The organism is Streptomyces nymphaeiformis (genome assembly GCF_014203895.1).
Classification (GTDB): domain Bacteria; phylum Actinomycetota; class Actinomycetes; order Streptomycetales; family Streptomycetaceae; genus Streptomyces; species Streptomyces nymphaeiformis.
In genome coordinates this window covers 454870-570212 of sequence record NZ_JACHJY010000003.1, presented here as the reverse complement: position 1 = coordinate 570212, position 115343 = coordinate 454870, and the positions used below count along the sequence as shown (strand labels likewise).

Annotated in this window: 79 protein-coding genes and 1 pseudogene (2 of these 80 only partly in view); 34 read left to right on the top strand and 46 right to left on the bottom strand. The window is 74.2% G+C overall.

From position 1 onward, the window contains the following. The 3 genes in view from GGE06_RS12630 to GGE06_RS12620 are tightly spaced (at most 26 nt apart) and all read left to right on the top strand, a layout consistent with a single transcriptional unit that may run on beyond the window. Positions 1 to 564, top strand: partial view of an esterase/lipase family protein gene (locus tag GGE06_RS12630; RefSeq protein ID WP_184930863.1) — the end only. The gene continues 735 nt to the left of window position 1, outside the view; the window shows 564 of its 1299 coding nt (coding positions 736-1299); its start codon lies off the left edge, out of view; it ends in the stop codon at positions 562 to 564. 26 nt (positions 565 to 590) lie between these two features. Continuing rightward, positions 591 to 1616, top strand: coding sequence for an alpha/beta fold hydrolase (locus GGE06_RS12625; RefSeq protein ID WP_116162600.1), 1026 nt, complete (start codon positions 591 to 593; stop codon positions 1614 to 1616). Then, entirely contained in the window at positions 1613 to 3064 is a 1452-nt protein-coding gene (locus GGE06_RS12620) for a carboxylesterase/lipase family protein (RefSeq protein WP_116162602.1), read from the top strand. The genes GGE06_RS12625 and GGE06_RS12620 overlap by 4 nt, the downstream gene beginning before the upstream one ends. A gap of 6 nt (positions 3065 to 3070) precedes the next feature. On the opposite strand, the gene GGE06_RS12615 is transcribed toward GGE06_RS12620, so the two are convergent. Beyond that, positions 3071 to 3832: an enoyl-CoA hydratase-related protein gene (locus tag GGE06_RS12615; protein ID WP_184930862.1), complete on the bottom strand. Its 762-nt coding sequence runs from the start codon at positions 3830 to 3832 to the stop codon at positions 3071 to 3073. Positions 3833 to 3948: 116 nt separating this feature from the next. On the opposite strand from GGE06_RS12615, the gene GGE06_RS12610 reads away from it, so the two are divergent. Further along, positions 3949 to 5283, top strand: a complete 1335-nt coding sequence (locus GGE06_RS12610) for an aminotransferase-like domain-containing protein (protein WP_184930861.1) — start codon at positions 3949 to 3951, stop codon at positions 5281 to 5283. Positions 5284 to 5482: 199 nt separating this feature from the next. On the opposite strand, the gene GGE06_RS12605 is transcribed toward GGE06_RS12610, so the two are convergent. Continuing rightward, positions 5483 to 6046: a DUF1707 SHOCT-like domain-containing protein gene (locus GGE06_RS12605; protein WP_116162608.1), complete on the bottom strand. Its 564-nt coding sequence runs from the start codon at positions 6044 to 6046 to the stop codon at positions 5483 to 5485. Continuing rightward, positions 6043 to 6672: a TetR/AcrR family transcriptional regulator gene (locus tag GGE06_RS12600; RefSeq protein ID WP_116162610.1), complete on the bottom strand. Its 630-nt coding sequence runs from the start codon at positions 6670 to 6672 to the stop codon at positions 6043 to 6045. The genes GGE06_RS12605 and GGE06_RS12600 overlap by 4 nt, the downstream gene beginning before the upstream one ends. A 160-nt stretch (positions 6673 to 6832) precedes the next feature. On the opposite strand from GGE06_RS12600, the gene GGE06_RS12595 reads away from it, so the two are divergent. From GGE06_RS12595 to GGE06_RS12580, 4 genes are all read left to right on the top strand, one after another. Next, positions 6833 to 7612, top strand: coding sequence for a class I SAM-dependent methyltransferase (locus GGE06_RS12595; RefSeq protein WP_116162612.1), 780 nt, complete (start codon positions 6833 to 6835; stop codon positions 7610 to 7612). A gap of 144 nt (positions 7613 to 7756) precedes the next feature. Beyond that, positions 7757 to 8302 (top strand): hypothetical protein, encoded by a 546-nt coding sequence (locus GGE06_RS12590; protein ID WP_147321118.1) that lies wholly within the window; start codon positions 7757 to 7759, stop codon positions 8300 to 8302. A 256-nt stretch (positions 8303 to 8558) separates the two neighbouring features. Next, complete coding sequence (locus GGE06_RS12585) at positions 8559 to 9062, top strand: hypothetical protein (RefSeq protein WP_184930860.1); 504 nt, start codon at positions 8559 to 8561, stop codon at positions 9060 to 9062. 38 nt (positions 9063 to 9100) lie between these two features. Further along, positions 9101 to 10744 carry a long-chain fatty acid--CoA ligase gene (locus tag GGE06_RS12580; protein ID WP_116162618.1) on the top strand — a complete coding sequence of 548 codons (1644 nt, stop codon included), beginning with the start codon at positions 9101 to 9103 and terminating at the stop codon, positions 10742 to 10744. 96 nt (positions 10745 to 10840) lie between these two features. On the opposite strand, the gene GGE06_RS12575 is transcribed toward GGE06_RS12580, so the two are convergent. The 8 genes and pseudogenes from GGE06_RS12575 to GGE06_RS42520 form a co-directional block, all read right to left on the bottom strand. Then, positions 10841 to 11275, bottom strand: a complete 435-nt coding sequence (locus tag GGE06_RS12575) for a hypothetical protein (RefSeq protein WP_116162620.1) — start codon at positions 11273 to 11275, stop codon at positions 10841 to 10843. Next, the gene (locus tag GGE06_RS12570; RefSeq protein WP_184930859.1) at positions 11272 to 12387 is read right to left on the bottom strand and encodes a flavin-containing monooxygenase; all 1116 of its coding nucleotides are present in this window, start codon (positions 12385 to 12387) and stop codon (positions 11272 to 11274) included. Before GGE06_RS12570 ends, GGE06_RS12575 begins: the two co-directional genes overlap by 4 nt. Positions 12388 to 12558: 171 nt before the next feature. Then, positions 12559 to 25782: a non-ribosomal peptide synthetase/type I polyketide synthase gene (locus GGE06_RS12565; RefSeq protein WP_184930858.1), complete on the bottom strand. Its 13224-nt coding sequence runs from the start codon at positions 25780 to 25782 to the stop codon at positions 12559 to 12561. 139 nt (positions 25783 to 25921) lie between these two features. Next, on the bottom strand, positions 25922 to 35362 hold the full coding sequence (locus GGE06_RS12560; RefSeq protein ID WP_184930991.1) for a type I polyketide synthase: 9441 nt from the start codon (positions 35360 to 35362) through the stop codon (positions 25922 to 25924). 378 nt (positions 35363 to 35740) lie between these two features. Next, complete coding sequence (locus GGE06_RS12555; protein WP_116162628.1) at positions 35741 to 36094, bottom strand: hypothetical protein; 354 nt, start codon at positions 36092 to 36094, stop codon at positions 35741 to 35743. Then, positions 36091 to 36687 carry an RNA polymerase sigma factor gene (locus tag GGE06_RS12550; RefSeq protein ID WP_116162630.1) on the bottom strand — a complete coding sequence of 199 codons (597 nt, stop codon included), beginning with the start codon at positions 36685 to 36687 and terminating at the stop codon, positions 36091 to 36093. Before GGE06_RS12550 ends, GGE06_RS12555 begins: the two co-directional genes overlap by 4 nt. 331 nt (positions 36688 to 37018) lie before the next feature. Then, positions 37019 to 38047, bottom strand: coding sequence for an aminotransferase-like domain-containing protein (locus GGE06_RS12545; RefSeq protein ID WP_246532537.1), 1029 nt, complete (start codon positions 38045 to 38047; stop codon positions 37019 to 37021). Positions 38048 to 38234: 187 nt separating this feature from the next. Next, positions 38235 to 38423: pseudogene (locus GGE06_RS42520) on the bottom strand (GntR family transcriptional regulator); the annotation flags it as partial. 56 nt (positions 38424 to 38479) lie between these two features. On the opposite strand from GGE06_RS42520, the gene GGE06_RS12540 reads away from it, so the two are divergent. After that, the gene (locus GGE06_RS12540; RefSeq protein WP_184930990.1) at positions 38480 to 39766 is read left to right on the top strand and encodes an MFS transporter; all 1287 of its coding nucleotides are present in this window, start codon (positions 38480 to 38482) and stop codon (positions 39764 to 39766) included. A gap of 3 nt (positions 39767 to 39769) precedes the next feature. Here the strand turns inward: GGE06_RS12540 and GGE06_RS12535 are convergent, their stop codons facing one another. After that, entirely contained in the window at positions 39770 to 40120 is a 351-nt protein-coding gene (locus GGE06_RS12535; RefSeq protein ID WP_116162634.1) for a PRC-barrel domain-containing protein, read from the bottom strand. A 56-nt stretch (positions 40121 to 40176) separates the two neighbouring features. After that, the gene (locus GGE06_RS12530; RefSeq protein WP_116165680.1) at positions 40177 to 40764 is read right to left on the bottom strand and encodes a TetR/AcrR family transcriptional regulator; all 588 of its coding nucleotides are present in this window, start codon (positions 40762 to 40764) and stop codon (positions 40177 to 40179) included. A 119-nt stretch (positions 40765 to 40883) separates the two neighbouring features. On the opposite strand from GGE06_RS12530, the gene GGE06_RS12525 reads away from it, so the two are divergent. The 3 genes from GGE06_RS12525 to GGE06_RS12515 all read left to right on the top strand — a co-directional run bounded on the left by GGE06_RS12525 (position 40884) and on the right by GGE06_RS12515 (position 44515). Continuing rightward, positions 40884 to 41795 carry a TIGR03620 family F420-dependent LLM class oxidoreductase gene (locus tag GGE06_RS12525; RefSeq protein ID WP_116162636.1) on the top strand — a complete coding sequence of 304 codons (912 nt, stop codon included), beginning with the start codon at positions 40884 to 40886 and terminating at the stop codon, positions 41793 to 41795. Between the two features lie 113 nt (positions 41796 to 41908). Then, positions 41909 to 42997: a chitinase gene (locus GGE06_RS12520; RefSeq protein ID WP_184930857.1), complete on the top strand. Its 1089-nt coding sequence runs from the start codon at positions 41909 to 41911 to the stop codon at positions 42995 to 42997. A gap of 102 nt (positions 42998 to 43099) precedes the next feature. Then, positions 43100 to 44515 (top strand): amidase, encoded by a 1416-nt coding sequence (locus tag GGE06_RS12515; RefSeq protein ID WP_184930856.1) that lies wholly within the window; start codon positions 43100 to 43102, stop codon positions 44513 to 44515. A 43-nt stretch (positions 44516 to 44558) separates the two neighbouring features. Here GGE06_RS12515 and GGE06_RS12510 read toward each other — a convergent pair whose 3' ends face one another. From GGE06_RS12510 to GGE06_RS12480, 7 genes are all read right to left on the bottom strand, one after another. Next, positions 44559 to 45020: a hypothetical protein gene (locus GGE06_RS12510; RefSeq protein WP_312883120.1), complete on the bottom strand. Its 462-nt coding sequence runs from the start codon at positions 45018 to 45020 to the stop codon at positions 44559 to 44561. Further along, positions 45017 to 45538, bottom strand: a complete 522-nt coding sequence (locus GGE06_RS12505) for an RNA polymerase sigma factor (RefSeq protein ID WP_116162642.1) — start codon at positions 45536 to 45538, stop codon at positions 45017 to 45019. Before GGE06_RS12505 ends, GGE06_RS12510 begins: the two co-directional genes overlap by 4 nt. Further along, the gene (locus GGE06_RS12500; protein ID WP_116162644.1) at positions 45525 to 45965 is read right to left on the bottom strand and encodes a DUF3995 domain-containing protein; all 441 of its coding nucleotides are present in this window, start codon (positions 45963 to 45965) and stop codon (positions 45525 to 45527) included. Before GGE06_RS12500 ends, GGE06_RS12505 begins: the two co-directional genes overlap by 14 nt. 114 nt (positions 45966 to 46079) lie before the next feature. Next, positions 46080 to 47330 carry a vWA domain-containing protein gene (locus tag GGE06_RS12495; RefSeq protein WP_184930855.1) on the bottom strand — a complete coding sequence of 417 codons (1251 nt, stop codon included), beginning with the start codon at positions 47328 to 47330 and terminating at the stop codon, positions 46080 to 46082. Next, a complete protein-coding gene (locus GGE06_RS12490; RefSeq protein ID WP_184930854.1) occupies positions 47327 to 48574 on the bottom strand; it encodes an AAA family ATPase in 1248 nt (415 codons plus the stop codon). The genes GGE06_RS12495 and GGE06_RS12490 overlap by 4 nt, the downstream gene beginning before the upstream one ends. Positions 48575 to 48630: 56 nt before the next feature. Beyond that, on the bottom strand, positions 48631 to 50037 hold the full coding sequence (locus GGE06_RS12485) for a hypothetical protein (RefSeq protein ID WP_184930853.1): 1407 nt from the start codon (positions 50035 to 50037) through the stop codon (positions 48631 to 48633). Between the two features lie 115 nt (positions 50038 to 50152). After that, a complete protein-coding gene (locus GGE06_RS12480) occupies positions 50153 to 53257 on the bottom strand; it encodes an AfsR/SARP family transcriptional regulator (RefSeq protein ID WP_312883119.1) in 3105 nt (1034 codons plus the stop codon). 251 nt (positions 53258 to 53508) lie between these two features. Here GGE06_RS12480 and GGE06_RS12475 point away from each other — a divergent pair, with 251 nt between their 5' ends. Continuing rightward, positions 53509 to 56148 carry a bifunctional serine/threonine protein kinase/MFS transporter gene (locus tag GGE06_RS12475; protein ID WP_376773533.1) on the top strand — a complete coding sequence of 880 codons (2640 nt, stop codon included), beginning with the start codon at positions 53509 to 53511 and terminating at the stop codon, positions 56146 to 56148. 46 nt (positions 56149 to 56194) lie between these two features. Here the strand turns inward: GGE06_RS12475 and GGE06_RS12470 are convergent, their stop codons facing one another. The 5 genes from GGE06_RS12470 to GGE06_RS12450 all read right to left on the bottom strand — a co-directional run bounded on the left by GGE06_RS12470 (position 56195) and on the right by GGE06_RS12450 (position 60875). Further along, a complete protein-coding gene (locus GGE06_RS12470) occupies positions 56195 to 56536 on the bottom strand; it encodes a MazG-like family protein (RefSeq protein WP_116162656.1) in 342 nt (113 codons plus the stop codon). Positions 56537 to 56646: 110 nt separating this feature from the next. After that, a complete protein-coding gene (locus GGE06_RS12465) occupies positions 56647 to 58023 on the bottom strand; it encodes a DEAD/DEAH box helicase (protein ID WP_116162658.1) in 1377 nt (458 codons plus the stop codon). 94 nt (positions 58024 to 58117) lie between these two features. Then, the gene (locus tag GGE06_RS12460; protein ID WP_015031667.1) at positions 58118 to 58321 is read right to left on the bottom strand and encodes a cold-shock protein; all 204 of its coding nucleotides are present in this window, start codon (positions 58319 to 58321) and stop codon (positions 58118 to 58120) included. A gap of 142 nt (positions 58322 to 58463) precedes the next feature. Next, positions 58464 to 59279, bottom strand: a complete 816-nt coding sequence (locus GGE06_RS12455) for a DUF817 domain-containing protein (RefSeq protein ID WP_116162660.1) — start codon at positions 59277 to 59279, stop codon at positions 58464 to 58466. A 150-nt stretch (positions 59280 to 59429) separates the two neighbouring features. Continuing rightward, positions 59430 to 60875, bottom strand: coding sequence for a glyceraldehyde-3-phosphate dehydrogenase (locus tag GGE06_RS12450; RefSeq protein WP_116162662.1), 1446 nt, complete (start codon positions 60873 to 60875; stop codon positions 59430 to 59432). A 137-nt stretch (positions 60876 to 61012) separates the two neighbouring features. On the opposite strand from GGE06_RS12450, the gene GGE06_RS12445 reads away from it, so the two are divergent. Next, positions 61013 to 63901, top strand: a complete 2889-nt coding sequence (locus tag GGE06_RS12445; RefSeq protein WP_184930851.1) for an AfsR/SARP family transcriptional regulator — start codon at positions 61013 to 61015, stop codon at positions 63899 to 63901. Between the two features lie 30 nt (positions 63902 to 63931). Here the strand turns inward: GGE06_RS12445 and GGE06_RS12440 are convergent, their stop codons facing one another. The 3 genes from GGE06_RS12440 to GGE06_RS12430 all read right to left on the bottom strand — a co-directional run bounded on the left by GGE06_RS12440 (position 63932) and on the right by GGE06_RS12430 (position 67606). Further along, positions 63932 to 64603, bottom strand: coding sequence for a GNAT family N-acetyltransferase (locus GGE06_RS12440; protein ID WP_116162666.1), 672 nt, complete (start codon positions 64601 to 64603; stop codon positions 63932 to 63934). 97 nt (positions 64604 to 64700) lie between these two features. Beyond that, positions 64701 to 65732: a serine hydrolase domain-containing protein gene (locus GGE06_RS12435; protein ID WP_116162668.1), complete on the bottom strand. Its 1032-nt coding sequence runs from the start codon at positions 65730 to 65732 to the stop codon at positions 64701 to 64703. A 104-nt stretch (positions 65733 to 65836) separates the two neighbouring features. After that, complete coding sequence (locus GGE06_RS12430; protein ID WP_116162670.1) at positions 65837 to 67606, bottom strand: VanW family protein; 1770 nt, start codon at positions 67604 to 67606, stop codon at positions 65837 to 65839. A 164-nt stretch (positions 67607 to 67770) separates the two neighbouring features. Between GGE06_RS12430 and GGE06_RS12425 the strand changes: the two genes are divergently transcribed. From GGE06_RS12425 to GGE06_RS12405, 5 genes are all read left to right on the top strand, one after another. Next, on the top strand, positions 67771 to 68523 hold the full coding sequence (locus GGE06_RS12425; RefSeq protein ID WP_184930850.1) for an IclR family transcriptional regulator: 753 nt from the start codon (positions 67771 to 67773) through the stop codon (positions 68521 to 68523). Positions 68524 to 68569: 46 nt separating this feature from the next. Next, entirely contained in the window at positions 68570 to 68899 is a 330-nt protein-coding gene (locus GGE06_RS12420; protein WP_116162674.1) for a putative quinol monooxygenase, read from the top strand. A gap of 83 nt (positions 68900 to 68982) precedes the next feature. Then, positions 68983 to 70017, top strand: a complete 1035-nt coding sequence (locus GGE06_RS12415; RefSeq protein WP_184930849.1) for a LacI family DNA-binding transcriptional regulator — start codon at positions 68983 to 68985, stop codon at positions 70015 to 70017. 185 nt (positions 70018 to 70202) lie between these two features. Further along, a complete protein-coding gene (locus tag GGE06_RS12410; protein ID WP_246532495.1) occupies positions 70203 to 74693 on the top strand; it encodes an aminotransferase class I/II-fold pyridoxal phosphate-dependent enzyme in 4491 nt (1496 codons plus the stop codon). Further along, the gene (locus tag GGE06_RS12405) at positions 74693 to 75487 is read left to right on the top strand and encodes a class I SAM-dependent methyltransferase (RefSeq protein WP_116162678.1); all 795 of its coding nucleotides are present in this window, start codon (positions 74693 to 74695) and stop codon (positions 75485 to 75487) included. Before GGE06_RS12410 ends, GGE06_RS12405 begins: the two co-directional genes overlap by 1 nt. 9 nt (positions 75488 to 75496) lie before the next feature. Here GGE06_RS12405 and GGE06_RS12400 read toward each other — a convergent pair whose 3' ends face one another. From GGE06_RS12400 to GGE06_RS12385, 4 genes are all read right to left on the bottom strand, one after another. Further along, a complete protein-coding gene (locus GGE06_RS12400) occupies positions 75497 to 76585 on the bottom strand; it encodes a glycosyltransferase family 4 protein (protein WP_116162680.1) in 1089 nt (362 codons plus the stop codon). 48 nt (positions 76586 to 76633) lie between these two features. Further along, the gene (locus GGE06_RS12395) at positions 76634 to 77506 is read right to left on the bottom strand and encodes a PIG-L deacetylase family protein (protein WP_116162682.1); all 873 of its coding nucleotides are present in this window, start codon (positions 77504 to 77506) and stop codon (positions 76634 to 76636) included. After that, positions 77488 to 79341 carry a glycosyltransferase family 4 protein gene (locus GGE06_RS12390; protein WP_184930848.1) on the bottom strand — a complete coding sequence of 618 codons (1854 nt, stop codon included), beginning with the start codon at positions 79339 to 79341 and terminating at the stop codon, positions 77488 to 77490. The genes GGE06_RS12395 and GGE06_RS12390 overlap by 19 nt, the downstream gene beginning before the upstream one ends. A 492-nt stretch (positions 79342 to 79833) precedes the next feature. Further along, positions 79834 to 80607: a glycosyltransferase gene (locus GGE06_RS12385; protein ID WP_116162686.1), complete on the bottom strand. Its 774-nt coding sequence runs from the start codon at positions 80605 to 80607 to the stop codon at positions 79834 to 79836. A 216-nt stretch (positions 80608 to 80823) separates the two neighbouring features. Between GGE06_RS12385 and GGE06_RS12380 the strand changes: the two genes are divergently transcribed. From GGE06_RS12380 to GGE06_RS12355, 6 genes are all read left to right on the top strand, one after another. Further along, a complete protein-coding gene (locus tag GGE06_RS12380; RefSeq protein ID WP_116162688.1) occupies positions 80824 to 82674 on the top strand; it encodes a glycoside hydrolase family 15 protein in 1851 nt (616 codons plus the stop codon). Positions 82675 to 82717: 43 nt separating this feature from the next. After that, positions 82718 to 83008, top strand: coding sequence for a hypothetical protein (locus GGE06_RS12375; protein WP_116162690.1), 291 nt, complete (start codon positions 82718 to 82720; stop codon positions 83006 to 83008). Positions 83009 to 83154: 146 nt separating this feature from the next. Then, positions 83155 to 84228, top strand: coding sequence for a phosphatase PAP2 family protein (locus tag GGE06_RS12370; protein ID WP_116162692.1), 1074 nt, complete (start codon positions 83155 to 83157; stop codon positions 84226 to 84228). A gap of 43 nt (positions 84229 to 84271) precedes the next feature. Further along, positions 84272 to 86497 (top strand): NADP-dependent isocitrate dehydrogenase, encoded by a 2226-nt coding sequence (locus tag GGE06_RS12365; RefSeq protein WP_116162693.1) that lies wholly within the window; start codon positions 84272 to 84274, stop codon positions 86495 to 86497. A gap of 118 nt (positions 86498 to 86615) precedes the next feature. Then, positions 86616 to 86906: a hypothetical protein gene (locus GGE06_RS12360; RefSeq protein WP_116162694.1), complete on the top strand. Its 291-nt coding sequence runs from the start codon at positions 86616 to 86618 to the stop codon at positions 86904 to 86906. Between the two features lie 88 nt (positions 86907 to 86994). Then, entirely contained in the window at positions 86995 to 88593 is a 1599-nt protein-coding gene (locus tag GGE06_RS12355) for a sigma-70 family RNA polymerase sigma factor (RefSeq protein WP_116162696.1), read from the top strand. A 9-nt stretch (positions 88594 to 88602) separates the two neighbouring features. On the opposite strand, the gene GGE06_RS12350 is transcribed toward GGE06_RS12355, so the two are convergent. The 4 genes from GGE06_RS12350 to GGE06_RS12335 form a co-directional block, all read right to left on the bottom strand. After that, on the bottom strand, positions 88603 to 89304 hold the full coding sequence (locus GGE06_RS12350) for a CAP domain-containing protein (RefSeq protein ID WP_220378553.1): 702 nt from the start codon (positions 89302 to 89304) through the stop codon (positions 88603 to 88605). A gap of 138 nt (positions 89305 to 89442) precedes the next feature. Beyond that, on the bottom strand, positions 89443 to 90315 hold the full coding sequence (locus GGE06_RS12345) for a universal stress protein (RefSeq protein WP_116162698.1): 873 nt from the start codon (positions 90313 to 90315) through the stop codon (positions 89443 to 89445). 150 nt (positions 90316 to 90465) lie between these two features. Then, positions 90466 to 91779 carry an acyl-CoA dehydrogenase family protein gene (locus GGE06_RS12340; protein ID WP_376773532.1) on the bottom strand — a complete coding sequence of 438 codons (1314 nt, stop codon included), beginning with the start codon at positions 91777 to 91779 and terminating at the stop codon, positions 90466 to 90468. Between the two features lie 159 nt (positions 91780 to 91938). Beyond that, complete coding sequence (locus tag GGE06_RS12335; RefSeq protein ID WP_116162701.1) at positions 91939 to 92394, bottom strand: RrF2 family transcriptional regulator; 456 nt, start codon at positions 92392 to 92394, stop codon at positions 91939 to 91941. A gap of 447 nt (positions 92395 to 92841) precedes the next feature. Here GGE06_RS12335 and GGE06_RS12330 point away from each other — a divergent pair, with 447 nt between their 5' ends. Continuing rightward, positions 92842 to 93705: a glutathione S-transferase C-terminal domain-containing protein gene (locus tag GGE06_RS12330; RefSeq protein ID WP_116162705.1), complete on the top strand. Its 864-nt coding sequence runs from the start codon at positions 92842 to 92844 to the stop codon at positions 93703 to 93705. 34 nt (positions 93706 to 93739) lie between these two features. Here the strand turns inward: GGE06_RS12330 and GGE06_RS12325 are convergent, their stop codons facing one another. Next, the gene (locus GGE06_RS12325; RefSeq protein WP_116162707.1) at positions 93740 to 94777 is read right to left on the bottom strand and encodes an NAD-dependent epimerase/dehydratase family protein; all 1038 of its coding nucleotides are present in this window, start codon (positions 94775 to 94777) and stop codon (positions 93740 to 93742) included. 144 nt (positions 94778 to 94921) lie between these two features. On the opposite strand from GGE06_RS12325, the gene GGE06_RS12320 reads away from it, so the two are divergent. Beyond that, positions 94922 to 95161 carry a DUF5133 domain-containing protein gene (locus tag GGE06_RS12320; RefSeq protein ID WP_116162709.1) on the top strand — a complete coding sequence of 80 codons (240 nt, stop codon included), beginning with the start codon at positions 94922 to 94924 and terminating at the stop codon, positions 95159 to 95161. Between the two features lie 34 nt (positions 95162 to 95195). After that, positions 95196 to 97583 (top strand): ATP-binding cassette domain-containing protein, encoded by a 2388-nt coding sequence (locus GGE06_RS12315; RefSeq protein ID WP_184930986.1) that lies wholly within the window; start codon positions 95196 to 95198, stop codon positions 97581 to 97583. Positions 97584 to 97633: 50 nt separating this feature from the next. Here GGE06_RS12315 and GGE06_RS12310 read toward each other — a convergent pair whose 3' ends face one another. Both GGE06_RS12310 and GGE06_RS12305 read right to left on the bottom strand, forming a co-directional pair. After that, entirely contained in the window at positions 97634 to 98254 is a 621-nt protein-coding gene (locus GGE06_RS12310; RefSeq protein WP_116162713.1) for a DUF6058 family natural product biosynthesis protein, read from the bottom strand. Positions 98255 to 98410: 156 nt separating this feature from the next. Continuing rightward, positions 98411 to 99649: a D-alanyl-D-alanine carboxypeptidase family protein gene (locus tag GGE06_RS12305; RefSeq protein WP_116162715.1), complete on the bottom strand. Its 1239-nt coding sequence runs from the start codon at positions 99647 to 99649 to the stop codon at positions 98411 to 98413. Positions 99650 to 100134: 485 nt separating this feature from the next. Between GGE06_RS12305 and GGE06_RS12300 the strand changes: the two genes are divergently transcribed. Then, a complete protein-coding gene (locus tag GGE06_RS12300; protein ID WP_116162719.1) occupies positions 100135 to 101340 on the top strand; it encodes a cytochrome P450 family protein in 1206 nt (401 codons plus the stop codon). Between the two features lie 74 nt (positions 101341 to 101414). On the opposite strand, the gene GGE06_RS12295 is transcribed toward GGE06_RS12300, so the two are convergent. The 5 genes from GGE06_RS12295 to GGE06_RS12275 all read right to left on the bottom strand — a co-directional run bounded on the left by GGE06_RS12295 (position 101415) and on the right by GGE06_RS12275 (position 106504). Continuing rightward, positions 101415 to 101660: a hypothetical protein gene (locus GGE06_RS12295; protein WP_116162721.1), complete on the bottom strand. Its 246-nt coding sequence runs from the start codon at positions 101658 to 101660 to the stop codon at positions 101415 to 101417. Between the two features lie 62 nt (positions 101661 to 101722). Beyond that, positions 101723 to 102199 carry an NUDIX hydrolase gene (locus GGE06_RS12290; RefSeq protein ID WP_116162723.1) on the bottom strand — a complete coding sequence of 159 codons (477 nt, stop codon included), beginning with the start codon at positions 102197 to 102199 and terminating at the stop codon, positions 101723 to 101725. 105 nt (positions 102200 to 102304) lie between these two features. Further along, positions 102305 to 103513 (bottom strand): NAD(P)/FAD-dependent oxidoreductase, encoded by a 1209-nt coding sequence (locus GGE06_RS12285; protein WP_184930985.1) that lies wholly within the window; start codon positions 103511 to 103513, stop codon positions 102305 to 102307. Positions 103514 to 103595: 82 nt separating this feature from the next. Continuing rightward, positions 103596 to 105044, bottom strand: a complete 1449-nt coding sequence (locus tag GGE06_RS12280) for an FAD-dependent oxidoreductase (RefSeq protein WP_184930847.1) — start codon at positions 105042 to 105044, stop codon at positions 103596 to 103598. Beyond that, complete coding sequence (locus tag GGE06_RS12275; protein WP_116165685.1) at positions 105041 to 106504, bottom strand: FGGY family carbohydrate kinase; 1464 nt, start codon at positions 106502 to 106504, stop codon at positions 105041 to 105043. The genes GGE06_RS12280 and GGE06_RS12275 overlap by 4 nt, the downstream gene beginning before the upstream one ends. A gap of 302 nt (positions 106505 to 106806) precedes the next feature. Here GGE06_RS12275 and GGE06_RS12270 point away from each other — a divergent pair, with 302 nt between their 5' ends. Beyond that, positions 106807 to 107781 (top strand): hypothetical protein, encoded by a 975-nt coding sequence (locus GGE06_RS12270; protein WP_116162729.1) that lies wholly within the window; start codon positions 106807 to 106809, stop codon positions 107779 to 107781. Positions 107782 to 107853: 72 nt separating this feature from the next. Continuing rightward, positions 107854 to 109386: an amino acid permease gene (locus GGE06_RS12265; RefSeq protein WP_181924721.1), complete on the top strand. Its 1533-nt coding sequence runs from the start codon at positions 107854 to 107856 to the stop codon at positions 109384 to 109386. A 78-nt stretch (positions 109387 to 109464) separates the two neighbouring features. Here GGE06_RS12265 and GGE06_RS12260 read toward each other — a convergent pair whose 3' ends face one another. Then, entirely contained in the window at positions 109465 to 110223 is a 759-nt protein-coding gene (locus GGE06_RS12260; protein WP_184930846.1) for a GntR family transcriptional regulator, read from the bottom strand. Positions 110224 to 110407: 184 nt separating this feature from the next. Between GGE06_RS12260 and GGE06_RS12255 the strand changes: the two genes are divergently transcribed. The 3 genes from GGE06_RS12255 (at position 110408) to GGE06_RS12245 (ending at position 115133) form a co-directional block, all read left to right on the top strand. Next, positions 110408 to 111748: a DUF2252 domain-containing protein gene (locus GGE06_RS12255; protein ID WP_116162733.1), complete on the top strand. Its 1341-nt coding sequence runs from the start codon at positions 110408 to 110410 to the stop codon at positions 111746 to 111748. Between the two features lie 436 nt (positions 111749 to 112184). Continuing rightward, positions 112185 to 113525 carry an alpha/beta fold hydrolase gene (locus GGE06_RS12250; RefSeq protein WP_312883117.1) on the top strand — a complete coding sequence of 447 codons (1341 nt, stop codon included), beginning with the start codon at positions 112185 to 112187 and terminating at the stop codon, positions 113523 to 113525. 12 nt (positions 113526 to 113537) lie between these two features. Next, positions 113538 to 115133, top strand: coding sequence for an alpha/beta fold hydrolase (locus tag GGE06_RS12245; RefSeq protein WP_116162737.1), 1596 nt, complete (start codon positions 113538 to 113540; stop codon positions 115131 to 115133). A gap of 49 nt (positions 115134 to 115182) precedes the next feature. Here GGE06_RS12245 and GGE06_RS12240 read toward each other — a convergent pair whose 3' ends face one another. Then, positions 115183 to 115343, bottom strand: the end of a protein-coding gene (locus GGE06_RS12240) for an NAD(P)/FAD-dependent oxidoreductase (RefSeq protein ID WP_116162739.1). The gene runs 1234 nt beyond the window's last position; only the last 161 of its 1395 coding nucleotides appear in the window; its start codon lies off the right edge, out of view; it ends in the stop codon at positions 115183 to 115185.

The window sequence follows — 115343 nt, the reverse complement described above, 5'->3', positions numbered from 1 at the left end:
TACGACTACCCGTACGCCCACGGCTGGGCCCACGACTTCTCCATCTGGCCGGAGTGCGGCGGCAAGATCAACGCACCCTCCCCGCACTCCCACATGACCTGCTACGGCCTCTACACCGCACACCCCGAGTTCTCCATGACCCCGGCCGGCGGCCAGGACAACTACCCCGGCCAGCGCCAGATGCTCGCCCGCTGGGACGGCGTGTACGGAGTCGACGGCGCCGCCCAGGACTGGTACACGACGTACTACGGCGGCCAGGGCTTCTACACCGCGGGCGCCGGCATCCAGGCCGCCATCGACGCCGGATCGCTCATCGGCCCGCTGCACAGCGCCGGTGTCCCCGCCTCCGTCACCACCTACCTGCTCGCCGGCGGATCCGCTGACGTCCTCGGCATCTTCAACGAGAACCGCGGCCCCAGCGACGGAGTCGTCTTCATCTCCAGCGCGCTCGACACCACCGGCATCCCCACCGTCGGCGGCACGGCCACCATCGCGACCGCCAACCACCTGGAACTGGGCTGGAACGGCACGGCCGCCGCCCAGGTCGCGACCTGGCTCTCCTGACGGACCAGAGGACAGGACCCCCGCACATGACCACGCTCCACACCCGCCGCGTCGCCACCGGCCGGCTCACCCAGCAGATCACCGAGGCCAGGACCGAGGGGGAACCCGTCGTCCTCGTCCACGGCAACGTCTCCTCCTCCGCGTTCTGGCACACCACCCTGACCGCGATCCCCGCCCCCTACCGCCCCCTCGCCGTCGACCTGCGCGGCTTCGGCGGCACCGACCCGCTGCCCGTCGACGCCACGCGCGGCCTGCGGGACTACGCCGACGACCTCCACGAGCTGCTCGCGGCCCTCGGCATCGAACGGGCCCACCTGGTCGGCTGGTCCATGGGCGGCGGCGTCGTCATGCAGTACCTGCGCGACCACCCGGCCGCGGTGCGCTCCCTGACCCTGGTCAGCCCCGTCTCCCCGTACGGCTTCGGCGGCACCCACGGCGTGGACGGCACCCTCAACTCCGCCGACGGGGCGGGCTCCGGCGGCGGCACGGCCAACCCGGACTTCGTCCGGCTGCTCGCCGAGGGCGACCGCGGCCAGGACTCCCCGACCTCACCGCGCACCGTCCTGACGACCTGCTACGTCAAGCCGCCGTTCCACACCGAGCACGAGGACGCCTACGTCGAGTCCATGCTCGCCACGAGCCTCGGCGACGACCACTACCCGGGCGACAGCACGACGTCGACCGCCTGGCCCGGCATCGCGCCCGGCACCCGCGGCGTCCTCAACTGCATGGCCCCGACCCACTTCCGCGTCGACGACCTGCACCTGATCGACCCCAAGCCGCCGGTCCTCTGGATCCGGGGCGAGGACGACGTCATCGTCTCGGACACCTCGATGTTCGACCTCGCGCACCTGGGCGCGATCGGCGCCGTGCCCGGCTGGGACGGCACCCCGGCGCAGCCGATGCTGGCGCAGACCCGCCACGTCCTCGACCGCTACGCGGCGGCCGGCGGCACGGTGCGGGAGGTCGCCGTGCCCGACGCCGGGCACGCCGTCCACCTCGAACGCCCCGAGGAGTTCGGCAAGGCGCTCCTGGAGGTCCTGTCGGCATGACGGTGTGCCGTACCCGGCAGGGGGAGGTCCGCGGCCGGACCTCCCCCGACGGAGTGAGCTCGTTCCTCGGCATCCCGTACGCCGTACCGCCCTTCGGCGCGCGGCGGTTCCGGGAGCCCGCCCCGCCCGAGCCCTGGACGGGCGTGCGCGACGCCACGGCCCACGGGCCGACGGCACCGCACGCCCCCTACGCCCCGCCCTTCGACGCCCTCATCCCGGAGAACGCGATCCCGGGGGAGGACTGCCTGAACCTCGGCATCTGGACCCCGGCCCCCGAGCCGGGCGCCGGCCTGCCCGTGATGGTGTGGCTGCACGGCGGGGCCTTCAGCAACGGCTCGGGCTCGGCATCCGGCTACGACGGGGCCGCCTTCGCCCGGGACGGCGTCGTCTGCGTCACGCTCAACTACCGCCTGGGAGCGGACGGTTTCCTGCACCTCCCGGGCCGCCCCGACAACCGGGGCCTGCTCGACCAGATCGCCGCGCTCCGCTGGGTCCGGGACAACATCGCCTCCTTCGGCGGCGACCCCGATCGGGTCACCGTCTTCGGCGAGTCGGCGGGCGCCATGGGCATCGGCGCCCTGCTGACCGGCGAAGCGGCCCGCGGCCTGTTCCACCGGGCGATCCTGCAGAGCGGAGCCTGCCACCACTTCCTCCGCCCGGCGTCGGCCCGGCTGATCGCGGCCCGCCTGGCGGAGAAACTGGGGATCGAACCGACCCCCGAAGCCTTCGAGGCCGTTCCCCTCCCGGAACTCCTCCCGGCACAGGCCGAGTTGCGTGCGGAGGTGGGCGCCGACCCGGACCCGGCGCGATGGGGCGAGGCCGTGCTCAACATGATGCCCTTCGAACCGGTCCTCCCGGGCCTCGCCCTCCCGGGCCCGGACTGCGGCGTCGACCTCCTGATCGGCAGCAACCGCGAGGAGTACCGCCTGTTCCTGGTGCCGACGCGCCGCCTCCACGTCTTCCCCGAGTCCTCGCTCCGCGCCATGACCGCGGCCTACGGCCTCGACCCGGACGAGGCACTCGCCGTCTACCGGGCCGCCCGCCCGGACGCCACGCCGGGCGAACTCCTCGACGCGGTCGCCACCGACTGGTTCTACCGGATCCCCGCCATCCGCCTCGCCGAGTCCGTCCCGGGCTCGTACCTCTACGAATTCGCCTGGCGCTCCCCGCAGTTCGACGGAGACCTCGGCGCCTGCCACGCGCTCGAACTGCCCTTCGTCTTCGACCGCCTCGACGACCCGTCGTACGGACCGCTGCTCGGCGCCGACCCGCCGCAGGCCCTCGCGGACGCCGTGCACGGAGCGTGGGTCTCCTTCGCGAAGACGGGCAGCCCCGGCTGGAAGGAGTACGACAGGACGAGCCGTACGACGATGACCTTCACGGGGGAGCCCGCACCGGTCGACGACCCTCGTGCACGGGAACGGCTGCTGTGGGAGGGCGTGCGCTGACGGGACCTAGCGGTCCAGGAAGCGCCGCAGTCCCGTCCGTACGCCCTCCGTGGGCACGGTGGCGGCGAAGCAGGCCGCCTCGACGGCGAGTCCCTCGTCGATCGGCAGGTTGATGCCCCGGGTGACCGCCCGCAGGCAGGCCGCCACGGCCGTCGGCGCGTGCCGGGTGATGCGGGAGGCCAGGTCCCGTGCGGCGTCGAGGAGTTCACCGGCGGGCACGACGGAGTTGACGAGGCCGATCTCGGCGGCGCGGGCGGCCGGGATCGGATCGCCCGTCAGGATCATCTCCAGGCCGCGCTTGCGGCCGACGTGGCGCGGCAGCCGCTGGGAACCCCCGAAGGGCGGCGGGAACCCGAGGGAGATCTCGGGCTTCGCGAAGGTCGCGTGCTCGGCGGCGACCGCGAGCGGCGCGGCCTCGGTGATCTCGCAACCACCCCCGTGCGCAAGGCCGTTGACCGCGACGATCACCGGCTTGGGGAACTCCTCGATGCGCCGGGTGAGCGTGTGCCCCCGGCGGACGAACTCCCGCAGCGCGCGCTCGGGCCCGCCCGCGATGCTGCCCGCCAGGGACGGGATGTCCGCGCCGGCGCTGAACGCCCTGCGTCCGGCGCCGGTCAGCACGACGGCCCGGACGCGGTCGTCGGCGTCGACGCGGTCCAGTTCGGTGAGGAGCGCGTCGATGGTCGGGTAGTCGAGGGCGTTGAGCTTGGGTTCCCTGTCGATGGTGATCGTGACGACGTGCTCGTCCCGCTCGCTGCGGACAGTCATGCCGGGTACTCCGATTCGCCTGGTGCGGACGGTCGCACCGAGGCTAGGAGTCCCGTTCCGGGACGATCCATCTATTGTCCTGGATACAAGTCCGTCCCGTCCGACGCAGGTGCCGCATGCGACCGCCCTCCTACAAAGCCGTCGTCGACGAGTTCGCCGCCGCGATCCGCTCCGGCGCGATCCCGGCGGGCGACCGGCTCCCGACCCACCGGGCGCTCGCCCGCGAGCGGCGGATCGCGCTGGCCACCGCCACCCGGGTCTACGCCGAACTCGCCGCCATGGGCCTGGTCGTGGGCGAGCCGGGCCGCGGGACCTACGTCCGCGAGCGGTCCGGCTACGACGGTCTCGAACCGTCGCGCGCGCTGCCGGTGCCCCGGGTGGCGGACCTGTCGTTCAACCAGCCCCTGGCCCCGGGGCAGACGGACCTGCTGCGGGAGGCCCTGAGCGCCCTCGCGGCGACCGGGGACGCCGAGGCGCTGCTGTACCAGCACCCGCCGGGCGGCCGCCGGCGCGACCGGGCCGTCGTGGCCACGTACCTCCTGGAGCGGGACATCGACACGGCGCCCCGGGACGTCGTGCTGACCGGCGGGACCCAGCAGGCGCTCGACGCCGTGCTGCGCGCGCTCACCCGGCCCGGCGACGTCCTCGCCGTCGACGCGCTCAGCTACCCGGGCGTCAAGCTCCTCGCCACCGCGCTCGGCCTCGAACTCGCCCCCGTCCCGGTCACCCCGACGGGCCCCGACCCCGACGCCCTCGACCGGCTCTGCCGCGACCGGTCCGTCCGCGCGGTGTACACGATGCCCACCGTGCACAACCCGCTCGGCTGGGTGCTCGACAGGGAGCGGCGCGAGCGGCTCGTCGCCGTCGCCCGGTCGCGGGACTGTCTGGTCGTCGAGGACGGCACGTACGCCTTCCTCGAACCGTCACCACCCCCGCCGCTGCGCACCCTCGCGCCCGAACGCACCTGTTATGTGGCCGGGTTGTCGAAGAACGTGGCCCCCGGACTGCGGTTCGGCTTCGCCGTGCTGCCCGGCGGCCTGGTGGAGGGGGTCACCCGGAGTCTTCGCGCGGCGGCCTGGGGAGCGCCGGGGCTCGTCACCGCGCTCGCCACCGGCTGGCTGGCCGACGGCACGGTGACGCGCCTGGAGCGGGCCCGCCGCGCGGACGCGGCCGCCCGGCAGGACATCGCCCGCGCCGCGCTCGCCGGCATGGACGTGACGGCCCACCCGGCCTCGTACACCGTCTGGCTCGGTCTGGAACCGCATCAGCGGCCCGACCACGTGGCGGCGGCGCTCGCGGAGGAGGGGATCCTCGTGTCCACCGCGGACGCCTTCGCCACCGGCCCCCACCGCCCCCGGGCCCTCCGGCTCGCGCTGGCCACACCACCCCCGGACGAACTCCGCGGCGCGCTGCACCGCCTCAGGACGACGATCGAGGCGATCCCGCCGTGATGTGCGGGCTCTTTCGGGCGGCCCGGCAGCGGTCCCGGACCTCGGGGCGCAGCTGCGCCGGCGCCCCCTCGTACCGCCACTCCCGCGGCGCGCCCACGGCGCCGTCGAGGCCGTCGGTTCCCGGTGTGCCGAGCGCGATCGCCGTACGCCGACGACACACCACGGCAGCGGCGGTCCGCACCCGGTTTCCGGGGCGGTGTCACTTCCTGGTGCGGGTGACGACGGCTCCGAACAGCGCCAGGCCCTTGATCACGACGCGGGGCGTGCCCGGCTTCCCGATCCGCTTCGCGGCGCGCTTGTCGAAGACGCCGAAGAGCCCGAAGCCCTTCACCTCGACCTCGATGTCCTCCGGGACGACGATCCTGGTGCCGCCCCACAGGGCGACGGCGCGGATCTCGGTGTCCTGCTCGCTGAAGCGGGCCTCCGTGAGGTCGATCTTGCCGCCGCCCCACATCGACCAGACCGTCATGCGGGGCGGCACGACCCACGCGCCCTTCCGCTCGAAGCCGCCGAAGACGCCCGCGACGAAGCCGCCCGAGGTGGGGCGCCGGTCCACCACGAGCGCGTCGCGCGGGCCGGGCCTCGGCAGGCCTCGGCAGGCCTCCTCCAGGTCGCCCCGGGTCCGGGAGGCGTGCACCTCGTCGAGCCGCGTCGCCAGCTCGGCCAGCGGCAGCCGGCCGGTCTCGACGGCGGCCCGCAGCCGCTCCTCGGCGTCGGAACGCTCGCGGTCCGAGGCGAGGATGTCCAGGTCGTGCGCGGTCATGGGGTCGATCCTCCGATGTAGGCGGCGAGGACAGAGGACAGGGCGGTGCGATAGGCGGTGTCGTGCTCGGGCCGGTCGGGGTCGTGGCCGAGGTCGGTGAGCCAGTAGCGGCGGCCGAGGGCGTAGCCGTACGCGCCGGACATGGCCAGCAGGACGAGCTGCTCGATCCGCGACCGGTCGGGGCCCTCGGGCGGGGGGAGCACCGAGCGGACGCCCTCCTCGATCACGTCGACGAGGCGGGAGAGGTTCGTGGGGGAGTCGGGGGCGGCCCCGTCGTCCAAGGCGTGGAGCTGGGACCAGGTCCACAGCCGGACGTACCGCTCGTCGGCGAGGATCTCGAAGAGCACCTCGGTCATGCCGGTCGCGTACGGCACGCTGCCGTCGGCCCGCATCCGGGCGCGTACGAGCTCCCGCTTGCGTTCGTTCTCGCGCTCCAGGACGGCCCGCACGAGCGCGCGGTAGGTCCCGAAGTAGTGGGTGACGAGCCCGTGGGTCACCCCGGCCGCCTCGGCGACCCGGCGCAGTCCCACACCGTCCGGGCCGTGCCGGGCGATGAGCTCGGTGGCGGCGTCGAGGATCTCGGCGCGCGCCTCGTCCGGGGTGCGCCGGCGTCGTGCGGCGGGCATGGCCCTCCCCTGTTGTCAGAGTGGACAATATCTTGTTTTCCACTCTGACAACAAGCCCGGCCTCGGTCAACTCGCCCCGCGCCGAGCCCACATGACCTGTGGCGAAGCGCCGGGGCGAAAGGGTGGCCGAATCGCCGGGCGGACCGTTAACGTCGCCGCCATGGAGCAGAACGAACGTTTACGCCACGCCTCCTCGTTCGGTGCGGCGGCCGTGGCCTACGCCGAGCACCGCCCGGACTACGCGGATGCCGCGGTGGACTGGGCGCTCGCATCCGCGCCCGGCATGCGGGTCCTCGACCTCGGCGCCGGAACCGGCAAGCTCACCGCCACGCTCGCCGCGAGGGGCGCCGAGGTCGTCGCGGTCGAGCCCGACCCGGCGATGCTGGCCGAGCTGCGCCGCGCGCTGCCGGACGTGCGGGCCCTGCAGGGCGGCGCGGAGGCGATCCCGCTGCCGGACGGGTCGGTGGACGCCGTGGTGGCCGGCAACGCCATGCACTGGTTCGACATGGCCGTCGCGGGCCCCGAGATCGCCAGGGTCCTCGCACCCCGGGGTGTTCTGGCCGGCCTGTGGAACGTCATGGACGACGCGGTCGACTGGGTCGCCGGGCTCGCGCGGATCAGCGGGAGCGCGGTCATCGGTCCGCGTGACACCCCCGCCGCCTGGCGCGCCGCGACGACGGACATGCACCTCCCCGAAGGCGGCGGGGCCGCGTGCTTCGGCTCGCCGGAGCAGCGGACGTTCCCGCACGGACAGCGCCGTACCGCCGCATCCCTCGCGGCCACGCTCGCGACGCGGGCCGGGGTGCTCGTCATGCCGGAGCCCGAGCGCGGGGCCCTGCTCGGCCGCATCGGGGCGTTCCTCGCGGGTCGGCCGGAGACCGCCGACGGGGAGTTCACCCTTCCGATGCGGACCGGTGTGCTGCGCGTCGTCCGACTGTGAAGCATCCGTGGGGGCCGGGTGGTGATCGGTGGAAACCGATGGCCTGAACGGCTCGACGGAACGGCCTTCGATCATGGAAACTGATCGGCAACAGGCCTGAAAGTGGCCTGAGTTCATCACAAACTGACAAGTGCGGGGGAAAACATGGCAACACTGACTCGTCGTTGGTCGGCGCGCATAGCGGGCGTGATGGCCGGAGCGGCCCTGGTCGTCGGTGGCGCGACCGGCGTCTCGAACGCCGCCGTGACGCCGCCTCCCGGCCCGAGCCCGTTCGACGCCGTCGGCAACTACGGCGTCACCACGACGACGCACCCGGACACCGTGGGCTGTAACGGCTACAAGGTGGTCGGGTCGGGGACCGTCACCGGCAACCGGATCAACGGCACCGCCACCTGGTCGCAGACGGAGGACGCCTGCACCGCGACCGTCGCCGGGCAGTGGGACATCAACGGCAAGGTGACGATCACCCAGACCGACGGCTCCCACCTCTACTTCACCTACCACCTCAACGCGCCGCTGACCTCGGACACCATGGTCTACCCGACCGGGAAGTTCACGATCACCGGCGGGGACGGCGCCTTCGACGAGGCGGTCGGCAGCGGCAACATGAACGCCACCGTCAACCTGCTCGACAAGGCTCACGTCACCGCCAACCTGTCCGGCTCCATGGGCTTCCGCTGGCAGATCTGACCTGGGGTCACCCAGGGGCGGAAGACGGCTCGCCGCCGTCGGCCGCCGTCGCGGAGCCGGCCTCGTCGTCAGCGAGGCCGGCTCCGCTCTTCTGTGCGCGACGCACGTGTCGAACGTCTCGACGGAAGACTCCCCGATCGGGGAAGCTGTCCCCAACAGCCCTTCAATGGGGCGCAGTTGGGCAAGAGCCCACAAGTTCGGGGGAGAGAACATGGCAAGAGTCACGCGTCACTGGTCTGCGCGCATAGCGGGCGTGGTGGCCGGAACCCTACTGATCACCGGTGGCACGGTCGGCGTCACCTTCGCGGCCGAAACCAGCCCCTCGGCCGTCGTGGCCTACCTTCCCAGCGTCGAGATCACCAGCAACTTCGCGGTCGTCGCGACCCCGCACCCCGACACCGTGGGCTGCAACGGGTACAACGTGACCGGGGCGGGGACCTCCACCGGCAGGCCCGTCACCACCGCCACCTGGGCGCAGAAGGAGGTGGTGTGCACCGCGACGATCCCCGGCAAGTACGACATCAAGGGGACGGCGACGATGACCCAGCCCAACGGCGACCGCCTCGACATCAGCTACGCGCTCACCGCGCCGCTGACCTCGGACACCATGGTCTACCCCACCGGCACCTTCAAGATCACCGGCGGCACGGGCAACTACGAGTTCGCGGCCGGCAGCGGCAAGATGAACGCCCGCGTCAACCTGCTCGACCACGATCACGTCAGCAGCTCCCTGCTGGGGGAGATCCAGTACCTCGGCTGATCCCGCCATCCGATCGCGCACTCGCAAGGGGCCGCACCATGAAGAGCACGATGCAGGACCGCGAGCTGCTGGTTCGCGACATCCTCGCGCACGGACAACGCGTGTACGGGGACAGCCGGGTGGTCCGATGTGCCGACGGGCCGACCGCACGGTCCTTACAGACCTTCGCCGACATCGCCCGCCAGGCCGAGCAGCTCGCGTCCGCGCTCGCCCGCCTCGGCGTCCAGCTCGGCGAGCGGGTCGCCACACTGGCGTGGAACACCCCCGAACACCTGGTGGCGTACCTCGCCGTCCCGAGCATGGGCGCGGTGCTCCACACCCTCAACCTGCGCCTGCACCAGGACCAGTTGGGCTACATCGTCGAGCACGCCGAGGACGCCGTCATCCTCGTCGACGCGACCCTCCTGGACATGCTGACACCCCTGAGGGACCGACTGGGCGGCGTACGCCACGTCGTCGTCATCGGGGACGCGCCGCAGGTGGAACTGCCCGCGCACATCGCCGTCCACCACTGGGACGAACTGCTCGCCGCCGAGACCCCCGGCTACGACTGGCCCGACCTGGACGAACGGGAAGCGGCGGCGCTCTGCTACACGACCGGCACCACCGGCAACCCGAAGGGCGTGGCCTACAGCCACCGCTCCATCACCCTCCACACGCTCGGCGTCTCGGCCGGCGCCGGATTCGCGATGCACGACGGCGACCGCGTCCTGCCGATCGTGCCCATGTTCCACGCCAACGCCTGGGGCTGGCCGTACGCCGCCTGGCTGGCCGGCTCCGACCTGATCATGAACGGCCGGCAGCTGCACACCCCGGACCTCGTCCGGATCATCAACGAGGAGCGGCCCACCGCCGTCGCCGCGATCTGCACCATCTGGAACGCCCTGGTCCACCACGGCGAGCAGCACCCGCTGGACCTGAGCGCCGTACGCCTCGCCGGCTGCGGCGGCGCGACCCCGCCGCGCGCCCTGCTCAAGCAGCTCCACGAACGCTACGGGGTCCGGCTCAAGCAGGGCTGGGGACTGACCGAGACCAGCCCCCTCGCCACCTTCGCCGTCCCCCCGCACGGCACCCCCGACGAGGACGAGGTCGACTGGCTCGCCAAGAGCGGCCGCGTGATGCCCTTCGTCCAGGTCCGGCTGATCGCCGAGGACGGCACCGAACAGCCCTGGGACGGCCGGTCGGTGGGCGAACTGGAGCTGCGTGGCCCCTGGGTCACCGGCTCGTACTTCAACACCGAGGACTCCGCCGAGAAGTTCCACGACGGCTGGCTGCGCACCGGCGACCTGGGCGTCATTGAACCGGGCGGCTGGGTGGTCGTCAGCGACCGGCTCAAGGACGGCATCAAGAGCGGCGGGGAGTGGATCTCCACCATCGAGCTCGAGAACGCGATCATCGAGCACCCGGCCGTGCTCGAAGCCGTCGTCGTCGGCGTGCCCGACCCCCGCTGGGAGGAACGCCCCCTGGCCTGCGTGTCGTTGGTGCCGGGCTCCGGGGTCGGCGGGGACGAGCTCAGGGAGTTCCTGAACGGGCGGGTGGCGCGCTGGTGGATACCCGAACGGTGGTCCTTCGTCGACGCGGTGCCCAAGACCAGCGTCGGTAAGTACGACAAGCGGGCCGTGCGGGCGCAGCACGGGGACGGGGCGCTCGACGTCTGGATGCCCGAGGCCGACCGTGCGTGAGTGACAAGGGCGGCGCCCCGGACAACCCGGGGCGCCGCCTCCTTCGCCGGTAGGGGGCGGCCCGTGCGTGAGCCGCCCCCGCGTGCCTCGTACGTCTCAGGCCGCCGGCCGGCCCTCCGCCTCGGCGAGCAGCTCCCGTTGCTGGTCGGGGCCGAGGCCCAGCTCCCGTACGAACCGCAGCGCCAGGACGAGCCGGGCCTGCATCGTCCGCTCGGGATCCGGCACCGCACCGCCCGGCGCCGACTCCCCGGCCAGGCCGTCGGCGATCAGACGCTCCAGGGCCGCCGCGTCGAAGTCCTCCGCCCCGGCATCGAGGGACCCGAGGAACTCCGCGACGTACGCGCCGATCTCCCCCTCCGTCGCGCCCTGCGGGAAGCGGCGGCGGGCCGCGATCCCGAAGGCCGCGCCGACCCCCCGCCCGTACTCCGGGCCGGCCGGGTCGAGGGCGGCGGACTTCTGCGCGAACCCGATGAAGTCGAACGCCAACAGCGCGCCGAGCACGTCGAGTTCGGTCGTGGTGACGGTGGTCATGACGGCTCGCCTTCTGCCGTGGGAGCAGCGGTCGTGGTGTGCGCGGCGGCGGTGATCGCGGCCGCGGCGCGCTCGGCGTCCCGGCCGACGAAGCCGATCAGCGCCGAGCCGCGGGTACGCATCCGGTAGAGGCCCAGGTAGTGGCTGCCGGGCAGCACCCCCGTGCCCTCGGTGTGCCGGGGCTGCCCGTCCTCGTCGAGCATCTCCGGGTCGAGCCAGCTCCAGTCGGTGCGGTAGCCGGTCGCCCAGATCACCGCGGACGGCTTGACCCGCTCGCCGTCCGCGACCAGCAGCTCGGCGCCGTCGGCCCCGGTGATCCGGCCCACGGTGCGCATCCGGCCCGCCGCGACGAGCTCGGGCACCCGGTCGCCGACGATCGGGTCGGGCGCCCGCATGTCCACCGGCAGGCTCATCACGCCGAGGACGCTCATCCACCAGAACATGTCCCGGCCGACGACGGTCTGCGGCAGCGGAGGCGAGACGGCCTCGCTGCAGCTGAGCACCACGCTGTGGGTCTCCGACAGCTCCGCGGCGATCTGCCGTCCGGAGTTGCCGTCGCCGACGACGACGACCGTGCCCGGCGGCACCTGGCCGGCGCCCTGGTACTCGCTGGTGTGCAGGGTGGGCACGTCCGGGCTCAGCGCGGCGGCGAAGTCCGGGACCCGCGCCCTGCCGAACGCTCCGGTCGCGATCACGACCTGCCCGGCCCGGCAGTCGCCGTGCGCGGTGCTCAGCAGATAGCCGTCGCCGTCCCGGCGCAGCGACAGCACCCGGTGGTCGGTGAGCACGGGGAGCTCGAACCGCTCGGCGTACTCCCGCAGATACGCCACGACCTCGTCCTTGCCGGGGTAGTGCGCGCCGGCGGCGGGGAAGGGCAGCCCGGGCAGCCCGGAGAACTGCGCCGACGTGAACAGCTTCAGCGACTCCCAGCGGCGCTGCCAGGTCTCGCCGACCTCGCTGCCCGCGTCGAGCAGCACACAGCCGATCCCGGCCTGCCGCAGGTAGTACGCGGCGGCGAGCCCGGACTGGCCCGCCCCGATGACGGCGACCGGCACCTCGGCCGGCAGCGTGCTCGTCGGCCGCCTCGCCGGGTCGGCCTGATCTATTCGCATGTCGAATGTCCTCACTTCTTGGACCTGGAGCCCGCGGAACCGCGGGACCGGGTCCGGGGTGAACGACCGGACCGGGGCGGGACCGGACCGGGGTGGATCGGCCGGACCGGGGTGGGGCCGGTCCGGGGTGGACCGGCCGGGCCGCCTGCGCGGCGGCCCGGCCGGACCGGATCAGCGGGCGTCGAGGGCCCGGCGCAGCTCACCGGCCAGGACGCGCAGCCGCTCGCCGCGCATCACGGTGTAGTGGTCGCCGGGTACGTCGACGAGGGTCGCGTCACCGGGGAAGTACCGCATCCAGCGGTTCGCCGTCTCGACCGTCGCACCGCCGTCCGCGGCCCGCAGCGACACCACCCGGCCGGCGAAGCCGCTGGGCGTGTGGCGCAGCAGGGCCCGGTAGTTGCTCCGGAACCGGCCGGCGATGCCGCTCAGCGTGTCGAGGTCGATGTCCTCGGACAGCGCCCCCGCGGCCCGCGCCTCGGCGTGCAGCACCTCCACCGGCGGGCGGCCGTCGAAGGCCTCCGGCGGCAGCGTCCACTCCACACCGGCGAGACCCGCCAGATCCCGGGCGAACCAGGACAGCAGCGTCTCGTCCGAGACGGGCGCCCCCTCGGCCGGGCCGGGCTCGACCATCAGGTCGATCACCGTGAGCAGCTCCACCTCGGCACCCGCCGCGGTGAGCTGGGCCGCCATCTCCAGGGCGATGATGCCGCCCATCGACCAGCCGCCGAGCCGGTACGGACCCTCCGGCAGCGCCTCGCGGACCGCCGCCGTGTAGTGGGCGGCCATGGCCTCGACACTGGTCAGCTCCGCGTCCGGCAGCTGGAGCGCGTAGAACGGCTGGTCGTCGCCGAGGAGTTCGGCGAGCTCCGCGTAGCAGAGCACGTCACCGCCGACCGGATGCACGAACACCAGGGGAGTCCGCGAACCGCCCGTGCGCACCGGCACCAGCGCCTGGCGGCCCTCCTCACCGCTGCCGGCCTCCCGGACCGCCTGCGCGAGCAGCTCGATGGTCGGCCGGGCGAAGAGCGTGGACAGCGGCAGGCTGCGGCCCAGACCGCGGGCGATCCTGGCCATGAGGCGCACCGCGAGGAGCGAGTCGCCGCCGAGGTCGAAGAAGCTCGCGGTCACCCCGATCTCGCCGACGCCGAAGAACTCCGCCCAGATCTCGGCGAGCCGGCGCTCCACCTCGTCGCGGGGAGCGACGAACCCGGCGCCCTCCGCGGCGATCTCGTCGGGCGCGGGCAGGGCCGCCCGGTTGACCTTGCCGTTGTCGCTCAGCGGCAGTTCGTCCAGGACGAGGACCCGCTGCGGCACCAGGTGCGAAGGGACCACCTGGCGCAGCGCCTCGGTGATCTGCTGCTCGGTGTCGTCGCGGCCCTCGTCGAGGACGACGTACGCGATCAGCCGCTTCGGGCCGTGCTGCTCGCCCGCCGCGACGACCGCGGCGGACCGCACGCCCTCGCACTGGGTGAGCGCGGCCTCGACCTCGCCGAGCTCGATCCGGTAGCCCTGGATCTTGACCTGGGAGTCGAGCCGGCCGAGGAACTCGATGGTGCCGTCCGGCAGGAAGCGCCCCATGTCGCCGGTGCGGTAGAGACGCTCACCGGTGACCGGGTGGTGCAGGAACGCGGCGCGGGTCTTGGCCTCGTCGTTCAGGTAGCCCCGGGCCAGACCGACCCCGGCGATGTACAGGTCGCCCGGCACCCACACGGGGCAGGGCCGCATCGAGCCGTCGAGCACGTGGAAGCGCTGGTTACGCATCGCCTTGCCGTACGGGATGCTCACGCAGTCGTCCGGGACGTCACCGATGGGGTGCAGGATCGACCAGATCGACGCCTCCGTGGCGCCGCCCAGGCTCCACTGCTCCGCCTCCGGCAGCAGCAGCCGGATCCGTCCCGGCAGGGACACCGGGATCCAGTCGCCGCTCATCATGACGAGCCGCACCGGCAGCCCGGTGAGCCCGTTGGAGAGGGCGTGCTCGGTGAACATCTCCATCAGCGCGGGAACGCTGTTCCAGATGGTCACGCCGTGCTCGGTGACGAGCTCCGCCCAGCGGGCGGGCTCGCGGTGCGCCGCCGGCTCGGGCAGCACCAGGGCGCCGCCCACCGACAGCAGTCCGAACACGTCGTAGACCGACAGGTCGAAGTGCATCGCGGAGAGCCCGAGGGCCCGGTCCGCCGCCGTGACGCCGTAGCGCTCGTTGACGTCGACCACCGTGTTCAGGGCCGCGCCGTGCTCGATCATCACGCCCTTGGGAAGCCCCGTGGAGCCCGAGGTGAAGATCACGTACGCGAGGTCGCCCGGCTTGGCGCCGGACTCGCCGAGCGGACGGTCGTCGCCCTCGTCACCGGCCCGCACCACGGTCCTGGCCACGCCCTCCGGCCAGTCCGCCGTGTCCTCCACCCACGGCTGGGTGACGACGTGGCTGATGCCCGCGCTCTCGAGGAGTACGTGCAGCCGCTCGACGGGCACCCGGGCGTCGATCGGGACGTACGCCGCCCCGGCCCGCAGGATGCCGAGCGCCGCGACGACCTGCTCCCAGCCCTTGTCCATCACGATCGCCACCAGGTCGCCGGGACCGGCCCCCTGGGCGCGCAGCGCGTGCCCCACCTGGTTCGACCTGCGGTCGAGGTCCGCGTACGTCAGGGTCAGCGCCTGCGAGATGACGGCGGGCGCGTCGGGCGTGGCCTCGGCCTGCTCGAGCACCATCTCGTGCAGCAGCCCGTCGGGCACGGGCCCGTCGGTGTCGTTGGCCTCGGCCCGTACGGCCAGGTCGGCCGCCGGCACGAGCGCCGGCCTCGGCCGCTGCCAGGCCTCCGGGTCGCGGCACAGCTCGTGCAGCATCCGCTGGTACGCGGCGAACATGGCGTCCACGCAGCCCGCCGGGAACAGCTCCTCGATCACGTCCCAGTTCAGGACGAGCTCACCGGCCTCCTCGACCGCCTGGTGGTCCAGCCACACCTGCGGCGTGCGGACCGAGCTGCTCACCTGCCGGCCGTTCTCACCGATCCCGGCGAGGTACTGCACGACCCCGCGCTGCTCCGTGTCCTGCTGGCCCGCGAAGTTCACCAGGCTCGTGAAGACGACCGGCGCGGCGGCCCGCACCGAGGCGCCACGCGCCCGGTTCAGCTCCCGGAGCACCTGCACACCGCTGACCTGGCTGTGTTCCATGTCGCTCCACAGCCGGGCCTGCACCTCGTTCGCCCGGGTGGCGAACGTGTCCTCGGCCGAGTCGCGGATCTCCAGCATCAGGGTCGTGGAGAAGTTGCCGATGACGTCACCGACCTGCGGGTGCAGCGGCAGCCGGTTGAAGTACAGCAGGTTCAGCGAGAAGTCGGGCGTGGCACTCCACTCCGCGATCACCTGCGCGTACGCGGTGCACAGCGCCGCGGAGGGGCTGACCCCCGCCGCCGCGGCGTGCTCCTTGAACCGGGCCCACTCGTCCTTCGGGATCGTCGCGCCACGGTGGTCGAACACCGGCCGGTCCAGGCTCGACGGAGCCACGGCCAGCGGCAGCTGCGGCGCGGGCGGCAGCGTGTCGAGCCGGTCCCGCCAGTAGGCGAGCGCCCGGTCGTACTCGGGACCGCCCTCCAGCTCACGGGCCTGCCGCACGTAGTCCCGGTAGCGCAGCTCCAGTTCGGGCAGCGTCTCGCCGCGGTAGTGCGCGGCCCACTCCTTGAACAGGATCGAGGTGCTGAAGCCGTCGATGATCAGGGCGTCGAAGCCGGCGTGCAGCCGGATCACCGTGTCGTCGATCCGGGTCACCCGCACGTCGAACAGCGGCCAGCGGGCGGTGTCGAAGACCTGGTGCCGCATCTCCTCGTGGACGGCGGTCAGCGCGGCCTCGCGCTCCTCCGGGGCCAGGCCGGAGACGTCCGTCTCGCGGATCACATAGGCCGGGACCTCGCGCTGGACCCGCTGCTCGCCCTCGGGGGTGAAGACGGCCCGCAGCTGGTCGTGACGCTCGATCATCGCCCGGAAGGACGCGCCGAGCCGGTCCAGGTCCACCTTCTCCAGGTCGATCTCGATCTGGAAGTAGGTGGAGGTGTTGCCGAGTTCGAAGGCCTCACCGCGGCCGACGAGGTACGCCTGCTGGAGGTCGGTCAGGCCGAACGGCTCGTAGCGCCCGGAGTCGTCGTCGCCGGCCTCGGCGACGGCAGCGGCCTCGGCGTCGGTCCCCGTGGCCTCCGCCTCGGTTCCGGAGCCGGAGACGCCCTCTCCGGCTCCGAGGGCCTCGAGCACGTCCCCGGCGAGGTCCTCGGTGCTGCGGCCGTTCAGGAACGCCGTCATCGGCAGCAGGACGTCGAACTCCTTGTTCAGCGACGTCCGGATCTTCATCGCGATCAGCGAGTCGAGCCCGAGCGCCTGCAGCGACTGCCCGGCGTCGAGCCGCGCCGCCACCGTGCCGAGCGCCTGGGCGACGGTCCGCGTCACGAGGGCGCGCACCGCGTCGGGTGCCACCGCCGGAGCTCCGGCCACGGCTTCCACCACGGCCGGAGCCGGGGCCGCCGGGGCCGTGACCCGCCGCTGCGGCTCGGACACCACCGGGGACACCCGCTCGGCCACCGGCGCCCGGACGGCCGCGGGCTCCACCGCGGGCCGGTTCAGGGCCGGGACGAACCGCACGCCGCAGGCCTCGGCGACCAGCCGGCCCTGCGCGGTGACGAGCCGGATCCGCGCCCGGGTGCCGTCGTCGAACAGTTCGGCGTGACATCGGAGCCCGTCCTGGGCGCCACCGCGGTCGTAGTGCGTGAAGCGGTCGAGACCGGCCGGCACGAGGGCCGGACCGTCCAGCGGGAAGCAGGCGAGCGCCGTCTGGAACATGGCGTCGACGAGACCCGGGTGGATCACGTAGCCCTCCGCCTCGCCGGGCAGGGCGGAACGGATCTCCGAGGTGGCCTCGCCCCGGCCGAGCCGGATCCGCTCCACCCAGCGGGCGGCGGAACCCAGGTACAGGGCGCGCTGCCACAGCAGCCGGTACAGCTCGTCGCCCGTCAGCTCGCGGCCCGAACCCACCGACGCGAACGCCACCGTGGGAGCGGCCTGCGCACCGGACGCGGCCCGGCCCTGCGCGTGCAGCTGCCAGCCGCCGGACGGGTCCTGGGCGTAGTAGCGGAACAGGTCCCCGTCCACGACGAGCTGCGCGGCGCGCTCGTCACCGGCCGACGCCGGGTCGATGCCGACCGGTTCGAGGACCAGGTCGACGGGCAGGTCCAGGTCCTCGACGGACACGGGCCCCGGCCCGGCGAGTTCGGTGACCGCCTCGACCAGCGACTCCACGAGCACACCGGCACTGACCACCGGCCGCCCGCCGACCACGAAGTCACCGAGGCAGGGGTGCGCCACCGCGTCGAGACGTGGGGCGAACTGCGCCTGGGCGAGCGGCGACGACGGCAGCCGTACGCCCAGCAGGTCTCCCTGCCCGGCGGCCTGCTCCGACGGCCGCGGCCCGCTGCGCGGGGCGACGGCGACGGGCTCGTTGAGGAGCCAGAAGTGCTGGTGCTGGAAGGGGTACGAGGGCAGCTCGACGCCCTGGGCGTCGTACGCGGAGAGGAGCGCGGTCCAGTCGACGGAGACGCCGTGGGACCAGGCCTCGGCGGCGGACTCGACGAAGCGCTCCAGGCTGCCGGTGTCGCGGCGGAGGGTGCCGACGACGGCGCCGGTGTCCCCGAGCGTCTCGGCGATGCCCGAGACGAGGACCGGGTGGGCGCTGACCTCGACGAAGACCACGCCGGGAGCCGCCAGCCGGCCCACGACCTCCGCGAGCCGCACGCGGCTGCGGAGGTTCCGGAACCAGTACGCCCCGTCGAGCTCGGCCGTGTCGATCACGCCCCCGGTCACCGTGGAGTGGAAGGCGATCCGGCCCGAACGGGGCGCGACGCCTTCCAGTTCGTGGGCGAGGGTGTCGCGGATCTCGTCGACGTGGGCGGAGTGGGAGGCGTAGTCCACGGGGATGCGGCGCGCCCAGACTCCGGTGGTCTCGCACCGGGCGAGGAGCTCGTCGAGCGCGTCGGGCTGCCCGGCGACGACGGTCGAGGTCGGGCCGTTGACCGCCGCGACGGAGAGGCGGCCGTCCCACGCGGCGAGCAGCTCTTCCGCCTGCGCCTCCGGGACGCTCAGCGAGGCCATGCCTCCGCCGCCGGAGAGCACGCGCAGGGCCTTGGAGCGCAGGGCGACGACGCGGGCGCCGTCCTCCAGGGACAGACCACCCGCTACGACGGCGGCGGCGATCTCGCCCTGGGAGTGGCCCACGACCGCCGTCGGGTTGACGCCGGCGGCGCGCCAGAGGGCGGCGAGGCCGACCATCATGGCCCAGGAGGCGGGCTGGACGACGTCGACCCGGTCGAGACCGGGCGCGTCCTCGTCGCCGCGCAGGACGGCGGTGAGGGACCAGTCGACGAACGGCGTGAGGGCCGTCTCGCACTCACCGATCACACGGGCGAACTCGGGTGAGGAGTCGAGCAGGGCCGTGGCCATGCCCACCCACTGCGAGCCCTGACCCGGGAAGACGAAGACGACAGGAGCACCGGACGTACGGCCCGGCTTCGCACCGGACGCGGCCGCGGTCACGGCCTTGAGCTCACCGGAGGCCAGGGCGTCCAGGCCGGCGAGCAGCCCGTCCCGTCCTTCACCGCCGGGCAGCACGGCCCGCGACTCGAAGGCGGAGCGCCCGGTGGCCAGGGAGAGCGCCACATCGGCGGGGCTGAGCTCGGGGCGCGCCCGTACGTACTCCGCAAGGCGTGACGCGGCCTGGGTCAGCGCCTCGGACGTACGCGCCGACACCAGCCACGGCAGCGCCGCGCCGTCGAGACGGACCCCGTCGCCCGGCGTCGTTTCCTCGGCGGGCACGTCGGCGGGGGCCTCGGCCAGGATGACGTGGGCGTTGGTGCCGCTGATGCCGAAGGAGGAGACGCCGGCGCGGCGGGTCCTGCCGTCGGTGGCGGGCCAGGGGCGGGGCTCGGTGAGGAGTTCGACGCCGCCGTTGTCCCAGTCGACGAGCTTGCTGGGCGTGCCGATGTTGAGGGAGGCGGGGAGTTCGCCGTGGCGCAGGGCCATGACCATCTTGATGACGCCGCCGACGCCGGCGGCCGCCTGGGCGTGGCCCAGGTTGGACTTGAGGGAGCCGAGCATCAGCGGCCGGCCGTCGCGCTCGCTGCCGTACGTGGCGAGGAGGGCCTGCGCCTCGATCGGGTCGCCGAGGACCGTGCCCGTACCGTGCGCCTCGACCGCGTCGACTCCGGACAGGGGCACGCCGGCGTCCTGGACGGCGGCGCGGATGACCCGCTCCTGGGCCGGGCCGCTGGGCGCGGTGAGGCCGTTGGACGCGCCGTCCTGGTTGACCGCCGAACCGGCCACCACCGCAAGGACCTTGTGGCCCAGACGCCGGGCGTCCGAGAGCCGCTCCACGACGAGGACACCGACGCCCTCGGCCCAGGCGGTGCCGTCCGCCTCCGCCGAGAAGCTCTTGCAGCGGCCGTCCGGCGCGAGACCCCGCTGGCGCGAGAACTCGATGAAGGTGTTCGGGGTGGACATCACCGCGGCGCCGCCGGCGAGCGCGAGCGAGCACTCGCCCGACCGCAGGGCGCGGACCGCCAGGTGCAGGGCGACCAGCGACGACGAGCACGCGGTGTCCACCGTCAGGGCCGGACCCTGGAGACCCAGGGTGTAGGCCACGCGGCCGGTGGCGACGCTGCCGGCGGTGCCGGTCAGGAAGTGGCCCTCGGCCTCCTCCGGAAGCCGGCCGCCGACGCCGTAGTCGTGGTACATGACACCGGCGAACACGCCGGCGTCACTGCCGTGCAGCGAACCGGGCGCGATGCCGGCCCGCTCCAGGGCCTCCCACGACACCTCGAGCAGCAGCCGCTGCTGCGGGTCCATCGCCAGCGCCTCGCGCGGCGAGATCCCGAAGAACGCGGGGTCGAACTCGCCGGCCTCGTGCAGGAACGAGCCGTGCCGGACGTACGACGTGCCGGAGTGGTCCGGGTCGGGGTGGTACAGGTTGTCGAGGTCCCAGCCGCGGTCGACGGGGAACTCCGAGATGACGTCGCGCTGTTCGGCGACGAGCCGCCACAGTGCCTCGGGCGAGTCGACCCCGCCCGGGAAGCGGCAGCCCATGCCGACGATCACGATCGGATCGTCCTCCGTACGCGCGATGACGGGGGCGACGGGCTGCGCCGGGGCGCTCTCGGCGCGTTCCCGCGCGAGCGCCAGCGTGAACTCGACGACAGCGGTCGGCGTGGGGTGGTCGAAGACCAGTGTGGCCGGAAGGCGCAGGCCGGTCGCGGAGTTGAGGCGGTTGCGCAGCTGGACCGCGAGCAGCGAGTCGATGCCGAAGCTCTTGAACGGCTGGTCCGGGTCGATCCCGTCCCCCGACTCGCTCCCGATGACCGAGGCGAGCTGGGTGCGGACGAGGTCGAGCAGCAGACGGCGGCCCTCCTCCTCGGACATCCGGCCGAGCTTCCGGCGCAGCCCGGACTCGCCGGCGCGCCGCTGCGGGACCCGCACCAGGGAGCGCAGCACCGGGGACAGCGTCCCGGCGAGCGCGTCGGAGCGCAGGGCGGCGGGGTCGAGATTGGCCGGGACGAGGAGCGGGCTGTCGTCGGCGAGCGCCCGGTCGAGGAGTTCGAGGCCCTGCTCGGTGGAGAGCGGGGCGATGCCCCGGGTCGAGAGGGTGTCGTCGTCCAAGTGTCCGGTGAGGCCGGTGCGTTCGGCCCACAGACCCCAGGCGAGCGAGGTCGCGGGGCGGCCGGCGGCGCGGCGGCGGGCGGCGAGCGCGTCGAGGAAGACGTTGCCCGCGGCGTAGTTGGCCTGACCCGGGTTGCCGAGCACACCGGCGACCGAGGAGAACAGGACGAAGGCCGCGAGGTCCTGGTCGGCGGTCAGTTCGTCGAGGAGGGCGGCGGCGTCCACCTTGGGCCGCAGGACGGCCGTGAGCCGGTCCTCGGTGAGCTGCTCGACCACGCCGTCGTCGAGCAGACCGGCGGTGTGGACGACGGCGGTGAGCCGTACGCCGGTCAGCAGCTCCGCGAGCGCGTCCCGGTCGGCGGTGTCACAGGCCGCGAGGGTGACCTCGGCGCCCAGCGCGGTGAGTTCGGCGGAGAGTTCCTCGGCGCCGGGGGCGTCGGCGCCGCGGCGGCTGACCAGGAGCAGACGGCGGGCGCCGTGCTCGGTGACCAGGTGCCGGGCGACCGACGCGCCGAGCACGCCGGTGCCGCCGGTGACGAGCACGGTGGCGTCCGGGTCGAGCGAGGTGCCGCCGAGCGGGTCGGCGGAGGAGGTGTGCCGGACCAGGCGGGGGGCGAGGAGAGCGCCCGCACGGAGGGCGAGCTGCGGCTCGGTGAGCACGGCGCCGGTGACGGTGCCGGCGTCGTGGGCCTCGTCCGTGTCGAGGAGGGCGAAGCGGTCCGGGTGTTCGGACTGGGCGGTCCTGATCAGGCCCCACACGGTGGCCTGGGCGGGGTCGTCGACCTCGGGGCCCGCGGCGCCCTCGGTCAGGACGAGCAGGCGGGAGCCGGCGAAGCGGGCCTCGGCCAGCCATTCCCGGACCAGGCCGAGCGCCCAGCGGGCCGCCCGGTGGGCGGCCTCGGCGAGTTCGCTCCCCGTGGCGACGGAGTCGCCGTCGGAGTCCTGTGGCGTGCCCGGACATCGCGCGGTGCCCGGACATCGTACGGCGACGATCTGCGGCACCACGTCCGGGACGTCGGCCAGGTCGGCGACCAGGCACACGTCCGTCTCGGCCGCGGCCGCGACCGGCTGCCACTCGACACGGAACAGCGAGTCCGTGCCCCGGCCGGCCGTCAGGTCGGCCGTGAACGGCCGCATCGTGACCGACTCGGCGGACAGCACGGGCTTCCCCGAACCGTCGGTGACCCGCAGGACCACGCCGTCCTCACCGCGCGGACTCAGCCACACCCGGAGCGCGTCCGCGCCGTCGGTGTGGCGGGTGACGCCGGACCAGGAGAAGGGCAGGACGGTACCGGCGTCCTCACGGAGCAGGCCGACGGCGTGCAGGGCCGCGTCGAGGACCGCCGGGTGCACCCCGAAGGTCGTGGCGTCCAGCTCGGCGGGCAGGGCGACCTCGGCGAAGACGTCACGTCCCGAGCGCCAGGCGGCGCGCAGGCCCTGGAAGGCGGGGCCGTAGTCGTAGCCCGCCTCCGTGAGCGTGTCGTAGCGGCTCTCGACGTCGATCTCCTGGGCGCCGGGCGGCGGCCACTCGGTGAGGTCGAAGTCCGCGGCCTCGTCGTCGACGTCGAGCACCGCCGCGGCGTGCCGCGTCCACGGGACGCCCGCGTCGGCGTCCTGCGGCCGGGAGTGCACGGCCAGCTCCCGCTGCCCGTTCTCGGCCGGCGGTTCGAGGGTGATCCTCAGCTGTACGGCTTCGCCGGGCGGGAGCACGAGCGGCGCCTGGAGGGTCAGCTCGGTGAGCCGTCGCCAGCCGGCCCGCGCGCCCACGGCCATCGTGAGCTCCAGGAACGCGGTGCCGGGCAGGATCACGGTGCCCTGCACGGCGTGGTCGGCGAGCCACGGCTGCGTGTCGAGGGCGAGCCGCCCGGTGTACACGAGCCGGTCCTCCTCGACCAGCTCGACCACGGCGCCGAGCAGCGGGTGCCCGGCCGAGGCCAGACCGAGCCCGCGGGCGTCGGTCGAGGCGGGCTCCGGCTCCAGCCAGTACCGCTGGCGCTGGAAGGGGTAGGACGGCAGCTCGACGGCGTGCGCGCGGTAGGTCTTGAGCACGGTCGGCCAGTCGACGGAGACGCCGTGGGACCAGGCCTCGGCGGCGGACTCGACGAAGCGCTCCAGGCTGCCGGTGTCGCGGCGGAGGGTGCCGACGACGGCGCCGGTGTCGTCGAGGGTCTCGGTGATGCCGGCGACGAGGACCGGGTGGGCGCTGACCTCGACGAAGACGACGTCGGGAGCCGCGAGCCGGGCCACGACGTCCGCGAGCCGCACCTTGCTGCGGAGGTTGCGGAACCAGTAGGCCCCGTCGAGCTCGGCCGTGTCGAGCACGGCGCCGGTGACGGTCGAGTGGAAGGCGATGCGCCCCGACTGCGGCGCGACGCCTTCCAGTTCGTGGGCGAGGGTGTCGCGGATCTCGTCGACGTGGGCGGAGTGGGAGGCGTAGTCCACGGGGATGCGGCGCGCCCAGACTCCGGTGGTCTCGCACCGGGCGAGGAGCTCGTCGAGCGCGTCGGGCTGCCCGGCGACGACGGTCGAGGAGGGGCCGTTGACCGCCGCGACGGAGAGGCGGCCGTCCCACGCGGCGAGGAGTTCCTCGGCCTGCGCCTCCGGGACGCTCAGCGAGGCCATGCCTCCGCCGCCGGAGAGCACGCGCAGGGCCTTGGAGCGCAGGGCGACGACGCGGGCGCCGTCCTCCAGGGACAGACCACCCGCTACGACGGCGGCGGCGATCTCTCCCTGGGAGTGGCCGACCACGGCGACCGGGTTGACGCCGGCGGCGCGCCAGAGGGCGGCGAGGCCGACCATCATGGCCCAGGAGGCGGGCTGGACGACGTCGACGCGGTCCAGGCCGGGCGCGTCCTCGTCGCCGCGCAGGACGGCGGTGAGGGACCAGTCGACGAACGGCGTGAGGGCCGTCTCGCACTCGGCGATCACGCGGGCGAACTCGGGTGAGGAGTCGAGCAGGGCCGTGGCCATGCCCACCCACTGCGAGCCCTGACCCGGGAAGACGAAGACGGCGCGCGAGGGGGACACACCGTTCTCGCCGTCGACCTCCCGGGAGGCCAGGGCGTCCAGGCCGGCGAGCAGCCCGTCGCGTCCTTCGCCGCCGGGCAGCACGGCCCGGGACTCGAAGGCGGAGCGCCCGGTGGCCAGGGAGAGCGCCACATCGGCGGGGCCGAGCTCAGGGCGCGCCCGTACGAAGGCGGCCAACTGCCCGGCGGCCTCGGCCAGCGCGTCGGAGGAGCGCGCCGACAGCAGCCACGGCAGGCCCGCGCCCTCCAGGCCGGCCACGTCGGCCGGAGCCGCCTCGTCGGCGGGCTGCTCGGCCGGGGCCTCGGCCAGGATGACGTGGGCGTTGGTGCCGCTGATGCCGAAGGACGACACGCCGGCGCGCCGGACCCTGCCCTCCTCGACCGGCCACGGGCGGGGCTCCGTGAGCACCTCGACGCCGCCACCGGCCCAGTCCACGAGCTCACTGGGCTTGCTGACGTTGAGGGAGGCGGGCAGCTCGGCGTGACGGAGCGCCATGACCATCTTGATGACGCCGCCGACACCGGCGGCCGCCTGGGAGTGCCCCAGGTTGGACTTGAGGGAGCCGAGCATCAGGGGCCGGTCCTCGCGCGCCTTGCCGTACGTGGCGAGCAGGGCCTGCGCCTCGATCGGGTCGCCGAGGACCGTGCCCGTACCGTGCGCCTCGACCGCGTCGACACCGGACAGGGGCACGCCGGCGTCCTGCACGGCGGCGCGGATGACGCGCTCCTGCGCGGGGCCGCTGGGGGCGGAAAGGCCGTTGGAGGCGCCGTCCTGGTTGACGGCCGAACCGGCCACCACCGCAAGGATGTTGTGGCCCAGGCGGCGGGCGTCCGAAAGGCGCTCCACGACGAGCACACCGACGCCCTCGGCCCAGGCGGTGCCGTCGGCGTCCGCCGAGAAGCTCTTGCAGCGGCCGTCCGGCGCGAGGCCCTTCTGCTGCGAGAACTCCACGAAGATGCCGGGCGTCGACATGATCGTCACACCGCCGGCGAGCGCCAGCGAGCACTCGCCGGAGCGCAGCGCGTTGACCGCGAGGTGCAGGGCGACCAGCGACGACGAGCACGCGGTGTCCACGGTCAGGGCCGGGCCCTGGAGGCCGAGGGTGTACGCGACGCGGCCCGAGGCCACGCTCGACGTCGTGCCCGTCAGGCCGAACCCGGTGCCGCCCGCGCCCGCCTCGCCGAGGCGGGGGCCGTACTCCTGGGCGATGGCTCCGAGGAACACGCCCGTCTGCGTGCCGTGCAGCGATCCGGGCGTGATGCCGGCCCGCTCAAGGGCCTCCCACGACACTTCGAGCAGTAGCCGCTGCTGGGGGTCCATCGCCAGCGCCTCGCGCGGAGAGATCCCGAAGAACGCGGGGTCGAACTCGGCCGCCCCCTGGACGAAGCCGCCGTCGCGGACATACGACGTGCCGGAGTGGTCCGGGTCGGGGTGGTAGAGGCCCTCGAGGTCCCAGCCACGGTCGGTCGGCAGACCGGAGATCACGTCGCGCCGGTCGGCGACGACCCGCCACAGCGCCTCGGGCGAGTCGACCCCGCCCGGGTAGCGGCATCCCATGCCGACGATCACGATCGGATCGTTGGTGCCCGCCTCCAGTTCACGGACCCGCTGGCGGGACTGGTGGAGGTCGACGGTGAGGCGCTTCAGGTATTCGACGAGTTTGTCGTTGTCCGTTGTTGTCATGGTGATGTTGCCCCCGTAGACGTCGTCGAGCCGTGCGTGCGCGCGCTGCGGGCATGGCTGCCCGGGCGGCGTGCCGGAGCACGCCGCGCGCGTCGAACAGGTGGTGCGGAGTGAGGGGTCCGGCGGTGCGGACCCGGGATCAGAGTTCGGAGTCGATGAACGCGAGGAGTTCGTCGACCGAGGCCGACTCGACGCGTGCGGACAGATCGTCGGTGTCGGCCGGGGTCCGCTGGGCGGGCACCCGGGCCACGAGTGCCTGGAGTCGCTGGACGATCTCGGCCCGGACCTCGTCCAGGGTGTCGTCCGGCATCCCGGTGAGCACCGCCTCCAGGCGGTCGAGTTCGGCCAGGCCGGGCAAGGCCGTCACGCCCGCGGAGTCCCCTGCGGCTTCCTCTTCGGCCGGAGCCAGTTCGGTGTGCAGGTGGGCCACGACGGCCTGCGGAGTCGGGCAGTTGAAGAGGAAGGTGGCGGGCAGCCGCAGGCCGGAGCCGGTCTGCAGCCGGTTGCGCAGTTCCACGAGGGTGAGCGAGTCGCAGCCCATGTCCTTGAAGGGCCGGTCGGCGGGGATGCCGGCCGCGGAGGACCGGCCGAGCACGGCGGCCGTCTGCACCCGGACCAGGTCGAGGAGCAGTTCCTCCCGCTCGGCCGGGCTCAGCACCGCGAGCCGGTCGCGCAGGGTCTCGGTCGCCCGGGGCGCCGCCGCCGGCGAGACCTCCGCCGGGCGCGGAGCGGCCGGAGCCAGGTCCCGCAGCACGGTGGGCAGTTGGGCACCCAGCGCGCCGAGGGCGGCACGGTCGAGAGGAGCGGGAACGAGCGCGGGGGAGCCCACGCGCAGTGCCGCGTCGAGCAGGGCCAGACCCTCGGCCCGGTCGATCGGCGCGAGGCCGGTCCGGGCGATGCGCACCCGGTCGGCTTCGGACAGCGAGCCCGCCATTCCGGCGGCGCCCGGCCTGCCCGCGGTCTCCGCCCACATGCCCCAGGCCAGGGAGACCGCGGGCAGCCCCTGGGCCTGGCGGTGCTGGGCCAGGGCGTCCAGGGAGGCGTTGGCCGCGGCGTAGTTGCCCTGGCCGGCGCCGCCGATGACACCCATGACGGAGGAGAAGAGGACGAAGGCCGCGAGATCCTGATCGGCCGTCAGCTCGTGCAGGTTGCGGGCCGCGAGGGCCTTGGCGGCGAGCACGGTGTCGAGACGCTCGGGGGTGAGCGCCGTGATCACGCCGTCGTCGAGCACTCCCGCCGCATGGACGACGGCCGTGAGCCGTACGCCGGCGAGCAGCTTCGCGAGCGCGTCGCGGTCGCCGGTGTCACAGGCCGCGAGCGTGACCTCGGCGCCCGACTCGGTGAGTTCGGCGGCGAGTTCCTCCGAACCCGGCGCGTCGGCGCCGCGGCGGCTGACCAGGAGCAGACGGCGGGCGCCGTGCTCGGTGACCAGGTGCCGCGCGACGAGGCGGCCCAGGGCGCCGGTGGCGCCGGTGACCAGGACCGTGCCCTCCGGGTCGAGGGCCGCGGGAAGCGTGAGGACGACCTTGCCGATGTGGCGCGCCTGGCTGACGTACCGGAAGGCATCCGGTGCCCGGCGGACGTCCCAGGTGCTCACCGGCAGCGGCTTGAGGGCCCCCGACGACAGCAGGGCCATGACCGCCGTGAGCATCTCGCCGATCCGCTCGGTCGGCTCCTGGAGCAGGTCGAAGAAGCGGTAGTCGACGCCGGGGTGCTCGGCCGCGACGAGGGCCGGGTCGCGCAGATCGGTCTTGCCCATCTCCACGAAGCGACCGCCGTGCGGCAGGAGCCGCAGGGAGGCGTCCACGTACTCACCGGCGAGGGAGTTCAGGACGACGTCCATGCCGGCGCGCTCGGTGGCCGCGCCGAACGCGGCCTCGAAGTCCAGCGTGCGGGACGACGCCAGGTGCTTCCCGTCCAGGCCGAGGGCGCGCAGGGCGTCCCACTTGCCGGGGCCCGCCGTGCCGTACACCTCGGCACCGAGGTGCCGGGCCAGCTGCACGGCGGCCATGCCGACACCGCCCGCGGCGGCGTGGATCAGGACGCGCTCGCCCGAGGTCAGACCGGCGAGGTCGACCAGGGCGTGGTACGCGGTGAGGAACACGATCGGCGCGGACGCCGCCTCGGCGAAGGTCCAGTCGGCGGGCATGACGGCGACCCGCCGGTGGTCGGTGACGGCCATAGGGCCGAACGCCCCGGAGAACAGGCCCATGACGCGGTCGCCGACGGCGAGCCCCGTGACGTTCGGGCCGACCTCCGCGACCACACCGGCCCCTTCGAGGCCGAGCGGACCGGGATCGCCGGGGTAGAGCCCCAGCGTGCCCAGGACGTCGCGGAAGTTGACGCCCGCGGCGCGCACCGCGACGCGCACCTCGCCGTCGCCCAGCGGGGCCAGGGCCTCCGGGAAGGGTTCGAGGGCCAGGTGGTCCAGGGTCCCGCGCTCCCGCACCACCATCCGCCAGGCGGCGGTGCCGGCCGGGGGAACCAGGGCACCGGCGGCCGTCACCGGGCCGAGCCGGGGCACGAACAGGGCCGCGTCCCGTACGGCGAGCTGCGGCTCGGCGACGACCAGCGGCAGTGCGGTACGGCAGTCCTGCGCCGTCTCCACGTCGAGGAGCCCGACGCGCCCGGGGTTCTCGGTCTGCGCCGAGCGTGCCAGACCCCATACGGCGGCGGTGTCCGGGTCCGCGTCGGCGTCCGGCGTCGTGGCCACGGCGTCCCGGGTGACGAGCACCAGGCGCGAGTCGGCGAACCGGTCGTCGGCCAGCCAGGCCTGGAGGAGGGCGAGGGCACGGTGCACGGCGGGCGCGGTGGCGCCTTCGTGCTCTCCGAGCTCCGCGAGCGGTGCGAACACCACCGCGGGGGCGAGCAGTCCCGCGTCGACGGCCTCGCCGAGGGCCGTGAGGCCGGCGTAGTGAGGGCCGACGCCGAGGTCGGCGGAGCCGAGCGACACGGCGCGCGGGGACTCCTCCGCCTCCGCCGTGGCCGGCTTCCAGTCCAGGCGGTGGAGCGAGCGCGGCACAGCCACGGCGTCGCTCACCGGGCGCAGGACGAGCTCCTCGACCTCGGCGACCACCGCGTGGGCCTCGTCGAGGAGGGTCAGCGACACCGCGTCCGGTCCGGTGGCCCGGATCAGTACGCGGGCGGAGCGGGCGCCGGGCTGGTGGACGGTCACGCCGCGCCAGGAGAAGGGCAGCAGACGGCGGCCGCCGTCGTCGAGCTCCGTGATGACGATCGGGTGCAGGGCCGCGTCGAGCAGCGCCGGATGCAGCCCGTAGGAGGCGGCGTCGGTGACGGAGGCCGGCAGGGCGACCTCGGCGACCAGGTCGGTGCCGTGCCGCCGGGCGGCGCGCAGGCCCTGGAAGACCGGGCCGTAGGCGTAGCCCGAGGCGGCCAGTTCGGCGTAGCAGCCGTCGACGGGCAGCGGTTCGCCCTCGCCGGCGGGCCGGGCCGCGGCGGGCGCGGCGGCACCGTCGTGCGGGGCGAGCGCGCCGGTGGCGTGCAGCGTCCACGGCTCGACGGCGCCGTCCGGGGTCTCGGTGCGGGCGTGCACGGTCACCGCGCGCCGGCCGTCCTCGCCGGGCGCGGCCACGACGACCTGCACCTCGGTGCGGCCCTCGTCGGGGATCACCAGGGGGGCGAGGAGCGTGAGCTCGGCGACCCGGGGCGTGCCCGTCTGCGAACCGGCGCGGGCGGCCAGTTCGAGGAAGGCGGTGCCGGGCAGCAGGACCGAGCCGAGGACGGCGTGGTCGGCGAGCCAGGGATGGGTGCGGCGGCCGAGCCGGGCGGTCAGGACGGTCTGCCCGGATTCGGCGAGCTCGACGGCCGGGCCGAGCAGCGGGTGACCGGCCGCGCCCTCGGTGCCGCGCGCGGTCAGCCAGTACCGCTCCCGCTGGAAGGCGTACGTCGGCAGGGCGGGCGTCCGCCCCGGGCCGAACACGGCCTGCCACTCGGGGCTCCGGCCGCGGACGTGCAGGGCGCCGAGCGCGGACGCCAGGGTGCGGCGCTCGGGCCGGCCGCGGCGCAGCACCGGCACGAACGCGAGCCCCTCGTCGTCCAGGCAGTCCTGGCCCAGGGCCGACAGCACGCCGTCCGGGCCGAGTTCGAGGAAGGTCCGCATCCCGAGCTCGTGGAGCGCGGCGAGACCGTCGGACATGCGCACTTCCCGGCGGACCTGGCGCACCCAGTAGTCGGCGGTGATCTCGACGGGCCCGCCGGTGACGGTGGACACCATCGGGACGCGCGGCTCCGCGTACCGGACCGTCGCGGTGACGGCGGCGAACGCGTCGAGCATCCCGTCCATGCGGTGGGAGTGGAAGGCGTGGCTGACGACGAGCCGTCGGGTCTTGCGGCCGTCGGCGGCGAACGCGGCGGCGATCTCCTCGACGGCCTCGACGTCGCCGGAGACGACGACGGCCAGCGGGCCGTTGACGGCGGCGATGCTCACCTCGTGCTCGCGGCCCACGAGGAGCGGGGCGACCTCCTCCTGCGAGGCCTGGACGGCCGTCATGGCGCCGCCGGACGGCAGGGCCTGCATGAGCCGGCCGCGCGCGGTGACCAGGGCGCAGGCGTCGGGCAGGGTGAGGATCCCGGCGACGTGCGCGGCCGCGAACTCGCCGATGGAGTGGCCGAGTACGGCGTCCGGGGTCAGGCCCCGGTGTTCCAGGAGGCGGAACAGCGCGACCTGGAGGGCGAAGAGGGCGCACTGGGTGTTCTCGGTGCGGTCCAGCGCCTCGCCGTCGTGGAACATCACCTCGCGGATCGGCGGCGTGCCGGGCACGGAGCCCCGGCAGGCGTCGAGTTCGGCGCACACGGCGTCGAGGGCGGCGGCGAAGACGGGCTCGGACTCGTACAGCTCGCGGCCCATGCCGACGCGCTGGCTGCCCTGCCCGGTGAAGAGGTACGCCAGACCCTCGTCGGTGCGCGCCGTGCCGAGGGTGAGCGCGGAGTGCGGCTCGCCGCGACCCAGCGCGGTCAGGGCGGCGACGGCCTCCGTGCGGTCCTCGGCGGCGACGACCGCGCGGTGGCCGAGGGCGGTACGGGTGGTGGCCAGGGCGCGGCCGAGGTCACGGTCCGACAGCTCGCCGAGGCCGAGGCTGTGGCCGTGGCCGTCGAGGGCGTCGACCAGCGCGGTGGCCTGGGCGCGCAGCGCCGGCTCGGTGCGTCCGGACAGCACCCACAGCGGTTCGGTGCCGCCGCCCTCGATGACGGTCCCGGACACGGAGGTCCCGGCCTCGGGAGTCTCGGACGCGGGGGCCTCGACGGGGGCCTCCGCGAGGACGACGTGGGCGTTGGTGCCGCTGATGCCGAAGGAGGAGACGCCGGCGCGGCGGGTCCTGCCGTCGGTGGCGGGCCAGGGGCGGGGCTCGGTGAGGAGTTCGACGCCGCCGTTGTCCCAGTCGACGAGCTTGCTGGGCGTGCCGATGTTGAGGGAGGCGGGGAGTTCGCCGTGGCGCAGGGCCATGACCATCTTGATGATGCCGCCGACGCCGGCGGCCGCCTGGGCGTGGCCCAGGTTGGACTTGAGGGAGCCGAGCATGAGGGGCCGGCCGTCGCGCTCGCTGCCGTACGTGGCGAGGAGGGCCTGCGCCTCGATCGGGTCGCCGAGGACCGTGCCCGTACCGTGCGCCTCGACCGCGTCGACTCCGGACAGGGGCACGCCGGCGTCCTGGACGGCGGCGCGGATGACCCGCTCCTGGGCCGGGCCGCTGGGCGCGGTGAGGCCGTTGGACGCGCCGTCCTGGTTCACGGCCGTGCCCGCCACGACGGCGAGCACCTCGTGCCCGAGCCGCCGGGCGTCCGACAGGCGCTCCACGACCAGGACACCGACGCCCTCGGCCCAGGCCGTGCCGTCCGCCTCCGCCGAGAAGCTCTTGCAGCGGCCGTCGGTGGCGAGACCCCGCTGACGCGAGAACTCGACGAAGATGCCGGGCGTCGACATGATCGCCACACCGCCGGCGAGCGCGAGCGAGCACTCGCCCGACCGGATGGCGCGCACCGCGAGGTGCAGCGCGACCAGCGACGACGAGCACGCGGTGTCCACGGTCAGGGCCGGGCCCTGGAGGCCGAGGGTGTACGCGACGCGGCCCGAGGCCACGCTCGACGTCGTGCCCGTCAGACCGAACCCGGCGGCACCCGCGCCCGCCTCGCCGAGCCGCGGACCGTACTCCTGGGCCATCACACCGGCGAACACGCCCGTCTGCGTGCCGCGCAGGGAGTCCGGGGCGATTCCGGCCCGCTCCAGGGCCTCCCAGCACACCTCGAGGTAGGCGCGCTGCTGCGGGTCCATCGCCAGCGCCTCGCGCGGCGATATCCCGAACAGCTCGGCGTCGAACTCCGCGGCGCCTTCGAGGAATCCGCCGTTGCGCACGTACGTCGTGCCGACGTGGGCCGGGTCCGGGTGGTAGAGGCCGTCGAGGTCCCAGCCGCGGTCGGCCGGGAAGCCCGAGATCACGTCGCGCTGCTCGGCGACGACCCGCCACAGCGCCTCGGGGGAGTCCACCCCGCCCGGGAAACGGCAGCCGATGCCGACGATCACGACGGGGTCGTCCTGGTCCCGGTCCTGATCCCGCGGCGCTTCGGGGGCCGCGGCCTCCTGCTGCGCGTCCGCGAGCCGTGCGGCGAGCGCGGCCGGGCTCGGGTGGTCGTAGACGACGGTGGTGGGGAGCTTGCGCCCGGTGGCGGTGACGAGCCGGTTGCGCAGCTCGACGACCATCGCCGAGTCGATGCCCAACTCCTTGAACGTCCGCCGGGGTTCGATCTCGCCGACGGAGTCGTAGCCGAGGACGGCGGCGGTGTGCGCCCGCACGAGCTCCAGGGCGGCGGGCCCGGTCAGCGAGCGGTTCGGCTCGGTCTCGGGGGCGTCGTCGGCGTCCTCCGGCAGTACCGCGGCCCGCGGCGCCGGCGTCAGGGCCCGGGCGGCGTGGGGCTGCCCGGAGATCCAGTGGCGGCGGCGCTGGAAGGCGTACGTCGGCAGTTCGGCGCGGGTGGTGCCGGCGGGCAGGACGGCGGACCAGTCCACCTCCGCGCCGTGGCAGAACGCCTCGCCGAACGCGAGCAGCAGCCGCTGCGGTCCGCCCTCGCCGCGGCGCAGGGTGCCGAGCGCGGCGACCGGCAGATCGACGGCCTCCGCCGTCTGCTGGACGGCGAGCGCCAGGACGGGGTGCGGGCTCATCTCGACGAACAGCTCGTGTCCCGCGTCGAGGAGCGCGCGCACGGCGGGCTCGAAGCCCACGGGCTCCCGCAGGTTGCGGTACCAGTAGTCGACGTCCAGTTCGGAGCCGTCGAGGGCCGTGCCGGTGACGGTGGAGTGCAGCGGCACGCTCCCGGCGCGCGACGCGATCCCGGCGAGCTCGGCGGGCAGCGTCTCGCGCACGGCGTCCACGTGCGGGCTGTGCGAGGCGTACGCGACGGGGATGCGGCGGGTACGGACGTCCTCGCCGTACCGCGCGGCCAGCTGGTCCAGGGCGTCGCCGTCACCGGCCACCACGGTCATGCCGGGCGAGTTCACGGCGGCCACGCTCAGGCCCGGGAATCCGGCCAGGTCCTCGCGGACCCGGTCGGCGGGCAGCGACACGGTGAGCATGCCGCCGCCGCGTCCGGCGAGCGCGCCGAGGGCGGTGCTGCGGACGGCGATCAGGCGGGCCGCGTCGTCCACGGTGAGGGCGCCGCTGACGGTGGCGGCGGCGATCTCGCCCTGCGAGTGGCCGACGACCGCGGCCGGTTCGACGCCCGCCGCCCGCCACAGCGCGGCGAGGCCGACCATCACGGCCCACAGGGCGGGCTGCACGACGTCGTCGCGGTCGAGGTCGGGCGCGCCGTCGCGGCCGCGCAGGACGTCGGTCAGCGACCAGTCGCGGTACGGGCGCAGTGCGCGCTCGCAGTCCGCCACGACCTCGGCGAACACGGGGGAGCTGTCGAGGAGTTCGGCGGCCATGCCGACCCACTGCGAACCCTGGCCGGGGAAGACGAACACGGCCTCGCGGACGGCCCCGTGGCCGCTGCCCTCGACCGCGGACGGGGTGACCCGGGCGTCGGCGACCGCGTCCAGGGCGGACAGCAGGTCGTCGCGTCCCGTGCCGGTCAGCACGGCGCGGTGGGTGAAGGCCGTGCGGTCGTGGGCGAGGGACCGGGCGACCTCGGCCACGTCGAATTCCGGCCGTTCGGCGAGGTGCGTGCGGAGTCGGGCGGCCTGGGCGCGGAGCGCCTTGTCGCCGCGTCCGGAAAGCACCCACGCGACGGCTCCGGAGGCGACCGACGCCTTTGTCTCCGGCTTTGTCTCCGGCTTGTTCTCGACGGCCGGGGAGGCCTCTCCCCGCCATTCTCCGAGGACCAGATGGCAGTTTGTACCGCCCATTCCCACCGAAGTGACACCCGCGACGAGCGGAACGTCGGGATTCGGCCACGGACCGGTTTCGGTGGAGGCGGCGATCCGCAGTTCCTCGAACGGGATCTCCGGATTGGGGGTCTGATAGTTGAGCGTTGGAACGAGTTCCCGTTCCTTGAGGCAGAGAACCGTCTTGACGAGACCCGCTATACCAGCGGCGCCTTCGAGGTGGCCGATGTTCGTCTTGACGGACCCGAGCCGGAGCGGATTATCCGGCGTGCGGGAGGAGGAGAATACGGCGCCCAGAGCAGAGGCTTCGATGGGATCGCCGACCCGGGTGCCCGACCCGTGAATTTCGACGTACTGCGCTTGTTCCAGCGGTATACCAGAATTCTTCCAGGCCTCGCGTATGACGCGTTCCTGGGCGTTTTTGTCGGGAGTGGGGAGGGTGGCGCTCGCGCCGTCGCTGCCCACGGCTCCGCCGTGCAGCAGACAGTGGATGCGGTCCCCGTCGGCGAGGGCCCGGCTGAGGAGTTTGAGCGCCACCACGCCGCCGCCCTCACCGCGGACGTAGCCGTTCGCCCGTGCGTCGAGGCTATGACATCGACCGTCGGGCGAGAGGCTGCCGAAGGCCGCGAGGGCCTGGGTGCTCTCCGGCGCGAGGTTGAGGTTGACGCCGCCGGCCAGCGCCGTCACGGACTCGCCGCGCCGCAGGCTCTCGCAGGCCAGATGCACCGCGACCAGCGAGGACGACTGCGCGCTGTCGATCACCATGCTCGGTCCCTGGAGCCCGAGGGCGTACGAGACGCGGTTGGCGATGATGCCGCGGTGCAGGCCGGTCACCGTGTGCGCGGAGGTGGCCTCGGGGCCGGCCGCGTGGGTGAGGGTCGTGTAGTCGTCGGTGATCGCGCCGACGAAGACGCCGGTGGCGGAGCCCGCGAGCGCGGCCGGGACGATGCCGGCGTCCTCGAGGGCCTCCCAGGCGAGCTCGAGGACGAGCCGCTGCTGCGGATCCATCGCCGCGGCCTCGCGCGGAGAAATACCGAAGAACTCGGCATCGAAGGCGTCGACACGGGGCAGAAAACCACCGGGGCGCGGCGAACCGTCGTCCCGGACGCCGAGGTGTGCGCGATCCGCGGGCGGCTCCGCTATGGCGTCGCGGCCATTCCTGAGGAGATTCCAGAATTCGGTGGGGTTCGACCCGCCGGGAAAACGACAGGAAACGCCGACGACGGCGACGGTCCGGTCATCCATCACATGGGGCACTGCGTCGCCCGATGGACGTTCCGTGTCGATCTGTGGTGTTGCCGCCTCAATCTGGGCATGGCGGATCATGGTGTTCTGCTCCCCCCGTAGAAGCACGATCAACGGCGTCGCCGACTCAGCAGCCCTGCCCGTCTCAATCTCGATTCGGACCCTAGCACCGAGGCGGCGCTCCGTAAACCAATGGCCAGAGTGGCGAGTTGGCAGGGAAAACGAATGTGACGGATAATCTGGACGACACTTGCGTGTGCTACAGCGGGGGATCTGTTTCACGCCATGTCGCAGGACGGCCGAAGACTTCCGGCCCGGTGACACCACCCCCGACAGGAGGGTGGCGTCAGGCCGGGCGGAAGCCGGGAGCGGCGGGGACTACTCGCCCTTCGCCGCCGGGTCGGCCTTGGTGAGCGTGCAGACGCCGTCCACGCACTGGCGCTCCAGACGGCCCCGGGAGATGGTCTGCACGAGGCCGACCATCCAGCAGGTGGGGCAGCCGCGGAAGGCGATCAGGGCCAGCGGGGCCGCGAGCAGGGTGATCGGGCCGTAGGCGGGCACCAGCGCGATCGAGCCGATGATCAGCCCGAAGCCGATGACGCCGCGCGCCAGGTGGCGCGGGACGGACTTGCTGGCGAAGTTCGGCGCCGCGGGCGGGGTCTTGACCTCCGTCGGTGCGATGACCGGGGACTTCGCGCCCTGAGGGGGCTTCACGATGTTCACGGTTTTCATGGTGAGTCTCCTTCGACTGGCTGGTCGATGGCTTGATCTGATGCCTGGTCGGTCGCTTCCAGCGCATGACGCAGTGACGCGCGTGCTCTGTGCAGCCGTGACTTCATCGCGGCGGTGCTCAGGCCGAGCGTCTGGGCGACGGTCCTGCCCGGCAGGCCCTGCACGTCCCGCATGATCAGGACCTGCCGCTGCTCGCGGGGAAGGGCGCTGACCGCGGCCGCGATCCGCTCCACCTCCAGCCGGTACAGCACGGCCTCCTCGGCGGAAGGTTCCGCACACGCCTCCGGCTCGGCCGACCCCTCGTCGCGCATGGCGATGAGCAGCCGCACCTGCCGGAGGCACTCGTTGCGCACGATCCGGAACATCCATGAGGCAAGCGCGCCGGTGGCCCGCAAGGTGCCGATCTTCCGGTACAGGATGATCAGCGCCTCCTGTGCGGCGTCCTCCGCGTCCTGCGGGGAGGCGCACAGCGATATGGCGAACTTGCGCACATGCGGCTGCGATTCCATGACGACGGTGGTGAGCGACGTGACGTCGCCGTCCTGAGCGGCCTTGATCAGCCGCTCGTCGGGCCAGGGGAAGCGTTGGTTCATGTGCTACTCATACCGGAAGGCGCCCCGCGCGCAGGCGCTGGTCAGGTGCGGCTCTTGTTGAAGCGGCGCATCAGGTGCCAGCTGCACATACCCACGAGCACGACGCCGACCACGATGATGGCAGTCCACATAGTTCCTGTTCCCTCCGTGTTCCTCCGGCCCGTTCGGCCGGTACACACATAAGAGACGGGGAGGTGCCGAGAGGATTCGCGGTTCCGGGAAGTTTTTTTCGGGACCTGCTCGGGGGCAGGTCCGGACCCGGTCCGGACCCGGTCCGCAGCAGGTCGGGACCCCGGTCCGCGGCCGTTCCAGGGCCGGTCCCGGGCCCCGGCTAGCGCCCCCTGAGGAGGTCGCCGACCGCCGCGATGCCCTCGGAGATCGCCCGCTCGCCGACGTTCCCGAAGCCCAGGACCAGCCGCACCGGCTCGGGCTCGGGTGCGGTGCGACAGGCGCTCATGCCGTAGAGGCCGACGGACCGGGCGCGGGCCGCGGCGACCAGGGCCCGTTCGTCGGTCGGACCGGCCAGGTGCGCGACCGCGTGGAAGCCCGCCGCGAGACCGGTCACCCCGGCCTCGGGAGCGTGCTCGGCGAGCGCGGCCACCAGCGCGGAGCGCCGCGCCGAGTAGGTCGTCCGCATCCGCCGCAGGTGCCGGTCGAAGCGACCGGACTCGATCAGCGTGGCGAGGGCGAGCTGGTCGAGTGCGGGTGATCCGCGGTCGCTCAGCCGCTTCTGTTCGACGACCGCCCCGGTGAGCGCGGCCGGACAGAGCATCCAGCCGATGCGCAGCGCCGGCGCGAGGGACTTGCTCACGGTGCCCAGGGAGATCACGCGGTCGGCGGCGAGGCCCTGCAGGGCGCCCACCGGCACCCGGTCGTAGCGGAACTCGGCGTCGTAGTCGTCCTCGACGATCACCGCGTCCCGGGCGCGGGCCCACTCGATCAGCGCCAACCGCCGCTCGGGTGCCAGGGAGACGCCGGTGGGCCACTGGTGCGCGGGCGTCACGACGACGGCGCGGGCGCCGGTCGCGGCCAGGGCCCGCACGTCGATGCCGTGCTCGTCGACCCGTACGGGAACCGCCGACATGCCCGCCCGGGACGCGGCCGAGGACACCGTGGCCGGTGAGCCCGGATCCTCGTACGCCACCGTGCGGACACCCGTCCCCGCCAGGGCGCGCAGGGCCAGGCCGAGGCCCTGCGCGTAGCCGGAGCAGACGACGGTCCGCTCCGGATCGGCAGCGGCGGCGCGCACGCGCCGCAGGTAACCGGCGAGGACCTCGCGGAGCTCCGCACGGCCGCGCGGATCCCCGTACCCGAGCGCCGACGACGGCATGGCGCGGGCCGCCTCGCGGGTGGCCCACAGCCAGTCGGCGAGGGGGAATCCGCTCAGGTCCGGGACGCCCCAGGCGAAGTCGGCGAGCAGGCGCGGCGACTCCCGGAGCGGTGCGGCGGCCGCCGGTGCCGGCGCCGCGCCGGTCGCGACCCGGGTCGCGACCGGCGCGTGTCACGAGGTATCCCTCGGACTGGAGTTGGGCGTAGCACTCCTGCACGAGCCCGCGCGAGACCCCGAGCATCCGGGCGAACTCGCGGGAGGACGGCAGCCGTTCGCCCACCCGCAGCCGCCCGGTCCGGATCGCGTCCCGCAGTCCCAGTTCCACCTGGGACCGCAGCGTCTCGCCGCTGTCCCGGTCGACGGCGAGGAGCAGTTCGGGCGACAGACCGGACCACTCCAGAGGCATGGAATCGGATCTTACCGGCGACCGCCCGGCCCCCTAGCGTCGCCCGTGTGACCAAGATGCTCAACTCCCAAGCGGAGGGCGCCGGTTCACGGCCGCCCCTGGTGACGCGGCACCTGCTGCTGCGCTTCGTCTCGATCGTCGGCGCCTCGACGAGCTTCTATCTGCTCCTGTCGGTCGTCCCCCTCTACGCCGAGGTGGGCGGAGGCGGCCACGGTGACGCCGCCGGCCTCACCACGGGCACCCTGATGCTGGCCACGGTCGGCGGCGAGCTCGCGACGCCCCGGCTCGTCGCCCGGTTCGGCTACCGCCTGACGCTGGTGGCGGGGCTGTTCCTCCTCGGCGCGCCCGCGTTCGCGCTCGCCGCATCCGGGAACGCGGTCTGGATCGCGGCGGTCTGTGTGCTGCGCGGCCTGGGCTTCGCGTTCACGGTCGTCGCGGGCGGCGCCCTGACGGCCTCGCTCATCCCGGCGGAACGCCGCGGCGAGGGCCTCGCGCTCGTCGGCATCGTGACGGGGATACCGTCGCTGGTGGCGCTGCCGCTGGGGGTGTGGCTGGTGGACCACGTGGGGTACGGGCCGGTGTTCGCCGCCGGAGCCGTGGCCGCGCTGGCCGCCATCGTCTCGGTACCGGGCCTGCCGGACCGCGAGGCCGGGTCGCCGGATCGCGAAGCCGGGTCGCCAGGCCGCGATGCGGGTCTGCGGGGCCGCGATCCGGACTCGCCGGACCGCGAGGCCGGCCGGCCGGACCGCGAGGCGGACCCGGAGCGGCCGATCGGGGTGACGGCGGGATTCCGCACGCCCGCCCTCGCGCGGCCCGCTCTCGTCTTCGCGGCCACCGCGCTCGCCGCCGGAATCCTCGTCACCTTCCTCCCGCTCGCCGTGCCGTCGGCCTCCGCGGGCGTCGTCGCCACGGCCCTGTTCGCCCAGACGGCCGCGGCGACCGCGGCCCGCTGGGTCGCCGGTCGGCACGGCGACCGGCACGGACCGGCCGCGCTCCTCCTGCCCGGCCTCGCCGTCGCGGCCGGCGGAATGCTGCTCACCGCCCTGACCCACAGCCCGGTCGCCGTCGTCCTCGGCACGGCCCTGTTCGGAGTGGGCTTCGGCATCACCCAGAACGCCACCCTGACGCTGATGTACGCGCGCGTCCCCGCCTCCGGTTACGGCACGGTCAGCGCCCTGTGGAACTTCGCCTTCGACGCGGGCATGGGCGTCGGGGCCGTCGGCTTCGGGATCCTCGCCGGCCGGACCGGCTACCCCTGGGCCTTCGCCCTCACGGCCGTCCTGATGCTCACGGCCCTCGCCCCGGCCTGGCGCGACCGCCGGACGGAGGGCGCCCGCGCGTGACGCTCACATGTGGGGCTGGCCGTAGTACCGGGCGAACTGCTCCAGATAGCCGGGCTCTCCGTACTTCGCCTCGTCGAAGTCGGGGGCGCCCCTGATCTGGTCCTTCGTGCGGTCGACGTACACCTTCTCCTCGGCGGTGTCGATCAGTTCGATCGTCCCGGCGGGGAGCAGCACCCGCCTGCCGAAGATCCAGGTTCCGACGTCGACGACGAGGTGGGACGAGTCGACGTCCTCGGAGTGTCTGTCGATCTTCCCGATGGTGCCGTCGGTGGCCTCGACCTTGTAGCCGACGAGATCGGCGCCCTGCCGGTAGCCGGTGCTCGGTCGGTAGTTCCAGATGTCGAACTCGCTCATGGCGGCACCTCTCCTCCCTCCCCATCCTCCCGTGGCCGACCGGCACCCGCACGTCGTCACCCGCGGTGGCCCCGACCGGCGTGCACGGCGTCGACGACCAGGGCGAGCAGCCGGTCGGGCTGTCCGGAGTGCTCGTCGCGGGCCGTGGACAGGGCGATCCCGACGACCAGCTGGAGCAGGTCCTCGGCGGTGAGGTCGGCGCGCGCCGACCCGTGCCGCTGGGCCCGGGCGAGCAGGCCGGTCGCCGCGTCCAGGATCAGCCGGTGGCAGTCGAGGCCGGACCCCGCGGCCTCCTCGACGAGGAGTGCGCCGCCCATGCCCTGGTTGACCCGGGCATGGGTGAGGAAGGCGCCCAGCCACTCGGCGAGGGCGTCGTCGGGGGAGTCCGCGGCGCGCAGCGCCTCCGCCCGCGCGCACAGCGTCTCGATGCGGTCCCTGAGCAGTGCGGTCAGCAGGGCCGGGCGGTTCGGGAAGTGGCGGTAGAGGGTCCCGGGTCCGACCCCGGCCCGGCGGGCGATCTCGTTGAGGGAGGCGCCGGGGCCGGCCTCGGCGAACACCTCGGCCGCCGCCGCCAGCAGGCGCTCCCGGTTGGCGCGCGCGTCGGTGCGCCGGGCGTGCCCGGCGGGGGCTGGGGTGTCGGTCATCGTCCTGTCCTCCGTGATCTCCGGGGTGGCCAAGCGGAGAACCTCTCCGTATCGTAGCGGGCGTCGAAGCGGAGAGCCTCTCCGTTTCGTCTTTCCGTTGTGCTGCCCGAGGAGTACGGATGACTGTCGAAGCACGGACCGGGCTCGGCCGGGTCGGGATCTGGACCTTCGCCTACGAAGGGCAGCCCGCCGGGCGCGTGCGGGAATCGGCCGCGGAACTGGAGGAGTTGGGATACGGGTCCATCTGGTTCGGGGAGGCCTACGGTCGCGACACCTTCGGCCAGGCCTGGCTGCTGCTCTCGGCGACCCGTCGGATCACCGTCGCGTCCGGCATCGCCAACATCGCCTTCCGCGAACCGATCGCCACCGCCGGCGCCGCCCGCACGCTCGGCGAGGCCTTCCCCGGGCGGTACGTCCTGGGCCTGGGCGGCCACCGGGTCGACGACACCGTCCACGAGGTGGACGGCTACCCGGTGCCGACCCGGGGCAGGGCGCTGCACACGATGCGCGCCTACCTGGACGCGATGGACGCGGCGCCCGCCCACGGGCCCGCGCCGGACCCGGCGCCGCGCCGCGTCCTGGCCGCGCTCGGCCCGAAGATGCTGGAGCTGGCCGCCGAGCGCACCTGGGGCGCGCACCCCTACTTCGTCCCCGTCGAGCACACCGAGCGGGCGCGACGGATCCTCGGGCCGCACGCGTTCCTCGGGGTGGAGCAGGCCGTCGTCCTGGACGCCGACCTCGGCAGGGCCCGGGAGGTGGCCACCGCGCACGTCGCCGGATACGTCGCCGCCGCGGCGCACCAGGTGGCGAGCATGCGCAGGCTCGGCTTCGGCGACGAGGACCTCGTGGGCGGACCGAGCCGCCGCCTGGTCGACGCGATCGTCGCGTACGGGGACGTGGACGCGATCCGTCGGCGCGTCGTGCAGCACCTGGACGCGGGCGCCGACCACGTCTGCCTCCAGGTGCTGACCGCCGATCCGCTCGCGCTGCCGGACCGGGAGTGGCGCGAGCTCGCCCCGGCCCTGCTCTGAAACTGGCCAACTCCCCTGTGCGTGAGGGTGGTTGACGAAAGGTCTGGACCAACCTACGGTCTCCTGGAGCGCGCGCCATGCCCAGGATCCCCCACGTCCCCAGGAGCACACGCATGCCAGGCCCTCGGATCACCCGTGTCCTCGGAGCGGGGCTCGTCACCCTGCTCGCCGCCGCCGTCCTCGCCGGCCCCGCCGCCGCCGAAGGCGCGAAGTCCGCCGCCCCGTCCCCGTCGTCCGCCGCCGCGGACACCTGCGCCCTCAAGCCGAAGCCCGCCGGGAAGGTGCTCCAGGGGTACTGGGAGAACTGGGACGGCTCGGCCAACGGCGTCCACCCGCCGTTCGGCTGGGCGCCCATCGACGACCCCCGTTTCGCCGCCCACGGCTACAACGTCGTCAACGCCGCCTTCCCCGTGATCCGTTCGGACGGGACGGTGCTCTGGGAGGACGGCATGGACAGCGGCGTCCGCGTCGCCACCCCGGCGGAGATGTGCCGCGCCAAGGCGGCCGGGGCGACGATCCTCATGTCGATCGGGGGCGCCGCGGCCGGGATCGACCTGAGCTCCCGCGCCGTCGCCGACCGGTTCGTCGAGACCATCGTCCCGATCCTGACCGCGTACAACTTCGACGGGATCGACATCGACATCGAGACCGGCCTCGTCGGCAGCGGCAGCATCGGCACCCTGTCCGCCTCGCAGGCCAACCTGGTCCGCATCATCGACGGAGTGCTGGCCCGCATGCCCGCGGGGTTCGGGCTGACGATGGCGCCGGAGACCGCGTACGTCACCGGCGGCAGCGTGGCCTACGGGTCGATCTGGGGCGCGTACCTGCCGATCGTCAAGAAGTACGCGGACAACGGGCGGCTGTGGTGGCTGAACATGCAGTACTACAACGGCAGCATGTACGGCTGCTCCGGCGACTCCTACTCCGCCGGCACGGTCGCCGGGTTCGTCGCCCAGACCGACTGCCTGAACCGCGGGCTCGTCGTCCAGGGCACCACGATCAAGGTCCCGTACGACAAGCAGGTCCCCGGCCTCCCGGCCCAGCCCGGCGCCGGCGGCGGATACATGGCGCCGACGGCCGTCGCCCAGGCCTGGAACCACTACGGCGGCTCGCTCAAGGGCCTGATGACCTGGTCGGCCAACTGGGACGGCTCGAAGAACTGGACCTTCGGCGACAACGTCAAGGCCCTCCAGGGTCGCTAGTCGCACCGGAGTCACACCGGTGGCCTCGGACCCCTCGCCTGTTACTTGTCGGTAGGCAATGATGGTGGACGACCATCCACACGGCCGGGGGCTGAGGCAACGGTGAAGACTTTCGACGAACGGACCAGGGTGCACGCCTTCCGGGACGACGCCCTGGGGGAGCACGACGCCGTCGGGCTCGCCGAGGCGATCCGGCGCGGCGAGGTCGGCGCCGCCGAGGCGGCCCGGGACGCGGCCGCGCGGGTGCGGGCCGTCGAGGAGCGGCTCCACGCCGTCCAGACGCACGTCGAGATCCCCGTGCCCGGCGCCGCGGCCGGCGGCGCCTTCGCGGGCGTCCCGAGCTTCGTCAAGGACAACACCGACCACCAGGGCCTGCCCACCGGCCACGGCAGCGCGGCCTTCACCCCGAGGCCGGCACGACGGCACGCGCCCTTCGCCCGACAGTTCCTGAGCAGCGGCGTCACGGTGCTCGGCAAGACCCGCCTGCCCGAGTTCGGCTTCAGCCCGTCCACGGAGTACGAGAACGCCGAGCCCGTCCGCAACCCGTGGAACACCGGCCACTCCGCGGGCGGTTCCTCGGGCGGCAGCGCGGCGCTCGTCGCCGCCGGAGCCGTGCCCATCGCCCACGCCAACGACGGCGGCGGCTCCATCCGGATCCCCGCGGCCTGCTGCGGGCTCGTCGGCCTCAAGCCGACCCGGGGCAGGGTCGTGCCGAACGCCCAGAGCCGCCAACTTCCCCTGGACCTCGTCGCCGACGGCATCGTCAGCCGTTCCGTACGGGACACCGCCGCCTTCCTCGCCGCCGCCGAGACGTACTGGCGCAACCCGAAACTGCCGCCCCTCGGCCTGGTCGAAGGACCGTCCGGGAAGCGGCTGCGCATAGGCTTCCTCCTCGACTCGCCGAACGGCGTCGCCTCCGACACCGCCACCCGCGAGGCCGTCACGGAGACCGCGACGCGACTCGAACGCCTCGGCCACACCGTCGAGCCGGTCGAGATGACCATCGACCCGCGCTTCACCGAGGACTTCCTCACCTACTGGGGGATGCTCTCCTTCCTCCTCGGCGCCACCGGCCGGACCCTCGGCCCGGACTTCGACCGGCACCGCATGGACGGCCTCAGCCGGGGCCTGCGCGAGACGTACGTGGAGAACTGGCGGCGCACCCCGGGCGTCCTGCGCCGGCTGAAGCGCACCAAGGTGGCGTACGCGGCGGCGTTCCGAGGGCTCGACCTCCTCCTCACCCCCGTCCTCGCCCACCCCGCGCCGCCGATCGGCCGGCTTGCACCGACCGTCCCCTACCCGGAGCTCGTCGAACGGATCCTCGCGTACGTCGCGTTCACCCCGGTCGACAACGTCGTCGGCACCCCGTCGATCTCGCTGCCCAGCACCCGGGCCACGGACGAAGGGCTGCCCATCGGCGTCATGTTCTCCGGCCGGCCCGGAAGCGAACGGACCCTCCTGGACGTGGCGTTCACCCTGGAGGCGGACCGCCCCTTCCGCCGGATCCAGGACCTCTGAGCATCACCTGCACGGTCGGCACCGTCCCCTCGGAGCACGCCTCCTAGCGGACGGCACCGTCGACCCGTTCGGCGAGGCGCGCCATGGCCCGCTCCAGTTCACGGCGCGCCCCGAACGGGACGATCGCGGCGCGCCCCGGGACGCGCACGCCGCCGGTGAGCGCCACCCTGGTCCGGCCGCCCTCGTCCACCGCCGCCATCCCGATGACCAGGAACCGGCTCTGCAACCAGCACCAGCCCGGCCGCAGCACGCCGTGGAGACGGGCCCGGAGACCGTAACGGCTGCGGGCGAGGGCCTCCACCCGGTCGCCGTCCCTGCGCACGATCCGCACCGACCGCATGTCCGGCTGGAACTCCCCGAAGCCGCCCTCCAGATCCCCCATGACGGCCCACACCGCGTCCAGCGGCGCGGGCAGCACCCGCTCCACGATCCGCGCGCCCCGGACACCGGCGCCCATCACCCGGAGCCGCCGCACGTCGTCGATCATCGCCTCGTCACCGTTCACGCGGACCACGCCCTCCGGAAGCTCTGCCGTGCCCGGTGCAACCGGGACTTCGCCGTGCCGGCCGGCACCCCGAGGAGCGCCGCCGCGGCCTCCTCGTCCATCCCCTCGACGTCCCGCAGCACCAGCACCGCCCGGTGCCCGGGCGACAGCCGGGCCAGGACGTCGCCGATGTCGGCGGCCAGCTGCGGATCGCCCCGCTCCGGCACGTCCGGGAGCTCCGCGGGCCGTGCCCGCGCCGCCCGCTTGGCGACCCGCACCGCCTCCCGTACGGAGATCGCCCGCACCCACCCGTACAACGCCTCCGGCTCCCGCAGCGATCCGAGCGAGGTGAAGACGGAGACCAGGGCCTCCTGGGTGGCGTCCGGCCCGTCGTCGAGGGCGATGGGGCCGCAGATCCGGGCGATGTACGGGGTGAGGTGGTCGAGCAGGTCGTGCAGGGCCAGGGTGTCGCCCCGCCGCGCGGCCCGGACGAGCGCGACGCCCCGGTCGACGGGACCGGCGGCCTCAGCGGGCGGCACGCAGGGCCTTCCAGCCGAAGACCAGGGACAGCGGCGTGTACAGCAGGGCGTTCAGCCAGGGGAAGGCCGCCCCGGATCCGTCCCGGCCGACCACGATCCACACCAGACCGGCCGCCCCGCGCAGCAGCATCCCGCCCGCCACGGCGTACGTGACGAGGCGCGGGATCCGGCGGCCGCGGACGCCCCGCGCGTGGGCCGCCACGGCGACCGCGGCGCCCCCTTCGAGGACGGCCAGCGGCAGCACCACCGCGGGACCGAAGGACACGACAGCGCCGAGGACGGCGAGCGAGAGGCTCCGCTCGTCGGCGGCCGGCCAGGTCAGGCCGGTCGCCCAGTAGACGTGCACGAGCGCGAGGACGGCGAGCAGCACGGCGACCGCACGCCCGCCGCCGGCCGTACGAGGCCGCTCGATGTCGATGACCGCCATGAGGTCCCCTCCGTATCGGGGTCGGAATGCCGCCGCCGAGGGGCGCCGACACCTGAAGGAGGACCCGAACCGGGCAGGGGTTCCCTGTGATCCGGATCACGTACGACCGGTGGGCTAGCCACCGATCTCGACCACACGGGCCCACTCCGGCGGCCCGGCCGGCACGTGGTCGGGGTCGTCCTCGTTCCACGAGCGGAACCTCCGCGCACGGGGGAAGAGACCCACCACCGTCCGGCACGCGGGACGCGTGGCCGGCCACGGCGTCTGACCGTCGGTCAGGACCACGAGCACGTCGGGGCGCGGGCGCGCCCGCAGCGCCGCGGCGAAACCCGTGCGGAGGTCCGTACCCCCGCCGCCCATCAGCGGGATGCCCTCCGCCTTGCACAGCGGGTGGACGATCCGCGCCGCCGCGTCGCACGGCAGCACGGTCACCAGATCACGCCGGCCGCCCAGCGCCCGGGAGATCGCCGTCACCTCCAGGAGCGCGCTGCCCAGTTCGGCGTCGCTCACCGAGCCCGAGGTGTCGATGACGACGGAGACCCGGGGCGGGCTGCGCCGCAGACTCGGCAGCACCGCCCCGGGCACCGACGCCGACCGCCGTGACGGACGCCCGTACGAGTAGTCGTCCCCGGCACCGGAACCGTAGGCCGCCGACCTGACGGCCGCCCCGAGCAACTCCCGCCACGCCTGCGGCGGATGGAACGCCTCCTCCGCCCACCGCCGCCACCCCGCCGGGGTGCTGCCCGGCCGGCCGGTGATGGCCTGGGCCACCCGGAACCGCACGGCGTCCTGCTCCTGGGTGCTCAGCCCGTCGGCGCCGTCCGCGCCGAGGTCCCAGGCCCGTTCGAGGCCGTCGGCTCCGCTGCCGCAGTCCAGCCAGCCCGCGTCCCTGGTCCGCGAGCCGAGCTGGAACTGCCGCAGGTACTCCTCCATCAGCTTTCCCTCGGGAAGACCGAGGAGCTCGGGATGCACGGCCCCCTCCGGCCTGGGGAGGCCGTCGCCGAACACGTCGTCGTTGATCTCGCAGTCCGCGGCGATGTTCATCCGCAGCCGCTCGCCCGAACCCGTCAGACCCCGCTCCCGCGCCACCCGGTCGCTGCGCCCGTGGTGGTCGCGGAGCAGATGCGTCACCTCGTGCACCCACACCCCGGCGAGCTCCTCCACCGGGGTCCGGTCGACGAAGCCCGGCGAGACGTAGCAGCGCCAGTGACGGTCCACCGCCATCGTCGGCACCTGCCGCGACTCCACGGTGTGCAGGGCGAACAGCGCCGTCGCCAGATACGGCCGGACCCGCACGGCATGCAGCCGGGCCGCGTACAGCTTCTCCCGATCGAGCGCCGGGGCGACCCGTGTGTCCGGGCTCATCGCCCCGTACCCGCGCCCGCGCCGGCCGCGACGCGGTCGCCCGCCCGGTCCGCGCGCCGGGACAGGGACACGACGCCGGCCAGCCGCTCGATCGACTCCGGAACGTCCCAGTCCTCCCGGCGCAGCCCCGCCAGCGTCGTCGCCGGTACGACCACCAGATCCGGAGCCCCCGAATCGAGCGCGCGGACGAGCAGCGCCCACGCCGCGTCCCAGCGGGACTTCTCCGGGCGCCGGGCGACCGCCGCGACGACCCCCTCCAGAGCCGCCAGGCGGCGGTCGCCGCGCTCGGGCAGCTCGGCGCCCTCGGGGTCGGCGAGGAGCAGTTCGGGATCGGGGAGGTCCATCCGGTCGAGCCAGGCGAGGAGTTCGAGCCCCGGCCCGTCCCCGACGACCCCGCGCACCAGCTGCGAGAGCACGTCCCGGGACACCCCCGCGGCGGTCGCGAAGGCGATGAGCCGCAGCGCCATCTCCCAGCTCCGGGGCGAGGGCCAGGCGCCGCCGCGCAGCGCCTCACCGCCGGGCAGCCGGTGCACGAGCGCCGGACGGGCCGTCAGCAGACCGCAGACCGCCCGCCGGGCGACGTCCACGGCCTCCGTCAGCCTCGCCGGGTCGAGGCGGGGGAGCGTGGCGCGCGGCCAGACACCCCCGAGGCCGCGGACCACGACCTCGGCGTCGTGCGTCCACTGCAGATGGACGAAACGGTTCGCGAGCGGCGGGCTCAGCTCCCAGCCGTCGGCGGCCGAGGACCGCGGATTGGCGGCGGCGACGATCCGTACGTCGGGCGGGAGGACGAGCGTCCCGATCCGCCGCTCCAGGACGAGCCGGAGCAGGGCCGCCTGGACGGCCGGCGGAGCGGTGGACAGCTCGTCCAGGAACAGCAGGCCCCGGCCGGCCCGTACCAGCCGCACGGCCCACTCGGGCGGTGCCATCGGCACGCCCTGTTCCGCGGGGTCGTCGCCGACGATCGGGAGTCCGGAGAAGTCGGTGGGCTCGTGCACGCTCGCGATGACGGTGGTCAGCGGCAGGTCGAGCGAGGCGGCGAGCTGCGTCAGGGCCGCGGTCTTGCCGATGCCCGGCTCACCCCACAGGAGCACCGGGAGGTCGGCGGCGACCGCCAGGGTCAGCGCCTCCAGCTGGGGGTCGGGCCGGGGCTCGGTGTCGGTGTCGCGCAGGAGGGACAACAGGGCGCCGGCGACGTCGAGTTCGGCGGTCGGGGCAGGGGAGGAGGGCATGGCTGTGGGCATGGGAGATCACCTGAGGAGAGGAGAGGAGAGGAGAGGATTGGAGAGGGAACCGATGGCTAGGCCGGCGGGAACGTGGCCTGCCGCGGGCGCGGGCCACGCGTGCGCGTGCGGCGGCTGTCCGGACGTGTGCGGAGGGTGGTGACGGAAGGGGGCGCGAGTTTCCGGCCGGGCGCGGGGCCGGCCAGCCCGGCCCGGTAGAGCCCGTACGTGACGCGTCGCCGCGCCGCCGTGTCCAGCGCGTCCCGGAGGGCGCCGTCGCGCAGCAGCGCGGCGGGCCCGAGGAGGCCTTCGACGACGGCCAGCGCACCGGCGATGTCGCCGTGGTCGAGCCGCTCGCGGACACCGGTGAGACAGTCCGGACGCCGGTGCGCCTCGTCGACGGCCCGTACGCAGGGGAGCGCCGTGCCGGTCAGGGCGACGAGGAGCTCCTCGCGCCGCAGCTCGGCCGGGTCGTGGTCGAGCGGTGTCAGCACGCCGTCGACCAGGCCGATCCGGTGCCGGGCGCCCCGGCAGTCGACGAGGCGCGGCGCGCCCGCCCGCTCGGGCGGCCGGGGCGGGCCGCCCGGTACGTGACCGGGTACGAGCGCGGCGGCGACCAGCGGGTGCAGTTGCCCGGCCTCGACGAGACCGGCGCGCAGCAGCTCCAGGTCGGGCGGCAGCCAGGTGGCCGCGTCCGGCAGGACGGGCACCGAGGTGAGCGCCCGCCGCGCGGGCACGTCCCCGACGGGTGCCCCCGACGGGTCGGCGTCCAGGAGGAACCGCCGCCCCCTGCCGAGGCGTACGGCCACCGGGCCCGCCGACCGGCCCTCGGCGCGCAGCAGGATCGCCGCCTCGGCCGTCCACCGGTCCACGGCACAGTGGAGTCCGCCGTGCGGCAGATCCGGCCGGGGGAGGTGCGAGGGCGGTCCGTCGGCCCCGGAACGGGTGCGCAGTTCGGCGGCCCGGCTCGCGTCCCAGAGATGGCGGTGCAGGTCGAGCCGGAACCGTGGGTGCGGACGGGGATGCGAGTGGGAAGGCGCCGGGCCGGTGCCGGGCGCGCCCGGGTCCCGGAGCGCGAGGCTGATGCGCTGCCCGGCGTCCGCCCAGGCGGGCACGGTCCGGGCCACCAGGTGCAAGGGCCCCGTACCGCCGCGTCCCCCGGTGTCGTACCGGGCGAGAGCGACGGTGAGGCCCGGGCGCAGCAGCCCGTCCGGGGCGATCCTCGGCATGTGCCAGCGCAGCAGGTCCGGGGCCAGGCGGCGCAGATCGGCCCGCACGCGGGACGCGAGTTCGGTGCCGTGACCGCGAGCCAGGGCGCGGAGGTCGAGATCGACGTCGACGTGGGCGGCGGCGCAGGCCCCCGCCCAGTCCCCGGCCTCACGGCGGGCGGTCGCGGTCTCGATCATGGAGGGCGGCACGGCGAACTCGCGCACGCGCAGCCAGCGGGAGAGGTGGGAATCCTCGTACGCGGAGGGAGTGGCCATCAGCACTCACCTGTTGCGGACGGGACCCCCGATCTGAGAGAGGAGTGAGTCGTCATCGCGAGCACCATACGACGTTTCCGCGGGTGAGGCCACGCTCTTTTCCTCGGGGCGGTGTTCAGAGGCCGCCCGTGCCGTCCAGTCCCTCGCACGCCCGGCCGTACTGCTCGGGATGGTCCGCGGCGTCGGGAAGGGACAGGGCGGTCCGGAACTCCTCGTGGGCCTCGGCTCGACGGCCCGCCGCCGCGTAGGTGCTGCCGAGACGGATGCGGACCTCCATCTCCAGCCAGGTACTGGTGTGTTCGGTGAGCGTGGACAGGGCCTCGTGGTGGGTCTCGACGGCGGCGCTCAGCCGCCCCTGCCCGTGCTCGGCGGCGGCCAGCTGGGACAGCGCCGCCGCGCGCAGCGTCATGTCACCCGCCTGGTCGGCGAGTTCGACGGCCCGTCGCAGCAGCCGGGCGCTCTCCGCGGGGCGGCCGAGCGCGTGGTGGGCGCCGGCGACGAAGCACAGGGACTGGGCGATCGTCCTGGGCCGGTCGTTCTTCTCGGCCAGGGCGAGGGCGGCGCCGTACTGGTCGAGGGCCTCCTCGTGCCGTCCGCGCAGGGCGTGGATCGCGCCGAGGTTGCACGCCGAGACCCCGGTCAGCCAGTCGTCGCCGAGCCCGGTGGCCAGCTCCAGGGCCCGGCTCAGCAGGCCGACGGCCTCCTCGACCCGGCCCAGCGGCCACAGCGCGACGCCCGTCCCCGCGATCGCGCGGGCCTCGTTCCGCGGGTCCCCCTGGTCACGGGCGTGCCGCAGCGCCTCCGCGAACCAGACGTGCGCCTGCCGGAACCGACCCCGGTGGACGTCGACGATCCCCATGCACGCGCGCAGCGCCGAGGTGAGGCGCCGGTCGTCGGCCAGGTCCGCGCACGGCAGGGCGAGTTCGAGCGCCGCGCGGGCCTCGTGGTGCAGGCCCCGGCGGAGCTGGTGGTCCACCAGGGCCTCGGCGAGCAGGCAGGCGTGGTCGTACTCGCCCGAGGCGGCCGCGGAGGCCACCACGTCGAGCAGCTCCCCGCCCGCCGCGTCCAGCCACTCCGAGGCCTCCCGCTGGCCCCCGAAGGGAGACCCGGTGATGCCCGGCGACCCGGTGATGCCCGGCGCGGTCGGGAAGGTCTCCGGACCCCAGTCGCCCGCCATCCGGCCGGCCGCCGTGTAAAGGCGCAGGAGGGCCCGTCGGTCCGCGGCCGCCTCCTCGGGCGCGGCGGCGGCGAGCTGCCGCGCATGGGCCCGGACGAGATCGTGCAGCCTGTACCGGCCGGGATGCGGCTCCTGGAGCAGGCTCGCGTCGACCAGGTCCTCCAGGACCGCATCGGCCTCCGCGCGGGGCCGGCCGAGGACGGCGGCCAGACCGAGGCCGTCGAAACGGACCGTCGGGACGACCCCCAACGCCCGGAACCCGCGCCTCAGTTCCGGTTCGAGGCGGTCGTACGAGAGCCGGAAGGCGGCCTCCACGCTCCGGTCCTCCACCCGCAGCTCGCCGAGGCCCCGCACGTCGTCGGACATCCGGCCGGCCAGGAACGCCAGGGTCCAGGACGGGCGGTTCTGCAGCCGGGCGCTCGCGATCCGCAGCGCGAGCGGGAGACCGGCGCACCGCCGCGCGAGCTCCAGGGCGGCCTCGGGCTCACGGTCCGCCCGGGACGCCCCGAGGAGCGTGCGGAGCAGGCCGACCGCGTCGCCGGTGTCCAGCGGCTCCACGGTGAGCCGCACATCGGCGTCGAGGCCGGGCAGCCGCTGCCGGCCCGCCACCAGGACACGGCTGCCGGGCCCCGCGGGCAGCAGCGGGCGGACCTGCTCGGCGCTCCGGGCCCCGTCCACGACCAGTAGCAGCCGCAGCCCGCTCGTGGCCGCGCGCCAGGCCGCGACGAGGTCGGTCAACTCGTCCGCCCCGGTGGGCGGTTCCTCGTTGCCGCCGCCCCGCACCGTGCGGAGCAGCCGGCGCAGGGCCCGGTGCGGGCCGGCGGCGCCGTAGGCCTCCAGGTCCACGAACAGGCACCCGTCGGGATGGTCGCCGGCGAGCGCCCAGGCGGCGCGCACGACGAGAGCGGTCTTGCCGACCCCCGCCGTCCCGTCCACGGTCGTCACGGACACCGCTCCGGGGTGGACGGGACCGGTGAGGACGGCGAGTTCCGCCTCGCGCCCGACCAGACAGGCGGTGTCGCCGGGGAGTTCGTTGTGCCGGGGGAGGGGGACGCCGGCACCGGGGCGAACGAGTCCGTCGCCCTCGCCGGCCCGGCCGGCGCGCGCCGGTCCGTCGGTGGGGCCGGCCCCGCTCGCGCGCACCTCCCCGTCGTCGTCACCGGCCCCGCCGGGGCGCCCCGGCCCGTCACCCTCGGCGACGCCCTCACGCCCCCGGTGTTCGGTCTCCGCCGCCCGCACCGCCCCCCGGCCGAGCAGCAGTACGTCGTCCCGGCGCAGGACGGCCTGGTGGACGCGGCGGAGGTCCTCGCCGGGTTCCACGCCCAGTTCGTCGAGGAGCCGGTCGCGGGTCTCGTGGTAGACGGCGAGCGCCTCGGCCTGCCGGCCGCTGCCGTAGAGCGCGCGCATCCGGAGTGCGGCGAGGGGCTCGTCGTACGGCAGGGCCAGCGGCGCCGCCATGAGGCGGTCCAGGGCCTCCGGGTGGCGTCCGAGCAGGACGAGGCACTCCGCGTGCTCCTGGTGCAGGGCCCGGCGCAGCCGGGTGAGCCGCTGCCGCTCGGTGTCGGCGAGGGGCCCCGGCAGGCCGGGCAGGGTCTCGCCGCGCAGCAGCGCGAGGGCCCGGCCGCCCGCGTCGAGGGCGGCGTCGAGGTCGCCCGAGGTCTTCGCCCGCCGGGCGCGGGCCGCCTGCTCGGCGAGCTCGGCGAGGTCGGTGCGGGTGCCGGCGGGCTCGAAGCGGTAGCCGCCGCGACCGCCGTCGATCACCGACCGGCCGGGGCCGGCGTCCGGCGCGTCCAGTGCCCTGCGGAGCGCGTACACGTAGCTGGGCAGGACGCGGTGGCCCGTGCCGGGCGGTTCGGCGCCCCAGACGTCGTCGAGGAGCTGCCGGTACGTGACGAAGCCCGGGGCGCGCAGGACCAGGGCGGCGAGCACCGCCTGCCGCCGGACCGGACCGAGGACGACCGGGTCGTCGCCGCGCAGGGCCCGGACGGGTCCGAGCAGGTCGATCCGCAGGGGCGCGCCCCGGCCCGCCGGCTCTCCACTCACGTCCCCGCCCCCACGTCCCCGTACGTCCGGTGCCCGCACCGCTGCCCATGACCTTCGCTTCAGCAGCATTTCATCGGCCTTCCAGCGGGCCGCGCCAGGGTGGCCGCGTCGGGTCGGCTGCCGCCGTGGGGGCGGCAGCCGGCCCGCGTCGTCGCACAGTGGAGGAGACCCCGTCATGTCACAGCCCGGCAGTCCGCCCGGCGCGCGGCCCACCCGCCGCGCGGGACCGGGCGGGGCGGTGGGCTGCGATCGTGGGCACCGTCGGCCTCGCCGTCCTGCCGGGCCGGGCGCTCGGTGTGAAGGGCGTCGTCGTAGGCCTCTCCGGCGAACGCGTCGCCTCCTTGACCACCGTGGACGACAGTCGTGACGACCGTGGTTCGGGTGATCCCGCGCGGGACCCCGACCACCCCAACTATGGTACTGACGTGGACCAGTTGATCACCGAAGACCCGACCCGCATCGGCCCGTACCGTCTCATCGCCCGCCTGGGCGCCGGCGGGATGGGACTGGTGTACCTCGGCAGGTCCGAGGCCGGCCGGACGGTCGCCGTGAAGGTGGTGCAGGCCGAGCACGCGCAGCACCCCGAGTTCCGCCGGCGCTTCGCGCGCGAGGTGGAGGCCGCCCGGCGGGTGGGCGGGGAGTGGACGGCGGCCGTGCTCGACGCCGACACCGAGGCGCCGGTGCCGTGGGTGGCGACGCAGTACATCCCCGGGCCCGACCTGACGAACGTCGTCGCGAAGGACTTCGGCCCGCTGCCCGAGCAGTCGGTCCGCGTCCTCGCCAACCGGCTCGCCGTGGCGCTGCAGTCCGTTCACGCGGCGGGGCTGATCCACCGCGACCTGAAGCCGTCCAACGTCCTCGTGACCGTGGACGGTCCGCGCGTGATCGACTTCGGCATCGCGCGGGCCATGGACGGCCTCGGCGGGGACAGCCTGCACACCCGCACGGGCATGCTGATCGGCTCTCCCGGCTTCATGTCGCCCGAGCAGGTGCGCGGCCTCGAACTGACCCCGGCCAGCGACGTGTTCTGCCTGGGCGCGGTCCTCGTGTACGCCTCCACCGGCCGGCTCCTCTTCGGTGCCACCGACACCGGGCTGAGCGCGCACCTCTTCCGGATCGCGGAGGACGAGCCGGACCTGACGGGCGTGCCGGACTCGCTGATCGATCTCGTACGGGCCTGCCTGCACAAGGACCCCGCCCAGCGGCCGACACCCGCGGACGTGGCGGCGCGCACGGCGGCGGACCTCTCCGAGGAATGGCTGCCGGGGGCCGTACTCGCTCAACTCGGCCGTCACGCGGCCCGGTTGCTGGACTTCGCGCCCGAGACGCGGGTCACGCCGCAGGATCCGCGGATCCCGGCCCAGCACACCGCCGATCCCCGGCCGGTCCCTCCGCAGCCCGCGTACAGTCCGACGGCTCCGGTGGATCACGCCCCCGTGCCGCCGGGCTTCGGACCGGCCCTCGGCACCGTGCCCGGCGCCTGGGGGGCGCCCACCGCCCCGGCCCACCCGTCGGGGTCGTCGTCCCGGCGGTGGTGGGGCCTGGTCGCCGCCGTCCTCGCGCAGTTCCTGATCGCCGTCGGGGCGATGAGCACGAACGTCGCGCTGCCGATCATCCAGGCCGACCTGCGACTCTCGGTCGACGACCTCCAGCTGATGTCGTTCGCCTACGTCATCGCCTTCGGCGTCCTGCTGCTGCTCGGCGGACACCTCGCCGATCTCCTGGGCCGCAAGCGGATGGTGATCATCGGCCTTGCGGGCTTCGCCGTGGTCTCCGCGGTCGGTGGAGCCGCCCCGGCGGGCGGAGTGCTCATCACGGCGCACGCCCTCCAGGGCGTGTTCGCCGCGCTGCTCTCCTCGGCCGCGCTCTCCCTGGTGGCCGGCGGCTTCACCGACCCCAAGGCGCGCGGCACGGCCTTCGGGATCTACACCGTGTTCGCCGGCGGCGGCCTGGCCGTCGGCGGGTTCGTGGGCAGCTGGCTGGCCTACTACGTGAGTTGGCGCTGGAGCCTGTACGCCGCGGTTCCGCTCGCCCTGATGGCCGTGGTCCCCGCCGCCCTCGTCGAGGACGACCGGTCGGCCCGTACCCCCGCCCGTCCCGACGTACCGGGTCTGCTGCTCGGCACCGGCGCGCTGGCCGCCCTCGTCTTCGGCTTCCACCAGGTCGAGGAGACCCACGGCTTCTTCGGCCCGGCCGGCGGCTGGACCTCCCCCCTGGCCGTGCTGTTCCTGCTCGCCGGTGCTGCCCTCCTGGCGGCCTTCGTGTGGTGGCAGACCCGGACGAGCAGCCCGCTGGTCCAGCCCGGGCTCTTCCGGGACCGTGACCGCGCGGGCTCCCTTCTCGCGCTCCTGCTCGCCGGCGTGGGCGCGCCGACCCTGTTCCTGACCCTGTCCCTCTACCTCCAGGACGGCCTCGACTACACCCCGTACGACCTGGGCCTGGCCCTGCTCCCCCTGGGCGGCGCCGTCCTCGTCGCCACCCAGGTCGCCGGCCGTCTCCAGGGCCGGATCGCGCCCCGGCTCCTCGCCGTCCCGGGTCTCGTCCTCGCTGCCGCCGGCATGGGACTCCTGGCCCTCCAGGACCTCGACGGCTCGTACGCCTCCGCCGTCCTGCCCGGCATCGTCCTCTTCGGCCTGGGCATCGGCACGGCCTTCGGGCCCCTGCTGGCCACCGCGACCGGAATGAGCGGCTTCCAGGGCTCCGGCGGCACGGCGGCGACCGTGCTCGCGGCCCAGGGCTTCGGCGGCTGGCTGGCCTTCCCGCTCTTCGTGGGCCTCGCGCCCCTGGGCGGCTACGCCGCCGTCCTCTGGACCGTTACCGGATTCCTGCTCCTCGCGAGCCTCCTGGCGGGTTTGATGGTCAGGACGAGCGCCCCGCAGCGGGACCGCTGAGGGTGAGGCCGTCGTCGGCGAGGTCGTACACCGCGACCTCGCCGAGTCAGCGGCCCGGCCCCGGGAGGAACCTCGCCGACTTCTCCGCGAGCACGCCGGCCAGGAACTCCGCGGCGTCGTCCGGCCGCATCCGGGCCAGCGTGACCATGCCGGTGATCACCGCGTCGGCGACCTCCTCCTGGACGTGCTCCCAGCTGTGGCTGCGGCCCTTGCGGGGGTTCGTCGCCCGGACGCCGATGACGGCCTGCGCGGCCTCGCCGACCTCCTCGGAGAGCTTGAGGACCTGGAGGGTCCACTGCTCCTCCGACGGCAATCCGCGCTCGGAGTCCAGTCGCGTGAACAGCGCGGCGAGCGAACCGATCGTGTCCCACGGGGTGTCGGCCTGCATGAGCCCTCCTCGGACGAAACGAAGACGAAGGTGACGGACGGACAGCCTGCCCGCCCGTCACCGGGCTCAACGACGGGGCACCGCGCCGGGGCCCGCGTTTTCGAGACGGATCAGCCGCCGCGGCGGACCTTCGCCGCCCGGCGTGCCTCGGCCGTCTTGCGGGCCTCGGCGGCGCGCCGGGACTCGTTCTTCGCGCGTCCCGGGCGTCCCGGGACGGTGCCGATGCCGCGGAAGGCCGCGCCTCCGCGCTTGGTGCCCTCCTGGCTCGGCGCGTTGCCGGCGACCGGCACGCCCGAGGGCTTGCGGGCGCCGGTGATACGGGTCAGCTCTGCCTCGCCCGAGCGCACCCGGGTGACGTGGGGCCTGATGCCCGCCTCCGCCATGAGGCGGGCCACGTCCTGGCGCTCGTCCGGCGTGACCAGCGTGACGACGACGCCCGACTCGCCGGCGCGCGCCGTGCGGCCGCCGCGGTGCAGGTAGTCCTTGCCGTCGGCGGGCGGGTCGACGTTGACGACGAGGTCGAGCTCGTCGACGTGGATGCCGCGTGCCGCCACGTCCGTGGCGACCAGCACGTTGACCTCGCCGGTCCTGAACCGGTCCAGGGTCCGGGTCCGCAGCGGCTGCGACTTGCCGCCGTGCAGCGCCGCGGCCCGTACGCCACTGCCGAGGAGGTGCTTGGTGAAGCGGTCCACGGAGGCCTTCGTGTGCAGGAACATGATCACGCGTCCGTCGCGGGCGGCGATCTCCGTGGCGGTGGCGAACTTGTCCGGCCCGTGCACGTGCAGCACGTGGTGCTCCATCGTGGACACGGCGGCGGCCGGGGGGTCGACGGAGTGCTCGGCAGGGTCCTGGAGGTAGCGCTCGACCAGCGCGTCGACGTCACGGTCGAGCGTGGCCGAGAACAGCATCCGCTGGCCGCCCTGCGGCACCAGGTCGAGGAGCTCCGTGACCTGGGGCAGGAAGCCCATGTCGGCCATCCGGTCGGCCTCGTCGAGGACGGTGACGGCCACCCGGTCGAGACGGCAGTCCTTGCGCTCGACGAGGTCCATGAGCCGGCCCGGGGTGGCGATCAGGACCTCGGCCCCGTCGCGCAGCGCCGTCGCCTGCCGTCCGATCGACATGCCGCCGACCACCGTCGCCAGGCGCAGCCTCAGGGCCCCGGCGTAGGGGGCGAGGGCGTCGGTGACCTGCTGGGCCAGCTCGCGGGTGGGGACCAGGACCAGGGCGAGCGGCCTGCGCGCCTCGGCCCGGCGCCCGGCGGTGCGCGCGAGGAGCGGCAGGCCGAACGCGAGCGTCTTGCCGGATCCGGTCTGCCCGCGGCCGAGGACGTCGCGGCCCGCGAGGGCGTCCGGCAGGGTCGCGGCCTGGATCGGGAAGGGCGTCTCGACGCCCTGGCGGGTGAGCTCCGCGAGCAGTTCGGCGGGCAGGTCGAATCCGGCGAAGGTCACGGCCTCGGTGGCGGCGTCCTTGGGGGGCGTGGTGGTCATGCGGCACCTGGTCCGTGGAGAAGTCTGGAAAAAGCGACGGGCCGGTGTCCCCACCACACGGGTGGGGACACCGGCCGCGTCGGACGTGTCAACGTCAGGCAGGGAGGATGTTCTCCGCCTGCGGGCCCTTCTGGCCCTGCGTGACGTCGAAGGTCACCTTCTGGCCTTCCTGGAGCTCACGGAAGCCGGAGGTCGCGATGTTGGAGTAGTGGGCGAACACGTCCGGGCCGCCACCCTCCTGCTCGATGAAGCCGAAGCCCTTTTCCGAGTTGAACCACTTCACGGTGCCGTTGGCCATGACATATCTCCTTCGGGGCGTAGCCCTGGGGGCCGCACTGTGCGACTCCCGGCGTCGCCGTGATGATTGCCCCGTCCGGAAAACTGCACCGAAAACACATAAAGTGCCCGACGATGTCGAATCGTCGAAGGCACTTGTCAGTTCATTGGGAACCACGACTGCAACTGAGATCGACTGTAGCACGGCGACGTCGGGCATGCACGAAGAATGTCCTGTTTGCCGTCAAGGTGAACATCACGGTGATGAGCAGCGCCCAGGCGCCGAACTTCGCCGGGGAGACCGGCTGCCAGCCGTTCAGCTGGTCCGGGTAGCTCCAGGCGCCGACGTACGTGGCGGCGTTCTCGGCGACCCAGAGGAAGAAGCCGATCAGGACGAAGGAGAGGGCCAGCGGCATCCGCAGGTCGCTCTCGCCGACCCGGAACCGCACCCAGGTCCCCGCCGTCGCGGCGAGCAGCAGCGCGGCGAGCGCCCAGCGGGCGTCGGGCAGCCAGTGGTGACTGAGGAAGTTCACGTACACCGCCGCGGCGAGGACCGCCGTGATCCGGGGCCGGTAGCCGGTGAGCCGCAGGTCGAACAGGTGCCAGGCCCGGCAGATGTAGCTGCCGACCGCCGCGTACAGGAATCCGCCGTACAGCGGCACGCCGCCGACCTTCGTCAGGGCGTCCTCCGGATAGCTCCACGAGCCCATCCGGACCTTGACCAGCTCGAAGAGGAGGCCGATGGCATGGCACCCGGCGATCACGGCGACGTCCCGGCCGGTGTCCCAGCCGAGCCGCCATGCCAGGACCGTGAGCCCGACGCCGTACAGGAGCAGCAGGTCGTAGCGGGCGACCGGCAGGTCGGGCAGGAGGGTCGAGGCGGCGATGCCGCCGACGAGCGCGACCGCGAAGGCGCAGCAGCGCGCCTCCAGGACCGCGAAGCGCAGCAGCTGGCGTATCCCGTGGGTGAGCGTGTCCATGGCGGAAGGGACGCGAGCGGGCCGTGAGCGGTTCGCCGGCGGTGCTCACTGCGAACGGCGGCGCCGCACCCCGGACGGAAACGGCGGAGCGCCGCACCCCCCGTCCGGGAAGTGCGGCGCTCCGCCGTGCTGTCGCTGCTCGCGGGAGGATCAGACCGCCGGAACCGGGAAGGTCGGGTACTCCACGCCGGAGACGTGCTGGACGACCCGGATGACCTGGCACGAGTAGCCGAACTCGTTGTCGTACCACAGGTACAGGATCGCGTTGTCGCCGTCGACCTTGGTCGCGCCGGCGTCGACGATGGACGCGTGGCGCGAGCCGACGAAGTCCATCGAGACGGCGTCGGGGGCCGTGGTGAAGTCGATCTGGCGCTTCAGCGACGAGTGCAGCGAGACGTCGCGGAGGTACTCGAGGACCTCGTCGCGGGTGGTCTCGCGGCCCAGGCGCAGGCTCAGGATGGCGATCGAGACGTCCGGGACGGGGACGCGGATCGAGCTGCCGGTGATCGGCGCCTTCAGGTCGGGCAGCGCCTTGGCCACGGCGGAGGCGGCACCCGTCTCCGTGATGACCATGTTGAGCGGCGCGGAACGGCCGCGACGGTCGGCCTTGTGGTAGTTGTCGAGCAGGTTCTGGTCGTTCGTGAACGAGTGGACCGTCTCGACGTGACCGCGCAGCACGCCGTACTCGTCGTCCATGGCCTTCAGCGGCGGGACGATGGCGTTGGTGGTGCAGGAGGCGCAGGACAGGACGCGCTCGTCCGGCTTGATCGTGTCGTGGTTGACGCCGTGCACGATGTTCGGCACGTCACCCTTGCCGGGCGCGGTCAGGACGACCTTGTCGATGCCGGGGCGCAGGTGCTTGGAGAGGCCCTCGCGGTCCCGCCACTTGCCGGTGTTGTCGATCAGGATGGCGTCGTTGATGCCGTACGCCGTGTAGTCGACCTCGGAGGGGTCGTTGGCGTAGATCACCTTGATCGTGTTGCCGTTGGCGACGATGGTGCTGTTCGCCTCGTCGACCGTGATCGTGCCCTGGAACTGGCCGTGGATGGAGTCGCGGCGCAGCAGCGAGGCGCGCTTCACGAGGTCCTGCTCGCCCCCGCCGCGGACGACGATCGCGCGCAGGCGCAGACCGTTGCCGGAGCCGGCCTTCTCGATGAGGAGGCGGGCGACGAGGCGGCCGATGCGGCCGAAGCCGTAGAGGACGACGTCGCGTCCGTCACGGCGCTCGATCTTGTTCTCACCGGTGGCGCCGGCGACGGCCTGGGCGGTGAACTCCGCCACCGACAGACCGCGGTCGTCGGTCTTGTAGTCCGCGGCCAGCACGCCGATGTCGATCTGGCAGGGGCCCAGGTCGAGGGTGGTGAGCGTCTCGAGGAACGGCAGGGTCTCGGTGACCGAGAGCTCCTCGCCGTCGATCTGCCGGGCGAAGCGGTGGGTCTTGAGGATGCTGACCACCGACTTGTTCACCAGGGAGCGGCTGTGGACCAGGACGGTGACGTCCTGCTCCCGGTGCAGCTTCCCGATGATCGGGATCATCGACTCCGCGATCTCCTCGCGGTTCTTCCAACTGGTGAACGAGTCGTCATTGACAGTCACAAGATTATCTTTCGAGCTAGGCGGCGCTCATATGGTAACCCGCGGCCGGTTTGATCAATCAAGGGGTCCCGAACCGTACGATGGGACACGTCGGGATCCGCCGTAGGCGGGCGGGCCCGCCTACCTTGAGCGGGGGCATGGTGGTGAAGTTCGGGCTGCTCGGACCACTCGTCGTCCACGACGGGACGGAACTGCGGCCGGTGACCGGCCCCAAGGTCCGCGTCCTCCTCGCCGCACTGCTGCTCCGGGCCAATCGCACGGTGTCCCGGGACACCCTCAAGGAAGCCCTCTGGGGCGCCTCGGTCCCCGCCAGCGCCGACGCCTCCCTCGCCAACCACCTCACCCGGCTCCGCCGCGTCCTCGCCGCCGCCGACGGCGGGACCGAGGAGCGGCTGCGCACGGTCGCCCCCGGCTACCAGCTGACCGTCCACGAGGGCGAACTCGACGCCGACGTCTTCGAGGCCCGGGCCCTGGCCGTCCAGCAGGCGCACCGGCGGGGCGACTGGGAGGCGGTCCGCCGGGAGACCGGCCTCGCCAGATCCCTGTGGCGCGGCACCCCCCTCGCGGACCTCGCCCCCTTCTCGGACACCGAGGCGCCCGCACTCCGCGTCCACCAGCTCGCGGAGGCGCGCCTCCAGGTCCTCGAATGGAGCTTCGACGCCGAGCTCGGCCTCGGCCGCCACCACGAGGCCGTCGCCCCGCTCACCGCCCTGGTGGGGGAGCACCCGCTGCGCGAGGGCTTCCACCGGCGCCTCATGCTCGCCCTGCACCGCTCCGGCCGCCGGGCCGAGGCCTTCGCCGTCTTCCACCGGCTGCGCCGGGACCTGGTCGACGAACTCGGCACGGAACCCGGCGCCGCCGTCCACGAGGCCTACGCGGAGATGCTCGCCGGAGAACCCGCGCCCGGCCCCGCGCCCCGCGCCGTCTCGGTCCGCGCGCCCTTCCAACTCCCCTGCGAGGGCGAGGCCTTCACGGGCCGCGAGGCCGAGGCCGCGACCGTACGGGCGCTGCTCGGGGTGCCACCCGAGGCCCCGGGAGCGGCCGCGAGCACCGACGCGGCACCCGGGAGCGGACCCGCCCACGCGCGGGCCGTCGTGATCTCCGGCATGGGCGGCGTCGGGAAGACCGCGCTCGCGATGCACGTGGCCCACCGGGTGCGCGACGCCTTCCCCGACGGCGCCCTCTACGCCGACCTGCGCGGCTACTGCTCCGGCGGGGCGCGCACGGCCCACGAACTGCTCGCCCGGTTCCTGTCCGACCTGGGCGTCCACCAGGACGCCCTGCCCGAGGACACCGACGACCGGGCCACCCTCTTCCGCTCCGCGCTCGCCGAGCGCCGGGTGCTCCTGGTCCTCGACAACGCGCGGAACGCCGCCCACGTCGCACCCCTGCTCCCGGCCGGCGGGCACAGCGCCGCCCTGATCACCAGCCGCCAGCTGCTCGCCGACCTGCCGCGCTCCGCGAAGGTCCCGCTGTCCCCGCTGCCCGAGTCCGACCAGCACGCGCTGCTCGCCAGACTCGCCGGCGCCGAGCGCGTACGGAGCGAGCCCGAGGCCCTGGCCGACATCATGGCCGCCTGCGGGGGACTGCCGCTCGCCCTGCACATCGTCGGCGGACGGCTGGCCTCCCGGCCCTCCTGGCCCCTCGCGCTCCTGGCGAAGCGGCTCACCCCGCACCAGGGCCGGCTCGACACCCTCGCCATGGGGCACTTCGACGTCCGCCGCACCTTCGCCATGAGCTACGTGGCCATACGGGACAGCGAGCAGCCGCTGGAGCGCGAGGCCGCGCGGGCCTTCCGGCTCCTCGGCCGGGTGTGGTCGGCCCACGCCGTCACCCCGCAGTCCGCCGCCGCGCTCCTCGACGTCACGGAGGCCCGGGCCGCCGCCGTCCTCGACGTCCTCGCCGACGCCCACCTCCTCCTCAACCCCGAGCCCGACCGCTACCAGCTGCACGACCTGCTCGGCGAGTACGCGGCGCAGCGGGACGACGAGGACACCGAGGAGGAGCGGACGGCGGCCCTGCTCCGGCTGCTCTCCTGGTACGCCGCGGCCCTCGCGGCCGCGACGGTGGCCGCCACCCGCGAGACGCAGTCCCCGCCGCCGCTCGACGGGGACGCGGTCACGGACATGTCGCTGCCCGAGTTCGCGGACGACGACGAGGCGATCCGGTGGACCGAGCGGGAACTGCCGGCCGTCCGCGACGCCCTCACCCGCGCCGGGGAGCTGGGCCGCTCCGACATCGCCTGGCGGCTCGCCGTGGGCCTCTTCGGCCATGCGAGCACGCACTGGTGGACGGGGGAGTGGGACGCCTGCCTGGAGCAGGCCATGGACATCGCCCGGAGGCACGACGACCGGCTCGGGCAGGCCTGGCTGCACCGGCGCACGGCCGTCGCCCACGGCATGGCCTACCGCAACGAGGCCTGCCTGGAGCACCTCCGGATCGCCCTGGGCCTCTTCACCGAACGCGCGGACCTCGCCGCCCAGGCGTCGATCCTCGGCAACATGTCGGCGGTCTACCTGCAGATCGAGGACTCCGAGCAGGCGCTCGCCCACGCCGAGCGCTCCCGCGACCTCTACCGCGCCACCCGGAACACGAAGGGCGAGGCGCTGCTCCTCAGCCGGATCGCGGACGTCCACAAGATGCGCGGCGAACCGGACCGGGCGGCCGCGGACTACCGGCGGGTCATCGACCTGATCAGGGGGAGCGGCCACGGGGTCTTCCTCGCCACCGCCCTCACCAACTACGGCGACACGCTGCGCGTCCTCGGCGACCGCGACAAGGCCTTCGAGGTCCTCGCGGAGGCGCTCTCCATCCGGCTCCGGATGAACGACCAGGGAGGCACGGCCGACTGCCTCGTCTTCACGGCCAGGGCCCACCACCACTTCGGGGAGTGGGACGCGGCCCGCGAGACCTGGGAGTCGTGCCTGGAGCTCGCCCGCCGGCACGACCTCGGCATGCGGATCGACGAGTGCCTGGAAGGCCTGAAGGCCCTGGCGTCCCGGGTCATGGCGGAAGAGAAGCCCTGAGGTCCCGTCACCCGGCGCCCGTCCGGTGGATCACGACCGGGTCCGTGAGGCCCCGCGCGGTGCCCCGCCGGACGCGCGGCGCTCCCGGATGCCGGCCAGGCGCTCTTCGAGCGCCGCCCGGCGTTCGGGCCATTCGGTGGCGATGATCGAGAAGACGGCGGAATCGCGGAGACGGCCGTCCTCGCCCGGGGCCCAGGAGCGGGCGTGGTTCCGGAGGACGCCCTCGAAGCTCGCGCCGACGGACGCGATGGCCGCCCGCGAGCGGGCGTTGCGGGCATCGGTCTTGAGGTCGACCCGGGCCACCTCCCAGCTCTCGAAGGCGTGCCGGAAGAGCAGGTACTTGGACTCGGCGTTCACTCCGGTGCCCTGGGCGGAGGCGGCGAGCCAGGTGTAGCCGATCTCGACCGCGCTCAGGCCCTCACCGGAGGGCCAGGGACGCGGATCCAGGAACGCGGTGGCACCGATCACCCGGCCGGTCGCCGGGTCGACCTGTGCGTACGGGACGACGGTTCCGTCGGCGGCGCGGCCGAGCTGCCCGTCGACGTACGCCGCGAAGGCGTCCCGCCCCGGCACCCACGTGAAGCCGTACGAGTCCCGGCGCTCCTCCGCCGCCTCCGCCAGGCCGGCGGCGTGGTGGTGTCCCAGCGGTTCCAGGCGTACGAACGCGCCTTCCAGAACCGGCCCTTCCCCTGTGAAGCCCATCCGTCCGCACCCCGTCCGTGTCACGCTGTCGAAGATCATCGGCGGGTGCAGGGTCGCAGAACCGGGGCCCGGTCCGCATCCCGATTCCGCGCGCCGGTCAGCCGAAGGCGAGGGTCCGGAACACGTCCCTGACCCGCGCCAGCGGCCCGGGGTCCCGGGTCAGCCGGAGCCGGTTGGTGAGCAGGACGGCCCACCGGCCGCGCGCCGGTGACACCCACAGGGCCGTGCCGGTGAAGCCGAAGTGCGCCCAGACGTCGTCCGCCGGTTCCGTGCCCGGCGCCGGATGCCAGAACAGCCCGCGCGGCGGGACGAGCGGGCCCGTGTGGACGCGCAGCGACGCGGCGGTCCAGCCGGCGGAGAAGGCGCCCGGCTCCGGGAGGAGCAGATGGCGCAGGAAGCGGCCGACGTCGGCGGTGGTGGTGAAGACCCCCGCGATCCCGCAGGCCCCGCCGAGCAGCCGGGTCGAGAAGTCGTGGACGGTGCCCCGCAGCGGGGCGCCGCCCTCCTCGTCGTACTCGGTGGGCGCGCACCGCTCCCCGAGCCCGGCGGGCAGCGGCCCGTACCGGGTCTCCGCCATGCCGAGGGGCGTCCAGATCCGGTCCGCGGCGAGCCGGCGGAGCGGCTGCCGGGTGAGGTGCTCGGCGAGGTAGCCGAGGATCAGCGCCGCCCGGTCGGTGTACGCGACGGCCTCCCCGGGCCGGTGCCGCAGCGGCTCGGCGAGGACGCCGTCGCGGACGTCCTGCGGGTCGGAGCCGTACAGATGCCGGAGGTTGGCGCGCAGGGGCAGGCCGGCGGTGTGGGTGAGGAGGTGGTGCGCCGTCGCGCCGGCGAGCGGCCGGCCCGCGGCCTCGGGCCAGTACGAGCCGAGCGGGGCGGTCAGGTCGAGCTTCCCGGCGTCGACGAGGGTGCCGGTGACCGCCCAGACCACGAGGATCTTGGTCAGGCTCGCCACGTCGAAGAGCGTGTCGGGGAGCGTCGGTTCACCCGGGCGCTCCGGGTCGAGCACCCCGACCGCCCCGGACGAGAGGGTCGTACGGGCATCGCCCACGGCCCATGCGGCGCCCGGGTACGTGCCCGCGCGGGCGGCCTCGCCGAGGAGCCGCTCGAAGGGGTCGCTGCGATGGGCCAAGGCGTGCCTCCGACGGTCCGGGGAGGTTCGGGGGCGGACCGGCGGATCGCCGACGGACCGCCCTCCGAAGACATGCCCCGGCCGAACGGGAAGACACCCTTCCGTCAGCGGGAGGCGTCGCCCTTCTCGGTGGTCGGCTTGCAGGTCACCTCGTCGCGCGGGGTGTAGTGGGTCTTGTACGTCTCCCGCTTGACCTCGACGCCGTCGTTCTTGAACACGCGGTCCACCGTGGTGTCGAAGCCCTCCAGGGGCGGCTGCGGCACACAGGCCTCACCGGTGCCCTCGCGCTTCACGGGCTGCGTGATGTTGGTGCGCGGTCCGGCGACCGCCTCCACGGAGTCGTACTTCTTCGTGCCGAGGAAGCTCACCGTGACCGAGTGGTCGGTGGCGCTCGCCTTGATGTAGATCGGCTTGCCCGTGTCGTTGCGGAACTTCAGGTCGAGCTGGCCCCAGGCGACGGTCGCCTCCCGGCCGGCCGGGTAGCGCTCGATGTAGAAGGAGTGGGCGCCGTGCTCGACGGGCTGCACCCCGGCGAAGAACATGGCGTTGTAGACGGTGGTGGCCATCGCCGAGACGCCGCCGCCGGGCGCGGAGCGGTACGAGCCGTCGAGGATCATCGTGCCGTCGACGAAGCCGTTGTCCGGGGTCCGCTCGCCGACCGTCTTGTTGAAGCTCCACACCTCGCCCGGCTGCACCAGCGAGCCGTTGATGAGCTCGGCCGCGCGGCCGATGTTCGTCGTCCGGTACGGGGCGGTGGGGAAGTTCACCGTGAACGTCGACATCTGCTCGGTGATGCCCAGGCGGGCCAGCGAGGCGGAGGTCAGCCCCGGCTCCGTCACCTTGGTCGCCACCGGGGCCGTACGGGCCGCGTCGCCCGACTTCGTGAGCAGCGGGCGCACGGCGTCGCCCAGGGCCTTCGCGGTCACCTCGTGGCCCGGCCGGCCCTCCGACTCCACGACGACCTTGCCGTCGCGCACCCCGAGGGAGGCCTCCACCGGCGCGCCCGTCAGCGAGGCGAGGGGACGCGCCACGTCCGGGTCGCGCAGCAGGGCGTCCTGGTCGAGGGAGGCGGTGAGGCGGCCGCCGTCGTTCTTCACGGTGAGGTGGTCGGAGAGCGTGGCGGCGGAGATCCGCAGCCGCTCGCTGCCGGCCGTGAGCGTCACGGGGCCGGAGACGGCGGGCTTCGCGTACGTGTCGAGGAAGCGGGACACCTCGGCGGCGGGCAGCCTGGGCTCGGTCACCTGGACGGGGAGCGTCACCGCGGCGGCGCCGGTGGCGGCCGGGTAGGCCGCGCGCAGGGACTCGGCGGCGCGGCCGGTGTCCAGCTTGCTGCCCGTGACGGACTGGGTCGCGACGGCCTTGCCGTCGTGGAAGGCGACGGACCCCTCGCGGACCGTGCGGTCGTTCTGCTTGGCCAGCTCGGCCACGGCGGTCCTGGTCTTGGCCTCGTCGTAGGCGTACACCGGCCGGACTTCGCGCTCGCCGGAGGAGAAGAGCCGTCCGACGACGGTGACGGGGTCACGGGAGGGGTCGGCCGCCCGGTCGGCGGTCTTCGCGACGTCCACGGTCAGACCGGCGGAGGCCGGGTCCACGGTGGCGGCCCGGTCGCCGACCTTCACGGGTATCGGCGCCTTCCACGAGGCCGGGGCGGCGGCCGTCAGCCTGGCCTCGGCCTCGGAGCGGCTCATGCCGCCGATGTCCACGCCGTCGACCCGGGTGCCGGCGGATATGTCGTCCCCGGTGGCGACGAGACCCGCCACGTACAGTCCGCCCGCGGCGACGGCGACCACACCCGTCGCGATCGCCGCCGTCCGAAGACGCGGACGGCGCCCCTCGCGGGGCGTCGGGTCAAGGTCGGTCGTGGAGCGGGGCACACGCTCTCCCGGGGCGTCGAGGGAATGGGCAACCACACGACCGTACGCCGAAAGAGTGTCTTATGGATATAAAGGTGATATCCCCTACAGGGCTACGGAGCGGGGTGAAGCGGACGCGCAGCGTGCGGCCGTGCAGGTCCCGCCGCCCCGCCTAAGCTGGACCGATGCCCCACACCCCCGGCCCCCAGTCCGTCGACCGCGCCCTCGCCGTGCTCGACCTCATAGTCGACGCGGACCGGCCCGTCGGGGCGAAGACGCTGGCGCGGCGGCTCGGGTGCGCGCTCTCGACCGTCTACCACCTCACCGGCCCCCTCCTCGCCCGCGGCTACCTCGTCCGTACCGCCGAGGGGTACGCCCCCGGCCCCCGCGTCCCGGCCCTGCACCGCTCCCACCAGCGGCACCACGGGCTCGGCGCCGGGACCGGCGAGCTCCTGGGCCGGCTGCGGCGGGCGACCGGCGCGGAGGCGTACCACACCGCGTACCGCGACGGCCTGATCACGGTCGTCGACACCACCGCCCCGGTCACCGACGCCGACCACCCCTTCACCCCGGGCCCCGAGGTCCGCGCCCACGCCACCGCCCACGGCAAGGCGCTGCTCGCCGCGCTGCCGCGCCCGCTGCGCCGCCGCTATCTGGCGGAGCACGGCATGGCCCGCTTCACCGAGCGGACGATCACCAGCGCGGAGCGCTTCGAGGCCGAGGTGGACCGGGTGCGGGGCCAGGGCTTCGCCGTGTCCGTCGGGGAGGCCGACCTCGCGTACACCTGTCTCGCCGTCGCCCTGCCCGAGCGCGGCGACGGCATCGTGCACGCCCTGTCGGTCTCGCTGCCCACCGCCGAGTTCGGGCGGCGGCAGGGCGAGATCCGGGCCGCGCTGCACCGCTCCGTACCGGCGTTTCCGACCCTGCCGGAATCCTGAGCCGTCCCGCTCGCCCACCGGCACCGGCCGCCGCGAGGGTGGACGCATGATCTTCATCGCCGTCCGCTTCACCGTCCGCCCCGACCACGCCGACCGCTGGCTCGACCTGGTCGACGACTTCACCCGCGCCACCCGCGCGGAGCCCGGCAACCTCTTCTTCGACTGGTCCCGCAGCGTCGACGACCCGAACGTCTTCGTCCTCCTGGAGGCCTTCGCCGACGCCGCCGCGGGCGCCGTCCACGTCGCCTCCGACCACTTCGCGGCCGGCCTCTCCGCCATGGCCGGTGCCATCGCCGCCACCCCCGAGATCATCAACGTCGAGGTCCCGCAGCAGGGCTGGGGCGCCATGGCCGAGCTGGCCCCGACCGGCTCCTGAACCGTCCCGGCGCGCCCGGCCCCGCCTGATAGGTTCGCGTCAGACGCAGGCGGGGGCGGCGCCCCGAAGGGGAGAGGCGGCACATGGCGGCGAGCGGACGGCAGACCGGCAGGCCCACCCTCGAGGAGGTCGCGGCCCGGGCCGGAGTCGGGCGCGGCACGGTCTCCCGGGTCATCAACGGCTCCCCGAAGGTGAGCGAACAGGCCAAGGCCGCCGTCGAACGGGCCGTCGCCGAACTCGGCTACGTCCCCAACCGGGCCGCCCGCGCCCTCGCCGGCAGCCGCACCGACGCCGTCGCCCTCGTGATCCCCGAGACCGAGGCACGGCTCTTCGCGGAGCCGTACTTCCTCGACATCATCCGCGGGGTCAGCGCCGAACTCGCCGACGCCGACAAGCAGCTGCTGCTGACCCTCATCCGCAGCGAACAGGAGCGGCAGCGCTTCGAGCAGTACCTCGCGGCGCAGCGCGTCGACGGCGTCCTCCTCGTCTCCGTGCACGCCGACGACCCGCTGCCCGACCAGGTCCGCGCCCTCGGCCTGCCCGCCGTCCTCAACGGCCGGCGCACCCAGGACGAGCGCGTCGCCTTCGTCGACTCCGACAACACCGGCGCGGGCCGGGCCGCCGTCGCCCACCTCGCGGCCCGCGGCCGGCGCACGATCGCCACCGTCACCGGACCCCTCGACATGTACGTGGCCCGCTGCCGCCTCGACGGCTACCGCGAGGGCCTGACGGAGGCCGGACTCACCCCCGACGAGACCCTCGTCACCGACGGCGACTTCACCGAGGAGGGCGGCCGGCGGGCCATGCGGGAGCTCCTCGACCGCCGGCCCGACCTGGACGCCGTCTTCGCCGCCTCCGACGTGATGGCGGCCGGCGCGCGGAGCGTGCTGCGCGAGGCGGGCCGCCGCGTCCCCGAGGACGTCGCCCTCGTCGGCGTCGACGACTCGGCGATCGCCCGGCACATGGACCCGCCGCTGACCAGCGTGCGCCAGCCCATCGAGGAGATGGGCCGCACCATGGCGCGGATGCTCCTGACGGAGATCGCCTCGCCCGGCGACCCGGACGAGCAGCCCCGCCGGATGCTGCCCACCGAACTCGTGGTCCGCGCCTCCTCCTGACACCGGCCGACGCGCCTCCTCCTGACACCGGCCGACGCGCCTCCTCCTGACACCGGCTCCGGTGCGCCCCGCCGGCGCCGAGATGCAGCCCTCCCGGGTGCCCCGGAGAATGGACATCTACAGGGCCCGTATCCGCGAACAGGGCGCTCCCGGCGGCGTCCGACCCGGCAAGGGGGCGGTGGACGATGTCGTTGAGCCGGCTCAACCGGCCGCCCACCGCGTCCGCGAAACTGCGCTTCTGGACCCTGATCTACGTCCTCTTCGTGACCCTGCTGACCGTCGCGTACCTGGAGCTCCCCTCCCGCCACACCACCCTGTGGGCGCTCATCGGGCTCAGCGGCGTCGTCGCGATCCTCGTCGGCGTCCATCTGCACCGGCCGTCCCGGCGCTGGCCCTGGCTGGTGCTCGCCGCGGCCAACCTCACCTTCGTGAGCGGCGACACCGCGTACAACGCCCTGGAGGCCTTCTTCGGCCAGACCAGACCCTTCCCGTCCGTCGCCGACGCCCTCTACCTGGCCACGTACCCGCTCTTCGCGATCGGCCTCTTCGGCTTCATCCGCTACCGGGCCGTCGGCCGCGACCTCGGCGTCGTCCTCGACGCGCTGATCCTCACCTCGGGGCTCGCGCTGCTGTGCTGGGTCAACCTCATCACCCCGCTCGCCAGGAGCGAGGGCATGACCTGGACCGAGAAGGCCATCTCCATCGCGTACCCCCTCGGCGACGTGCTGATGCTCGCGATGCTCGCCCGACTCCTCATCCCCGGCGGGCTGAGATCCCGATCCGTACAGCTCCTCACCCTCGGCACCTGCGGCATCCTCGCGTCCGACGTCATCTACGGAATCCTCCAACTCAAGGGCACCTGGATGGTCGGCACCCCGTGGGACCTCGGCTGGGTCGTCTTCTTCACCGCCTGGGGCCTGGCAGCCCTCCACCCCTCCATGACCGGCCTCACCGAACCCGTCCCCGAACCGCCCCGGCGCGTCGCCGAGCGGCGGCTCGCGCTGCTCGCCGGGGCCTCGCTCGTCGCCCCCGGCCTGCTGCTCCTCCAGTCGCTGCGCCACAACCAGAACAAGGACATCGCCGTCATCGCGATCTTCTCGGCTCTGATGTTCCTGCTGGTCCTCGCCCGGCTCTGGGGCATGATGAGCGACCACGGCAAGGCCGAGGCCCGCGAGCGCAGCCTCCGGCTCGCCGCCGCCTCCCTCGTCGCCGCCCTCAGCCCCCGCGAGGTCGCCGGAGCGGTCGAGACGGCCACCGCCACCCTCTTCGGTCCCGGCACCTCCCACCAGGTCCTCCTCCTCACCCGGGACCGCCGTGGCGGCCTCACCGCCGTGGCCACCACGGAGCACCCCTGGAGCTGCCGCACCGACGAACTGATCCGGCCCCGCGGCACCTCCTGGTCCGAGCTGGTCGCCGAGGGCGCCCGGCTGCTCCCCCTGACCCGGCTCGACCCGTCCGTCGCCGCCGAGATCACGCCCGAGACCCACGTCCTGCTCTGCCCCCTGGAGCTCCAGTCCCCTTCCGGGGGCGAACCGCTGCTCGGCGTGCTGCTCTTCGCGGGATCCGAACGCAAGCTCGCCGAGATATCGGGACCCGCGCAGTCCCTCGCCTCCCAGGCGGCCCTGGCCCTCGAACGCTTCGGGCTCAGCGAGGAGGTCAACCGCCGCACCAGCGAGGCCTACTTCCGCACCCTCGTGCACAACACCTCGGACGTCATCCTGATCCTGGACGACGACGACACCATCCGGTACGCCAGCCCCTCGGCCGAGTCCATGTTCGGCCGCTCCCTGCTCCCCGGCACCCCGCTCACCGACCTCCTCGCCCCCGCCGACACGACGACCGCGCTGCGCCTCGTCGCCGACGCCCGCGCCCGCGGCGCCGCCGACGCCCGGGACGACTGGAAGCTGCTGCGCGGCGGCTCCGGCGAGCTGGAGGCCGAGGTCCGGTGCAGCAACCTGCGCGACGAGCGCACCGTCCACGGCCTCGTCCTGACCCTCCGTGACGTGACCGAGCAGCGGAAACTGGAACGGGAACTGACCCACCGGGCGTTCCACGACTCCCTCACCGGCCTCCCCAACCGGGTCCTGCTCCTCGAACGCATCGAGCGGGCGCTGCTCCGCGGCCGCCGCGAGTCCACCCTGACCTGCATGCTCTTCGTCGACCTCGACGACTTCAAGGTCGTCAACGACACGATGGGGCACTCCGTCGGCGACGAGCTCCTCGTCGCCGTCGCCCGCCGCCTCACCTCGGTCCTGCGGCTCACCGACACCGCCGCCCGGCTCGGCGGCGACGAGTTCGCCGTCCTCATCGAGGGGGCGCGCGAGCCCCGCGACGCCGAGGCCCTCGCGGCCGAGATCGTGCACACCCTCAGCCAGCCCTTCCACCTCACCGACGGCGCCGTCTCCGTGTCGACCAGCGTCGGCATCGCGACCGTGCTCGACAGCGCCCACGCCGAGGAGCTCCTCGGCCACGCCGACCTCGCCCTGTACGCGGCCAAGGCCGCCGGCAAGAAGCGGTGGCGGCTCTTCCGTCCCGAGCTCCACTCCCGGCTCGTCGCCCGCCACGAACTCCAGGCGGGCATGGACAGGGCCATCGCCGACCACGCCTTCGCCCTGCGCTACCAGCCGATCGTCGAGGTGGACGGCGGCGCCCCGGCCGGTCTCGAAGCGCTCATCCGCTGGCCGCACGCCCGCCGGGGCATGGTGCCGCCCGACCAGTTCATCACCCTGGCCGAGGAGAGCGGCCACATCATGCCGCTGGGCGCCTGGGTCCTGGAGCACGCGGCGCTCGACGTCGCCCGCTGGCAGCGCGCCCACTCCGACCGCGCGCCCCTGCGGGCCAATGTGAACGTCTCCCCCCGGCAGTTCCGCGACCCCGGGTTCCTCGAAGAGGTGCGGCGCGCCCTGCACTCCTCCGGGCTCGCGCCCGGCTCGCTCTGCCTGGAGCTCACCGAGACCGTCCTCATGCGCAAGGACGTCCAGATCAGGAGCACCATGGCCGCCCTGAAGGACCTGGGCGTCGCCATCGCCATCGACGACTTCGGCACCGGGTTCTCCTCGCTCAGCTACCTCCGCGAGTTCCCCATCGACGTCCTCAAGGTCGACAAGTCGTTCATCGACGACATCACCACCGACCCCCAGCAGGTCGCGCTGGTCGAGGGCATCGTGCGCATCGCCGACGTCCTCGGCCTCCAGGTCGTCGCCGAGGGCATCGAGCACGAGGAGCAGCGGGCGCTGCTCGCCGGGATGGGCTGCCGGTACGGGCAGGGCTACCTCTTCGCCCGCCCCATGACCGCCCACCAGGCCGAGTCCTATCTGCACCACGCCCCGCCCGCCGCGAGCCGGCCCGCGGCCCGGCCGGCCGCCCGTCAGGCCGTCCGGACGGCAGGGCCCTTCTCCGCCGTGCGCACCACCGGGCCCCCGCGCGAGTCCCGGTGGCGGGACCTGGAGCACCTCCAGCGGACCAGCCTCATGTGCGACGCCGTCATCGACGAGGTCGACGGCCGCCGCATCCGGGTCGGCGACGACTGGCTCGTCGACTTCGCCTCCTGCAACTACCTCGGCTTCGACCTCGAACCCGAGATCATCGAAGCCATCGAACCCGAGGTCCGGCGCTGGGGCACCCACCCCAGCTGGTCCCGGCTCATCGGCAGCCCCCGGATCTACCCCCGCATCGAGGAGCGGCTCACCGAACTCCTCGGCGCCCCCGACACCCTCCTGCTGCCCACCATCACCCTCATCCACCAGTCCGTCATCCCGCTCCTCGCCGGCACCGGACAGGTCTTCGTGGAGGCGCAGGCCCACCGCACCGTGTACGACGGCTGCGTCGGCGCGCGGGGACAGGGCGCCGAGGTCCACCGCTTCCACGCCGACCGGCCCGACGAGCTGGCGAGCCTGCTGCGCGGCGCGCCCGCCGACTCCGGCCGGCTCGTCTGCATGGACGGCGTCAACAGCATGACCGGCAACTTCCCCGACCTGCCCGTCCTCGCCCGGATCTGCCGGGAGAACGGCGCCCTCCTCTACATCGACGACGCCCACGGCTTCGGCGTCATCGGGGAGCGCCGCGCCGGCGAGACCAGCCCGTACGGCTCGCGCGGCAACAGCATCGTGCGCCACCTGGGGGAGACGTACGACAACCTGGTCCTGGTCGGCGGCTTCTCCAAGGCCTTCTCCTCGCTGCTCGCCTTCCTCGCCGTACCGAGGTGGCTCAAGGACCACCTCAAGGTGGCGGCGGCCCCGTACCTGTACTCGGGGCCCTCGCCGACCGCCTCCCTCGCCACCGCCCTCGCCGGACTCGACCTCAACGACGAGCGCGGGGACGAGATCAGGGCCCGCCTGTACCGCAGGACGGCCCGCACCCTCGCCCACGTACGGAGCCTGGGCATCGCCACCCCCAACACCGACGGCCTGCCGATCATCGAGATCCCGCTCGGCGACGCCGGGGACCTCGACGCCGTCGCCACCTTCCTCTGGGAGCGCGGCATCTACGTGACGCTCGCGTCCTACCCCCTCGTCCCGCGCGACCGGGTCGGCTTCCGCATCCAGATCACCGCCGCCAACACCGACGAGGAGATCGACCAGCTGTGCGCCGCCCTCACGGAGCTCGCCGCCCGGTTCACCCTGCAGCCCGCCGCGGCCCCCCGTCCCGTCACGGCCGGCCCGCCCGCGGAGCAGTGATGGACCGGATCCCCCAGGACCCCCCGGCGACGGGCCGGGCACGCCGCAACCGGGACGCCGACTGGGACGACTGGCCCGTCGCCGACTACCTCGCCGAGAACTACCGCCGCCTCCACCCCTGCGACATCGGCGTCATCCGCCACCACTCCGCCGTCTACCGGCGCTTCGCCCCCGGCGCCCTGGCCCGCACCCTCGAACTGGGCGCCGGGCCGAACCTGTACCCGTTGATGCTCGCCGGCGCCGCCGGCCGAGCCGTCGACGCCCTCGAACCCAGCGCCGCAGGCGTCCGCTACCTGCGCGAACAGCTCACCCGCGGCATCGACGACAGCTGGCGGCCCTTCTACGCCCTGTGCCGCTCCCTCGACCCCGCCCTCCCCGAGGACTGCGCGGAGGCGCTCCGCCGGGTGCGGGTCGTCCGCGGCACCGCCGACGACGTGGTCCCCGGCACCTACGACCTCGCCTCGATGAACTTCGTCGCCGAGAGCGTCACCGAGGACTTCGGCGAGTTCACCGCCCTGTGCGAGGCCTTCGTCCGCGCCGTCCGCCCCGGCGGCACCCTCCTGGCCGCCTTCATGGAACGCATGCCGAGCTACCGCATCGGCGACGGCCCGGTCTGGCCCGCCTGCCCCGTCGACGAGACCGCCCTGCGGTCCGTGTTCGCCCCGCGCACCAGCGGACTGCGGATCGGCAGGGTCGAGAAGGACCTCACCCTGCCCGAGTACGGGGACACGGGCATCCTCCTGCTCACCGCGGAGGCGCTCACCGCCGAGGCGCAGGCTCCCGCGCCCGCATGACAGCAGCCCTCATGACAGCAACTCCCGGTAGAGCGCCGCGTACCGGGCGGCGAAGCGCTCGGGGCCGAAGTGGTCCTCGACGAGGGCCCGCCCCCGCTCCGCGAGCATGTCCCAGGAGCGCGGCTGGTCGAGCAGCCATGCCAGCTGCTGCCCGGTGCGGCGCCCGTCACCCGCAGGGGCGCGCAGCACGGCGTGCCCGAAGTCGGCGAACTGCGGGAGGTCGCTGAGGATCGACGGCCGGCCCGTGGCCAGCGCCTGGAGCACGGTGAACGGGATGTCCGGATTCCCGCCGAGCGCGACCGGCGGGTACAGCAGCACCTGGACGGAGGCGAGCAGGGCGTGCATGTCCTCGACGTATCCGCGCACCTCGACGTCCGGCAGCCCGGCCGCGCCGGCGCGCTCCCGCAGCGCCTCGTCGAGGGTCGCGGTGTCCTGCCCCGGTCGTCCCCGCATCGCGAGCACCAGACGGAACCTGGCCCCCTCCCGGTGGGCCTCCGCAGCCGCCTCGATCGCGGTCTCCGCCCCGCCGTGCGGATCGTGGCGCCCGGCGAAGAGGACCGAGGGGAACCCCTCGGGGCGCGGCAGGTACGGCCACGCGTCCAGAGCGATCATCGGCGGGACGACACGGACGTCGCCGAAGTCGGCGGCCCGCAGCCGGCGGGCCATCGACTCGGACAGGGCGACCGTCGTCCCCAGGGAACGGCCGTGGGCCAGAAAGCGGTTGTCCGGAACGCAGGGCACGGTGTGCACGACGGGCCGTCCGCCGAGCAGCAGCGGGCGCAGCCGGGACAGGACCGGGAAGGTGCGGCCGATGGTCAGGAAGACGTGCACGAGGTCGACGCGGCGGGCGAACAGCGCCCCGGCGAGCGCGGACTGCACCCGCGCGGGGACGCCCGGCACGTCCCGGGACAGGATGCGGACCGGCCGCCCGCGCTCCGGGACCTCCTGGTGCCGGTTCGGCCACCGGGCGAACCACACGAAGTCCACGTTCGGCAGCGCCCCGAGGACGTCGCCGGCGAGCCGTACGGCACCGCCCTCCGCCCCGTCCAGCGGACCGCCGGTCAGGAGCAGGACACGGGGCCGCTCACCGCGGCGCATCGAGCACCTCCGCGGCGGCCGGTCCCGGCGCCGGGCCGCACGGCACGGTCACGGCACACCGCCGGCCGTCCGGGTCCTGGTGCGGCGCAGCCGGGCGGGGCCACGGGAGACGGCCGTGTCCCCGGCCCCGGGCAGCAGGTACACCTCGGGCGCGCGGGGGATGAGGCCGCCGGGGAACAGCGCGTCGGCCTGGGTCCGGTAGCCCCGGATCAGCTCCGCCTTCCGGTCGAGGTCCCGCTCCCAGGAACGGGCCACGAGACGGTGCCGGCCGGTGAACTCCGCGTCGGCGGCGGCCGTCTGGTTGTACGGGAACTCGCTGTAGTACACGACCCGGCGGCCGCTCCGCTCGGCGGCGGTGCGGGCGAGCACGTGGTCGGCGTGCCCGCCGACGCCGAGGGGCGCGAGCACCAGGCCGCCGGAGCGGGCGGGCAGCAGGGTGTCGATGGTCTCCCCGGCCACGCGCAGGGTCTCGGCGTCGTGCGCGGACACCCGGCCCCGGGCCAGGTGCAGCCGGTACGTCGGGTACACGTGCTCCAGTTCGGGCAGCAGCGGGGCGAGCCGTCCGAGGCCGGGGCGGGACCGCGGCAGCCGCCGGAACAGCCCGTCGACCAGGCCGACGTGACGCCAGTCCACACCGAGCAGCTCCAGGACCCGCCGGTCCTCCGCGCGCCGGTCCGCGTACAGCTGCTCCGCGTCGCAGGCCCGGGTCTGCCGCAGGTACTGCCGGGCGGAGAGGGTGTACGGCGGCGGCGCGGCCTCCGTGAACAGCGTCGCGACCGTCACCGGGGCCCGCCGCCCCGCCCAGCCGAGCAGCGCGCCGCAGGACAGCACGGCGTCGTCCAGGTGCGGCGAGAGCACGATCATCGGGACACCGGTGCCGAGGACGGTCCGGACGAAGGCGGTCAGCGGGTCGTCTGCCATGACGACGCACCCCTCTTCCTCGGCGGCCGCCGCGCAGCGGCGGGTGAGTCGAGCAGCCGGTGGGCCAGGGCCAGGTAGCGGCCCGTCATCTCGTCCCACGCGTAGTGCTGCGCGGTGATCCCGGCCCGGTGGCCGAGGCACTGGCGGAGCGCGGAGTCCGAGGCCAGCTCGGTCATCCGCGCGCCGAACGCCGCCACGTCGAACGGCGGCACGGCCACGTCCCCGGTGCCGCGCATCCAGCGCAGCGCGGGCAGGTCGAAGTGCAGCACGGGCTTGCCGTACGCCATGCCCTCCAGGGCCACCAGGCCGAAGGTCTCATGTCGCGACGGCATCACCAGGAAGGCGCTGTCGCGCAGCAGTTGGCGCTTGCGTTCCTCGCCGGCGAAGCCGACCCAGTGGATCCGGGACAGCGGATCGCGGTTGTGGGCGGCTATGAGCGCGGTGAGGCGGCGTTCCTCGGCGGGGGCGCCGCTGCCGGCGAGCAGCAGGTCGAGCGGGGGCCGGGCCCGGTCGTAGGCGTCGAGCAGCAGGTCGAGGCCCTTGACCCAGGTGTCGATCCGGCCCAGGAAGAGGATGAACTGCCCGGTCCCGAGCAGGGCCTCGTCGAGCAGGCGCTGATCGACCCCGTTGGGGATGACCTGCACGTCGGCCCGGGGGTTGAGGCGGCGGATCGTCGAGCCGTCCGCGCTGTTCGGCGTCACGATGTGCCGGTAGCAGCGCAGTCCGAGCCGCTCGACGAGGAGGAACGGGAGGCGGGGGCGCCTCCGCGAGGCCTCGCCGGGGCGCCCCTGGTCGATGCCGATCACGGGGGCACCGGACGTCAGGGGCAGGAAGCTCGTCGAGTACGGGGGAGTGAAGTTCTCCAGCCACAGGTCGTGCCGGATCCGGCGGGCCACGAACGGCAGCAGCACGAGGAACAGCAGCTGCCCGGCGCGCGGGCCCGCCCGGCCCACCGGGAGCCGCACGTACCGGATGCCGTCCCGCTCCTCGGTGCCGCCGCGCCGCCCCGCCGTCACGACGGTCACCCGGAAGTCCTCGGCGAGCCGCCGGGCCACCTTGCCGGCCACCAGCGCCCCGCCGCTGCGGTGGGCGGGGGCGTCGGCGCCGTCGTAGACCGACACCACGACGTGCCGCCGCGCTCCGGCCGTGCCGCGCTCCGGAACGGCGGCGGCCGCACGCTCCCGCTCCCGCATCGTGTCGAGGATCCGGAGCAGGGCGGCCTCGGCCACCAGGGACGGAGCCCCGTCGCCGTCGAGCCGGGTGACCCGCGGCAGCCTGCGCGACCAGCTGCGGCAGCGGTCCCACCAGTCGGCCGACGGTCCCGCGGCCTCCTCGCGGCCCCGGGCGCGCAGCGTCCCGGGACCGGTCTCCACCAGCAGGGTGAGACCGTAGCCGTCGGCGATCCGGCGGAAGGAGGCCGCGGCCCGGGAAGTGGCCGGGAGGCCGAACCTCACCAGGCCGTCCAGCGGCCCCCGGTCGGTCAGGACCACGGCCTGCCGGCCGCGCGCCCGTGCCCGCGCGCGCAGCCGGGCCACGGCGATCCGCGCGGCGAGCAGCCCCGCGTCGAGAAGGGCGTGGGCACGGCGCGGCCAGGGTCCCCGGCGCTCGGGATCCGTGGCGCGCCGCGCCCACGCGTCCCTGCCCGGTTCCCCCGCGTCCCTCACGCGGGGCGGGACCGGGAGCCGGCGGCACAGGAAGCAGCCGCGGCAGGGGAGGGCGAGGACGGTGACGCCGCGCTCGCGGAGCAGCACCGCGAGCCGGCGTACGAGCGAGGAGGTGTCGGCGTCGTCGGGTCCCGACACCGCGACGAGCAGAGGCCCTCGGACGCTGGTCATGGCACCCGCCTCCGAGGCTTCTCGGCGTGGGCGGGTCCACGGTCACGTGGGGCCGGGTCCGCGGAGGCGCGGGACCGGGGTGTCGGAGCTGGTCCGGACGAGCAGGCTGATGGGCCTGAGCCGCTGCCGCGGCGGGCGGTGCGGGTGTGGGCCGTGCGGGCGCGCCGCCGCCGGGCGGCGCAGCGCGGCCGGCACGCCGCGCTCCGGCGCGAAGGGGCGACGGGGACGATCCGGTCGGAGGCCCGGCGGGCCGGGTGGGCCGTCGCGGCGCGCGGGGACCGGCAGAGCGGGCGGCGCCGGGCATCGGCGAGGGGCCAGTCGGTCACGCGTCGCAGCGGGTGCGGAACGGGTGCCACCGGCGTTCGGCTGAGGGGGCTGGAGTTCACGTCGAGCCTCTTCCGTCAACCGACCCTGCCGAGGGGGGTGCCCTCAGGGCCTGGTTCGTCCTGAAACATTGCTCACTTCAGCGTTAGCATCCTTCGGTACGGTTCGTCAACCGGAGGGGCTGCGGAAAGGTCCGTGCGCCAGGCGCGACAGGGCGTTGTGCGGCCGCTCGTGGAGGAGCGCGCCGAGGATGCGGGCGCCGTCGCGGATCGTGCGGGGATGCGACGGATCGTGACGGCGCGGCAGTTCGAGACTCGGCACCTCGGCGACGCGTAGCCCGTAGTGCAACGCGTGCGTGACGAGTTCCGCCCCGAGCTCGACGCCGTCCTCGCGCAGGTCGAGGAGGTCGACGAAAGGCCGCCGGAACGCGCAGAATCCGTACCAGAGATCCGTGAGGTGCTGACCGTAGAGCCGGCGGGCGAGTCGCAGCAGCGCGCGGTGCCCGACCCGCCGCGACAGCGGATAGTCGGCGTAGTCGCCGCCCGCGATGAAACGCGAGCCCTTCACGAAGTCGTAACCGCTTTCCAGGTAGTGCAGGTAATGCGGGATCTCGTGCGGCGACATGCTGCCGTCGGCGTTCATCAGGACGATCAGGTCACCGGTCGCCGCGAGCAGGGCCGCGTGCGGGATGTCGCCCCGCGCGAAGTCCCAGTCCCCGAGCCGGACCACGCGGAGCCCGTCGCGGGCGGCGCCCGCCCCGGCGGGGCCGCCGATCAGGACGACCTCCCGCACGCTCGCCGGCACCTGGCCGAGGAGCCGGTCCAGGGCCGCTCCAGGGCGCCCGTCACCGGGGCGGGCCGTGAGGACGAGACTCACCGTCCGGGTGCCGGGGAGGGGCGTCCGGTCGGTCGACCGGCGCAGCGGATGCGCATCACCGCTCATCGGGAACCGCTACTCACTCATCGGGAATCGCTACTCATCGGTACGCCCTGACTGGCCGGTTCGGCATTTCGTGACCGGACCGCTTTCTCAGAATCCTGCGCCCGCGGTGATGCCGTCAAGGAGAACGGAAGAATATGCGGACGCCCGCGAAGGAATGACGTGCCCTGTCACCAGGTCATTTCTGCGCGTGTTCTCCGGGAGGAATACAATCCGGTCATGGCAGGGCGAATTGAGGACTACGCCCTCGTCGGTGACCTGGAGACTGCCGCGCTCATCGGGACCGACGGGTCCGTCGACTGGTGGTGCGCGCCCCGCTTCGACTCGCCCGCCTGTCTCGCCGGCCTCCTCGGGGAGCCGGACCACGGCCGCTGGATCCTCGCCCCGGTCGGCAACGGCCGCTGCACGCGCAGGAGTTACCGGGGCGACACGCTGGTCCTCGACACCTGGTGGGAGACCCTCACCGGCACGGTCCGGATCACCGACTTCATGCCGCCGCGCTCGCGGGGCGGCCTCCCGTCCGGCGGCGGCCCGAGGATCGTCCGTGTCGTCGAGGGGATCGCCGGACGGGTGGCCGTGCGGGGCGAGTTGAGCGTCCGGTTCCACCACGGCAGCATCGTGCCCTGGACCCGCGCCACGGACCGCCGCACCGTCGTCTCCGTCGCCGGACCCGACGCCACCCGGCTCTCCTGCGGGCCCGGCGTCGAACTCGACGTCACCCCCGGCCGTACGAGCTGCGAGTTCACCGTCACCGCCGGCCGGCGGGTCGCCTTCGTCCTCGGCTGGAGCCCCTCCCACGCCCCCGCACCCCCGCCGCTCTCGCCCGCCGGCGTCGCCGACGCGCTCACCCGCACCCTCGCCTTCTGGAACGACTGGGCCGCCACCCTCCGCTACGAAGGCCCCGCGCGCGAGGCCGTGATCCGCTCCCTGCTCACCCTCAAGGCCCTCACCTACGCCCCGACCGGCGGCATCGTCGCCGCAGCCACCGCCTCGCTCCCCGAGTGCGTCGGCGGCGGCCGCAACTGGGACTACCGCTTCTGCTGGCTGCGGGACTCCACCTTCACCCTCTCCTGTCTGCTCCGCAGCGGATACCGCAGGGAGGCGCTGGCCTGGACGGACTGGCTGCTGCGCGCCGTCGCGGGCGACCCCGCCGACCTCCAGCCGCTGTACGGGGTCGAGGGCCAGCGACGGCTCCCCGAGACGTACGCCGACTGGCTCCCCGGCTACGAGAACTCACAGCCCGTCAGATTCGGCAACGCCGCCGTCGGCCAGTTCCAGCTCGACATCTACGGCGAGGTGCTCAGCACCGTCTACTCGGCCGTCCGCGCGGGCATCGCCCTCGACCCCGCGGCCTGGGCCCTGGTGGCCTCGCTCCTGGACTACCTCGGCAAACGCTGGCGGGAACCCGACGAGGGCATCTGGGAAGTCCGGGGCCCGCGCCGCCACTTCGTCCACTCCAAGGTCATGGCCTGGGTCGCCGCCGACCGGGCAGTCCGCCTCGCCCGCGTCGCCGGACTGCGCGGCTCCCTCGCCCACTGGCAGGCGCTCCGCACCGAACTGCACGCGGAGATCTGCGCCCGGGGATGGAGCGAGGAACAGCGGTCGTTCACCCAGTACTACGGGAGCACCCAGGTCGACGCGACCGCCCTGCTGATCCCCCGGCTCGGCTTCCTCCCCGCCGGCGACCCCCGCGTCCTCAGCACGATCCGGGCGATGGAGCGGCTCGACGACCACGGCTTCCTGCGCCGGTACGGCGACGTCCGGGACGGCGGCAGACACGAGCTCGACGACCTCGGCGGCACCGAGGGGAGCTTCGTCGCCTGCACGTTCTGGTACGCCGACGCGCTCGCCATGACCGGCCGCGCCGACGAGGCCAGGACCGTCTTCGAGCGGGTCCTCGACGTCCGCAACGACGTCGGGCTCCTCTCCGAGGAATGGGACCCCGTGGCGGGCCGCCAGCTCGGGAACACGCCCCAGGCGCTCAGTCATGTCGCCCTGGTGAACACGGCGTTCACCCTGTACGGCACCCGCCGCCACGACCGCGACCGGGGTCGCGTCGCCGTGGCATGATCTGGCTGAACTCCGGCGGAGGGCCGGGGGACTGGGGGCGGGCATGGACTGGTACGTCGTCATACCGGGCGCGCTGGCGCTGCTGCTCGGCCTCTCCGGAGCGGCCGCGCTCCGCACCGGCTGGATGCCGTCCTGGCAGCGGCGGCGCGTCTTCCGGACGGCGCTGCACGGCTGGGGCCAGTCGGCGATGGCCGCGGCGTTCGCGATCCAGGCGTGCGGGCAACTCGCGGACGACCTCGTCCTGCGCTCCGGCCTGGGCGTGGCGACTCTCCTCGGCCTCCTCGGAGGACTCGTCCTCCTGGTGCTGGCGCAGGTCCCGCGCCGGGACCGCTGACGCCGTCCGCGCCCCGGCTCCGGCGGCGGGAGCCGCCGCGTGCGGTCTCCCGGGCGGACAAGAGCCCCGCTCGGCCCCCGCCCCTCGGCGTGTCGTTCGGGTGAGTCCAGCGGGCGCCGCGCGCGCGCGTGGGTTCGAATCGGGGCATGGCTTCCTACGACAGGCTCCGCGCCGGCGGCTCCCCGAGGCCGCTGGAGACCGGTGACACCTGGTGGTACGCCGCCGTGGCCGGCGAGGCCGCCGGCTCGTTCAGCACACGGGTCCGCACCCGGACCCGGCGTGCCTGCCTCGGGGCCGTCCTCCTCCTCACGGTCGTCTACGCGGGACTCGTGCTCACCGCGACCGGCCGCCGCTGGGGCGACGCCGCCGTGACCGGACGGCGCGCCGACGGCGTCGCCGTCACGATCCTCCGCGACCACCCCTCGCTCGCCGGGCTCACCACCTTCTCCCTGGTCCTCGGCTGCGTCGTCCTCCTCGCCACCGGACTCATACGCAAGCGGTACGCCCTCACCGGCGCCGCCGCCGGCGCGGTCGTCACCGCACTCGCCGTCACCGGACTCCTCCAGCGGTACGCGCCCCGCCCCCGGCTCGTCGACACCTCCGGCGCCCTCCTCCCGAGCGGCTTCCCCAGCGTCCAGACCACCCTCGCCGTCGGCATCGCCCTCGGCCTCGTCCTCGTCGCCCCCTACCGGACGCGCGCCCTCGCCGTCGGCGCCGCCACCCTCTGGGCCGCCGCCGTCGGCGCGTACACCATCGCCTCGGGGCAGCACCGGCCCGGCGACGTCATCGCCGCCGCCCTCGTCGCCCTCGCCGTGACCTCCGGCCTCCTCGCCATGATCGCCCGCAGGGGCAAGGTCCGCCCCGGACCCCGGCGCGGGCCCGCCCTGCCCGGTCTCCCCGTGACCGTCCCGCTCGTCCTGCTCGCCCTGGCCGGCCTCGGCGCAGGGCTCTGGCTGCTCGGCGACACCCTCGCGCTGCCCGCCACCGCCCCGTACGACCCGGCCGAGCTCCGGCTCGCGCACCGCTGCGGCCAGGCCCTCGCCGCGGGAGTGGTCGCCGCCGCCGGACTGATCGTCCTGGCCCTGCTGCGCCGCGTCGACGTGGACGGTCCCCCCGCCCCGTACCGGCTCGGAGGGCCCTTCGTCGAGGCCGCGGGCGTCCCGCACGACGCCGAGCTCATGGGGCCCTTTACCGAGGACCGCGATCACGAGATATCTTGATGTCGAGCAATCTCGCATACGCAGACGTGGAGCGGAGCACCTGGTGACTGACTCGACCATCATCTACACCCACACTGACGAGGCGCCTGCCCTGGCGACGTACTCGTTCCTGCCCGTGGTCCAGGCGTATGCCTCGCAGGCCGGCGTCACGGTCGAGACGCGTGACATCTCCCTCGCGGGCCGCATCATCGCCGTCTTCCCCGAGTTCCTGGAAGAGGGCCAGCGCATCGCCGACGCCCTCTCCGAGCTCGGCGACCTGGCCAAGACCCCCGGCGCCAACATCATCAAGCTGCCGAACGTCTCGGCGTCCATCCCGCAGCTCAAGGCCGCGATCGCCGAGCTCCAGGCGCAGGGCTACGCCCTCCCGGACTACCCGGACGACCCGCAGACGGACCAGGACAAGGACGTCCGCGCGCGCTACGACAAGATCAAGGGCTCGGCCGTCAACCCGGTCCTGCGCGAGGGCAACTCCGACCGCCGCGCCCCGGGCTCGGTCAAGAACTACGCGAAGACCCACCCGCACCGCATGGGCGTCTGGACCCCCGAGTCCAAGACCAACGTCGCCACGATGGGCGAGAACGACTTCGCCGCCACGGAGAAGTCCGCCGTCATCGCCGAGGACGACACCCTCCGCTTCGAGTTCACCGCCGCCGACGGCACCGTCAGCGAGCTCCGCGAGCCGCTGAAGGTCATCGCCGGCGAGGTCGTCGACGCCGCCGTCATGCGCGCCGCCGCCCTGCGCACCTTCCTCTCCGAGCAGGTCGCCCGCGCCAAGGCCGAGGGCGTGCTCTTCTCCGTGCACCTCAAGGCCACGATGATGAAGGTCTCCGACCCGATCGTCTTCGGTCACGTCGTGCGCGCCTTCTTCCCGAACACCTTCGCCAAGTACGGCGAGGTGCTCACCGCCGCCGGCCTGTCCCCGAACGACGGCCTCGGCACCGTCCTGGCCGGCCTCGACGCCATCCCGCACGGCCTCGGCGCCGAGATCAAGGCCTCCTTCGAGGCCGAGCTCGCCGAGGGCCCCGCCCTCGCGATGGTCGACTCCGACAAGGGCATCACCAACCTGCACGTGCCGTCCGACGTCATCGTCGACGCCTCGATGCCGGCCATGATCCGCACCTCCGGCCACATGTGGGGCCCGGACGGCCAGGAGGCCGACACCCTCGCGGTCCTCCCGGACCACAGCTACTCCGGCGTGTACCAGGCCGTCATCGAGGACTGCCGCGCCCACGGCGCCTTCGACCCGGCCACCATGGGCTCCGTCCCGAACGTCGGCCTCATGGCGCAGAAGGCCGAGGAGTACGGCTCCCACGACAAGACCTTCGAGATCGCCCAGGCCGGCACCGTCCGCCTCGTCGACTCCAAGGGCAACGTCGTCCTGGAGCAGGAGGTCGCCGAGGGCGACATCTTCCGCGCCTGCCAGACCAAGGACCTGCCCATCCAGGACTGGGTCAAGCTGGCCGTCACCCGCGCCCGCGCCACCGGCGCCCCGGCCGTCTTCTGGCTGGACGAGAACCGCGGCCACGACGCCCAGATCATCGCCAAGGTCAAGCAGTACCTGCCGGAGCACGACACCGAGGGCCTGGACATCCAGATCCTGTCCCCGGTCGAGGCCACCAAGTTCTCCCTGGAGCGCATCCGCCGCGGCGAGGACACCATCTCGGTCACCGGCAACGTCCTGCGCGACTACCTGACCGACCTCTTCCCGATCCTGGAGCTGGGCACCAGCGCCAAGATGCTGTCGGTCGTCCCGCTGATGGCGGGCGGCGGCCTCTTCGAGACGGGCGCCGGCGGCTCCGCCCCGAAGCACGTCCAGCAGCTCGTCAAGGAGAACTACCTCCGCTGGGACAGCCTCGGCGAGTTCTTCGCCCTGGCCGCCTCCTTCGAGCACCTCGCGACCAGCACGGGCAACACCCGCGCCCAGGTCCTCGCCGACACCCTCGACCGCGCCACCGGCACCTTCCTCAACGAGGACAAGTCGCCGACCCGTCGCCTCGGTGGTATCGACAACCGCGGCAGCCACTTCTACCTGGCCCTCTACTGGGCCCAGGAGCTGGCCGCCCAGACCGAGGACGCGGAGCTGGCCAAGGCCTTCGCCCCGCTCGCGGAGACGCTCTCCTCGAACGAGCAGAAGATCGTCGACGAGCTCGTCGCCGTCCAGGGCTCCCCGGCCGAGATCGGCGGCTACTACCAGCCCGACCCGGCCAAGGCCGCGGCCGTGATGCGCCCGTCCGCCACGTTCAACGAGGCCGTCGCGTCCCTCGCCTGACCGGCGCGGGACCCGTCGCCCGCCCCGGCGCGTGACCGTACCGCCCCGGCCGGAGCTCCTCCGGCCGGGGCGGTCCCGTCGGTGGCGCATCTCACCTCCGGGTGTGACCCTGGAGGGCATGAGCTGGGCATCTTGGACGACCGCCGGTGTCTACACCGGGCGAGGTGGGGTGCTGACCGACGAGGCCGGAGCCGTCACGGGCGATCTGACCGTCCACACGACCTGGGCCGAGCGCGAGGCACGCGTGGCCGTGCAGTACAGCGGCGCATCCGACTGGTTCACCATGTCGGGCAGTCCCGTTCCGTGCGATTCGGAGGAGGAGAGCCGCGAGCTCCACGACGCCGTCGTGGCAGCCGTCCGGGAGGGGAACGGGGCCACGGTCCCGCGCCTGCCCGTACCCCCGAGATAGCAGCCGTCCCGCAGAAACCGTTATCCCTCCCACGCCCACGGATCTCCTGTCACGGGGGACTCGGACTCAGGGATGAGGGAGCACATCGATGCACAGCGACGAGCGGCGCACCACCGTCCTCGTGGAGGCGGCCAGGGCGGGTGACGCGGACGCCAGGGACACACTCGTCCGCGCTCACCTGCCGCTCGTCCACAACATCGTCGGCCGGGCCCTCGACGGCCACGCCGACACGGACGACATCGTCCAGGAGACGATGGTCCGCGCCCTCGACGGCCTCACGGGCCTGCGCGACCCGTCCCGCTTCCGGTCCTGGCTCGTCGCCATCGCCATGAACGGGATACGGCGCCGCTGGCACGAACACCGGCGCGCGCCCGTGCCCGGTCTCGACCGGGCCGCGGACCTCGCCGACCCGGCCGGCGACTTCACCGAGCTCACCATCCTCCGCCTCGGCCTGTCCGGGCAGCGCCGCGACGTGGCCCGCGCCACGCGCTGGCTCGACGAGGACGACGCCGAACTCCTCGCCCTGTGGTGGCTGGAGGCCGCCGGCGAACTCACCCGCGCCGAGCTCGCCGAGGGCCTCGGCGTCAGCCCGCAGCACGCCGCCGTCCGCGTCCAGCGGATGAAGGAGCGCCTGGACACCGGCCGCGCCGTGGTCCGCGCCCTGGACGCGCTGCCGCCGTGCCCGGAGCTCGCCGGCACGGTCGAGGCCTGGGACGGCCGCCCCTCCCCGCTCTGGCGCAAGCGGATAGCTCGCCACCTGCGCACCTGCACCGCCTGCACCTCCCGCGCGACCGGCCGCCGCGGCCTCGTCCCCGTCGAGGGCCTCCTCGTCGGCATCGGCCTGGTCCCGCCCCTGACGGCCGCGAGCACGCTCACGGACGCACCGGCCACGGAGTGGGCCGCGCACGCCTCCGAACTGCCCGATGCCCCGAGCACGTCCGGCACCGGGCACGTGGCCGGCGCACCCGGCACCGATCACGTCGGCCACATGCCGGCGCAGGCCCATGCGCCGGGGGCCGAGGGCGTGACCCACGGGCCCGCGCCGGCTGACGCCTCCGGCGCCTCCGGGCGGTGGGCTCTGCCGCGGCGCGCCCTCGCCGCCGGAGTCGTGGCCGTCGCCGTGCTCGGGGCGGTCGCCCTTCTCGTACCTCCGCGGCCGGAGGCGCAGGTCAGGCCCGGGCGGCCGGTCGCCGCGCCTCCGGTGACGGCCGCACCGGCCACGGCCTCGCCGAGCCCGACCGTCACCACCCCCGCACCGACGACCGTCGCCCCCACGCCCCGCCGTACTCCGCGCCCGACGCCCGTGCCCGACGTGGGGGAGCAGGTCACCGCGCTCGTCAACCGGCTGCGGGCCGCGGCCGGTTGCGCGCCGCTGCGGACCGATCCCCGGCTGGTCGCGGCGGCCCGGGCCTCCGCCCGCGACATGGTCGCGCGCGGCTACTACGGGCACAGAAACCCCGAGGGCGAGTTCGCGGACGCCCGGATCACCGCCGCCGGATACGACTGGAGCGCCTGGGCCGAGAACCTGGCGCGGGGCGCGGCCGATCCGGAGGCCGTCGTCGAGGACTGGCAGGACGGGTCCATGCACGAGGAGAACATGCTCGACTGCCGGTACCGGGACACCGGCGTGGCGTCGGTGCCCGGACCGGCCGGCCGCATCTGGGTGCAGCAACTGGCTTCCCCCTGAGGCGTGTCCTCAGCGGCGGATGCCGAAGTCCTGCACCCACCAGGGCCCGTTGGCGGCGAGGGTCACGCCGACGCCGATGTCCCTGAACGAGCAGTTGAGGATGTTCGCCCGGTGCCCGGGACTGTCCATCCAGTCCGCCATGGCCTTGGCCGGGGTCTTCGGCCCGCGGTGGATGTTCTCTCCCCAGGCCGACCACGCGTACCCCGCGCCGCTCATCCGGTCGCCCGCGTCGCGCCCCTCCGGGCTGTGGTGCTCGTAGTAGTCGCGGGCGGCCATGTCGTCGGCGTGCCCCTGGGCGGCGTTCCGCAGGTGTCCCTCGGAGCGCAGCGGCCCGCAACCGGCCTTCTCGCGCTCGGCGTTGGCCAGCTCGACGACGTCCTGCACGAACCGCGCGGCCTTCCCGGCGGCGGCCTGGCCAGGTGCCGCGGCGACCTGCACCGGCACCGCCGCGACCTCGTCCGGAGCCCCGGCCGGCGTCGTGCCGGTGGCCGGCGTGGCCACGTACATCCCGGTCACCACCGTGAGCACCGCCGCCGCGGATCCGCCGAGGAGGACGGCCGTACGGAACGACGGACGGCGCGGCCCGCGCCGCCGCGTCCCGCCCGCTCTGCGGTGCCGGCCCACGGCGCGGGGCCGGTGGTCGTCGAGGCGGTCGGGGCGCGCCGGGCCCTGGACGGATTCGGTGTGGCCGGGACGGTCGTGGTGCCGCATGGAGCTCCGCTCTCTCGCCGAGGTCGCCGGGTGTTCCGGTGCCGTGAGAGCCACCGGGGCGACGGCGGTAAGACTTTCCGGCGCCGACCGCCCCGACACACCTCGTCAACGCGGTGCGTCAACCCACGTCCGAGCCTGTCAGCCCTGCGGGATCACCGCCACCGGGCAGGGCGCGAGGTGGAGCGCCGCGTGCGCGACGGAACCGATCCGCGACCCGAGGGCCCCGCGCTTCGCCCGCCGGCCGACGACGAGGAGCTGGGCGCCGCCCGAGGCGGACAGCAGCACCTCACCCGCGCTGCCCAGCTCGACGTGCTCGGCGACCGGCACGGCGGGGTACCGCTCGCGCCAGGGGGCGAGCGCCTCGCGCAGCGCCTTCTCCTCGTACGGGACGAGCCCGCCGGCCTCGTCCGCGAGCCGCATCGAGCCCGGGCTGTACGCGTACAGCGACGGCAGGCTCCAGGCGCGTACGGCCCGCACGGCCGCACCGCGCGCGGCGGCGGTCTCGAAGGCGAAGCCGAGCGCGGCCGCGCTGTCCTCCGGGCTGCCGAGCTGGCCGACGAGCACGTACCCCGACGGCGGTTCGGCCTGCTCGCCGTCGCGGGACCGGACGGCGACGACGGGGCGGGAGGAGGCGGCGATGACCTGCTGCCCGTACGAGCCGAGCAGGAAACCGGCGAGGGCGCCGTGGCCGCGCGAGCCGATGACGAGCATCTCGGCCGTGTCCTCGGTGCCGAGCAGCGCGGAGACCGGGGTGTCGGGGAGCAGCGTGGCCGTGAGCGCGAGCTCCGGGTGGCGCTCGGCGATGGTGGCCTCGGCCTCGCGCAGGACGGCGTACGCCGCGCGCTGCTGCTCGTCGGGGTCCTGGACCAGGGGCAGGTCGAGCGGTTCCCAGCGCCAGGCGTGCGCGAGCCGTAGCGGGAGGCCCCGGTGCAGCGCCTCCCGGGCGGCCCAGCCGGCCGCGGCGAGGCTCTCGGGGGAACCGTCCACTCCTGCGACGATCTCACGACTCATCAGGCTGCCTCCGTGCGTGTCATGACGGGCCCGCCCGGCGGCAGGCCCTTCTGCCTCCAGCTTGGGCCATCCGGCGCCTTGACGAGAGGGCCGGACGGCCCGACATTCCGGACCGTCCGTCCTTTCGCCGGCGAGGAGGCCTCCAGGGGCTCAGGCCGGCAGCGTCAGCCGGGCGTGGGTGCCGTTGAGGTAGTGGTCCCCGATGTCGCGGAGCCGGTGGGCCGCCTGGGTGGGGGCGGTGAGCGCGCGGGCGTTGCGCCAGAAGCGGTCGAAGCCCGGCCCGCCGCCGTGGGCCTCGGCGCCGGTCGTGCCGTCGACGAGTTCCAGGACGCGGGTGGTGACGTGGACGGCCGCCCGGCCGGTGACGGTCTCGGCCGCCGCCACGAGGACGGCGATGTCGGCGCGTTCCTCCAGGCCCAGCGACCACTCGGCGAGCAGCCCGCGCGCGAGGGCGTCCGTCGCCCGCTCCACCACCGCGGCGGCGGCGTGCGCGGCCGTCGCCAGCTCCCCGTAGGCGAGCAGGACGTACGGGTCGTCCCCGGCATCGACAGGCGGGCCTCCCGCGCGGTCGGCGCCGACGGGTCCCGCGTGTCCGGCGCGGCTGACGTCCCGGGCCTCGGCGAGCGCGCCCTCGGCGATGCCGAGTCCGACCTGGACGAGGAGCAGCCGCAGGGCGAGCGGTGCGAGGGCGGTGAAGGGCGCGACGGCGTGCTCGTCGTGCGGGAGGGTGCCGAGGACGTGCGCGGCGTCCACCGGGACCCGGTCGAAGGTGACGGTGCCGGCTCCGGCGAGGCGTTGACCGACCCGGTCCGCGGCGGCTTCCGTGAACACCCCCGGGTGGGCGGGGTCCACGAGGGCGACGAGCAGGTCGCCGGTGCCGCCGGGCCGTGCGCCGACGACGAGCCGGTCGGCGACCGTCACGCCGGAGGCGAAGGCGCGCTGCCCGTCGAGGACCCAGCCGCCGCCGGGGCCGTCGGCGGGGGTGAGCACGAGGCCGGGGCCGGACTCGCCGCGCGGCGGTTCGACGCCGCCGGCGAGCAGCCAGTGCTCCTCGGCCGTCCGCACGTCGAGGGCGAGCGCGTCGCCGGCGTCGGGCCCGGGGCCGAAGAAGCGGCTGCTCCAGGACAGCGCGTAGTGGTGGGCGAGGAGTTCGCCGACCGAGCCGTCGGCGGCGGAGATCTCCCGTACGACCGCACAGGCGGCCCGCCAGTCGGCGCCCCGCCGGGTCGGTCCCGGCGCCGTGAGGAGGGCGGGCAGTCCCGCCTCCTGGAGGCGCGCGACCTCGTCGAAGGGGGCCTTTCCGGCCCGGTCGCGGGAGAGGGCGTCGACGGCGAGGTCGTCGGCGAGCTCGCGGGTGACGCGGGGCCAGATCTCGTCGTCGGCGGGCCGCTCGACGGGCCGGCCGGGCGGTGCGGAGGCGGTGCGTATCGCTGGTCTCTTCGGCGATTTCCTCGGCGTGCTCACGTCACCTCACCTGATCCCTAGTATCCCCACTGGAATAGTAGGGATACTGACAGAGGCGACCGCGCGGCCCCAAGGGGCGTCCACGAGCTGGACAAGGTCGTATCGACCGTCGAGACGGCGTCGGGTTCGCGCAGGTGGTGCGAGGTCGACCGCGCCGGGTCAGGGGTTGGTCCACGCCTCCGGGTCGTCCGCGAGCGCGACGATCCCGGCCGGCAGCTTCGCCGCCGCGAGCTCCGCGAGGGACACCCCGAGGACGTCGCGGACGCTCGCCCGCAGCGCGATCCACAGCGTCAGCAGCGACTCGGCGGGACCCGTGTACGACAGGTCCGGCGGCCGTTCCCCCCGTACGGAGACCAGTGGGCCCTCCACGCAGCGGATGACGTCCGCGACGGAGATCGTCGCGGCCGGCCGGGCCAGCCAGTACCCGCCGTTGCCGCCGCGCTGGCTCTGCACCAGACCGCCCCTGCGCATGTCGCCGAGGATGCCCTCCAGGAACTTGTGCGAGATGTCCTGGTCCGCCGCGATGGCCTCGGCCTTCAGCGGCCCCGCGTCCTCGGCGGCGGCGAGCTGGAGGGCGGCCCGCACCGCGTAGTCGGCCCTGGCTGAAATGCGCATGCGCGCATTATTCCGCACGGCCGCGCCCCGATCCGCGTCGATCCGCATCGATCCGCGCCGAGCCGTATCGAGCCGTGAGACGCCCCGTACCGCACTCTTGACGTCCCCTGTGGCCCGCCGGACACTCGGGGACGGGAAACCGAGCGAACAGGTAGGAAAACCATGGGACGCACCGGCCGGAGGGACACCTCGCCCGCCGCTCCCCTCCCGCGCTCGCTGCCCCTCACCTCCCGCCGGCACATCGATCTGCTGCGGGTCTGCAGCGCGGCGAGTCGCCGTCCCCGCGCGGGCGTTCACCCCGAGCGCTGAACCGCCCGCCCCGGTCCGCCCGTCTCCTCTTCCCGTACCTCTGCCGCCCCGGCCCCGCGCGGCCGCCGCGTCGCCCCGTCGCGACCGGAGCCGTCGCGCGCCGCCCGGCCCGGCACCGAGCACCCCCAAGGGAGAACCGTGTCCATCGTCGTCCCGTCCTCGCTCCTGCCCGCCTCCGTCGCCGTGCCCGTCTTCCGCGGCCGCATCGGCCGCGACGCGAGCAGCGGCCACTACGCCGTCCCGCACCGCTACCGCCTCCACGTCGACCCGGCCGACCCCCGGTGTCTGGGCATCGCCCTCACCCACAGCCTGCTCGGACTCGACGACACGCTCCCGCTCGCCGTGCTCCCCGGCACCCCCGACACGCCCGACGGCGGGTACGCCGCGCTCCGCCCGCTGTACGAGGCGAGCGCCCACCTCTACACCGGCCCGGCCGCCGCCCCCGTCCTCAGCGACGGATGGACCGGACGGATCGTCAGCACCCATGTTCCCGACATCCTCCGCGACCTCGCCCTGCGCTTCCGCGGCGACGGCCCCGAACTGCTGCCCGAGGCGCACCGCGACACCATCGACGCGATCGCCGACCTGTGCGAGCGGAGCGTCAACCGGGCCGCCCAGCGCGCCGGCGAACTCGGTCTCGACGACGCCTCCGCCCACCGTGACCCGCTCACCGTCCTCTTCGCCGCGCTCGGCTCCCTCGAACGCCGCCTCGCCCACCACCCGTACGTCCTCGGCGACGCCCCCACCGCCGCCGACGTGCACGTCTGGGTCACCCTCGTCCAGCTCGACACCGTGCACCGCTGGCACCTCGACGCCGCCGCCATGGACCGGGTCGCCGCCCACCCCGCACTGTGGGCCTACGCCCAGCGCCTCGCCGCCCGCGCCGAGTTCGCCCGCCACCTCGACATCGACGCCCTGCTGCGCCGCCACCGCGCCCACTGCCGGGGCCGCGAGGCCGCGGGCGCCGCGATACGCCTCGTCGACTGGTCCGCCGCCCGCTGACGGGACCGGCGCGCCCGCCGCCCGCGGGGTGCCGTCAGCCGATGCGGTGCCCCGCCAGCGGGGCCGTGTCGTCGCCCGCACCCGCGCGGACCCCGCGCAGGAACGCCTCCAGGGCGTCGAGCGAGCTCGAAGCCGGATCCCAGCCCAGCTCCCGCCGGGCCCGCTCGGTGGCGAGCAGCGGCAGGTGTCGCAGTGCGTCGAAGAGGCCCGGGGAGGCCGGGACGAGCCGCAGCCGCCAGGCCGCCGACAGGGCACCCCGCACCGCGCCGGCGGGCACCTTCACCGGCTTGGCGTTCAGCAGCCCGCCCAGCGTCGGCCCGTCGATCACCGGCTCGGCGGCGAGGTTGAACGCGCCCCGGACGTCCCGCAGGAGCGCCCTGCGGTAGGCGTCCGCCGCGTCCTCGGTGTGCAGGACCTGGAAGCGCAGCCCCTGGAACTCCGGGAGCAGCGGCAGCAGTTCGGGCCGCATCAGCTGGCCGGGGAAGAACCGCCCCGCGAAGATCCGCCGCTGCCCGCTCGCCGACTCCTCCTTGAACAGGAACGCCGGACGCATCCGCACCACCCGGGTCTGCGGATGATCCCGCTCGAAGGTGTCGAGCACCCGCTCCAGATAGGCCTTCTCCCGGGTGTACGCGGCGCCCGGCCAGCCGTGCGTCGGCCAGGACTCGGACACCGGGGCGCCGCCCTCGGGACCGGGGGAGTACGCGCCCACCGAGGAGGCGTGCACCAGGACCGGCACCCGCGCCGCCGCCACCGCGTCGAAGACGCGCACCGAACCCAGGACGTTGGTCCGCCAGGTCTCCACCGGGTCATGGGTCGGCCCGAACCGCCACGCCAGGTGCACCACCGCGTCCGCGTCCGCCACGTACTGCGCGAGCCGCGGTTCGTCCCCCTCGTGGGAGAGATCCAGCTCGGCCCACTCCACCCCGGGGAGGTCGAGGCCCGGCCGGCGCCGGGCGATGCCGAGGACGGAGCCGACACCCGGTTCACGGGCCAGCAGCCGGACCAGGCTCGTGCCGACGTTGCCGGTGGCGCCCGTGACGACGACGCGCGAAAGCGTGCTCGGGTTCATGCCTCCGACCCTCTGTCATGGGCGGCGGAACCGCATTCCGGCAGCCGTCCCCGGCCGCGCCGGTCACACAGCGTGTCCGTATCGGTCGCGGGCGTGGCCGACGACCGGGAATATGGAGCGACTCAGGAGACAGGAGAAACGGCCATGCTGCTGCCCGACAGGAACACCGTCGACCGGCTGCTCCGGCACTTCCGCGCCCAGGAGCGCACCGTGCTGGACAGGCCGTGCGACCTGTCGGCCCGCCGGCGCTTCGAGGACACGGCGTACACCCTCTGCGTACTGATGGGGGTGCGCACCGCCGGAGAGGCCGTCCTCGCCGCGGAGCGGTACGTCACGACGCAGAAGAGCAGGAATCGAGAAGCATGGTCCCCGTACCGCCAGTAGCGTGACAGCCATGAACGCGATGGCTGGAGACACGATGAGCACGGCCCCGAGGACGGACGAGCAGGCGTCCGCGCCCCACGCCGCCGACCGGCACGACCTGATCCGCGTGCACGGCGCGCGCGAGAACAACCTCAAGGACGTGAGCATCGAGATCCCGAAGCGCCGCCTCACGGTCTTCACCGGGGTCTCCGGCTCGGGCAAGAGCTCCCTCGTGTTCGACACGATCGCCGCCGAGTCGCAGCGGCTGATCAACGAGACGTACAGCTCCTTCGTACAGGGCTTCATGCCGACGCTCTCCCGCCCCGAGGTCGACGTCCTCGAAGGCCTGACGACCGCGATCATCGTCGACCAGCAGCGCCTCGGCGCCGACCCCCGCTCCACCGTCGGCACCGCCACCGACGCCAACGCGATGCTGCGGATCCTCTTCAGCCGCCTCGGCGAGCCGCACATCGGCCCGCCCAGCGCCTACGCCTTCAACGTCCCCTCGGTCCGGGCCAGCGGCGCGATCACCGTCGAGCGCGGCAGCAAGAAGACCGAGAAGGCTACCTTCGAGCGCACCGGCGGCATGTGCCCGGGCTGCGAGGGCCGGGGCACGGTCTCCGACATCGACCTCACCCAGCTCTACGACGACACCAAGTCGCTCGCCGAGGGCGCGCTCACCATCCCCGGCTACACCGCCGGCGGCTGGAACTACCGGCTCTACAGCGAGTCCGGCTTCGTCGACCAGGACAAGCCGATCCGCACGTACACCAAGAAGGAACTCGCGGACTTCCTCCACCACGAGCCGGTCCGGATGAAGATCGCCGGCATCAACATGACCTACGAGGGCCTGATCCCGCGCATCCAGAAGTCCTTCCTGGCCAAGGACAAGGAGGGCATGCAGCCCCACATCCGGGCCTTCGTCGAGCGGGCCGTCACCTTCACCACCTGCCCCGAGTGCGACGGCACGCGGCTCAGCGAAGGCGCCAGGGCCTCGAAGATCGAGCGGATCAGCATCGCCGACGCCTGCGCCATGCAGATCAGCGACCTCGCCGCCTGGGTCCGCGGACTCGACGAGCCCTCGGTGGCGCCGCTGCTCACCGCGCTCCAGCTGACCCTCGACTCCTTCGTCGAGATCGGCCTCGGCTACCTCTCCCTCGACCGGCCGTCCGGCACGCTCTCGGGCGGCGAGGCCCAGCGCGTCAAGATGATCCGCCACCTCGGGTCCTCGCTCACCGACGTCACGTACGTCTTCGACGAGCCCACCATCGGCCTGCACCCGCACGACATCCAGCGGATGAACGACCTGCTGCTCCAACTGCGCGACAAGGGCAACACGGTCCTCGTCGTGGAGCACAAGCCGGAGGCCATCGCGATCGCCGACCACGTCGTCGACCTCGGCCCCGGCGCCGGCACGGCCGGCGGCACCGTCTGCTTCGAGGGCACCGTGGACGGGCTGCGCGCCGCCGACACCGTCACCGGCCGCCACCTCGACGACCGGGCCGTCGTCAAGGAGTCCGTGCGCAAGCCCACCGGGGCCCTGAAGATCCGCGGCGCGTCCACGCACAACCTCCGCGACGTCGACGTCGACGTCCCGCTCGGGGTGCTCACCGTCATCACCGGCGTCGCCGGCTCCGGCAAGAGCTCCCTCGTGCACGGCTCGATCCCCGCCGGCGAGGAGGTCGTCTCCGTCGACCAGGGCGCGATCCGCGGCTCCCGGCGCAGCAACCCCGCCACGTACACCGGACTGCTCGACCCGATCCGCAAGGCCTTCGCCAAGGCCAACGGCGTGAAGCCCGCGCTGTTCAGCGCCAACTCCGAGGGCGCCTGCCCCACCTGCAACGGCGCGGGCGTCATCTACACCGACCTCGGGATGATGGCCGGCGTCTCCTCCACCTGCGAGGACTGCGAGGGCAAGCGGTTCCAGCCCTCCGTGCTCGAATACCTCCTCGGCGGCCGGGACATCAGCGAGGTGCTCGCGATGCCCGTGACCGAGGCCGCGGAGTTCTTCGCCTCCGGCGAGGCGCACACCCCGGCCGCGCAGCGCATCCTCGCCCGGCTCGCCGACGTCGGCCTCGGCTACCTGAGCCTCGGCCAGCCGCTCACCACGCTCTCCGGCGGCGAACGGCAGCGGCTCAAGCTGGCCACGCACATGGCCGACAAGGGCGGCGTCTACGTCCTCGACGAGCCGACCACCGGCCTCCACCTCGCCGACGTCGAGCAGCTCCTCGGCCTCCTCGACCGGCTCGTGGACTCCGGCAAGTCCGTCATCGTCGTCGAGCACCACCAGGCGGTCATGGCGCACGCCGACTGGATCATCGACCTGGGCCCCGGCGCGGGCCACGACGGCGGGAAGATCGTCTTCGAGGGCACCCCCGCCGACCTCGTCGCGGCCCGCTCGACCCTCACGGGGGAGCACCTGGCGGAGTACGTCGGCGCCTGACCGGACGGGTACGGGCGGCGGCCCGGGGGCTTCGGCCGCCGGACCGCCGCTCAGCGGGGCACGCGGGGGAACAGCGTCCTGGGCGCGTCCACGCACGTGTCCCGTGAGACCGGTCCGCCGAACCGCAGCCGGTCGTACGCCGTGAACGCCGGCTCCAGGGCGTCCAGTTCGTCCACGCACGCGTGGAGGGCGAGGCGCCACTCCGGCGAGGGATCGTCCCCGGCCGCCGCGAGGCGCGCGGTGATCTCCGCCGTCAGTTCCGCCTTCCGGCGGATGCCCGCCGGGGTGACCGCGTGCAGGCAGACGTACTGACCGCTCAGATAGGCCGCCCACTCGGCGTCCCCCTGCGCGGGGTCCTCCCAGTGCCCCGTGAACCACGTCCGCAGGTGCTCGACCCCGCCCGCCGCGTCGGCGAGGGCGAACAGATCGCGCGGCACCATCTCGGCGCCGTCCGACCGCAGGTAGCCGGGCAGCGGCAGCAGGCCGGCGAGCATCAGCCGCCGGACCTCGTCGGGGTCCCGGCCGAGCGCGCCGCACAGCGCCTCCAGGGGGACGAACTGCGCGGTGACGTACGCGTCGTCGTCGGCGGTCATCGGATGGTCGCCGTTGACCTCGCGGAACCGCGCGGCCGTCTCGGCGATCCGTACGGCGGCGGGCGTCCTGTCCGTCATCGCGTCACTCCCTCGGGAAGACCGCCCGGGCCGGTCCCGGACGGTGTTCCCGCAGGCTAGAAGCCGGATCGTGCGGCGCCCACCGAACCGTCGCCGACCCACCCGGTCCGGTGTCTCCAGTGGCGCCGCACGACCGGCGGTCCATGAGGCGGGGCCTCAGGCCCGGTCGGCCGGCTTCCTGCGTCGCCAACCCCACAGGGCGAGCGCGGCGGCGCAGGCCGAGCCCACCAGGGTCAGCGGCAGTCCGGCCGACGGGCCGGAGGCCTCCTCCGTGGTCTTCTTCGCGGGTGTCGCCACCGTCCGCGCCGCCGGCCGGGGCGCCTCCGCCTCCGCGCCGCGTCCCTGGCGGGCCACCGACACGGTCCGCGTGCCCGAGCCGGCCGCCGCCTTGGCCCGTACCGGCGCGAGCGAGCCCACCGGCTGCACCCGGCCCGCGGCCTCGAAGCCCCAGTCGAGCAGCTCCCGCGCCTCCTCGTACACGGTGAAACCGCCGCCCTCCTGAGGGTTCATCACCGAGACGACGAGCGTCCGGTCGCCGCGACGGGCGGCCGAGATCAGGGTGTTGCCCGCGTTGCTGGTGTAGCCGTTCTTGATCCCGAGGAGCCCCGGGTAGCGCTCCACCCCGTTCTCGCCGGTCAGGAGCCGGTTGGTGTTGGCGATGCCGTACGACCAGGAACCGGCCGGGAACTCGGCGTACGGCGTCGAGCAGTACCGGGCGAAGTCCGGGTCCTGGAGCCCGGCCCGGCCGAACACCGCCAGGTCGTACGCGGAGGACACCTGACCGGGGGCGTCGTACCCGTCCGGGGAGACCACGTGGGTGTCCTCGGCGCCCAGGGAGCGGGCCTTCTCCTGCATCTGCCGGGTCATCGACTCCCAGCCGCCGTTCATCGACGCCAGGACGTGCACGGCGTCGTTGCCCGAGCTGAGGAAGACGCCGTTCCACAGGTCGGAGACCTTGTACGTGTACCCCTCCTTCACCCCGACCATGCTGCTCCCCGCCCCGATCCCGGTCAGCTCGGAATCGGCCACGGTGTGCCGCTCGGACGGCGCGTGGTGGGGGAGCGCGGTGAGCGCGAACAGCGCCTTCAGGGTGCTGGCGGGCGGCAGCTTCCGGTGCGCGTCGTGCGCGGCGAGCACCTCGCCCGAGGAGGCGTCCGCCACCACCCACGACAGCGCGGACACCGAGGGCGCGGCGGGCGCACCCGGCAGCCGCTGCACCTGGGTCCCCCGCCGGTCGAGCCGCGCCGGGTCGACGTACTGGCGCGCGGGCGGCGTGGGCTCCCCCACGACGCGCGCAGGGGCCGGGGGAGAGGCGACGGCCGCCGGAACGGGCAGCACGAACAGCAGCGCCGCGGAACCGGCGGCGGCATGACGGACAGCTGACGTGACGATCATTCAGCCACCGTAGGAAGGGGGTGCGGACCGCGCAGATCGAAGTGCGCCGACCGGGGGAGCGGGTGCGGCGTACGGCGGCGAGTCGTACGCCCAGGCGGGTGGCACCCGCGCCCCGCGCCGTGTGGGCAATCGTCCCGCAGGGCGAGGGGGTCCCCTGCTCGAGCGAAGCCGAGAGCTCGGGGGAGGGTGGGCACACGGGACGGCGCCCTCCAGCGGCGCCTCCGCGTTCCGTGCCCTGACCCGCACCACCAAGGTGCCGTCGCTCGCGGTGCGGGTTCAGGCGCGGGAGCCTCTGGCGCCGGCAGGGGCGCCGTTCCGTTGTGCCCACCCGTTCCGCCCCGGCGGAACGCATGCCCACAACGGGCGGGGCGCACCGGCCCGGCAACTCCGTACGGAGTCCGCCGCGTTGATCGTAGGATCTCACCGCCCACGTGCCGAGACGCCCCCGCAGTCAGGAGTCCCCCTTGAACACCTCGCCCCACCGCATGGACCCCACCGGCGGCTGCCCGCACGCCGTGAACGCCCGGCTGCTCGCCGAAGGCGCCGTCGCCCCCGTCGTGCTGCCCGGCGAGATCGAGGGCATGGTGGTGCTCGGCCACGACGCGCTGCGCGACTTCCTCACCCACCCCGACGTCGCGAAGGGCCCCCAGCACTTCACTGCCCTCGCCGAGGGCCGCATACCCGAGGGCTGGCCGCTGCGGACCTTCGCCACCGTCCCCGGCATGATGACCGCCGACGGCGCCGACCACCGCCGCCTGCGCACCCTCGTCAGCAGCGCCTTCACCGCCCGCCGCGTCGAGGAGCTCCGCCCGCGCGTCGAGACCGTCACCGCCGGCCTCCTCGACGGACTCGCGGAGGCCGCCCGCGAAGGCGACGGCGTCGCCGATCTGCGCCGCCACTACGCGCTGCCCCTCCCGCTCGGCGTCATCTGCGAACTCCTCGGCGTCGACCCGGCCCACCAGGACCGGCTGCACCGCCTCTCCAGCCTGATCGTCGCCACCGACACCGAGCCCGCGCAGGCCGTCGCCGCCAACCGCGAACTCGTCGAGCTCCTGGGCTCCATCGCCGCCGACAAGGCCGCCGCGCCCGGCGACGACCTCACCAGCGCCCTCATCGCCGCCCGCGACGAGGGCGGCGACCGGCTCAGCCAGCCCGAGCTCATCGGCACCCTGCTCCTGATGATCGTCGCGGGCCACGAGACCACCCTGAACCTCGTCACCAACGCGGTCCGCGCGCTCTGCGCCCACCGCGACCAGCTCGCCCTCGTCGTCGAGGGACGCGCCGACTGGACCGACGTGGTCGAGGAGACCCTCCGCTGGGACAGCCCCGTCAGCTACTTCCCGTTCCGCTACCCCACCCGTGACCTCACCGTCGACGGCACCCTCATCCCCCGTGGCACCCCCGTCCTCGCCGGGTACTCGGCGGCGGGCCGCGACACGAAGGCGCACGGCCCGGACGCCGACCGCTTCGACGTCACCCGCGCCACGACGGTCAAGCACCTCTCGCTCGGCCACGGCCCCCACTACTGCCTGGGCGCCCCGCTCGCCCGCATGGAGGCCGCGATCGCCCTGGAAGCGCTCTTCACCCGCTTCCCCGACCTGGACCTGGCCGTCCCGGAGACCGGGCTGACCCGCCACTCCGGGTTCGTCGGCAACAGCGTCCGGGCCCTCCCCGTCCGCCCGGGCGTCTGAGAGCGCGTCGCATGGTGGGGCGCGCCGACTTCACGGCCCCGGCGCGCCCCGGCCGCGACGGGCGGCCCGCCGCCTCAACCGGCCCGCCCCCTGGCCGTCGCGGGGGAGGCCCGCAGGGCGGAGACGAGGCGCAGCAGCCGGTCCTCGTTCCCGGCGAGGCCCGCCGCCCGCAGCGCCTCGTCCGCCTCCGCCATCGGGTGGGTCAGCATCACCCCCGCGTACGGGGCGAGCTGCGGGTCGGTCAGCACGGCCTGGGTGGACTCGAGCAGCCGCAGGTACGCCTGGGCGGCCGCGCGCTCGCTGGCGGTGATCGTGGTCATGTCGGGCTCCCTCTCGACGGTTCGGCGCCCACCACCCTCTCGTACGGGTCTGACAATCGGGCTCAGGCCCGCCCGCCGAGGTGCGCCGACAGCCGTTCCAGGAAGACCCGCTGCCCGGAGACCAACAGCGGAGCGGCGGCCTCCGGGGCGAACCAGCCCACCCGGTCGATCTCCGGGAACTCCTCCTGGACGCCCGACCGGGGCGGCCACTCCATGACGAAGGTCCCCGGCACCACCCCGGCCGGGTCGAGATCGCCTTCGACGGCCCACGCGGTGACGAGCTTTCCGCTCCGCTGGCGGGCCTCGCCGAGGTGGACCCACTCCCCGTCCGGGGCCGGGAGCCCCAGCTCCTCCAGGAACTCCCGGCGCGCCGCGGCCTCGGGGGCCTCGTCGGGCTCGTACTCGCCCTTGGGGATCGACCAGGACGACTCCTCGCGGGACGCCCAGAAGGGCCCGCCCATGTGACCGATGAGGACCTCGACGCCTCCGCCCGCCGTACGGCGGTAGACCAGGAGACCCGCACTGCGCTTGTCCGGCATGCGCCCCAGTCTGTCCGAAGGGCCCGGCCGCCGCAGCCCCGCGTGCGCGGCCCGCCGCCCCCTCGGCGGAGACCTCGCCGCGGCCCCGCGCGCAAGGTCCCGCCCCTACTCCTCGGCGGAGACCGTCACAGGCCCGCCCGCGAGGTCCACGCCGCTCGTCCACCGCGCCCCGAGCCGAACCGAACGCCAGGGGACGAGCGTCCCGCCCAGCCGTTCCCGCCGCAGCGGGGCGCCGTCCTGGGTGACGGTCAGGACCGGTCGCACGAGCCGCCGCTCCGGCCGGACGAGCAGCGACGTGGCGGCTTCCGGTCCCAGGAGACCGGGCGTCACCCACCTCAGCGGGGCCGTCGCGGCCACCGGGACCCCGGAGGCAGGCCAGGGGCCGCCGGCGAGCCGTTCGAGCACCGCCCGGGCCACAGCCCGCCCCTCGGCGGCGGCCACGAGCGCCGGCTCCACCCCGCGCAGGAGGTTGCCGACGGCGAAGACCCCGGGCTCGGCGGTACGGAAGCCCTGGTCCGTCACCGGGCCCCGGGTGCCGGGGTGGAGGGGCAGGCCGTGGGCGCGGACGAGCTCGTGGTCCGGGATCCAGTCGCCGGTGAAGACCACCGTGTCGCACCGCAGCACGGACGTCCGCCCGTCCCCGCCCCGCACCGCGATCCCGCTCAGCCGGCCGCGCCCGAGCAGCTCCGTCACGACGGCGCCGACGAGCACAGGGACGCCTGCGAACGCGACGGCGGGGGAGGGGAGTCCGGTGACGACGGCCGCCACGTCCACCCCGGCCGCGCGCAGCGTGCGCACCGCGCCCCGGGCCACCGGGTCGCCGCCGACGACCACCGCCCGGCGTCCGATGTGCTCCGTTCGCGGCCCGAACCGTGCGACCGTGCGCTGGAGTTCGCCCGTGGTCAGCACCCCGGCGGGGCGCGTACCGGGGACGAGCCGGGCGCTGCGGGGCCGTTCGCGGGCGCCGGTGGCGAGGACGACCGCGCCCGCCCGGATGCGTTCGAGTCCGGTCGGGGCGGTGACCTCCAGGGTGAGGGGCCCGGCCCAGCCGGTGGCCGAGACGCCGGTACGGACGGCCGCCCCCGCCCGCAGCGCCTCCCGTACCGCGCGTCGCGCGTACGCCGGGCCGGTCAGGGCACGCCCGAGGGCGTCCGCACCGAATCCCGGCCGGGCGCAGTGGCGCGGCACCCCGCCCGCGGTCGCCTCCCGCTCCAGGACCTCGACGCGACCCGCGCCCGCCGCCGCGAGCCGAGCGGCAGCGGAGAGTCCGGCGGGCCCCGCACCCACGACGAGCACGTCGACGGCACGCGTCACCGCGCCCCCACCCCGTACGGCACGCGTCACCGAAGGCCTCCCCGTACCGCACGGCTCACCGCGCCGCCCCGCACCGCACGTCTCACGGCGCTCCCTTCCCGTACCGTCCCGCGCTCCGCCCTTCCCTCGGCCCCTCCTCGAACAGCGCCCGTACCTCGGCGCCGCAGTGGTGGCCCTGGCAGCGGCCGCCTCGGGCGCGTGTCCTGCGCCGCAGACCGTCCAGGCCGCCTGGCGGGATCGTGGACACGAGCGCGGCCCGGATCTCGCCCCGGGTCACCCGCTCGCAGTGGCAGACGATCGTGCCGAACTCCGGGTCGCGGGCGATGAGTTCGGCGTCGCGGTACGGGCGGGGGAAGGCCTCGCCGAGGTTCGGCATGCGGACCGGGGCGAGCGGGCGGGCCGGCCCCGGGTCGAGGCCGCAGTCAGCGAGGAGGCCGAGCACGTGCTCGGCGATGGCGAGGGAGGCGGTGAGCCCGGTGGAGCGGATCCCGCCCACCGTCACGTACCGCAGTGCGGGGTGCGCGGCGATCCGGTAGTCCTCCTGCCCGGTCGCGGCCCGCAGCCCCGCGTACACGGCGGTGACCTCCTCGTCGAGGAGCGCGGGGAGGATCCGGCCGCCCTGCTCGCGCAGCCCGGCGAGGCCCTCGGCCGTCGTGCCCGTGGCGGTCTTGTCGTCGAGGTCCTCGGCGGTGGGCCCGAGCATGACGTTCCCGTACACCGTCGGCGAGATCAGCACGCCCTTGCCGAGCGCCCCGGGTACGGGCAGCAGGATGTGCCGGACCAGGTCGCGGGCGAACTTGTCGAAGACGAGCAGCTGGCCGCGGCGCGGGGTGACGGTGAAGTCCTCCCGGCCGACGAGCGCGTCGAACGCGTCGGCGTGGAGGCCGCAGGCGTTGACGAGCAGGCGCGTCCGCAGCACTCCGCGGCGGGTCACGAGGCGGTGGTACGGGTCACCCGGACGCACCTTCTCCACCCGGCAGTTCAGATGCAGGTCGACCCCGGAGCGGACGGCCTGCGTGGCGTACGCGAGGGTCGTCGTCCACGGGCAGATCACCGACTCGCCCGGCACCTCCAGGGCGCCCAGCGCGCCGGGACCCAAGTGCGGCTCCCGCGCGGCGAGTTCGGTGGCACCGAGGAGGCGGGTGGTGCGGTGGCCGTTGCGTTCCGCCTTCTCCGCGAGACGGGGGAGCGTCGCCCGCTGCTCCTCGTCCCAGGCGACGAGCAGCGCCCCCAGCGGCTCCACGGGGATGCCGGCCTCCCGGGCGTACGCGCCGAGGAGCCGGTGTCCCTCGCGTACCAGCCGGGCCTCCAGGGTGCCCGGCGCGGCGTCGAAACCGGTGTGGAGGATGGCGGTGTTGGCCTTCGAGGTGCCGTCGCCGACGTCGTTCGCGGCCTCCATGAGCGCGATCCGCAGCGGGTACCGGGCCAGGGCGCGGGCGATCGCGGAACCGACGACCCCGGCGCCGACGACCACGACGTCGTACTCCGAGGCCTCACCGGTGGGAAGCGGCCCGGTCCGCGTGACGCTCACAGGGACCCGCTGCCGATCGCGCCGTCCGACCGCTCCACCAGTGCCGACACCTCCGCGCGGAAGCGCCCGAGGCGCGTCGCCGCCTCGTCGGCCGAGATCCGGGGCTCGTACACGGCCGAGGGCTTCCACTCCGGCACGGCCTCGCGGAGCGTGAGTCCCGGCCGGTGTCCGAGCCGGGCGACGGCGCCCACTCCGAGCGCCGTGGCGTCGGGCAAGGACGAGACCTCGACGGGGAGTTGCAGCAGATCGGCCTGGGTCTGCATGAGCAGGGCCGACCGGGTCAGGCCGCCGTCGGCGCGCAGCGAGGTCAGCGGCGCGCCCCGGTCGGAGGCGGCGGCCGCGGCGAGCTCCACCACCTGGGCGGCGATGCCCTCGCACAGCGCGCGCACCAGATGGCCGGGTCCGGTGTCCAGACCGAGGCCGGTGAGCGAGCCGCGCACGTCACCCCGCCACCAGGGCGCGGCGAGGCCCGCGAACGCGGGGACGAAGGTGACGCCGCCGGTGTCCGGCACACTGCCGCCGACCGCGTCGAGCTCCCCGGCCCCGCCGATCACGCCCAGGTCGGTGAGCCAGCGCACGGCCGAGGCGACGGTGTACACCTGGCCGTCGAGGCAGTGGGTGACGCGCCCGCCGAGCCGCCAGGCGACGCAGCTCACCAGTCCCGAGGCGGCGCGGCGGGGCTCGGGGCCGGTCTGCGCGAGGAGGAAGGCGCCGGTGCCGTAGGTGCACTTGGCGGCGGCGGGGTCGTCGGCGCTCTGCGTGAGCAGCGCCGCCTGCTGGTCCACGAGCAGCCCGGTGAGCGGCAGGGCGGGGCCGAACGCGGTGGTGGTGCCGACCGGGGTGTCGCAGTCGACGACCCGGGGGAGCGCCTCGCCGCCGAGTCCGTACAGGTCGAGGGCGGTCTCCGACCAGGCGACCGTGTCGAGGTCGAGGAGACCGGTGCGTCCCGCGGTCGCCGCGTCCGTGACGAACGCGCCCGTGAGCCGGTGGACGAGCCAGGCGTCGCTGGTGGTCACGACGCCGGCGCCGGTGGCGTGGCGGCGGATCCAGGCCATCTTGGGTGCGGCGAAGTAGGGGTCGACCGGAAGGCCGGTGAGACGGCGCAGCTCCTCGGCGTGGGCGTCGAGACCGGCGCAGACTCCTGCCGCCCTGCGGTCCTGCCAGACGAGGGCGTCGGTGAGGGGTTCCCCCGTGGCCGGGTCCCAGGCGAGCACGGTCTCGCCCTGGTTGGCGAGGCCCACGGCGACGACGGGCACGTCCGCCCCGGCGAGCGCCGCGCGCCCGGCGGCGACCACCGAGTCGTACAGCTCACGCGGGTCGACCTCGACCAGGCCGCCGGGGAGGTAGCGGGGCCGGACGGGTGCCGTGCCGGTGCCGACGACTCCGCGCTCGGGGCAGAGGACGAGGGCCTTCGTGCCCGACGTGCCCTGGTCGACGGCGAGTACCGCTCCGCCCGACATCCCGCTGCTCCCGTCGCTCGACCGCTCCGTGATCATCCGATCACCGAAAAGGGTCAGGGTGCCGCCGCCGGAGGCCTTCGTCAAGCCCCGGGGGGCGAGCACGTCAGGTCGCCACGCATACCTGACAGTAAGTCAAATTCAGTCGTTGGCTTAATAGTTACTGTCACAAAAGAAAGTGGACCGGTCACGTCCAGAGCCCTCTATAGTGATCGCCGATCAACGGCCGGGACGCCCGCCGGGGGACTGACCACCCCCTCCATCCACCGAGGACCCATGTCACCCACACCACGCCCCACCCCCTGATGGCCGGACACGGATTCCGGCCCGTCTACCACCCCGCCGGCCATGACCACGCCCTGCGCAACGCCGTCCAGGACTTACGCACCGGCCGATGGGTGTCCATGGCGCGGCTGCTCGACGAGACCTCCGACTGGGACGCCTGGACCCGGCGCACCCAGGTCCTCGCCGCCGTCGCCGCGGGCAGTGACGTCGTCCCCATCTGGCGGGCCGAGCAGCCCGAGAGCCTCGCCGCCGCCGTGATGCACAGCCGGGTCGCCGTCGAGCGCGCCGTCCGCGCCCACCGCGCGGGCCACGCCCGGACCCGGGAGCTCTGGCAGGAGGCCTGGGCCGCCTGTCGCGAGGCCTCCGAGCGGTCGCCCGCCGACCCCGTGCCCTGGATCGGCCTCATCGCCCTCGCAGCGCTCGACGGCGGCCGGCGCATGGCCGAGCACCGGCTCACCCCGCCGGCGCCCATGCTGCCGCCCGGCCCCTGGGGCCTGCTCGCCGAGGTGGAGAAGCGCGACCCGCACAACCGCGAGGCCCACCACCGCATGCTGCAGTTCGTCTACGCCCGACGGACCGGACCCCTCTCCGAGGCCGTCAACTACTGCTACTGGGCCGCTGGTTCGGCGCCGGTCGGCTCCGCCCTGCACGCCCTCCCGCTCTACGTCCGCGTCGAGCGCTACCGGCGCGAGCGCGGCCACGAGCGCGCCCTCGACCTCCACTGGGTCGCCGAGGACGCCGTACGGGACGCCCAGCGCGCCCTGGACACCTGGTTCCTCTTCTGCGCCACCGACGAGGCCTCGCTGCTCGACCTCAACCACCTGGCGCACGCCCTCTTCGGAGCCCTCCGCTTCGCCGACGCGGCCCGCGTCTTCGAGGCCCTCGGCCCGTACTACACGACCCTCCCGTGGGCCTACCGCACCGATCGCCCGGACGACCGCGCCCTCGCCGAGGAGGTCTTCCTGCGCGCCCGCGCCCGCAGCCTCAGCGGCTGACGCGCCCGCGCCCCCGGCGCCCCCTCGCTTCCACCCCCCACCCCCGCTCCCCCCGTCCCCCGGAGGTCCCCCATGGCCCGCACCGACGCCCCCCTCGACGCGATACGCAAGCCACCGCCGTCCCAGGACGAGGAGGCGAGACTCAGAGAGCTCGGCTACCAGCCCGTCCTCGCCCGCCGCATGGACGGCTTCGGCAACTTCGCCATCAGCTTCTCGGTCATCTCCGTCCTCTCCGGCTGCATGACCCTCTACGGCTTCGGCCTCGGCACCGGCGGCCCCTCCGTCATGCTGTGGGGCTGGGCCGGCGTCGGACTCTTCGTCCTGTGCGTGGGCCTCGCGCTCGCCGAGGTCACCAGCGCCTATCCGACCTCCGGCGCGCTCTACTACATGGCCGACCGGCTCGGCGGGCGCCGCTGGGGCTGGTACACCGGATGGCTGAATCTGCTCGGTCTGCTCGGCGCCATCGCCGGCATCGACTACGGCGCCGCCCTCTTCACCGGAGCGTTCCTCAACCTCCAGTGGGGCTTCGTGCCGACCTCGGGCTCCACGTTCCTGATCTTCCTCGCGATCCTGCTGCTCCACGCCGGCCTCAACCTCTTCGGCGTCCGTCTGGTCAGCGTCCTCAACTCGGTCAGCGTCTGGTGGCACCTGATCGGCGTCGCGGTCATCGTCGGCGCGCTCGCGTTCGTCCCCGACCGGCACCAGTCCGTCGACTTCGTCTTCACCACCTTCGTCAACGACACCGGCTGGGCCAACCCGTTCTACGTCGCCGCGATCGGCCTGCTCCTCGCCCAGTACACCTTCTCCGGCTACGACGCCTCGGCGCACCTGTCCGAGGAGACGTCCAACGCCTCCGTCACCGCCGCCAAGGGCATCGTCCGGTCCATCTGGGTCTCCTGGCTCGCCGGCTTCGCGCTCCTCGCCGGGCTCACCTTCGCGATCCAGGACTACGCGGGCACGCAGAACAGCGCCACCGGCGTCCCGCCCGCCCAGATCTTCCTGGACGCGCTCGGCTCCGGCGGCGCCGCCGCCCTGCTGCTCGTCGTGATCGTCGCCCAGCTCTTCTGCGGCAACGCCGAGGTGGCCGCCGCGAGCCGCATGGTCTTCGCCTTCAGCCGTGACAACGCCCTTCCCGGCTCCGCGCTCTGGCGCAAGGTCAGCGGCAGCACCCAGACCCCCGTCCCCGCGGTCTGGCTCGCGGTCGGCGTGGCCGCCCTGCTCGCCGTCCCCTCGCTGTACTCGGCCACGGCCTACGGCGCGGTCACCGCGATCAACGTCATCGGCATCACCCCCGCGTACGCCATCCCGATCTACCTGCGGCTGCGGGCCGGGAAGCGCTTCGTCCCCGGCCCGTGGAGCCTCGGCCGCTGGAGCAGGCCGATCGGCTGGATCGCCGTCGTCTGGGTGGCGTTCGTGACGGTCCTCTTCTGCCTGCCGCAGAAGTCCCCGGTGAACGTCGACACCATGAACTACGCGGTCATCGCGCTCGCCGTCGTCCTGATCCTGGCCAGCGTCTGGTGGTACGTCGCCCGCCGCTCGTACGGCACGCCGACCGCGTACGGCACCGCCCGCGAGGAGGCCGAGATCGCCGAGGGGATCATCTGATCCCCCGCACCGCGACGGAATGCCCCGGCAGCCCCGCTGCCGGGGCATTCCTGCGTACGGAAGGTCCCCTCAGTCCCTTCAGGCGCTGAACTCGTAGGTCCAGGCCGCCGACTGGGCCGAGAAGTCGATGTCCGTGATCTCCAGGGCGTGCCCGTGCTGGTCGCTGACGACCCGGTGGACGACCAGCCGGGCCGCGCCGCCCGCCGTCGTCGCGGCCGGACCGGGCGGGACGCCGACCGACTCGCGGTGGGTGATCCGCAGCCCCGCCTGGTGCATCCAGTGGTACAGGAGCCGCAGGTCGGGCTGTTGGCGGCAGTCCCTGCCCCGGCGGTAGCGGGAGAGCTGGGGGATCTCGGCGAGGGCCGGCCGGGAGAACCAGGACACCGCCCGCTGGAGCGCCGCCCCGTGCGGCCCGAGGACCGTGTGCCGGTGGACGAGCGTGGGTTCCCCGGGGGTGAGCAGGAGCCGTGGCGCGAGGGGCGTGGGCGGCGGCTCCCAGGTGAGCGAGGCCCGTACGAGCGCCTCGGCGGCCTGCGGTCCGCCGGGGAAGGTCGGCCTGCGGGCCGTGAGCGCGGGCGCGGCCGGCTCCGGTTCCGCCTCCTCGGCGGCGGCGAAGGTGCCGCGCCGGTCGGTGACCACGAGCCTTTCGTCCCTGAGGAGTTGGAGCGCGCTGCGGACGGTCTGCCGGTTGACGTGGCAGCGCTGGGAGAGCGTGCGTTCCGACGGGAGCCGGCTGCCGGGGGAGATGCGCCGCTGGATGAGGTCCTCGCGCAGGGCGGCGGCGACCCGGAGGTAGAGCGGCACTTCCGTCACCGACTCGGATGCGGGCTCGGCCATGATCAACCCTCTCTTCGCTCAGCGTGACCGCGTGGGTCGGGTGGGTGATCAATTCCTATCATTGGTCTAAACCATTTAGCTAGGTCGGCCCGGCAGAGTGGCCGAAACGAGTGGCGGACCGTGTAATGAGGTACCAGGTGACCGGGCCGAGAACGTATCGGCGGGAGAAGGCGGGTGAGGCCGGATGACGACACCGTTGGAACGCGCCGCACGGGGCAAGGCGGCCCGCAAACGCGTCCCCCGCGCCGACCACGGCCGCTGGATACCCAGGTCACAGCGCCCCGACCCGCTCGCGGTCCTGGAGCGCGAGGCCCTGGACCGGCTGCCCGACCTCGTCCCCATCCGGTACGCCAGGATGTCCGTGTCCCCCTTCGCCTTCCTGCGCGCCGCCGCCGGCATCATGGCCGCCGACCTCGGCGCCGAGCGCCACACCGGGCTCACCGTGCAGCTCTGCGGCGACGCCCATCTCCTGAACTTCGGGGTGTACGCCTCACCCGAACGGACGCTCCTCTTCGACGTGAACGACTTCGACGAGACCCTCCCGGGACCCTTCGAGTGGGACGTGAAGAGGCTCGCCGCCAGCGTCATGGTCGCGGCCCTCCAGAACGGCAGCTCCAAGCCCAAGGCCCACCGCGCCGCGCTCGTCGCCGTCGAGTCCTACCGCACGAACATGCGCCGCCTCGCCGGCCTGGGCGAGCTCGAGGTCTGGTACGAGCGGATCTCCGCCGACGACATCCTCCACGTGGTACGCGGCGCGGACCGCGCCCGCCTCACGAAGCGGCTCGCCGGCGCGCGCCGGCGCACCAGCCTCCAGGCCCTCGCCAAACTCACCGAGAAGGACGCCGCGGGAAACCGGCACATCGTCGAGGACCCGCCTCTCCTCGAACGCGTCACGGACGTCGACCGGGTCACCCTCGGCAAGATCTTCAGCGACTACCGCAGCTCCCTCGCCGAGGAGCGCCGCGTCCTGCTCGACCGCTACCACTTCATCGACGCGGCCCGGAAGGTCGTCGGCGTCGGCAGCGTCGGCACCCGCTGCTTCGTCCTCCTCCTCGAAGGACGGGACGACGGCGACCCGCTCATGCTCCAGATCAAGGAGGCCGGCCGCTCCGCCCTCGAGCCGTACCTGCCGCCGACCGCCTACCCCCACCAGGGCCGCCGCGTCGTCTCCGGCCAGCGGCTCACCCAGGCCGCCAGCGACATCTTCCTCGGCTGGATGACGGGACCCGAGCAGCGCCACTTCTACTGGCGGCAGCTGCGCGACATGAAGGGGTCCGCCGAGGTGGAGAGCATGTCCCCGGCCACCCTGCGGGACTACGCGCGGCTCTGCGGCCGGGCCCTGGCCCGCGCGCACGCCCGCTCCGGCGACCGGATCGCCATCGCCGCCTACCTCGGATCCTCGGACGTCTTCGACCGGGCCGTCGCCGACTTCGCGCTCGTCTACGCCGGGCAGAACGCCGACGACTACGCGGCCCTCGGCGCGGCCATCGCCTCGGGCGTGGTGACCGCGGCCCCGGGCGGCTGAACTGCTCCGAGTGGAGCTCATGAGTGGTGGGTCTGCGGGCACGACCGCAGGCTGAGGGGCACAGCGCCCGTACAGAACTCTCCGTGGCGGGCCGAGCCACGCGGTGCCGCCCCGGTCGGGGCGGCCGTGGTCCCACAGAGAGACCCACCACATGACGCAACAAGGCACCGTACGAGCGCGCACCCGGCGCCCGTACGGTCGACGACGCTCCCGAGGCGCGCGCACCGGGCTCGCGCTCCTCACCGCCGGACTCACCCTGCTGGGTGCCGCCGGCACCGGCGCGGCGAGTGCCGCGCCCGAGGGACGCCCTTCGACACCGGGCAACACGGTGTCACCCCCCTCGTCCGGGCCCCGTCCTGGAGGCCCGGCGCGGTTCGTGCCCGGTCCCTGTCCGCAGACACCCGATCCGGTCCCCGGCCGGTGCGGCTTCCTCGAGGTGCCCGAGAACCGCTCCCACCACGGCCGCGGCCGGACCATCCGGCTGGCCGTCGCGATCATCCCGGCCACCTCGGCCAGGCCGGCCGCCGAGCCGGTGGTGTTCATGGAAGGGGGGCCCGGCGGCGACGCCTTCGACAACATCCCCTTCCTCATCGGCTCCGGGGTGAACCGGAACAACGCCCTGATCGTCGTGGCCCAGCGCGGCGGGCTCCACTCGCAGCCGAACCTCGCCTGCCCGGAGATCGACCGCTTCGGCGTGAAGGCCGTGGGGCTGCGCTACGACGCCCCCTCGACCGGCCGGGAACTGGTGCGCGCGGCGAAGGAGTGCCGACAGCGCCTGGCGGCCGCCGGAATCGACCTGAGCGCCTACAACACCACCGAGAACGCCGCCGACTTCGCCGACCTGCGCAGAGCGCTCGGCATCGACCGGTGGAACGTCTACGGGTACTCGTACGGCACCAACCTCGCTCTGACCTACCTGCGTCTGCACCCCCAGGGGATCCGCTCGGTGGCGATCGACTCGATCGCACCCCCCACGGTGGTGAACCTGCCGTGGACCTGGGACAGCGCCGCCGAGGGGATCGGGGAGATCTTCGCGGCGTGCGAGGCGCAGCCCCGGTGCAAGAGCCGCTACCCGCACCTCCGGCGCACGCTGGACGAGCAGGTCCGCCGCCTCGAGGCGCACCCCCTCACGCTCATGGCCCAGCCGCCGGCGGGCGGGAACCCGGTCAAGGTCGACCTCGACGGGGGCGCGCTGGTCAACATCCTGGTCGCCAACACCGTCAAGGCCGTCGACGTCCCCGCCGCGCTCGACGAACTCGCCCACGGAAACCCGGAGCGCTTCGCGCGGGCCCGCGCCATCGACGTGTCGACACCCATCGGCACGTTCGCCCACGGCCTGACGCAGTCGGTGGCCTGCGCCGAATGGGTGCCCGGCTATTCCGAGCGCGACCTGCTGAAGGCGGGCCGCCGCAACTTCCCCGGCTGGCCCGACACGGTCCTCGCCCAGGCCCCTCAGCTGCCCTTCGAGTACGACGTGTGCCGGGCGTGGAACGTCCCGGACCGCACCGCGATCCAGCGCGTGGCCACCTTCAGCAGGGTTCCGGCGCTCCTCCTCTCCGGAACCTTCGACGCGAAGACCGGCGCGAGCTGGGCCCACGTCGCGGCCGCCACGCTGCCGAACCCGACCTCCGTACGGATCCCGGGCATCGGCCACTGGGTGGTACCCCAGTCGCCCTGCGCGGCGAGCGTCCTCGGCTCCTTCCTGGCCCGTCCCACCGCGCCCGACACCGGCTGCGTGACAGGACTCCGGCCCCCGCCGTTCACCATCACCCCCTGACACGGAGACCCCATGACGTCCCTTCGACCACCCCACCACCGGAGCACCGCACGACGCCTTCCCGCCGCGCTGGCAGGGGCGACCGCCGGTGTCCTCGCCGCCGGACTCGTCGCGGCACCCGCCCACGCCGAGTCCGGCCCCGCGTCCCCGCTCGGCACGGTGGCCCGGACGGCGGGCCACGCCCGCTTCGTGCCGGGACCCTGCCCGAGGACGGCGGACCCGATCCCCGCCCTGAAGGACGCCCACTGCGGAACGCTCACCGTCCCCGAGAAGCGTGAAGGGCACGAGGGCCGGGGGCGCAGGATCACCCTCGCCGTGGCGATCATCCCGGCGGCCACGAAGCGGCACCCCGGCGACCCGATCGTGTGGCTCGCCGGCGGACCCGGCGACGACGCGGTGTCGGAGATCCCGATGGCGCTCAAAGGCGGCCTGAACCGCGACCGGGACCTGATCTTCATGTCCCAGCGGGGCACCTACTCGGCCGACCCGGAGCTCACCTGCGTCAACATCGACCAGTTCAACGCGCGCGCCCTCGGCCTCGTCTCCAACGCCCCGTCCACCGGCCGCCTCCACGTCCGGGCGACGCGGGAGTGCCGCGACCGGGTGGTGGCGCGCGGGGCCGACCCCAGCGCCTACGACGACACGGAGAGCTCCGCCGACCTCGCGGACCTGCGCAAGGCGCTCGGCATCCGGCAGTGGAACGTGTTCGGCATCTCCTACGGCACCGATCTGGCGCTCCAGTACATGCGCCTGCACCCGGAAGGCATCCGGTCGGTCGGCATCGACGGCATCCTGCCGCCTTCCCTGGCCGGCGGGGCCGTGACCTGGAAGGCCGCGCGAGAAGGCTTCGACGGCATGTTCAAGGCGTGCGCGGACCAGCCCGCCTGCAACACCCGCTATCCGCACCTGAAGGCCACCTTCGAGCGGCTCGTCGTCGACCTCGAGGCCCGGCCGGTCTCCACCACTGTCTCGGTGCCCGGTCAGCCGGCGCCGGTCAAGGTCGTGATCGACGGCGGAAACCTCGTGAACTGGCTGACGTCCGCCTCCCACGTGGCGGAGGGCGTGCCGCGCTCCATCGACGAACTGGCCCACGGCAACCCGCAGCGGATCGCCGAGCAGCTGGCGGGAGGCAAGTACAGCCCGGAGGCCATGGGGCGGACCTCCCACGGTCTCGTCTACGGCGTCTTCTGCCGGGAGTGGACCCCGTACGAGAGCCAGGAGGACATCATCCGGGGAGGGCGGCGCGCCTTCCCGTCCTTCCCCCGCTCGCTCCTCGCCAACGCCCCGCAGCTCGCCTGGCTCCACGACGACTGCCGTGCCTGGGACGTCCCCCCGGCGGACCCCTCGGTCCGTGACAGGACGGTCAGCGACATCCCGACCCTCGTCCTGTCCGGCGGCTTCGACTCCCAGACCGCGCCGAGCAACGGGGCGTACGTCGGCCGCACGCTGAGCCGGTCCACCGTCGTCACGGTGCCGTACGTCGCCCACGTGGTGTTCGCCGACTCGACGTGCGCGCAGACGATGACCGTCTCGTTCTTCGACAGGCCGACCGCGCCGGACACCAGCTGTCTCGCGGGCCTCAAGCCGCCCACGTTCGAGATCGGCTGAGCCGAGACGAGGGGTGGCGGTGGCGGGTCCACCGCCACCCGTCGTACCGCTAACCGTCCGTGCGGCGCAGCGGCGGCTCGACCGGAGACTCCGCCGCGGGCCCGAAGAGCACCGCCCGCGCCACGGCGGGGGCGAACAGCACCGTCATCGGGGCGGTCAGGGTGATCGCCCTGCGGAAGGCGGCGCCGACGACCGGGTCGCCCGCCGACC

Excerpts from the sequence above, each read along its gene's own strand:
- GGE06_RS12425 (WP_184930850.1), top strand. The coding sequence starts at position 67,771 with ATGCCCCACACCCCCGGCCCCCAGTCCGTCGACCGCGCCCTCGCCGTG.
- GGE06_RS12415 (WP_184930849.1), top strand. The coding sequence starts at position 68,983 with ATGGCGGCGAGCGGACGGCAGACCGGCAGGCCCACCCTCGAGGAGGTC.
- GGE06_RS12305 (WP_116162715.1), bottom strand. The coding sequence starts at position 99,649 with ATGATCGTCACGTCAGCTGTCCGTCATGCCGCCGCCGGTTCCGCGGCG.
- GGE06_RS12395 (WP_116162682.1), bottom strand. The coding sequence starts at position 77,506 with ATGGCAGACGACCCGCTGACCGCCTTCGTCCGGACCGTCCTCGGCACC.
- GGE06_RS12495 (WP_184930855.1), bottom strand. The coding sequence starts at position 47,330 with ATGAGCCCGGACACACGGGTCGCCCCGGCGCTCGATCGGGAGAAGCTG.
- GGE06_RS12400 (WP_116162680.1), bottom strand. The coding sequence starts at position 76,585 with ATGCGCCGCGGTGAGCGGCCCCGTGTCCTGCTCCTGACCGGCGGTCCG.
- GGE06_RS12245 (WP_116162737.1), top strand. The coding sequence starts at position 113,538 with ATGACGTCCCTTCGACCACCCCACCACCGGAGCACCGCACGACGCCTT.
- GGE06_RS12370 (WP_116162692.1), top strand. The coding sequence starts at position 83,155 with ATGGCTTCCTACGACAGGCTCCGCGCCGGCGGCTCCCCGAGGCCGCTG.
- GGE06_RS12260 (WP_184930846.1), bottom strand. The coding sequence starts at position 110,223 with ATGGCCGAGCCCGCATCCGAGTCGGTGACGGAAGTGCCGCTCTACCTC.
- GGE06_RS12255 (WP_116162733.1), top strand. The coding sequence starts at position 110,408 with ATGACGACACCGTTGGAACGCGCCGCACGGGGCAAGGCGGCCCGCAAA.
- GGE06_RS12580 (WP_116162618.1), top strand. The coding sequence starts at position 9,101 with ATGAAGAGCACGATGCAGGACCGCGAGCTGCTGGTTCGCGACATCCTC.
- GGE06_RS12375 (WP_116162690.1), top strand. The coding sequence starts at position 82,718 with ATGGACTGGTACGTCGTCATACCGGGCGCGCTGGCGCTGCTGCTCGGC.
- GGE06_RS12470 (WP_116162656.1), bottom strand. The coding sequence starts at position 56,536 with ATGCAGGCCGACACCCCGTGGGACACGATCGGTTCGCTCGCCGCGCTG.
- GGE06_RS12565 (WP_184930858.1), bottom strand. The coding sequence starts at position 25,782 with ATGACAACAACGGACAACGACAAACTCGTCGAATACCTGAAGCGCCTC.
- GGE06_RS12595 (WP_116162612.1), top strand. The coding sequence starts at position 6,833 with ATGGAGCAGAACGAACGTTTACGCCACGCCTCCTCGTTCGGTGCGGCG.
- GGE06_RS12590 (WP_147321118.1), top strand. The coding sequence starts at position 7,757 with ATGGCAACACTGACTCGTCGTTGGTCGGCGCGCATAGCGGGCGTGATG.
- GGE06_RS12490 (WP_184930854.1), bottom strand. The coding sequence starts at position 48,574 with ATGCCCACAGCCATGCCCTCCTCCCCTGCCCCGACCGCCGAACTCGAC.
- GGE06_RS12625 (WP_116162600.1), top strand. The coding sequence starts at position 591 with ATGACCACGCTCCACACCCGCCGCGTCGCCACCGGCCGGCTCACCCAG.
- GGE06_RS12320 (WP_116162709.1), top strand. The coding sequence starts at position 94,922 with ATGCTGCTGCCCGACAGGAACACCGTCGACCGGCTGCTCCGGCACTTC.
- GGE06_RS12440 (WP_116162666.1), bottom strand. The coding sequence starts at position 64,603 with ATGGGCTTCACAGGGGAAGGGCCGGTTCTGGAAGGCGCGTTCGTACGC.
- GGE06_RS12360 (WP_116162694.1), top strand. The coding sequence starts at position 86,616 with ATGAGCTGGGCATCTTGGACGACCGCCGGTGTCTACACCGGGCGAGGT.
- GGE06_RS12605 (WP_116162608.1), bottom strand. The coding sequence starts at position 6,046 with ATGACCGCGCACGACCTGGACATCCTCGCCTCGGACCGCGAGCGTTCC.
- GGE06_RS12535 (WP_116162634.1), bottom strand. The coding sequence starts at position 40,120 with ATGAGCGAGTTCGACATCTGGAACTACCGACCGAGCACCGGCTACCGG.
- GGE06_RS12570 (WP_184930859.1), bottom strand. The coding sequence starts at position 12,387 with ATGCGAATAGATCAGGCCGACCCGGCGAGGCGGCCGACGAGCACGCTG.
- GGE06_RS12445 (WP_184930851.1), top strand. The coding sequence starts at position 61,013 with ATGGTGGTGAAGTTCGGGCTGCTCGGACCACTCGTCGTCCACGACGGG.
- GGE06_RS12560 (WP_184930991.1), bottom strand. The coding sequence starts at position 35,362 with ATGGATGACCGGACCGTCGCCGTCGTCGGCGTTTCCTGTCGTTTTCCC.
- GGE06_RS12315 (WP_184930986.1), top strand. The coding sequence starts at position 95,196 with ATGAGCACGGCCCCGAGGACGGACGAGCAGGCGTCCGCGCCCCACGCC.
- GGE06_RS12290 (WP_116162723.1), bottom strand. The coding sequence starts at position 102,199 with ATGCCGGACAAGCGCAGTGCGGGTCTCCTGGTCTACCGCCGTACGGCG.
- GGE06_RS12355 (WP_116162696.1), top strand. The coding sequence starts at position 86,995 with ATGCACAGCGACGAGCGGCGCACCACCGTCCTCGTGGAGGCGGCCAGG.
- GGE06_RS12455 (WP_116162660.1), bottom strand. The coding sequence starts at position 59,279 with ATGGACACGCTCACCCACGGGATACGCCAGCTGCTGCGCTTCGCGGTC.
- GGE06_RS12550 (WP_116162630.1), bottom strand. The coding sequence starts at position 36,687 with ATGAACCAACGCTTCCCCTGGCCCGACGAGCGGCTGATCAAGGCCGCT.
- GGE06_RS12300 (WP_116162719.1), top strand. The coding sequence starts at position 100,135 with ATGGACCCCACCGGCGGCTGCCCGCACGCCGTGAACGCCCGGCTGCTC.
- GGE06_RS12410 (WP_246532495.1), top strand. The coding sequence starts at position 70,203 with ATGTCGTTGAGCCGGCTCAACCGGCCGCCCACCGCGTCCGCGAAACTG.
- GGE06_RS12520 (WP_184930857.1), top strand. The coding sequence starts at position 41,909 with ATGCCAGGCCCTCGGATCACCCGTGTCCTCGGAGCGGGGCTCGTCACC.
- GGE06_RS12600 (WP_116162610.1), bottom strand. The coding sequence starts at position 6,672 with ATGCCCGCCGCACGACGCCGGCGCACCCCGGACGAGGCGCGCGCCGAG.
- GGE06_RS12420 (WP_116162674.1), top strand. The coding sequence starts at position 68,570 with ATGATCTTCATCGCCGTCCGCTTCACCGTCCGCCCCGACCACGCCGAC.
- GGE06_RS12540 (WP_184930990.1), top strand. The coding sequence starts at position 38,480 with ATGCTCAACTCCCAAGCGGAGGGCGCCGGTTCACGGCCGCCCCTGGTG.
- GGE06_RS12275 (WP_116165685.1), bottom strand. The coding sequence starts at position 106,504 with ATGTCGGGCGGAGCGGTACTCGCCGTCGACCAGGGCACGTCGGGCACG.
- GGE06_RS12345 (WP_116162698.1), bottom strand. The coding sequence starts at position 90,315 with ATGAGTCGTGAGATCGTCGCAGGAGTGGACGGTTCCCCCGAGAGCCTC.
- GGE06_RS12380 (WP_116162688.1), top strand. The coding sequence starts at position 80,824 with ATGGCAGGGCGAATTGAGGACTACGCCCTCGTCGGTGACCTGGAGACT.
- GGE06_RS12610 (WP_184930861.1), top strand. The coding sequence starts at position 3,949 with ATGCGACCGCCCTCCTACAAAGCCGTCGTCGACGAGTTCGCCGCCGCG.
- GGE06_RS12465 (WP_116162658.1), bottom strand. The coding sequence starts at position 58,023 with ATGACCACCACGCCCCCCAAGGACGCCGCCACCGAGGCCGTGACCTTC.
- GGE06_RS12500 (WP_116162644.1), bottom strand. The coding sequence starts at position 45,965 with ATGGCGGTCATCGACATCGAGCGGCCTCGTACGGCCGGCGGCGGGCGT.
- GGE06_RS12265 (WP_181924721.1), top strand. The coding sequence starts at position 107,854 with ATGGCCCGCACCGACGCCCCCCTCGACGCGATACGCAAGCCACCGCCG.
- GGE06_RS12310 (WP_116162713.1), bottom strand. The coding sequence starts at position 98,254 with ATGACGGACAGGACGCCCGCCGCCGTACGGATCGCCGAGACGGCCGCG.
- GGE06_RS12335 (WP_116162701.1), bottom strand. The coding sequence starts at position 92,394 with ATGCGCATTTCAGCCAGGGCCGACTACGCGGTGCGGGCCGCCCTCCAG.
- GGE06_RS12555 (WP_116162628.1), bottom strand. The coding sequence starts at position 36,094 with ATGAAAACCGTGAACATCGTGAAGCCCCCTCAGGGCGCGAAGTCCCCG.
- GGE06_RS12575 (WP_116162620.1), bottom strand. The coding sequence starts at position 11,275 with ATGACCACCGTCACCACGACCGAACTCGACGTGCTCGGCGCGCTGTTG.
- GGE06_RS12405 (WP_116162678.1), top strand. The coding sequence starts at position 74,693 with ATGGACCGGATCCCCCAGGACCCCCCGGCGACGGGCCGGGCACGCCGC.
- GGE06_RS12615 (WP_184930862.1), bottom strand. The coding sequence starts at position 3,832 with ATGACTGTCCGCAGCGAGCGGGACGAGCACGTCGTCACGATCACCATC.
- GGE06_RS12295 (WP_116162721.1), bottom strand. The coding sequence starts at position 101,660 with ATGACCACGATCACCGCCAGCGAGCGCGCGGCCGCCCAGGCGTACCTG.
- GGE06_RS12525 (WP_116162636.1), top strand. The coding sequence starts at position 40,884 with ATGACTGTCGAAGCACGGACCGGGCTCGGCCGGGTCGGGATCTGGACC.
- GGE06_RS12325 (WP_116162707.1), bottom strand. The coding sequence starts at position 94,777 with ATGAACCCGAGCACGCTTTCGCGCGTCGTCGTCACGGGCGCCACCGGC.
- GGE06_RS12485 (WP_184930853.1), bottom strand. The coding sequence starts at position 50,037 with ATGGCCACTCCCTCCGCGTACGAGGATTCCCACCTCTCCCGCTGGCTG.
- GGE06_RS12530 (WP_116165680.1), bottom strand. The coding sequence starts at position 40,764 with ATGACCGACACCCCAGCCCCCGCCGGGCACGCCCGGCGCACCGACGCG.
- GGE06_RS12460 (WP_015031667.1), bottom strand. The coding sequence starts at position 58,321 with ATGGCCAACGGCACCGTGAAGTGGTTCAACTCGGAAAAGGGCTTCGGC.
- GGE06_RS12385 (WP_116162686.1), bottom strand. The coding sequence starts at position 80,607 with ATGAGCGGTGATGCGCATCCGCTGCGCCGGTCGACCGACCGGACGCCC.
- GGE06_RS12270 (WP_116162729.1), top strand. The coding sequence starts at position 106,807 with ATGGCCGGACACGGATTCCGGCCCGTCTACCACCCCGCCGGCCATGAC.
- GGE06_RS12390 (WP_184930848.1), bottom strand. The coding sequence starts at position 79,341 with ATGACCAGCGTCCGAGGGCCTCTGCTCGTCGCGGTGTCGGGACCCGAC.
- GGE06_RS12350 (WP_220378553.1), bottom strand. The coding sequence starts at position 89,304 with ATGCGGCACCACGACCGTCCCGGCCACACCGAATCCGTCCAGGGCCCG.
- GGE06_RS12620 (WP_116162602.1), top strand. The coding sequence starts at position 1,613 with ATGACGGTGTGCCGTACCCGGCAGGGGGAGGTCCGCGGCCGGACCTCC.